At 66.9% G+C, this 115,343-nt stretch carries 92 protein-coding genes (2 of these 92 cut by a window edge); 48 read left to right on the plus strand and 44 right to left on the minus strand.

Features of this window, described 5'->3' with window-relative positions; genetic code table 11:
- Nucleotides 1-255 carry the 5' portion of an FAD-dependent oxidoreductase gene (locus CAP40_RS14285; protein WP_086130213.1) on the minus strand. 1,041 nt of this gene lie to the left of the window's left edge, so only the first 255 of its 1,296 coding nucleotides appear in the window; its start codon is at nt 253-255; its stop codon lies off the left edge, out of view.
- Between the two features lie 98 nt (nt 256-353).
- Between CAP40_RS14285 and pnuC the strand changes: the two genes are divergently transcribed.
- The 3 genes from pnuC (at nt 354) to CAP40_RS14300 (ending at nt 3,963) form a co-directional block, all read left to right on the plus strand.
- On the plus strand, nt 354-902 hold the full coding sequence (gene pnuC / locus CAP40_RS14290; protein WP_086130214.1) for a nicotinamide riboside transporter PnuC: 549 nt from the start codon (nt 354-356) through the stop codon (nt 900-902).
- Entirely contained in the window at nt 899-1,423 is a 525-nt protein-coding gene (locus CAP40_RS14295) for an AAA family ATPase (RefSeq protein ID WP_086130215.1), read from the plus strand. Before pnuC ends, CAP40_RS14295 begins: the two co-directional genes overlap by 4 nt.
- A 215-nt stretch (nt 1,424-1,638) precedes the next feature.
- Nucleotides 1,639-3,963: a TonB-dependent receptor gene (locus tag CAP40_RS14300; protein ID WP_086130216.1), complete on the plus strand. Its 2,325-nt coding sequence runs from the start codon at nt 1,639-1,641 to the stop codon at nt 3,961-3,963.
- 121 nt (nt 3,964-4,084) lie between these two features.
- Here CAP40_RS14300 and CAP40_RS14305 read toward each other — a convergent pair whose 3' ends face one another.
- Nucleotides 4,085-5,026 carry a CsgG/HfaB family protein gene (locus tag CAP40_RS14305; RefSeq protein WP_086130439.1) on the minus strand — a complete coding sequence of 314 codons (942 nt, stop codon included), beginning with the start codon at nt 5,024-5,026 and terminating at the stop codon, nt 4,085-4,087.
- A 166-nt stretch (nt 5,027-5,192) separates the two neighbouring features.
- Here CAP40_RS14305 and lepA point away from each other — a divergent pair, with 166 nt between their 5' ends.
- Nucleotides 5,193-7,001 (plus strand): translation elongation factor 4, encoded by a 1,809-nt coding sequence (gene lepA / locus CAP40_RS14310; RefSeq protein WP_086130217.1) that lies wholly within the window; start codon nt 5,193-5,195, stop codon nt 6,999-7,001.
- Nucleotides 7,002-7,375: 374 nt separating this feature from the next.
- Entirely contained in the window at nt 7,376-8,998 is a 1,623-nt protein-coding gene (locus CAP40_RS14315) for a hypothetical protein (protein WP_144034367.1), read from the plus strand.
- 18 nt (nt 8,999-9,016) lie between these two features.
- Here the strand turns inward: CAP40_RS14315 and CAP40_RS14320 are convergent, their stop codons facing one another.
- Nucleotides 9,017-10,177: a cytochrome-c peroxidase gene (locus tag CAP40_RS14320; protein ID WP_179188189.1), complete on the minus strand. Its 1,161-nt coding sequence runs from the start codon at nt 10,175-10,177 to the stop codon at nt 9,017-9,019.
- A 154-nt stretch (nt 10,178-10,331) separates the two neighbouring features.
- On the opposite strand from CAP40_RS14320, the gene CAP40_RS14325 reads away from it, so the two are divergent.
- The 4 genes from CAP40_RS14325 to CAP40_RS14340 are packed head-to-tail and all read left to right on the plus strand — an operon-like array spanning nt 10,332 to nt 13,457.
- A complete protein-coding gene (locus CAP40_RS14325) occupies nt 10,332-11,351 on the plus strand; it encodes a phytase (RefSeq protein WP_086130220.1) in 1,020 nt (339 codons plus the stop codon).
- 39 nt (nt 11,352-11,390) lie between these two features.
- Nucleotides 11,391-12,170, plus strand: a complete 780-nt coding sequence (gene modA / locus CAP40_RS14330; protein ID WP_086130221.1) for a molybdate ABC transporter substrate-binding protein — start codon at nt 11,391-11,393, stop codon at nt 12,168-12,170.
- A complete protein-coding gene (gene modB, locus CAP40_RS14335) occupies nt 12,170-12,859 on the plus strand; it encodes a molybdate ABC transporter permease subunit (RefSeq protein ID WP_086130222.1) in 690 nt (229 codons plus the stop codon). Before modA ends, modB begins: the two co-directional genes overlap by 1 nt.
- Entirely contained in the window at nt 12,849-13,457 is a 609-nt protein-coding gene (locus CAP40_RS14340) for an ATP-binding cassette domain-containing protein (protein ID WP_086130223.1), read from the plus strand. The genes modB and CAP40_RS14340 overlap by 11 nt, the downstream gene beginning before the upstream one ends.
- Here CAP40_RS14340 and CAP40_RS14345 read toward each other — a convergent pair.
- The 3 genes from CAP40_RS14345 to CAP40_RS14355 are packed head-to-tail and all read right to left on the minus strand — an operon-like array spanning nt 13,454 to nt 15,634.
- Nucleotides 13,454-14,233, minus strand: coding sequence for a GGDEF domain-containing protein (locus CAP40_RS14345; protein ID WP_086130224.1), 780 nt, complete (start codon nt 14,231-14,233; stop codon nt 13,454-13,456). The two genes, CAP40_RS14340 and CAP40_RS14345, sit on opposite strands and share 4 nt — an antisense overlap.
- 25 nt (nt 14,234-14,258) lie before the next feature.
- Nucleotides 14,259-15,128, minus strand: a complete 870-nt coding sequence (locus CAP40_RS14350; RefSeq protein ID WP_086130225.1) for a 2-dehydropantoate 2-reductase — start codon at nt 15,126-15,128, stop codon at nt 14,259-14,261.
- Nucleotides 15,128-15,634: a DUF1993 family protein gene (locus CAP40_RS14355; protein WP_086130226.1), complete on the minus strand. Its 507-nt coding sequence runs from the start codon at nt 15,632-15,634 to the stop codon at nt 15,128-15,130. Before CAP40_RS14355 ends, CAP40_RS14350 begins: the two co-directional genes overlap by 1 nt.
- A gap of 234 nt (nt 15,635-15,868) precedes the next feature.
- Between CAP40_RS14355 and CAP40_RS14360 the strand changes: the two genes are divergently transcribed.
- Entirely contained in the window at nt 15,869-18,643 is a 2,775-nt protein-coding gene (locus CAP40_RS14360) for a TonB-dependent receptor (RefSeq protein WP_086130227.1), read from the plus strand.
- Between the two features lie 108 nt (nt 18,644-18,751).
- On the opposite strand, the gene CAP40_RS14365 is transcribed toward CAP40_RS14360, so the two are convergent.
- Nucleotides 18,752-20,512, minus strand: a complete 1,761-nt coding sequence (locus tag CAP40_RS14365) for a methyl-accepting chemotaxis protein (protein ID WP_256924230.1) — start codon at nt 20,510-20,512, stop codon at nt 18,752-18,754.
- A 127-nt stretch (nt 20,513-20,639) separates the two neighbouring features.
- Here CAP40_RS14365 and CAP40_RS14370 point away from each other — a divergent pair, with 127 nt between their 5' ends.
- The 3 genes from CAP40_RS14370 to CAP40_RS14380 all read left to right on the plus strand — a co-directional run bounded on the left by CAP40_RS14370 (nt 20,640) and on the right by CAP40_RS14380 (nt 23,229).
- Nucleotides 20,640-21,812, plus strand: coding sequence for a carbohydrate porin (locus CAP40_RS14370; RefSeq protein ID WP_256924231.1), 1,173 nt, complete (start codon nt 20,640-20,642; stop codon nt 21,810-21,812).
- Nucleotides 21,813-21,992: 180 nt separating this feature from the next.
- Entirely contained in the window at nt 21,993-22,919 is a 927-nt protein-coding gene (locus tag CAP40_RS14375) for a sulfotransferase domain-containing protein (protein ID WP_086130228.1), read from the plus strand.
- A gap of 46 nt (nt 22,920-22,965) precedes the next feature.
- Nucleotides 22,966-23,229 carry a hypothetical protein gene (locus tag CAP40_RS14380; protein WP_086130229.1) on the plus strand — a complete coding sequence of 88 codons (264 nt, stop codon included), beginning with the start codon at nt 22,966-22,968 and terminating at the stop codon, nt 23,227-23,229.
- Between the two features lie 21 nt (nt 23,230-23,250).
- Here CAP40_RS14380 and CAP40_RS14385 read toward each other — a convergent pair whose 3' ends face one another.
- The 5 genes from CAP40_RS14385 to CAP40_RS14405 form a co-directional block, all read right to left on the minus strand.
- Nucleotides 23,251-24,525, minus strand: a complete 1,275-nt coding sequence (locus CAP40_RS14385; RefSeq protein WP_086130230.1) for an RNA polymerase sigma factor — start codon at nt 24,523-24,525, stop codon at nt 23,251-23,253.
- A 60-nt stretch (nt 24,526-24,585) separates the two neighbouring features.
- On the minus strand, nt 24,586-25,008 hold the full coding sequence (locus CAP40_RS14390) for a YciI family protein (RefSeq protein WP_086130231.1): 423 nt from the start codon (nt 25,006-25,008) through the stop codon (nt 24,586-24,588).
- 103 nt (nt 25,009-25,111) lie between these two features.
- Nucleotides 25,112-25,537, minus strand: coding sequence for a YciI family protein (locus CAP40_RS14395; protein WP_086130232.1), 426 nt, complete (start codon nt 25,535-25,537; stop codon nt 25,112-25,114).
- Between the two features lie 114 nt (nt 25,538-25,651).
- On the minus strand, nt 25,652-26,134 hold the full coding sequence (locus tag CAP40_RS14400) for a hypothetical protein (RefSeq protein WP_144034368.1): 483 nt from the start codon (nt 26,132-26,134) through the stop codon (nt 25,652-25,654).
- Nucleotides 26,134-26,730 (minus strand): hypothetical protein, encoded by a 597-nt coding sequence (locus CAP40_RS14405; RefSeq protein ID WP_086130234.1) that lies wholly within the window; start codon nt 26,728-26,730, stop codon nt 26,134-26,136. The genes CAP40_RS14400 and CAP40_RS14405 overlap by 1 nt, the downstream gene beginning before the upstream one ends.
- Nucleotides 26,731-26,854: 124 nt before the next feature.
- Between CAP40_RS14405 and CAP40_RS14410 the strand changes: the two genes are divergently transcribed.
- Entirely contained in the window at nt 26,855-27,262 is a 408-nt protein-coding gene (locus CAP40_RS14410) for a heavy metal-binding domain-containing protein (protein ID WP_086130235.1), read from the plus strand.
- Between the two features lie 202 nt (nt 27,263-27,464).
- On the opposite strand, the gene rpoC is transcribed toward CAP40_RS14410, so the two are convergent.
- Both rpoC and rpoB read right to left on the minus strand, forming a co-directional pair.
- The gene (gene rpoC, locus CAP40_RS14415; RefSeq protein WP_086130236.1) at nt 27,465-31,757 is read right to left on the minus strand and encodes a DNA-directed RNA polymerase subunit beta'; all 4,293 of its coding nucleotides are present in this window, start codon (nt 31,755-31,757) and stop codon (nt 27,465-27,467) included.
- 83 nt (nt 31,758-31,840) lie between these two features.
- On the minus strand, nt 31,841-35,995 hold the full coding sequence (gene rpoB, locus CAP40_RS14420; RefSeq protein WP_086130237.1) for a DNA-directed RNA polymerase subunit beta: 4,155 nt from the start codon (nt 35,993-35,995) through the stop codon (nt 31,841-31,843).
- A gap of 370 nt (nt 35,996-36,365) precedes the next feature.
- Here rpoB and CAP40_RS14425 point away from each other — a divergent pair, with 370 nt between their 5' ends.
- The 6 genes from CAP40_RS14425 (at nt 36,366) to CAP40_RS14450 (ending at nt 46,079) form a co-directional block, all read left to right on the plus strand.
- Nucleotides 36,366-38,666, plus strand: coding sequence for a TonB-dependent receptor (locus tag CAP40_RS14425; RefSeq protein WP_256924232.1), 2,301 nt, complete (start codon nt 36,366-36,368; stop codon nt 38,664-38,666).
- A gap of 204 nt (nt 38,667-38,870) precedes the next feature.
- On the plus strand, nt 38,871-40,184 hold the full coding sequence (locus CAP40_RS14430; RefSeq protein ID WP_144034369.1) for a hypothetical protein: 1,314 nt from the start codon (nt 38,871-38,873) through the stop codon (nt 40,182-40,184).
- Between the two features lie 114 nt (nt 40,185-40,298).
- Nucleotides 40,299-42,242 carry a CocE/NonD family hydrolase gene (locus CAP40_RS14435; RefSeq protein WP_086130240.1) on the plus strand — a complete coding sequence of 648 codons (1,944 nt, stop codon included), beginning with the start codon at nt 40,299-40,301 and terminating at the stop codon, nt 42,240-42,242.
- 87 nt (nt 42,243-42,329) lie between these two features.
- On the plus strand, nt 42,330-43,205 hold the full coding sequence (locus tag CAP40_RS14440) for a TonB family protein (protein ID WP_179188190.1): 876 nt from the start codon (nt 42,330-42,332) through the stop codon (nt 43,203-43,205).
- A 76-nt stretch (nt 43,206-43,281) separates the two neighbouring features.
- Nucleotides 43,282-44,670: a pitrilysin family protein gene (locus CAP40_RS14445; RefSeq protein WP_086130242.1), complete on the plus strand. Its 1,389-nt coding sequence runs from the start codon at nt 43,282-43,284 to the stop codon at nt 44,668-44,670.
- A complete protein-coding gene (locus CAP40_RS14450; RefSeq protein ID WP_086130243.1) occupies nt 44,670-46,079 on the plus strand; it encodes a pitrilysin family protein in 1,410 nt (469 codons plus the stop codon). The genes CAP40_RS14445 and CAP40_RS14450 overlap by 1 nt, the downstream gene beginning before the upstream one ends.
- A 141-nt stretch (nt 46,080-46,220) precedes the next feature.
- Here the strand turns inward: CAP40_RS14450 and CAP40_RS14455 are convergent, their stop codons facing one another.
- Nucleotides 46,221-48,221 carry an acyltransferase family protein gene (locus CAP40_RS14455; protein WP_179188191.1) on the minus strand — a complete coding sequence of 667 codons (2,001 nt, stop codon included), beginning with the start codon at nt 48,219-48,221 and terminating at the stop codon, nt 46,221-46,223.
- A gap of 521 nt (nt 48,222-48,742) precedes the next feature.
- Here CAP40_RS14455 and CAP40_RS14460 point away from each other — a divergent pair.
- Complete coding sequence (locus CAP40_RS14460) at nt 48,743-49,534, plus strand: hypothetical protein (RefSeq protein ID WP_086130245.1); 792 nt, start codon at nt 48,743-48,745, stop codon at nt 49,532-49,534.
- A 67-nt stretch (nt 49,535-49,601) separates the two neighbouring features.
- Here the strand turns inward: CAP40_RS14460 and rplL are convergent, their stop codons facing one another.
- Nucleotides 49,602-49,979, minus strand: coding sequence for a 50S ribosomal protein L7/L12 (gene rplL, locus CAP40_RS14465; protein ID WP_086130246.1), 378 nt, complete (start codon nt 49,977-49,979; stop codon nt 49,602-49,604).
- Nucleotides 49,980-50,033: 54 nt separating this feature from the next.
- Nucleotides 50,034-50,549, minus strand: coding sequence for a 50S ribosomal protein L10 (gene rplJ, locus CAP40_RS14470; RefSeq protein WP_086130247.1), 516 nt, complete (start codon nt 50,547-50,549; stop codon nt 50,034-50,036).
- A gap of 405 nt (nt 50,550-50,954) precedes the next feature.
- Here rplJ and CAP40_RS14475 point away from each other — a divergent pair, with 405 nt between their 5' ends.
- On the plus strand, nt 50,955-53,561 hold the full coding sequence (locus CAP40_RS14475) for a TonB-dependent receptor (RefSeq protein WP_086130442.1): 2,607 nt from the start codon (nt 50,955-50,957) through the stop codon (nt 53,559-53,561).
- A gap of 45 nt (nt 53,562-53,606) precedes the next feature.
- Here CAP40_RS14475 and CAP40_RS14480 read toward each other — a convergent pair whose 3' ends face one another.
- Nucleotides 53,607-55,412 (minus strand): hypothetical protein, encoded by a 1,806-nt coding sequence (locus CAP40_RS14480; protein ID WP_144034371.1) that lies wholly within the window; start codon nt 55,410-55,412, stop codon nt 53,607-53,609.
- Nucleotides 55,413-55,661: 249 nt separating this feature from the next.
- On the opposite strand from CAP40_RS14480, the gene CAP40_RS14485 reads away from it, so the two are divergent.
- The 4 genes from CAP40_RS14485 (at nt 55,662) to CAP40_RS14500 (ending at nt 57,526) form a co-directional block, all read left to right on the plus strand.
- Complete coding sequence (locus tag CAP40_RS14485) at nt 55,662-56,039, plus strand: helix-turn-helix transcriptional regulator (protein ID WP_218822155.1); 378 nt, start codon at nt 55,662-55,664, stop codon at nt 56,037-56,039.
- Nucleotides 56,040-56,218: 179 nt separating this feature from the next.
- Nucleotides 56,219-56,569: a hypothetical protein gene (locus CAP40_RS14490; RefSeq protein WP_086130250.1), complete on the plus strand. Its 351-nt coding sequence runs from the start codon at nt 56,219-56,221 to the stop codon at nt 56,567-56,569.
- Nucleotides 56,570-56,599: 30 nt separating this feature from the next.
- Nucleotides 56,600-57,046, plus strand: a complete 447-nt coding sequence (locus CAP40_RS14495; protein ID WP_144034372.1) for a hypothetical protein — start codon at nt 56,600-56,602, stop codon at nt 57,044-57,046.
- A gap of 15 nt (nt 57,047-57,061) precedes the next feature.
- Nucleotides 57,062-57,526 (plus strand): winged helix DNA-binding protein, encoded by a 465-nt coding sequence (locus CAP40_RS14500; protein ID WP_086130252.1) that lies wholly within the window; start codon nt 57,062-57,064, stop codon nt 57,524-57,526.
- Between the two features lie 142 nt (nt 57,527-57,668).
- Here CAP40_RS14500 and rplA read toward each other — a convergent pair whose 3' ends face one another.
- Nucleotides 57,669-58,361 carry a 50S ribosomal protein L1 gene (rplA, locus tag CAP40_RS14505; protein ID WP_086130253.1) on the minus strand — a complete coding sequence of 231 codons (693 nt, stop codon included), beginning with the start codon at nt 58,359-58,361 and terminating at the stop codon, nt 57,669-57,671.
- 4 nt (nt 58,362-58,365) lie between these two features.
- Nucleotides 58,366-58,797 (minus strand): 50S ribosomal protein L11, encoded by a 432-nt coding sequence (rplK, locus tag CAP40_RS14510; protein WP_086130254.1) that lies wholly within the window; start codon nt 58,795-58,797, stop codon nt 58,366-58,368.
- Between the two features lie 231 nt (nt 58,798-59,028).
- Between rplK and CAP40_RS14515 the strand changes: the two genes are divergently transcribed.
- Both CAP40_RS14515 and CAP40_RS14520 read left to right on the plus strand, forming a co-directional pair.
- Nucleotides 59,029-59,769, plus strand: coding sequence for a hypothetical protein (locus CAP40_RS14515; protein WP_086130255.1), 741 nt, complete (start codon nt 59,029-59,031; stop codon nt 59,767-59,769).
- Nucleotides 59,770-59,940: 171 nt separating this feature from the next.
- Nucleotides 59,941-60,588, plus strand: coding sequence for a hypothetical protein (locus CAP40_RS14520; RefSeq protein ID WP_086130256.1), 648 nt, complete (start codon nt 59,941-59,943; stop codon nt 60,586-60,588).
- A 36-nt stretch (nt 60,589-60,624) separates the two neighbouring features.
- On the opposite strand, the gene CAP40_RS14525 is transcribed toward CAP40_RS14520, so the two are convergent.
- From CAP40_RS14525 to CAP40_RS14560, 9 genes are all read right to left on the minus strand, one after another.
- Nucleotides 60,625-62,460 (minus strand): hypothetical protein, encoded by a 1,836-nt coding sequence (locus tag CAP40_RS14525; protein WP_144034373.1) that lies wholly within the window; start codon nt 62,458-62,460, stop codon nt 60,625-60,627.
- A gap of 97 nt (nt 62,461-62,557) precedes the next feature.
- On the minus strand, nt 62,558-63,106 hold the full coding sequence (locus CAP40_RS20205) for a hypothetical protein (RefSeq protein WP_179188194.1): 549 nt from the start codon (nt 63,104-63,106) through the stop codon (nt 62,558-62,560).
- Between the two features lie 218 nt (nt 63,107-63,324).
- Nucleotides 63,325-65,145, minus strand: a complete 1,821-nt coding sequence (locus CAP40_RS14530) for a hypothetical protein (protein ID WP_086130258.1) — start codon at nt 65,143-65,145, stop codon at nt 63,325-63,327.
- Between the two features lie 18 nt (nt 65,146-65,163).
- On the minus strand, nt 65,164-65,796 hold the full coding sequence (locus CAP40_RS14535) for a hypothetical protein (RefSeq protein ID WP_086130259.1): 633 nt from the start codon (nt 65,794-65,796) through the stop codon (nt 65,164-65,166).
- Between the two features lie 235 nt (nt 65,797-66,031).
- On the minus strand, nt 66,032-67,867 hold the full coding sequence (locus CAP40_RS14540) for a S9 family peptidase (protein ID WP_144034375.1): 1,836 nt from the start codon (nt 67,865-67,867) through the stop codon (nt 66,032-66,034).
- A 26-nt stretch (nt 67,868-67,893) separates the two neighbouring features.
- Nucleotides 67,894-68,448 (minus strand): hypothetical protein, encoded by a 555-nt coding sequence (locus CAP40_RS14545; protein ID WP_086130261.1) that lies wholly within the window; start codon nt 68,446-68,448, stop codon nt 67,894-67,896.
- Between the two features lie 378 nt (nt 68,449-68,826).
- Nucleotides 68,827-69,366: a transcription termination/antitermination protein NusG gene (nusG, locus tag CAP40_RS14550; RefSeq protein ID WP_086130262.1), complete on the minus strand. Its 540-nt coding sequence runs from the start codon at nt 69,364-69,366 to the stop codon at nt 68,827-68,829.
- 35 nt (nt 69,367-69,401) lie between these two features.
- Nucleotides 69,402-69,599, minus strand: coding sequence for a preprotein translocase subunit SecE (gene secE, locus CAP40_RS14555; RefSeq protein WP_086130263.1), 198 nt, complete (start codon nt 69,597-69,599; stop codon nt 69,402-69,404).
- 168 nt (nt 69,600-69,767) lie between these two features.
- Nucleotides 69,768-70,340: a YqaA family protein gene (locus CAP40_RS14560; protein WP_086130264.1), complete on the minus strand. Its 573-nt coding sequence runs from the start codon at nt 70,338-70,340 to the stop codon at nt 69,768-69,770.
- A 153-nt stretch (nt 70,341-70,493) separates the two neighbouring features.
- On the opposite strand from CAP40_RS14560, the gene CAP40_RS14565 reads away from it, so the two are divergent.
- Together CAP40_RS14565 and CAP40_RS14570 are read left to right on the plus strand one after the other, a co-directional pair.
- Nucleotides 70,494-71,024: a hypothetical protein gene (locus CAP40_RS14565; RefSeq protein ID WP_144034377.1), complete on the plus strand. Its 531-nt coding sequence runs from the start codon at nt 70,494-70,496 to the stop codon at nt 71,022-71,024.
- 9 nt (nt 71,025-71,033) lie between these two features.
- Nucleotides 71,034-72,179, plus strand: coding sequence for a hypothetical protein (locus CAP40_RS14570; protein ID WP_086130266.1), 1,146 nt, complete (start codon nt 71,034-71,036; stop codon nt 72,177-72,179).
- 15 nt (nt 72,180-72,194) lie between these two features.
- On the opposite strand, the gene CAP40_RS14575 is transcribed toward CAP40_RS14570, so the two are convergent.
- From CAP40_RS14575 to CAP40_RS14640, 15 genes are all read right to left on the minus strand, one after another.
- On the minus strand, nt 72,195-75,179 hold the full coding sequence (locus CAP40_RS14575; RefSeq protein ID WP_086130267.1) for a phage tail protein: 2,985 nt from the start codon (nt 75,177-75,179) through the stop codon (nt 72,195-72,197).
- Nucleotides 75,176-80,512, minus strand: a complete 5,337-nt coding sequence (locus CAP40_RS14580) for a kelch repeat-containing protein (protein ID WP_086130268.1) — start codon at nt 80,510-80,512, stop codon at nt 75,176-75,178. The genes CAP40_RS14575 and CAP40_RS14580 overlap by 4 nt, the downstream gene beginning before the upstream one ends.
- A complete protein-coding gene (locus CAP40_RS14585; RefSeq protein ID WP_086130269.1) occupies nt 80,509-82,923 on the minus strand; it encodes a hypothetical protein in 2,415 nt (804 codons plus the stop codon). The genes CAP40_RS14580 and CAP40_RS14585 overlap by 4 nt, the downstream gene beginning before the upstream one ends.
- 3 nt (nt 82,924-82,926) lie before the next feature.
- A complete protein-coding gene (locus CAP40_RS14590) occupies nt 82,927-83,352 on the minus strand; it encodes a GPW/gp25 family protein (RefSeq protein WP_086130270.1) in 426 nt (141 codons plus the stop codon).
- Between the two features lie 37 nt (nt 83,353-83,389).
- Nucleotides 83,390-83,983, minus strand: a complete 594-nt coding sequence (locus CAP40_RS14595; RefSeq protein ID WP_086130271.1) for a phage baseplate assembly protein V — start codon at nt 83,981-83,983, stop codon at nt 83,390-83,392.
- 27 nt (nt 83,984-84,010) lie between these two features.
- Nucleotides 84,011-85,165, minus strand: a complete 1,155-nt coding sequence (locus CAP40_RS14600; protein WP_086130272.1) for a phage late control D family protein — start codon at nt 85,163-85,165, stop codon at nt 84,011-84,013.
- A complete protein-coding gene (locus tag CAP40_RS14605; protein ID WP_086130273.1) occupies nt 85,162-85,620 on the minus strand; it encodes a hypothetical protein in 459 nt (152 codons plus the stop codon). The genes CAP40_RS14600 and CAP40_RS14605 overlap by 4 nt, the downstream gene beginning before the upstream one ends.
- Nucleotides 85,617-86,267, minus strand: a complete 651-nt coding sequence (locus CAP40_RS14610) for a hypothetical protein (protein ID WP_086130274.1) — start codon at nt 86,265-86,267, stop codon at nt 85,617-85,619. Before CAP40_RS14610 ends, CAP40_RS14605 begins: the two co-directional genes overlap by 4 nt.
- Entirely contained in the window at nt 86,264-86,443 is a 180-nt protein-coding gene (locus CAP40_RS14615) for a hypothetical protein (RefSeq protein ID WP_086130275.1), read from the minus strand. The genes CAP40_RS14610 and CAP40_RS14615 overlap by 4 nt, the downstream gene beginning before the upstream one ends.
- A complete protein-coding gene (locus tag CAP40_RS14620; RefSeq protein WP_179188196.1) occupies nt 86,440-88,407 on the minus strand; it encodes an ATP-binding protein in 1,968 nt (655 codons plus the stop codon). The genes CAP40_RS14615 and CAP40_RS14620 overlap by 4 nt, the downstream gene beginning before the upstream one ends.
- 2 nt (nt 88,408-88,409) lie before the next feature.
- The gene (locus tag CAP40_RS14625) at nt 88,410-89,636 is read right to left on the minus strand and encodes a Pvc16 family protein (RefSeq protein WP_179188198.1); all 1,227 of its coding nucleotides are present in this window, start codon (nt 89,634-89,636) and stop codon (nt 88,410-88,412) included.
- Entirely contained in the window at nt 89,633-89,884 is a 252-nt protein-coding gene (locus CAP40_RS20485) for a hypothetical protein (RefSeq protein ID WP_179188200.1), read from the minus strand. The genes CAP40_RS14625 and CAP40_RS20485 overlap by 4 nt, the downstream gene beginning before the upstream one ends.
- A 1,694-nt stretch (nt 89,885-91,578) precedes the next feature.
- Entirely contained in the window at nt 91,579-92,310 is a 732-nt protein-coding gene (locus CAP40_RS14630) for a hypothetical protein (protein WP_086130277.1), read from the minus strand.
- 5 nt (nt 92,311-92,315) lie between these two features.
- On the minus strand, nt 92,316-92,828 hold the full coding sequence (locus tag CAP40_RS14635) for a phage tail protein (RefSeq protein WP_086130278.1): 513 nt from the start codon (nt 92,826-92,828) through the stop codon (nt 92,316-92,318).
- An 11-nt stretch (nt 92,829-92,839) separates the two neighbouring features.
- The gene (locus CAP40_RS14640; RefSeq protein ID WP_179188202.1) at nt 92,840-94,450 is read right to left on the minus strand and encodes a phage tail sheath C-terminal domain-containing protein; all 1,611 of its coding nucleotides are present in this window, start codon (nt 94,448-94,450) and stop codon (nt 92,840-92,842) included.
- A 629-nt stretch (nt 94,451-95,079) separates the two neighbouring features.
- Between CAP40_RS14640 and CAP40_RS20490 the strand changes: the two genes are divergently transcribed.
- The 18 genes from CAP40_RS20490 to CAP40_RS14735 form a co-directional block, all read left to right on the plus strand.
- The gene (locus CAP40_RS20490; RefSeq protein ID WP_179188204.1) at nt 95,080-95,652 is read left to right on the plus strand and encodes a hypothetical protein; all 573 of its coding nucleotides are present in this window, start codon (nt 95,080-95,082) and stop codon (nt 95,650-95,652) included.
- Nucleotides 95,653-95,756: 104 nt separating this feature from the next.
- On the plus strand, nt 95,757-96,119 hold the full coding sequence (locus CAP40_RS14655) for a hypothetical protein (RefSeq protein ID WP_086130281.1): 363 nt from the start codon (nt 95,757-95,759) through the stop codon (nt 96,117-96,119).
- Between the two features lie 33 nt (nt 96,120-96,152).
- Entirely contained in the window at nt 96,153-96,524 is a 372-nt protein-coding gene (locus CAP40_RS14660) for a hypothetical protein (protein WP_179188206.1), read from the plus strand.
- Between the two features lie 6 nt (nt 96,525-96,530).
- Nucleotides 96,531-96,923, plus strand: coding sequence for a DUF4280 domain-containing protein (locus tag CAP40_RS14665; RefSeq protein ID WP_086130283.1), 393 nt, complete (start codon nt 96,531-96,533; stop codon nt 96,921-96,923).
- Nucleotides 96,924-97,066: 143 nt separating this feature from the next.
- Nucleotides 97,067-107,362 carry a GH-E family nuclease gene (locus CAP40_RS14670; protein WP_086130284.1) on the plus strand — a complete coding sequence of 3,432 codons (10,296 nt, stop codon included), beginning with the start codon at nt 97,067-97,069 and terminating at the stop codon, nt 107,360-107,362.
- Nucleotides 107,359-107,844 (plus strand): ankyrin repeat domain-containing protein, encoded by a 486-nt coding sequence (locus tag CAP40_RS14675; protein WP_086130285.1) that lies wholly within the window; start codon nt 107,359-107,361, stop codon nt 107,842-107,844. The genes CAP40_RS14670 and CAP40_RS14675 overlap by 4 nt, the downstream gene beginning before the upstream one ends.
- The gene (locus tag CAP40_RS14680; RefSeq protein ID WP_086130286.1) at nt 107,825-108,166 is read left to right on the plus strand and encodes a DUF2185 domain-containing protein; all 342 of its coding nucleotides are present in this window, start codon (nt 107,825-107,827) and stop codon (nt 108,164-108,166) included. Before CAP40_RS14675 ends, CAP40_RS14680 begins: the two co-directional genes overlap by 20 nt.
- 279 nt (nt 108,167-108,445) lie before the next feature.
- Nucleotides 108,446-109,153: a flagellar hook-basal body protein gene (locus CAP40_RS14685; protein ID WP_086130287.1), complete on the plus strand. Its 708-nt coding sequence runs from the start codon at nt 108,446-108,448 to the stop codon at nt 109,151-109,153.
- Nucleotides 109,150-109,920 (plus strand): flagellar hook-basal body protein, encoded by a 771-nt coding sequence (locus CAP40_RS14690; protein ID WP_086130288.1) that lies wholly within the window; start codon nt 109,150-109,152, stop codon nt 109,918-109,920. Before CAP40_RS14685 ends, CAP40_RS14690 begins: the two co-directional genes overlap by 4 nt.
- A gap of 22 nt (nt 109,921-109,942) precedes the next feature.
- Nucleotides 109,943-110,620, plus strand: coding sequence for a hypothetical protein (locus tag CAP40_RS14695; protein WP_086130289.1), 678 nt, complete (start codon nt 109,943-109,945; stop codon nt 110,618-110,620).
- The gene (locus CAP40_RS14700; RefSeq protein ID WP_086130290.1) at nt 110,617-111,189 is read left to right on the plus strand and encodes a flagellar basal body L-ring protein FlgH; all 573 of its coding nucleotides are present in this window, start codon (nt 110,617-110,619) and stop codon (nt 111,187-111,189) included. Before CAP40_RS14695 ends, CAP40_RS14700 begins: the two co-directional genes overlap by 4 nt.
- Nucleotides 111,190-111,242: 53 nt before the next feature.
- Entirely contained in the window at nt 111,243-112,319 is a 1,077-nt protein-coding gene (flgI, locus tag CAP40_RS14705; RefSeq protein ID WP_218822156.1) for a flagellar basal body P-ring protein FlgI, read from the plus strand.
- A gap of 18 nt (nt 112,320-112,337) precedes the next feature.
- A complete protein-coding gene (locus CAP40_RS14710; RefSeq protein WP_086130292.1) occupies nt 112,338-112,682 on the plus strand; it encodes a hypothetical protein in 345 nt (114 codons plus the stop codon).
- A 1-nt stretch (nt 112,683) separates the two neighbouring features.
- The gene (flgC, locus tag CAP40_RS14715; RefSeq protein WP_086130293.1) at nt 112,684-113,106 is read left to right on the plus strand and encodes a flagellar basal body rod protein FlgC; all 423 of its coding nucleotides are present in this window, start codon (nt 112,684-112,686) and stop codon (nt 113,104-113,106) included.
- Nucleotides 113,103-113,426: a flagellar hook-basal body complex protein FliE gene (gene fliE / locus CAP40_RS14720; RefSeq protein WP_086130294.1), complete on the plus strand. Its 324-nt coding sequence runs from the start codon at nt 113,103-113,105 to the stop codon at nt 113,424-113,426. Before flgC ends, fliE begins: the two co-directional genes overlap by 4 nt.
- Before the next feature lie 14 nt (nt 113,427-113,440).
- On the plus strand, nt 113,441-114,736 hold the full coding sequence (fliF, locus tag CAP40_RS14725; protein ID WP_086130295.1) for a flagellar basal-body MS-ring/collar protein FliF: 1,296 nt from the start codon (nt 113,441-113,443) through the stop codon (nt 114,734-114,736).
- Entirely contained in the window at nt 114,723-115,073 is a 351-nt protein-coding gene (locus CAP40_RS14730; protein ID WP_086130296.1) for a hypothetical protein, read from the plus strand. Before fliF ends, CAP40_RS14730 begins: the two co-directional genes overlap by 14 nt.
- On the plus strand, nt 115,070-115,343 hold the 5' portion of the coding sequence (locus CAP40_RS14735) for a hypothetical protein (protein ID WP_086130297.1). It continues 389 nt past the right edge of the window; only the first 274 of its 663 coding nucleotides appear in the window; the start codon lies at nt 115,070-115,072; its stop codon lies off the right edge, out of view. The genes CAP40_RS14730 and CAP40_RS14735 overlap by 4 nt, the downstream gene beginning before the upstream one ends.

Genomic DNA, 115,343 nt, shown 5'->3' on the forward strand with positions numbered 1-115,343 from the left:
GTCGATCGACACGTCCCGGCCCAGCGTGACGTTGCCGACGAAGCGGACATTGTCGGTCAATGCCACGGCCTCGTAGCGGCGCGAGACGCCCTTGATCGACTGGTGATCGGGGGCGACGCCGGTGCGGATCAGCCCGAAGGGCACGGGAAGCCGGTCGATGATGTCGACCCGGACCTGATCGCCGAACACCTTCTGGCAGGCTTCGGCCGTGTAATAGCCCGCCGGCCCGGAACCGATCACCGCGACGTGACGCATGGGCATTCCTCCCGCGATCTGAGGAGGCCAGCCTAGCGACCGGGCAGGGAAGGGCAACCCTCTCGACGGGCGCCCGGGCTTGTTGCTAGGCCGTGCCGATGATCGAAACGACCGCCAGCCTGCTTGGCCTGATCAACGTCTTCCTGGTCGTTCGCCGCAGCATGTGGAACTATCCCTTCGCGCTGGCGATGGTCGCGCTCTACGCCTGGGTCTTCTATCACGAGAAGCTCTACAGCGACGCGCTGCTCCAGCTCTTCTTCTTCGTGGTCAATCTCTATGGCTGGTCGAACTGGGCGCGCTCGCGGGCCGGGAGCGGCGAAGTGGTGGTCGAGACGATGGGCGTACGGGCGCGCCTGGCCTGGGCGCTGGTCTGCGCCGCGGTGATCGGTGCCTGGGGCTATGCGATGCACCGGCTCACCGATGCGGCCTATCCCTGGTGGGACGGCGGCATCGCGGTGCTCAGCATCGCCGCGCAGATCCTCCAGTCCCGCCGCAGCTGGGAAAGCTGGGTGCTGTGGATCGTCGTCGACCTGCTCGCGATCCCTTTGTTCGCCGTAAAGGAATTGTGGCGTACGGCGGGGCTGTACGGGGTGTTCCTGGCGCTTTCGCTATGGGGGCTCGCCGACTGGCTGAAGGCACGGAAATGAAGCTGCGCACCATCTGTCTCCACGGGCCGGAGAGCACCGGCAAGTCCACCCTGGCGCCGCGCATCGCTGCCTATCTCGGCGGTGAGGTGGTGGACGAATATGGCCGCGAATATGCCGAGGCGCGCGGCATCGACTTCACGATGCGCGACCTGCTGGAGATCGCCAAGACGCACGACGCGGGCGCGCGCACCATGGTCGCGGCCGGCCTCAGGCCGCTGGTGCTCGATACCGATCCGCTGATGACCGCGGTCTGGGCCGACATGCTGTTCGGCGCGCGCGATCCCTGGTTCGACGAATGGCAGGGCACGGCGGATCTCTATCTGCTGTTCGACATCGACATGCCCTGGCGCGCCGACGGCACCCGCATGTTCGGCACCCGGGAACTGCGGCAGAAATTCTACGACCTCAGCAAGGCCGAGCTGGAGCGGCGGGGCGTGCGCTGGGCGCATGTCTCGGGCCAGGGCGAGGAACGCTATGTCAACGCCATCGCCGCGATCGAGGCAGCCCAGGCCGACGGCTGAGGCGCCTCCGACGGTTGCGGGATGCGTATGCTGCACTTGCGAGAAATTGTCGGCCGTTGTCATAGTTCGTACACAATCCGATCCTAACGGCGCCCTTGCAGGGGGCGAGAGCCACTCTTCGATAACAAGAATGCCCGGCGTGACGGTGGCGCGGTTCTGCGAATGCGGGGTCGTGGCCATTGCTGCGTGTCGGGCGCACAGCAGGGAAGAACCACATGAAGATCCGCATCACCAGATCTGCCCTTTTCCTGGGCGCGGCATTCGGCGCGCTCGCCATCGGCGGCACCGCGCAGGCGCAGGACACTGCCGCCCCGGCCGCCGACGAGCCCACGACCGAGATCGTCGTCACTGCCGAGCGCCGTCCCGAAGCGCTGAAGAACACCCCGGTGTCGGTCGCGGTGATCGGCGGCCAGGATGCCCGCGACTTCACCGCCAGCGGCGACGACACGCTGCTCGCGCTGTCGGGCAAGGTCCCCAGCTTCTATGCCGAGACGACCACCGGCCGCATCTTCCCGCGCTTCTACATCCGCGGCCTGGGCAATATCGACTTCTACCTGGGCGCTTCGCAGCCCGTGTCGATCATCCAGGACGACGTGGTGCTCGAGCATGTCGTGCTCAAGTCGAACCCGGTCTATGACCTCGATCACGTCGAAGTGCTGCGCGGTCCGCAGGGCTCGCTGTTCGGCCGCAACACCACGGCCGGCATCGTCAAGTTCGACACCGTCCGCCCGTCGCTGGACGGTCTCGATGCGCGCGGCACGCTGAGCTATGGCAGCTACAACAGCATCAGCCTCGATGCCGGCATCGGCGGCCCGCTGGCCGACAATGTCGCAATCCGCGTGTCGGGCCTGTTCCAGCACCGCGACGACTATGTCGACAACGCCTATTCCGGCCCGAACTCGGACGGCACCCAGCGCCCCAAGAGGAACGCGATGGGCGGCTTCGACGAGCGCGACGCCCGCATCCAGCTGCTGGTGAAGCCGACCGAGGACTGGACCTCGCTCTTCTCGGCGCACATGCGCAACTATAACGGCACCTCGACCCTGTTCCTGCGCAATGCGCTCAAGAAGGGCTCGAACGACGTGAGCAACGTCTCGCGCACCACGGTCCAGTATGACGAGGCGGCGAACAATCCGCAGGACTATGACACCTACGGCCTGTCGTGGAACAACAGCTTCGATTTCGGCCCGGTCACGCTGACCTCGATCACGGCCTTCGAGACCAGCTCGGGCTATAGCCGCGGCGACACCGATGGCGGCTTCAGCCAGCTCGGCTACAATCCGGCGACGGGCACGTGCCGCGATTGCGGCCAGTCGATGGGCCGCCTGCGCGGTCTCGATCAGTGGTCGCAGGAAGTCCGCCTGGCCAGCAACGGCACCGGCGCCTTCAAGTGGCAGATCGGCGGCATGTACTTCGACAGCCGCGACATCACCGAATTCTACCAGCGCGCCTGGTTCCTGAGCCCGGGCGTGGTCGGCCGCAACCCGAACAACTGGGTACGCCTGCACGACGTGAACACCAGCTGGGCGCTGTTCGGCCAGGCGAGCTACCAGGTGACGCCGCGCTTCCGCCTGACCGGCGGCGTGCGCGTGACCCAGGACACCAAGACCACCGATCTGCTGAAGACCGCCGACACCGCGGCGGGCGCCGTGACCTATGCCGGCCGCCGCCACGTCCGCCTGTCGGACCGGCAGCCGAGCTGGGACGTGAGCGCGCTCTATGAGGCGAGCGACGAGCTGAGCCTCTATGCCCGCGTCGCGCGCGGCTTCCGCGGCCCGACCATCCAGGGCCGCTCGGCGGTGTTCAACTCGGACTTCACCACCGCCAATTCGGAGACGATCCTGTCGTGGGAGGCCGGCATCAAGTCGAGCCTGTTCGACAACAAGGTCCGCTTCAACCTGACCGGCTTCTACTACACGGTCGACGACATCCAGCTGAACGGCAACGATTCGAACGGCAACGGCGTGCTGTTCAACGCCGACAAGGCCGAGGCTTACGGCGTCGAGGCCGAGCTGAACGTGCGCCCGGTGCGCAACCTCGCGCTCTCCTTCGGTGCCAGCTGGCTCCATTCGGAGATCAAGGACAAGCGCGTCTACGCCCAGGTCTGCGCGCTGGCCGGCACGGTGGTCTGCACGGTCAACGATCCCACCATCACCCGCACCGTCTTCGGTTCGCCGGCGGTGTTCGCGCAGATCGACGGCAACCCGCTGCCGAACGCGCCGGAGTACAACCTCAGCGCCACGGCCCGTTACGACATCCCGGTCAGCGACAGCGGCAAGGTCTTCATCTCGACCGACTGGAACGTGCAGGGCTACACCAACTATGTGCTCTACAAGACCAACGAGTTCTACTCGAAGGGCAATTTCGAAGGCGGCCTGAAGATCGGCTACCAGGGCGGCAACGGCGCCTGGGAAGTCGCCGCCTTCGCCCGCAACATCACGAACGAGAAGAACCTCAAGGGCGTGATCGAAAACTATATGGCCGCCGTGCTCAACGAGCCGCGCGTCATCGGCGTGTCGCTGACCGGCCGGATCCATTAATCCCTTTCCGGCGGTCAGTCGGGCCCGGCGGATTGCAACTCCGCTGGGCCCGTCCCCTTTCCAGGGCAAAAAAAGGGCGGGTGCCGATGGCGCCCGCCCTTTTCTCTAGCGTTCGGGAACGTCAGTTCGACGGCGCCAGCTTGGTGTTCAGCACCCAGCCGACATTGTCGTTCTCGTCGGCGACTTCCCACCACAGGCCGTTCTTGTTGCCGGTGGGATAGACGATCGCGCCCACCGGGAGCGTGCGGATGACCTTGCCCGTCGCGACCGGGGTGGCGCGCATCGCGACCGGCGCCTGGGCGGTGAAGGTCTTGGCGGGCGCCGCCTGGGCGGTGCCGGCATCGCCCGGCCGGACGAGGCCGAGGTCGGTGACCATCTTGGCATAGGCCTGGATGAACGACAGCGTCACGATCCGGCCGATATCGGTATTCTCATAGCCGCCGCCGACCGCGCCCGCCGCGCCGCCGAAGAAGCCGACGCCGCCGCCCGCGCCGAACCCGATGTCGTTCTTGGCGGCATAGCCTTCCTGCACCGCGATCGTCTCGGTTGTGCGGACGTTGGTGAGCGAGAGCACGGTGTTCGCCTCGAGCTTGCGCGACTTGATGCCACCGAGCAGCCCGCCGACGCGGCCGCCGACCAGGCCGCCCACGATGCCGCCCACCGCGCTGCCGCTGGCATTGCTGTTGGCGCCCTGCACTTCGGCGACGAGCACATAGTCGGCCGCCTTGATCTGTCCCTGGCCGACATTCGCGCCGCGCTGCAGGCCCAGGCCGCCGCCGATGTCACGCTCGCGCGCCGCCGCCTGCAGGCCGGAGCCGCGATCGACGAGGTTGAAGCAGCCCGAGCGCTGCACCAGCACCTTGAGCAGCTTGGCGGGCGGGGCGAGCTGATACTGGGTCCAGCCGCTGGGATCGTCGCCGTCGACGATCGAGAGCGTGCCCAGCTTGCGCGAGCAATGCGGCACGTCGTTGACGGCGGCCTGCTGCAGCTTCTCCCCCTTGGTCGGCTTGGCTTGCTTCTGCGCATAGGCTCCGCTCGCGCCGAGCAGGGCGGCCGAAGCCATCAACGTCTTCACGATGAACGCGGTCTTCGAGGTCATGGTTCTCTCCCTCTGTTTGAAACCATCGCCCGGATAGCGGCAAACGCGTCGCGGTGAAATCACAGAAGGTACCGGCGGTATATTTCGGGCCCTTTGGCTTTCGCGTGCAAGCTGCTAACGCGCCCCGATCATGGCAACCGACCTTTCCAAGATCCGCAACTTCTCGATCATCGCGCACATCGACCATGGCAAGTCGACTCTGGCCGACCGGCTGATCCAGCGCACCGGCGGACTCTCCGAGCGGGAGATGTCCGCCCAGGTGCTCGACAATATGGACATCGAGAAGGAGCGGGGCATCACCATCAAGGCGCAGACCGTGCGCCTGGAATGGAAGGGCCATGTCCTCAACCTGATGGACACGCCCGGGCACGTCGACTTCGCCTATGAGGTGAGCCGCAGCCTGGCCGCCTGCGAAGGCGCGCTGCTGGTGGTGGACGCGGCCCAGGGCGTCGAGGCGCAGACGCTCGCCAATGTCTATCAGTCGATCGAGCATGATCACGAGATCATCCCGGTCATCAACAAGATCGACCTGCCCTCGGCCGAGCCGGAGAAGGTGAAGAACGAGATCGAGGAGATCATCGGCCTCGACGCCTCGAATGCCGTGCTCGCCAGCGCCAAGGCCGGCATCGGCATCGACGAGATCCTGGATGCCGTGGTCGAGCGCATCCCCGCGCCCAAGGGCGATCCGGACGCGCCGCTGAAGGCGATGCTGGTCGACAGCTGGTACGACCCCTATCTCGGCGTCGTCATCCTGGTCCGCGTGATCGACGGCACGATCCGCAAGGGCCAGCAGGTCAAGTTCATGCAGACCGGCACCACCCATCTGATCGACCGGGTCGGCTGCTTCCGCCCCAAGCTCGAGAACCTGCCCGACCTGGGGCCCGGCGAGATCGGCTTCATCACCGCGCAGATCAAGGAAGTCGCCCAGGCGCGCGTCGGCGACACGCTGACCGACGCCAAGAAGCCTGCCGCCGAAGCGCTGCCGGGCTTCAAGGAAGTCCAGCCCGTGGTTTTCTGCGGCCTGTTCCCGGTCGACGCCAATGATTTCGAGAAGCTGCGCGAGAGCATCTCCAAGCTGCGCCTCAACGACGCCTCGTTCAGTTTCGAGATGGAGACCAGCGCCGCGCTCGGCTTCGGCTTCCGCTGCGGTTTCCTGGGCCTGCTCCACCTGGAGATCATCCAGGAGCGCCTCAGCCGCGAATATGATCTCGACCTGATCACCACCGCGCCTTCGGTGGTCTACAAGCTCAAGCTGACCAAGGCGGCGGGCGAGGCCGAGGCGCGGGAGATCGAACTCCACAATCCCGCCGATATGCCCGATCCCAACCGGATCGCGGAGATCGAGGAGCCGTGGATCAATGCGGTGATCTATGTGCCCGACGAGTATCTCGGGCCGATCCTCAAGCTCTGCCAGGACCGGCGCGGCATCCAGAAGAACCTCACCTATGTCGGCGGTCGCGCCCAGGTGACCTATGAACTGCCGCTCAACGAAGTGGTGTTCGATTTCTACGATCGCCTGAAATCGATCAGCCGCGGCTATGCCAGTTTCGACTATGAGCAGATCGGCCACCGCGCCGGCGACCTCGTCAAGATGAGCATCCTCGTCAACAACGAGCCGGTCGACGCGCTGAGCATGATCGTCCACCGCTCGACCGCCGAGAGCCGCGGCCGCGGCATGTGCGAGCGGCTGAAGGACCTGATCCCGCGCCACCTGTTCAAGATCCCGATCCAGGCGGCGATCGGCGGCAAGGTGGTCGCCCGCGAGACGATCGCGGCGTTGCGCAAGGACGTGACCGCGAAATGCTATGGCGGCGACATCACGCGCAAGCGGAAGCTGCTGGAGAAGCAGAAGGAAGGCAAGAAGCGGATGCGCGAGTATGGCTCGGTGCAGATCCCGCAAGAGGCCTTCATCGCGGCGCTGCGGATGGGCGAGGAATAGGGCGACCTGGTGTCCGCCGGCCATCGGTGATGGCCGGCCCGGGCCTTTGCGAAGGCCGCTGCCCGTTCTTGCGGCGATCGGGGTAGCGCACCATCCTCATCGCTTGCCGCTGCGATTTGGTCGCAAATGACTTGCGCGGATTCGTCGGGCGTCGGGAGGTCGAAATCCCGGCGGCGATGAGCCTTCAAGATAAATGTTGCGATCTTCTTCTCCTTTTGAGAAGTCTAACCTGTCTCTCCTCAACAGGTTGGCGCCATGTCTGCAGAGCGGCTCAGCAACAACTTCACTGGTCTTCCGGGAAGTGTGGCTGGGTCGGCGATGCTAGGGGGTGGCACGCGCGCCGGCGACGTCCCGCACATTGATGGAGCGCAACCATGAGCCGTCATCGCATTCCTTCCGTTCCCGTTTCCAACTCTCGCGTCTCGCGCCGCAGCGCGCTGGCGATGCTGTCGTCGTCCGTGGTGGTCGCGGCGTGCAGCGGCGGGTCGCCCTCGCCGAGCCCGGCACCGACTCCGACACCCACGCCCACCCCGACGCCCACGCCGGTCACCGGCCCCGCATGGTTCGGCTATGGCCGCGACGCCCAGCATAGCGCGCTGAGCGGGATCGCCACGCAGGACCTCAATCGCATCGCCTGGACGTCCGCCGTGGATCTCGTGCCGCAATATGCCAGCTGGGGCGGGCTGCTCGCGCATTATGGTTCGCCGGCCGTAACGACGAACAACAATGTGGTGATCCCGGTGAAGACGGGGGCCACGGGCGGCTTCCGTGTCGAGGGCCGTGCCGGCGCGACCGGTGTGCTCCTGTGGATGGCGGCCACCGACTATGTCATGCCGCCGCACAACTGGCAGCCACCGTACAACCTGATCCTCACCCAGCAGGGCCGGGTCTATGCACCGGGGGCCGGCGGGAAGCTGATGATGCGGGCGGATGGGGATTCGGTCAACGGCACCCTGGCGGCCCAGATATTCTACGGCGCGGCGGCGTACAACGCCAATTCCGCCGCATTCGACGGCAGCGTCTTCATCAACACGCCGCTCACGGCGGATAGGAACGGCAATGTCTTCTTCGGCTTCGTGGTGACCGGCGCGAACCCGGCGGGGCTGGTCAGCGGGATAGCGCGAGTCGCGCCCGACGGCACCGGCAGCTGGGTCGGCGTCGCGGCGGCGGCGGGCGATGCTTCGGTCCAGAAGCCCGTGATGAACTGCGCTCCCGCCATCTCGATCGACGGCGGCACGGTGTACATTGCGGTGAACCGGGGCTCGACGACCGCGACGCAGACCGGCTTCCTGCTCGCGCTCGACAGCACGACGCTCGCGACCCGCGCCAGGGTGGCGTTGATCGACCCGAACCTGGGCACTCCCGCGCGCCTTCCCGACGACGGCACGGCATCGCCGGTGATCGGCTCCGATGGCCGGGTGTTCTTCGGCGTGATGGATGCGCAGTTCCCGTCGCACAACACGCGGGGCTGGCTGTTGCAGTTCGATGCCCTGCTCAATCCGGCGGGCGTTCCGGGCAGCTTCGGCTGGGACGTGTCGCCCAGCGTGATTCCCGCGTCGATGGTGCCGTCCTACACCGGCACGTCGACCTATCTGCTCGCAACGAAGTACAATAATTACTTCGGGGTAGGGAATGGCGACGGGCTCAACCGGATAGCCGTGATCGACCCCAAGTCGAGCCAGGCCGATACGATCGTGCCCAGCGTGCAGGTGATGCGCGAAGTGCTGACTATCCTGGCCCCGACGCGGGACGGCGGCTCCGCCAATTCGAGGGTCGAGTGGTGCATCAACACCATGGCCGCGGACCCGGTGCGCAGGTCGATCCTCGCGAACAATGAGGATGGCATGCTGTATCGCTGGGACCTGACCACGAACACGCTGTCGCAGGCCCTGCGGCTGAACGCAGGGCTGGGCCAGGCCTATACGCCGACGCTCGTCGGCGCCGATGGCGCGGTGTACGCGATCAGCAACGCGACGCTCTATTCGATCCGCGCCTAGGATCCGGCACCGGCGTTCCTATCGGCGGAACGGGTCGCTGAAGCGCGTATCGGTGGTGAGGGCCGGGTCGTTCAGCGTCACCAGGAAGGCGACAAGCGCTGCCCGATCCGCCATGCTCAGGTTGAGGCGCCGCGGCCGCCTGCCCTCGCGCAGGCGGTCGTCGAGCGCCGGGCCCGCCTGGATGCCGTGGTCGTAGAAGTCGACGACCTCCGCCAGGGTCGCGAAGCGGCCGTCGTGCATATAGGGGCCGGTCAGTCCGGCGCTGCGCAGCGCCGGCGCCTTGAACAGGCGCGTCTCGCCGGCGTCCAGGCCGTTGCTTCGTGCGTTTGCCGCCAGGGCGAAGGTGGGCGGAAGATGGCAGGCGGAACAGCCGGCGCCGCCTTGCCGCGCGCTTGTCATGAACAATTGCCGCCCGCGATTTTCCTGGGCGTTGAAGTTCGGCAGGTCGAGGTTCAGCGCGCGGTTCGGCGCGGTGGGGGAGAAGACCTGCGCATAGCCGGCGTCCCACCGGCTCGAATGCGAGACCATCGCGCGCACGAACTGGGCGAGCGCCTGCTGGATGCGGGCTTCGTCGATGGCAGCGCTGCCGAACGCCCAGGCGAACAGATCCGGGTAATAAGGCGTCGCGTCCATTTTCCGGGTCAGTGCGTCGAAGCCGCCCGCGTCCCCGCCCCAGCCCAATTCGACCAGGCTGTGGAAGGGCTGGCTGGTCTGCGCTTCCAGATTGGGCGCGCGCCGATCCCAAAAGGCGGAACCGGGTTGCCAGTAGCGCAGATTGCCCAGCCGCATCGCATGGAAATCGGTGGTGATCGCGTTGCTGATCCCGTTGCTGAACCGCATCGAGTCGGTAAAGCCGATCGCCTGCCGATGGCAGGATGCGCAGGACGCCCTGTTGTTCGTGCTCAGCCGCAGATCGTAGAACAGCACGCGTCCAAGCGTCGCCACACGGTCGCTGGTCGCGTTGGAAGCCGGGCTGTTGTCCAGCGCCGCCACGGTGCGATCGAAATAGGCGGGGAGCCGCGGCGCAGAGTAATTCGCGACATGGGCGAAGTCGATGGTGGTGACGTTCGCGACGCCCGCAGGGGTGGCGGTCTGCCGGGCGCTTCCTCCGCCTCCGCACGCCGCCAGCACCAATATCAAGGCGCTTACGACCAGCGGTCCGATATTCCCCAAGCGCATCGCCATCCCTTCTGCCCGCCACGCGTCGTAGCGCTGTTCGGGCGCCGGGGCGACGGTTTCCTGTCGGGTGATGCATGAACGACTGTCTCCGGATCGTCATCGTCCCGTCGCACAGCGTTTATAGAGGGCGGGCGTCCATGACGAAGGGAAACCCATGCTGCTTGCCACGCTGATGCTGCTCCAGACCGCACCGGCCGCCACCGCCCAGGATGCGCAGGCGGTGCCCACTGCCGAAGTGAAGGCGATCGGGGAGACGCAGGCAGTCGCGAGCCTGGAGGATGCGGCGGACGATCCCGCGATCTGGCGCAACCCGCGCGATCCCGCCCGCAGCCTGATCGTCGCGACCGACAAGAAGGCGGGGCTGAACGTCTATGACCTGTCGGGCAAGCTGCGCTCGACCCTGCCGGCGGGCCGCGTGAACAATGTCGACCTGCGCGTGTGGGGCGGGCAGGTGATCGTCGCGGCGAGCGATCGCAACGACAAGACGGCGGCGAAGCTGGCGCTCTACACGCTGGATACGCGAACGGCCGCGCTCGCCGAGATCGGGCGGTTCGATGCCGGGGCGGGTGAGGCATATGGCCTGTGCATGTACGCGCCGCGCGGCGGGCGGCTGCATGCCTTTGTCGTGCACAAGGGCGGCACGATCGTGCAGATGGAGATCCTGCGCGAAGGCGGCGCGATCAAGGCGGATCGTGTGCGCACCATGCGGCTGGCGACCCAGTCCGAGGGGTGCGTGGCCGATGACCGGACGGGCACGCTGTTCGTGGGCGAGGAGGATGTCGGCGTGTGGCGCTTCGGCGCGAACCCGCGCGATCCGATCGCCGGCGAGAAGGTGATCGCGGTGGACGGCAAGCGCCTGGTCGCCGATGTGGAAGGCGTGGCGATCGCGGCCGAGGGCGCGCGCGGCGGCTGGCTGGTCGTGTCGAGCCAGGGCGACAGCGCCTATGGCGTGTGGCGCCTGCGGGACATGGCCTATGCGGGGCGCTTCCGGATCGCGGCGGGGAAATTCGGCGCGACCAGCGAGACCGACGGGATCGAAGTCTCCACCGCGAGCTTCGGGCCGGGGCTGCAGGGCGGGCTGATGCTGGCGCAGGATGGCGACAACGCACCCGCCGCGCAGAACTTCAAGCTGGTCCGCTGGGCGGATGTCCGCAAGGCACTCGGGCTGAAGTGAGGGCCTTGCCTCGCTGCGTGGCGGGTGTCAGGCAGGGGCATGACGATCGAGGGACGGATCGACCGGCGGGCGTTGCTCGCCGGGATCGGCGTGGCGGCGATGGCGCCGCGCGGGGTGGCGGCCGCCGGGGTGCGGGCGCCGCTGGTGCTGGCCGCCGCCAGCCTCCAGGAAGCGATGACGGCGGCGGCGGATGCCTGGGCACGCAAGGGCCGGGCCCGGCCGGTCTGCTCGTTCGCGGCTTCTTCGGCGCTGGCACGGCAGATCGCGGCGGGCGCGGCGGCGGACCTGTTCGTCTCGGCCGATGAGCCCTGGATGGACGATGTCGAGAAGCGCGGGCTGATCATGCCGGGTACGCGTGCGGCGTTCCTGGGGAACCGGCTGGTGGTGGTGCGGCCGAAGGGCGCGCGGGGCGATGCGGGGCCGCGCGTGCCGCTGGCGCGGTTGCTGGGCGCCGGGCCGCTGGCGCTTGCCGATCCGGACGCGGTGCCGGCCGGGCGCTATGCCCGGGCGTCGCTCGAGGCGCTGGGGGCCTGGGACGCGGTGAAGAGCCGGGTGGTGCGCGGCGAGAGCGTGCGCGCGGCGCTGGCGTTCGTGGAGCGCGGGGCGGCGCCGTTCGGGATCGTCTATGCGACCGACGCGCGGGCCTCGACGCGGGTGGAGGTGGTCCGCGTGCTGCCCGACAACAGTCATCCGCCGATCCGCTATCCGCTGGCCCGGCTGAAGGCGTCGGCCAGCCCCGATGCCGAGCCGTTCCGGCGCTTCCTGCTGGGCGGCGAGGGGCGGGCGATCTTCCGGCGCTTCGGCTTCCTGCCGCTGTGATGCTCACGCCCGCGGAATGGGGCATCGTGCTGCTGTCGCTTCGCGTGGGCGGGGTGGCGGTGCTGGCGTGCCTGCCGGTGGCGTTCGCGTTGGCCTGGCTGCTGGCGCGCGGACGCTTTCCCGGAAAGCTGCTGCTCGACGGGCTGGTGCACCTGCCGCTGGTGGTGCCGCCGGTGGTGACCGGCTGGCTGCTGCTGCTCGCCTTCGCGCCGGGCGGGCCGATCGGGGGCTGGCTGGAGAGCTGGTTCGGCGTCTCGGTGCTGTTCCGCTGGACCGGGGCGGCAATCGCGTCGGCGGTGATGGCGCTGCCGCTGATGGTGCGCGCGATGCGGCTTTCGATCGAGGCGGTCGACCAGCGGCTGGAGCAGGCGGCGGCGACGCTGGGCGCCGGGCGCTGGCGCGTGTTCGCGAGCGTGTCGCTGCCGCTCAGCCTGCCCGGCGTGCTGGCCGGCGTGGTGCTCGGCTTCGCGCGGGCGCTGGGCGAGTTCGGGGCGACGATCACCTTCGTCTCCAGCGTGCCGGGCGAGACGCAGACCTTGCCGCTCGCCATCTATGCCGCGCTGCAGCTGCCCGGCGGCGAGGGTCAGGTGCTGCGCCTTGCCGGCATCTCGGTGCTGCTCTCGCTGGGGGCGCTGCTCGCCTCCGAGATCATCGCGCGGCGCGCGGGCAGGGGGCTGCATGTCCTTTGATCTCGACCTGACCAAGCGCCTGGGCGAGACCGTGATCGCCTGCCGGATCGTGGCGGACGCGGGGCTCACCATGCTGTTCGGCCCCTCGGGCGCGGGCAAGACCAGTGTGCTGAACATGGTCGCCGGGCTGACAGTGCCCGATGCCGGCCATGTGCGCGTGGGCGGCGAGACGCTGTTCGACGCCGCGGCGGGAATCGACGTGCCGGTGGCCGAGCGGCGCGCGGGCTATGTATTCCAGGAGCCGCGGCTGTTCCCGCACCTGCGCGTGCGCGCCAACCTGCTCTATGGGCGCCGAGGCGATGGCGGCCTGGACGTGGACGAGACGATCGCGCTGCTCGGCATCGCGCATCTGCTCGATCGCTGGCCGCGCACGTTGTCGGGAGGCGAGGCGCGGCGGGTGGCGATCGGACGGGCGCTGCTGTCCGATCCGCGCTTCCTGCTGCTCGACGAGCCGCTGTCCTCGCTCGACCGGGCGCGGCGCGAGGAGATCATGGCGCTGATCGAGCGGCTGCGCGACGCGGTGCGGATGCCGATCCTGATGGTGACCCATGACCGTGACGAAGCGACGCGGCTGGGGACGAGGGTGGTCGGGATCTAGGCTTCCAGCTCGGGCGCATAGAGACGCCACGGCTCGCCATTGCCGCGCTTCGCCGCATAGAGCGCGATATCGGCGCGGCGGACGAGCTCGGCGGAATGGATTTCGCCGCTGCGGACCAGGGCGATGCCGATGCCGGTGCCGATCTGGTGGGAGCGCCCGTCGAGCATGATCGGGTGGGTGATGTTGGCGGCGAGCCGGCCGGCGATCGAAAGCGCCACTTCCGCGCTCACGACCGCGGGCGCGATCACTGCGAATTCGTCCCCGCCCAACCGCGCCGCGCAATCGCCGTCGCGCACCGCATCGGCGATGCGGCCCGCCGCAGCGCGCAGGATCGCGTCGCCGGCGGCGTGGCCATGCGTGTCGTTGATCGCCTTGAAGCCGTTGAGATCGAGCATGAAGACCGCGGTGAGCCGCTCCGGCGCCGCGCCGTCGACCAGCCGGGCCAGCGCCTCGTCGAAGGCGCGGCGATTGGGCATGCCGGTGAGTGCGTCATGATAGCCAAGATCGCGCACGCTGTGCTCGGCCTGGATCCGCCGCACGCGCTCGCGTTCGCGCGCGCGATGCTGGTTCAGCCCGAACCCGAACAGCAGGAGGATCAGCGCCGAAGTGAAGAGCAGGAACTCGTCCACTTCGATCCGGAACTTGCGATCGGCGACATTGGCGCCCTCGTCGCGGAAGATGTCGAACGCGAATATGCCGTAGAGCCCGGCCATTGCCAGGAGAATGACGAACCAGGTGCCGCGACTGAGCAGCAACGCACGAATACCAGCTTCCATGGCCGGGATTCCTGCACCGCAACGGTTAATTCCGAGTGGATGCGGCCATTAGTAGAGATGCGAGCGCATGGTTCATCGGTGCATCGATGCCGTGCAAGGCGCCCCGCCGGACGATCACCATGTTGCGCGCATCGACTTCGGTCTGGCGGCCCGCGACGAAATCGGCGTGGAGGGAATTGACCGATTGCGGATGCGCGAGCGTCGTCCACCTGACGACCTGGTCGGCGAGCTTGTCGGGCAGGTCGGCGCCTTCCGCCCGGCCCACCGCGATGCATTCGCGCACCAGCGCGCGCATCACTTCCGCCACGCCTTCGTCGTTCGCCACTTCGGCGGCACGGCGGGTGAGCGCACTGACGATCCCCGAGCAGTTGATCGCGAGCTTTCGCCAGGCCGCGGTGACGAAATCGGGCGTGGTCTGCGCGTCGATCGGCGTGTCGGCGAACAGCGCGACCAGGGCTTCGCCGCCCTCGCCCTCAGGCACATGGATCGTCCCGTTGCGGCGCTGGACGATGCGGCCGGGCGCGCGCCGCTCGGCGGGCAGGTCGATGATCACGGGCACGGTGCGCTGCGCCGGCACCTGGGGGAAGCGATCGCGCTGCTCGACGCCGTTCTGGATCACCGCGAGCCGAGTGGCGGGACCCATCAGGCCGGGCAGCCAGGCGGCCGCGGCAGCGCAGTCATAGGTCTTGGTGGTGCAGAGTATCCAATCCACCGCGCTCGCCCCGGCCGGATCGGTGAGGATGCGCGGCGCGGCGCGGATCACCCCCTCGGGCGTCTCGACCTCGAGATCGGCGAGCGGCGAGCGCGCGCAGACCGTGACGTCGTGGCCCTGGGCCAGCCAGGCGGCAAGGGTGCCGCCGATGGCGCCCGCGCCGATCACCGCCACGCTGGCCATCAGATGCCGCCCAGATAATCCATCTTGCCCACCGGCGCGCCCTTGTAGCGCAGGATCGCGTAGGCGGCGGTCATGTGGAAATAGAAATTGGGGAGGACGAAGCCGGTCACATAGGGCAGCCCCTTGAAGTGGAAGCTGCGGCTGGGCGTCTTCACTTCGACATCGGCATCCTCGCGTCCGTCGATCGCTTCGCGCGGAACGGCTTTCAGGAAGGCGACCGTCGCGGCGATGCGTGCCTGCAACGCGTCGAAGCTCGTCTCGGTATCGGGCATCGCCGGTGCCTCGATCCGGCCGATCCGCGCCACGGCGAGCTTGGCCGAATCGCTGACCCGCTGGATCTGCGCGGTGAGTGGCGCCATGTCCTCGGCCAGCCGGGCGGCGAGCAGTTCCTCGTGCGGGATGCCCTGCTCGTCGGCCCAGGCGCGCGCCTTGTCGAGGAATGCCGCCATCGCCTTGAAGCCGCGCAGGAAGACGGGAACGGTCAGGTCGTAGAGTTCGGTTGCCATGGTCGCGCAGATAAGCCCCCGCGAAACGCCGCGCAACGGGCCTGAACGGGAGCGAAATGTTTCCGGGTGGCGCTGATGGTTGTGGCGCAACGAGATACGAAGTCACGATGTGCGATAAAGATTCGCGTAAAAACAGTGGCTTGATCGAATGTCACTGAACTGTCGTTGATAAGAAATGTACTATTCATGATCCGAGGCAACCGGCCCCCTGCATATTGAAGGGGGCCAGATTCCATGTTTCGCAAACCGTCTCTCCGCACGCGCCTGTTGCTTGGCGCCGCGCTTTTCGCCGTACCGGTCGCCGCGCACGCCAATGACGTGACCGGCAATGTTTCCGAGGCGAGCGGCACCCGCAACCTGCAGGGGGCGCGTGTCACCATCGTCGAGCTGCGCCGCACCACCGAGGCCGATGCCTCGGGCAGCTTCCGCTTCGGCGACGTTCCGGCCGGCACCTACACGCTGCGCGCCGAGTTCGCCGGCGTGCCCGCGAGCGAAGTGAAGATCGTGGTGCCGGAAAGCGGCGTGTTCCGGCAGGACCTCGTGCTCGGCACCGCGGGCAGCCAGATCCTCGTCGTCGGCCAGCGCGCCAACCTGCTCGGCTCGCTCTCGCGCCAGCGCGCCGCCGATGGCGTGGAGAGCGTGCTGACCCGCGACGCGGTTGGCCAGTTCCCGGACCAGAACGTGGCGGAATCGCTGCGTCGCCTGCCGGGCATCAACATCCTGAACGACCAGGGCGAGGGCCGCTTCGTCTCGGTCCGCGGCCTCGATCCCGAGCTCAACGGCACCTCGGTCAACGGCACGCGCCTGCCCGCGCCCGAATCCGACGTCCGCTCGGTCGCGCTCGACGTGATCTCGAGCGACACGATCGAATCGATCGAGGTCAAGAAGTCCCTGACCCCCGACATGGACGCCGACACCATCGGCGCGTCGATCGAGATCAACACGGTGAGCGCCTTTGCCCGCAAGAAGGACCTGCTGACCGCTTCGATCGAGGGCAGCTACAACAATCTGCGCGAGACGGTGACGCCCAAGGCGAGCTTCGATTTCTCGACTCGCATCACCGACAATTTCGGCATTGCCGGCGGCGTCTCCTATTATCAGCGCAAGTTCGCGACCAACAACGAAGAGATGGACGGCTGGGACGAGGATGGCGGCAACGCCTATGCCGATACCGTGGAATATCGCGACTATGACGTGGAGCGTAAGCGCTTCAGCTCGTCGCTGTCGCTCGATTTCAAGCCCAGCGACACCACCACGCTCTACGCCCGCGGCCTCTATTCGCGCTTCGACGATCAGGAATATCGCCGCCGGCTGACCTTCGAAATGGACGAGGCGCCGTCGCGCGGCTCGGCCACCGGCGCCACCTTCGATTCGAAGGACGGCGAGATCACGGTCACGCGCGACCTCAAGGACCGCTTCGAGCGCCAGGAGATCAAGTCGATCACCCTGGGTGGCGAAACCAAGGCCAATGGTTGGAAGCTCAACTATTCGGGCAGCTGGGCACGGTCGAGCGAGCGCGAGAATGGCTCGATCGATCCGGCCGCGTTCGAGCGCAAGTTCGACGATGGCGACAATTTCGTCGTTGCCTTCGACTATGCCGACCAGATGAAGACCCGCTACAATATCGTGGCGGGCCAGGCGGCGTTCGTCGATCCCGCGGGATATGAGTTCGACAAGCTCGAGCGCACCACGCTGAGCGATTCGGTCGATACCGAATGGGCGGCCAAGGCGGACCTCGCCAAGACCTTTGCGACCGGCGCGGGCGAGTTCACCGTGCAGGGCGGCGCCAAGTTCCGCTGGCGCACCAAGCGCTATGACGCGAACATCGACGTCTATGAATATGACGGCCCGGGCGACCTCACCATGCGGGACCTGCTCGGGCCGCAGGACTATGACCTGGCGAACATCGAGCCGGCGCTGTCGAAGACCGGGTTCCGCACCTATTTCGACGCCAATCGCAAGCTGTTCGCGCTGGACGGCGGCGATACGTTCGAAAGCTCGAACGACTCCGATTACAAGGTGAAGGAAGACGTCTCGGCCGGCTATCTGCTCGCCCGCTGGGACAGCGGCAAGGTCCGGGTGATCGGCGGCGTGCGCATGGAGCGCACCCGTAACGACATCCATGGCCAGGTGCTGGACCTCGATGCCAAGACGGTGACGCCGATCCGCGTCACCCGCAGCTATACCGATTGGTTGCCCAGCCTGACCACGCGCTTCGAGCCGACCGACGGCCTGGTGCTGCGTGCCGCCGGCTATCGCAGCCTGGTGCGTCCGAAATTCTCGAAGCTGGCGCCGCGCGTGGTGATCGAGGACGACGAGGGCGAGTTCGGCAACCCGAACCTCCAGCCCTACAAGGCGTGGAACTTCGATGCCTCGGCGGAATATTATTTCGGCAAGGGCGGCGGCCTGTCGCTCGGCTATTTCCACAAGGACATCAAGAACTACATCGTCGACCGCGTGTACCAGGACTATGCCTATAACGGCCGCACTCTCGACCAGGCGATGATCCCGTACAATGGGCCGAGCGCGCGCATCAACGGCGTCGAGTTCAGCTACAGCCAGGTCTACAGCTTCCTGCCGGGCGCGCTGAGCGGGCTGCTGACCCAGGTCAACTATACCTTCACCGACGCCAAGGGCACGGTGCTCAAGGATGGCGATATCGGCGATCCCCGTGTGATCCCGCTGCCTTCGGCCGCGCGGAATACGTTCAACGTCGTGCTGGGGTATGAGAAGGGGCCGATCTCCTTCCGGGTCGCCGGCACCTATCGCGACAAATATCTCGACGAGCTGGGCGACGATGCGACCGAGGACCGTTACGTCACCGATCACTTCCAGCTGGATATCAGCGCGAAATACTGGATCACCAAGAACATCCAGGTCTTTGGCGACCTGATCAACCTGACCAACGAGCCCTATTACGCCTATCGCAACTTTGCGGGCCGCTCGCGGCTCCTGCAATATGAGGACTATAGCTTCACCGGCAAGTTCGGCGCGAAGATCAAGTTCTGATCGCGGAGCCCCGAAGAACGAAGAGAGCCGGCGCGGTGCGGACCGCGCCGGCTCTTCTCGTTTGGGAGCGTATCGGCCCTGAAGCCAGGGGGCTCGCGATGCCCCGAATTAGTGCAGCGTGGAGCCGTTCACTCCTGGGCGCTGCCGGGAGGAGCGGTGGCCTTGCGGCGCGACGATGGTGAAGCTGGCGGCACCGTCGGCCAGCGTGTCGACTTCCCGGGTGAGGTTGCGCGCGGCGGCAGAGGTCTCCTCGACCATCGCGGCATTCTGCTGGGTGCCCCGATCCATGTCGCCGATCGCATCGCTCACCTGGCTGATCGCGTGCGACTGGGCGTTGTTGTCCTCGGCCATGGTGCCGATCAGCGCATGGACCTGGCCGACATCGCCCGAAATGTCGGAAAGGGCGCCGTCCACCTTCTGCACCGCGTCCACCGCGGCGACGATATCGGTCTGGGTGGCGGTCAGCTGGTCGCGGGCGCGGCCGGCTTCCTCTTCCGCCCGCATCGCCAGCGCGCTGACCAGGTCTGCGACCACCGCGAAGCCGCGCCCAGCCTCGCCGGCGCGGCCCGCTTCCACGGCGGCGTTCATCGCCAGTACGCGCGTCTGGAAGGCGATCTTGTCGAGCCCCTCGATCACGCCGTCGATGCCCTTGGCGCTCTCGCTCACCCGCGTCATCGCCTGCACCGCCTCGTCGGCGATCGCGCGGCCATTGCCGACCACGGCGATGGCGCCATCGGCGCGCGACAGCGTCTCGTTGGCCGAGAGCGCGATCGACTTGAGGCGATGATCGATCGCGTGGATGGCAGCGGAAGTCTCCTCCAGGCTTGCGGCATTGCTCTCGGTGCGGCGGGCCAGGTCTTCCGAGGCGGAGGCGATCTCGCTCGCGCCGGTGCGGATATTCTCGGTGCCGGTCACGACGTTGCCGATCAATGCCCGCAGGCCCTGGGCGGCATCGTTGAAGCTGCGCTTGAGCGCAGCGAAGGGGCCGGTGAGTTCGGCTTCGACCTCGACGCTGAGATCGCCGCGCGCCATCGCATCCAGGCTGGTGCCGATCGTATCGACGATCAGGCGCGTCTGCGCCTCCTTCGCGGCTTCGGCGGCCTTGAGCTTGTCGCGGAAGGCATCGATCGCCTGCGCCATCCCGCCCAGTTCGTCCTCGCGATCGGCATGGGGAACGCGGACCGACAGGTCGCCGCCGTCCAGCGCGCGCATCGTGTCGGCAAGGTCGAGCAGCGGGCGAACGAGCAGGCGGCGCGCGGCCTGGGCGAGCAGGAACGCGGTGCCCATGCCGGCCAGCAGCGTGATGGACAGGATGATCATCGCCACGGTGCCGAGTGTCGCCGAACTGGCGGCGACCTGATGCGCATGGCTGTCGATCGCGTCCGAAGCGGCCGCCATCGATTTCTCGAGCGCGCGGAACTGTTCCAGGAAGGCCGACATCTGCGTGCGGGCCGCGACGGGATCGCTGCCGGCGGTCTCGACGATCTTCTGCGCGGCGGCGGCATAGGCGTCCATCGGTGCCTTGAGCTTGCTCGTCGCCGCGACGATGCTGTCGACGCCGGTGAAGGCGGCATCCTTGTCGATTGCCGCGGAGAGCGTGCCGAGATGCTCCTTCAGGTCCTTCAGCGTCTCCTGGCGCGCGGTGTCGTCGCCGCCGAGCAGCGCGCCGAGCACGTCCGCGCGCACCGCGTCGTGCATCATGTCGGCTTCCATATGGTTCTGGAGCAGACTGGCCGCGGTCGCCTGTTGGGCGATCGCGGCATTCTCCTTGGCCACGATGAAAAGGCCGGTGCCCCCGGAAAGGGCGGTGATGCCGACCAGAACGGCGGCGGCCTGCGTCGTGGCTTTGTTCAGCGACGTGATCTTCACGAGAAATCTCCCGTGCGGAAGCCTCCGCGGCGTCCGCCTCCGAGGCAATTATAGGGGGCCGCCGCCCCCGCTCGGTGGGAGCCCTCTATTATTGTGTCCGGGGGGTTTCACGCAGCGGGGCTAGAACATGGGTAGGACGACGCTTGGCGGGGGCTCGACGGCGCTCGCATTGCTTTTCTCGACATCGGCACTGGCACAGGAGACCGCCGAGCCTGCCCTGGATATCGGCGCGACGTATCGCGTCGACCTGTCGGGAGTCGCCGCCGACGGCCGCCGGATGCGCAGCTTCGGGCTCGACGACCTCAACATCGAGGTGGATGGGGATCTGGCGCGGCTGGTCGGCTGGAAGGGCGCGCGCTTCCATATCGGCCTGCTCAACAATCTCGGCGGCCGGCCCAATGATGTGGCGGGCACGCTGCAGGGCGTCGACAATATCGAAGTCGCTTCGCCCAAGCTGCGCCTGTTCGAGATCTGGGTGGAGCAGAAGCTGGGCAGTGCGACTACGCTGCGGGCCGGCCTCTACGATCTCAACAGCGAATTCTATGCCAGCGAGGCGTCGGGCCTGTTGCTCGCCCCGGCCTTCGGCGTGGGCTCGGAGATCGCGGCGACCGGCCCCAATGGCCCCTCGATCTTTCCGACCACCGCATTGGCCGTCCGCATCGAGCAGCGCTTCGGCGGCGCGGGCTTTGCGCGAGTCGCGGTGCTGAATGCCACTGCGGGCGCGCTCGGCGACGATCGCGGCTCGGCGCTCGATTTCCATCACGGCGCGCTGCTGATCGGCGAGGCGGGACTGGAGAAGGACGGCGACAAGCTGGCGCTCGGCGCCTGGGGCTATACCCGGCGGCAGGACGATATCGCCGATATCGACGACACCGGCAATCCGATCCGCCGGAAGGCGCGGGGTGCCTATGTGATCGCGGAAAAGGCGCTGGGCGACCAGGACGGGCCCTTCGCCACCACCCTGTTCGCCCGCGCCGGAATATCGGACGGCCGGACCACGCCCTACAAGGGCGGCTGGCAAGCGGGCCTGCGCGCCGCCCATGTCGTGCGCGGTCGCGACGACAGCCAGTTCTCGATCGGCGTGAACCAGGCCTATCTTGCGGACGGCTATCGCGACCTGCTGCGCGCCGGCGGCGTCCGCACCGCGGCGGCGGAGAATGCGATCGAACTGACCTATTCGGATCGCCTCACCAGCTTCCTGACGCTGCAGCCCGACCTGCAGTTCATCTGGAATCGCGGCGGCGACGAGGATGCGCCGCGCGTCACCGTGATCACTTTGCGTGCCACGCTGGAGTACTGAGAGCAGCGTCCCGGCGCGTGTGAAATAATTGTAATCTATAGATCAGGTTTAGTTGAGCCTGGGTCGCATAACACTTGGCTATGACTCGCGTTGTTCTTGGTAAGGCATGGCGCGATTTGCTGATTGACCGTGGTGTGTTGTGTTCATAGTGCACCGTGCAACTCAAGTGGGACAAGCGAAATGCCCGTAACCTTCGCGCCGGAAGCGGTTCCGGCGAGGTTTCCGCGCAAGTTGCGCGAACTGCACAATCCTCATCTCGACTCCACCGTGTGGAACGACGTGGCGTTCCGCGGCGACGATGTGGTGGTGGCCGGCTATGCCAAATCGGGCACCAGCTGGGTGCAGCAGATCGTCGCGCAGCTGGTGTTCAACGGGGATCCCGAGGTTTCGATCGCGGACATCTCGCCCTGGGTCGATCTGCGGGCCGGGCCGGTGCTGGCACGGCTCGCCATGCTGGAGGCGCAGCCGCATCGCCGCATCCTGAAGACGCATCTGCCGGTCGATGCGCTGCGCTTCAGCCGCAAGGCCAGATATATCCATGTCGCGCGCGACGGACGTGACGTGGCATGGAGCCTGCACAACCATCATCTGCACGCGGCCGATGCCTGGTATGCGATGCTCAACGACACGCCCGGCCGGGTCGGCCCGCCGGTGCCGCGCGCCAATCCCGATATCGCCGAATATTTCCGCGAATGGTTGAGCGGCGACGGCGCGCCCTTCTGGCCCTTCTGGGAGAATGTCCGGAGCTGGTGGGCGGTTCGCGACCTGCCCAATATCCATCTCGTCCATTTCGAGGCGCTGAAGCGCGACATGGCGGGGGAGATCCGGCGGATCGCCGATTTCCTCGAGATCGAAGTCGATCCGGCAAGCTGGCCGCGCGTCCTGCGCCATTGCAGCTTCGACTGGATGAAGGCCAATGCCCCCCAGGTTGCCCCGCTCGGCGGTGCATTCTGGAAGGGAGGCGCCGAGACTCTCATCAATCAAGGCACCAATGGCCGCTGGCGCGATGTGCTCACGGCCAGGGACGCGGCCGATTACGAAGCCGCGGCGCTGGCCGAACTCGGCCCGGAATGTGCCACATGGCTTGCAGGCGGCGCGGCGGCGTAACGGCCGGCCGCTTGCAGATCGAGGTCCATGCGCCGAAGTAGGGCGCATGGACCTCGACGCATTGCTCACCCATTATTTCGGCACCGACGAACCCGAAGCGCTGGACGATACCGCCCGCGCGCGCGGGGAGGAGCGGCTGCGCATCGATTTCGGCGTGGAGCAGGAGCCTTCGCGCAAGTTCGCGCTCTGGGTGGTGATGGAGGGGCTCGGCATCGCACCCTTGCCGGCCCAGGCCTTTGAGAAGACGCCCGCGCTCAAGGCGGCGGCGGAGCGATATCTCGATGCGGCGTGGCGGCTGGAGCGGGAATAGGCGGTTTCCCCGGCGCATCGCTCAGGGCGTGCCGGCGGGCCCGCAGGCTTGCGCTCGCCCGAGCAGGAAACGCCTTTCGCCTTCGTTGCGCGTGAGCGTCGCTGCCCGGACGAATTCGGCCCTGGCTTCCTCCAGCCGTCCGGCGCGGAACAGGAAGTCGCCGCGCGCGGCGGGGAGGGGCGCATAGTTGCGCAGCATCGCCGCCTCGGCGAGCCGGTCGGCAATGGCGAGCCCCGCTTCGGGCCCGAAGGCCATGGAATGCGCGACCGCGCGATTGAGATCCACCACGGGAGAGGGAAGGAGCGCGCCCAATCGGTCGTAGAGGCCGGCGATGCGTGGCCAGTCGGTCGCCTCCGGCGTCAGCGCCCGGGCATGGCAGGCGGCCAGCGCGGCTTGCAGCGCATAGGGGCCATCGGCTCCGCCCAGCGCCTCGGCCCTGTCGAGAGCGGCGAGCCCGCGGGCGATCATGCCGCGGTCCCAGCGGGCGCGGTTCTGTTCCGGCAGCGGCACGAACGACCCGTCGCGGGCGGTGCGCGCGGCGAGGCGGGAGGACTGGATCTCCATCAGGGCGAGCAGGCCATGTACCTCCGGCTCCTCGGGGGCCAGGCCGGCAAGGATGCGCCCGAGCCGCCGCGCCTCGTCGCAGAGTGCCGGCCGCACCAGATCCTCGCCCGCGGTGGCGGCATAGCCTTCGTTGAAGATCAGGTAGATCACCTCCAGCACCGAGGCGAGGCGGCCGCCGCGCTCGCTTCCCCGCGGCACTTCGAAGGTGAGGCCCGCCTGGCCGATCGTCTTCTTCGCACGGACGATGCGCTGGGCGATCGTCGGCTCGGACGTGAGGAAGGCGCGGGCGATCTCGTCGGTGCCCAGGCCGCCGATCAGGCGCAGCGTGAGTGCCGCGCGCGCGTCGGGCGAGAGCACCGGATGGCAGGCGGTGAAGATCAGGCCGAGCAGCTCGTCGCCCACATCGTCGTCCATGGCGGCCTCCATGTCCTCGACGCTGGTGTCGCGCGCGGTCTCGAGGTCGTGGCCGATCTCCGCGTGCTTGCGCGCGCGCATCTTGTCGCGGCGCAGGCCGTCGATCGCGCGGCGCTTGGCCGCTGCCATCAGCCAGGCGCCGGGATTGTCCGGAACACCGCGCGCCGGCCATTCGGCGAGCGCGATCACCAGCGCGTCCTGGGCCAGTTCCTCGGCGCGGCCCATATCGCGCAGCATCCGGGCCAGCCCGGCGATCAGCCGGGGCTGTTCGATCCGGAAGACCGTTTCGATCGTGCGCTGGATGTCGGTCGCCGCCACGCTGCCTGTGTGACCTTCACACGCGGCGAGGGCAAGCGGCGGGCGGCGACCGGTGCGATGTCAGCGGCCTTCGGCCTCGGCGCGCAGCCGGGCTTCGCGCTCGGCGATCTCGGGCGTCACGATCTCGGCGAAATCCTCCATCTCGAAGAAGGGGCGGATTTCGATCTCGCTGGGCCCGAACATCGGATTGGGGCAGCGTTTCACCCATTCGACGGCCTCGTCCATGTCCTTGACTTCCCACAGCCAATAGCCGGCGACGAGTTCGCGGGTCTCGGCGAAGGGGCCGTCGATCACGGTGCGGCCGGGCCCGTCGAACGCCACCCGCTTGCCGGCGGAGCTGGGCTTGAGCCCGTCGCCGCCCACCATGATGCCGGCCTTCACCAGCTCCTCATTATATTTCATCATCGCGTCGAGCAGCTCGGTGGTGGGCATCACGCCCTTTTCGCTGTCCTCGGTCGCCTTCACGAAAACCATCATACGCATCGTTCTTCTCCTTCGGGTTCCTCGAAGCGCAACCGCCTCGCATCCTGACGACGATCCGGGACTCGCGGAATCGACAGGGAATGAAATTATTTTCTCGCGCGCCTCAGGCGACGCCGAGCTTGCCGCGCGTGCCCTCGCGGGGCGTCGAAAGCTCTTCCTCGGTGAGGAACTCGGCCAGGTCCGCCGCCTCGAAAAAGGGGCGGATCTCGACTTCGCTGGTGCCCGACATCGGGTTGGGGCAGCGCTTGGCCCAGGCCACCGCCTCGTCCATGTCCTTGACTTCCCAGATCGAAAAGCCGGCGACCAGCTCGCGCGCCTCGGCGAACGGCCCGTCGATCACCCGGCGCTCGGCGCCGTGATAGACGATCCGCTTGCCCTCGGCGCTGGGCTTGAGCCCGGCGGCGGCGACGAACACGCCGGCCTGGACCAGTTCCTCGGTGAATGCGTCCATCGCCGCCCATGCCTCGGGCGTGGGGGGGACGCTGTTCTCGCTATCCTCGCTCGCCTTCACGAACACCAATACGCGCATCGTTCATCTCCTCGGATCGAAGCGACATCCGCTTCCTATCCTGACGACGAACGAGGCTCGGGGAAATCGACAGGGGGGCGAAAAAAATTTGCCCGGGGCTCCCGATGCGTCGGCTCAGCAGCCGTCGCGCAGCGTGACATGCAGCGTAACGGTGCGCCGGACCGCCGATTCCAGCGGCGAGCCGCTCGGAATCTCCGCGGTGCGCCCGCCGAACAATCCGCTCACCGTGGCCATGCCCACCGCCGTCGCCACGGGGAGGCTGCCATTGCGCTGCGATTGCCCGTCGAGCCGGACGACCGTCTCCCCCAGCTGCAGATAGAGGGGGCGGAGCGTCAACCGGCCCGCAGCGCCGAGCCCGCCCGTGCCGCTGGCCTCGGTGAGTTGCCCCCTGGCGGGCGTGGCTGCCGGAATTGCGACAAGCCCGTCGATCTTCACGTCCTCGGCCACGGTGAGCGCCACCATGTCACCCGTCGCGGCGTGCTTGCTCGACAGGCGCTCGGCAGTGCGCAGCAGGATCGTCGTGCCCTCGGCCAGCACCAGGTCTCGTTCGCACGGGGCGAGAGGCGCGGCTCCGAGCAGCAGGAGCGCGGCGACCATCATGTGCCTGCCACCGGCGCGGGCGGCGTCGCGACGGTTTCGGCCGTCGGCACGCGCTTCACGGCGGTGCCGGAGAAATCGAGGACGATATCCTCGGTGACGAAGCTGCTGACGATCTCGCCGGCCTTGATCTTGGCGTTGTTGCCGCGATGAAACAGGCCCACCAGTCCGCCCGTGAGCATCGCGCCGGCCACCGAGCCGGTGCGGCCCTTGCTGCTGATCTCGCCGTCGATCGGGATCGCCACGTCGCCGAGCTGGATATGCTTCAGCCGGGCCGTCATCTTGCCCGACTTGCCCAGCCCGCCGGCGTCGGTTGCCGTCACCACCTCGCCCCAGGCCTGCGTGCCTGCCGGGATCACTGCCCGGTCGCCGATCAGCACGGCGCGACGAACCTGAAGCTTGATCGGCGTGCCCGGCTTCGCGTCCGCCGTGCTGACTTCGCGCGTCGCGATCAGTTCGACCGGTGTGTCGCGCGGCAGCGTCACCAGCGACGGCGCCGGTGCTGCCGCGGCCGCCGGCACCGGCACGGCCGCCGCTGCCGGAACGTCCTGCACGACAATGCATAGCCCCGTAAAGGCCATCAGGCTCAAGATCATGACAAGTCCCCCTTCGGGGAATATCCCTTTTGCCAAAGCATTTGGCAAGCGCTTGTCGAATACCGGGACTTGGGGCAGGTTCGCTTTGCCCGAATGGGATTCGGGTTACTAAAGGGGGGAAGTCATGAAATTCACGCGTCTCGCGGCGCTTGCCGCCGTTGCTGTTCTGGTGGCATCGCCGTCGCTGGTTTCGGCGCAAGACAAGAGCAAGGGCAAGGCCGAGAAGCACTATGTCGTCGTCAATGAGGACGTTGGCGTGCCGGTCTTCGCCACGGACATCCCCGATCGCCCCTACAAGGTGCTCGGCGAAGTGAAGGCCGGCGTTCGCAAGGCGACGATCTTCAGCAAGGAGGCATCGCAGACCAAGATCTATCGCGAGCTCTGGGAGCGCGCGGAGAAGATGGGCGCCGATGCGGTGATCAACGCCAAATACGGCGATTCGCACGTGAGCGCGCTCAGCTGGGGCAAGACCAACGCCACCGGCACTGCGATCAAGTTCCTGGCGCCGGGCGAGGCGACGGCGGCGAAATAGCCCGCCGCCGGACCGGGCACCCGCTCGCCGGGCGGGCCGCGCAAGAAAGAAGCCGCCGTCCGGGATGCCGGACGGCGGCTTTTCCGTGTCGGCGGCCGGCGCCCGGCGACGACGACCTACCATGTTCGCAAAAGAAAACCGCCGCCCGGTTGCCCGGACGGCGGTGTTTCTAGTCAGCGCTGGGAGCGTCCGACAAAGGCGCTCATTCGCCTTCGTTCAGATACTCGCCGGCATCCGCATCGGTGCCGTGGCCCGAGGGCACGACCGAAGCGAGCGGATCGCTGCCGGTGCCTTCCGAGTCACGCACCGAGCGGGCGAGCTCGGCGGCATGCTCCTCCGCGGCCGAGTTCGGCGCCACCAGCGCGTTCTGCAGCGCACGCTGCTGGACGCGAAGGGCGGCGTCGCGGCTCGAAGCGGCGACACGCAGGCGGTTCATGCCCGCGCCGGTGCCGGCGGGGATGAGGCGGCCGACGATCACATTCTCCTTGAGGCCGATCAGCGTGTCCTGCTTGCCCTGGACCGCCGCCTCGGTGAGGACGCGGGTGGTCTCCTGGAACGACGCCGCCGAGATGAAGCTGCGGGTCTGCAGCGACGCCTTGGTGATGCCGAGCAGGATCGGCTTGCCCTGTGCGGGGGCCTGACCCGGAGCCAGCTTCTCGTTGGTCTCGTCCATCTCCGAACGATCCACCTGCTCGCCGGGGAGCAGGGTGGTGTCGCCGGCGTCGGTGATCTCGACCTTCTGCAGCATCTGGCGAACGATCACCTCGATGTGCTTGTCGTTGATCTTAACGCCTTGCAGTCGATAGACTTCCTGGATTTCCGACACGAGATATTCCGCGAGCGGCTCGATGCCGAGCACCTCGAGAATGTCGTGCGGATCCGGCGAGCCGCCGATCAGGTTGTCGCCACGCTTGACGTAGTCGCCTTCCTGGACGTCGATCACCTTCGACTTCGGAACCAGATACTCCACGACCTCGCCGCCATCGTCCGGCATGATGCCGATCTTGCGCTTGGCCTTGTAGTCCTTGCCGAACACGACACGGCCGGAGACCTTGGCGATGATCGCGTTCTCCTTGGGCTTGCGCGCCTCGAAGAGCTCGGCGACGCGCGGCAGACCGCCGGTGATGTCGCGGGTCTTCGCGCTTTCGCGGGCCACACGGGCGAGCACGTCGCCGGCCTGGACCGTCGCGCCGTCCTCGACCGAGAGCACCGCGCCGGGGGCCAGCATGTAGCGGGCGGCCTCGGCGGCGTTGTCGCCGGTCAGGGTCAGGCGGGGACGCAGGTCCTCCTTCGACTTGCTGGCGACGCGATACTCGGTGACGACGCGCTGGGCGATGCCGGTCGCTTCGTCGGTCTGCTCGGTGAGCGTCTTGCCCTCGAGCAGGTCCTGATACTTCACGACGCCGCCGGTTTCCGTGATCACCGGCATGGTGAACGGATCCCATTCGGCCATGCGATCGCCCTTCGAGACGATGTGGCCGTCGTCGAACATCACGTACGCGCCGTACGGGATCTTGTGCACGGCGAGCTCGCGCCCGTCCATGTCCAGGATCGCCAGCTCGGCCGAACGGCTGAGCACCACGCGGCGGCTGCGCTGGTCTTCGATCACGCGAACGTCGCGGAACTCGACCTTGCCGTCCACGGGGGCTTCGAGGTTCGACTGCTCGTTGAGCTGCGCCGCGCCGCCGATGTGGAAGGTACGCATCGTCAGCTGCGTGCCCGGCTCGCCGATCGACTGCGCCGCGATGACGCCGACGGCTTCGCCGATGTTCACCGGGGTGCCGCGGGCAAGGTCACGGCCATAGCACTTGCCGCAGACGCCGATCTTGGCTTCGCAGACCAGCGGCGAGCGGATCTTCATGCCCGGGATGTTCAGCGCCTCGATCTTCGCGACCGCCGCCTCGTCGAGCAGTGTGCCCGTCGGGATGACGACTTCGCCGGTCTTGGCGTCGACCACGTCTTCCGCGGTCGTACGACCGAGAATACGCTCGCCGAGCGACGCGATGGTCGAGCCGCCCTGCACGATCGCGCGCATTTCCAGCGCCCGCTCGGTGCCGCAGTCCAGCTCCATGATCACGCAGTCCTGCGACACGTCGACCAGGCGGCGGGTCAGGTAGCCCGAGTTCGCCGTCTTGAGCGCCGTGTCCGCCAGGCCCTTGCGGGCGCCGTGGGTGGAGTTGAAGTATTCAAGGACGGTCAGGCCTTCCTTGAAGTTCGAGATGATCGGCGTCTCGATGATCTCGCCCGACGGCTTGGCCATCAGGCCGCGCATGCCGGCAAGCTGCTTGATCTGCGCCTGCGAACCGCGGGCGCCCGAATGGGCCATCATGTAGATCGCGTTGATCGGCTTCTCGCGGCCGGCATTGGGGCCGTCCTCGTAGCGCTTCACTGCCTTGATCTCGTCCATCATGGCCGCCGCCACCTGGTCGCCGCAACGGCTCCAGGCGTCGATCACCTTGTTGTACTTCTCCTGCTGCGTGATCAGGCCGTCCTGATATTGCTGCTCATAGTCCTTCACCAGGGCGCGGGTCTCGTCGACCATCGCTTCCTTCTGCTGCGGGATGATCATGTCGTCCTTGCCGAACGAGATGCCCGCGCGGAACGCGTGACGGAAGCCGAGCGCCATGATCGCGTCGGCGAACAGCACGGTCTCCTTCTGGCCGGTGTGACGATAGACCTCGTCGATCACGTCGCCCACATCCTTCTTGGTGAGAAGGCGGTTGACGGTGTCGAACGGCACCTTGTGGCTCTTCGGGAGGCACTCGCCGAGCAGCATGCGGCCCGGGGTGGTCTCGAAGCGCTTGAGGTACTGGTTGCCCTCTTCGTCGGTCTGCGGGACGCGGCTGATCACCTTGGTGTGCAGGGTGACGGCGCCGGCCTCGAGTGCCTGGTGCACTTCGGCCATGTCGCCCAGCAGCATGCCTTCGCCCGGCTCGCCTTCCTTGAGCATCGACAGGTAATAGAGACCCAGCACCATGTCCTGCGACGGCACGATGATCGGCTTGCCGTTCGCGGGCGACAGGATGTTGTTGGTCGACATCATCAGGACGCGCGCTTCCAGCTGGGCCTCGAGGCTCAGCGGAACGTGGACGGCCATCTGGTCACCGTCGAAGTCGGCGTTGAAGGCCGAGCAGACCAGCGGGTGCAGCTGGATCGCCTTGCCCTCGATCAGCACCGGCTCGAACGCCTGGATGCCCAGACGGTGGAGCGTCGGCGCGCGGTTCAGCAGAACCGGGTGCTCGCGGATCACTTCGTCCAGGATGTCCCAGACTTCCTTGCGCTCCTTCTCGACCCACTTCTTGGCCTGCTTCAGGGTCATCGAGAGACCCTTGGCGTCCAGGCGGGCGTAGATGAACGGCTTGAACAGCTCGAGCGCCATCTTCTTGGGCAGGCCGCACTGGTGCAGCTTGAGCTCCGGGCCGGTCACGATGACCGAGCGGCCCGAATAGTCGACGCGCTTGCCGAGCAGGTTCTGGCGGAAGCGGCCCTGCTTGCCCTTGAGCATGTCGGACAGCGACTTGAGCGGACGCTTGTTCGCACCGGTGATGGTGCGGCCGCGGCGGCCGTTGTCGAACAATGCGTCGACGGCTTCCTGCAGCATGCGCTTTTCGTTGCGGACGATGATGTCCGGCGCACGCAGCTCCATCAGGCGCTTCAGGCGGTTGTTGCGGTTGATCACGCGGCGATACAGATCGTTGAGATCCGAGGTCGCGAAGCGGCCGCCGTCCAGCGGCACCAGCGGGCGCAGCTCGGGCGGGATGACCGGAACGACGTCGAGGATCATCCACTCGGGGCGGTTGCCCGAATCGATGAAGCTCTCGACGACCTTCAGGCGCTTGATGATCTTCTTCGGCTTCAGCTCCGACTTGGTGACCGCCAGCTCCTCGAGGAGCTCCTTGCGCTCGCCTTCCAGGTCGAGATCCATGAGCATGATCTTGACCGCCTCGGCGCCGATGCCGGCCGAGAACGCGTCTTCGCCATATTCATCCTGCGCGTCGAGCAGCTCGTCCTCGGTGAGGAGCTGGAACTTCTCGAGCGGGGTGAGGCCCGGCTCGGTGACGATGTAGCTCTCGAAGTACAGGACGCGCTCGAGCTGCTTCAGCTGCATGTCGAGCAGCAGGCCGATGCGCGACGGCAGCGACTTCAGGAACCAGATGTGCGCGACCGGGGCGGCGAGCTCGATATGGCCCATGCGCTCACGGCGGACCTTCGAGACGGTGACTTCGACACCGCACTTCTCGCAGACGATGCCCTTGTACTTCATGCGCTTGTACTTGCCGCACAGGCACTCGTAATCCTTGATCGGACCGAAGATGCGCGCGCAGAACAGGCCGTCACGCTCGGGCTTGAACGTGCGGTAGTTGATCGTCTCGGGCTTCTTGATCTCGCCGAACGACCAGCTGCGGATACGGTCCGGCGACGCGATCCCGATCTGGATCTGGTCGAAGGTCTCCGGCTTGGCGAGCGGGTTCGCGAAGTTGGTAAGTTCGTTCATTTTTGTCGTCCCTCTGGAGGGTCAAATCTTCTGGGCGGGGAGGGGAGAGCGCTGCAATGCGATTGCAGCGCTCTGGGGTCCCGCTATTCCGCCGCCTCGGCCAGGCCGTCTTCCTCGGAGGCCTCGTCGATCGCCTTGAGCTCGACGTTGAGGCCGAGCGAGCGCATTTCCTTGACGAGCACGTTGAAGCTCTCGGGGATGCCGGCCTCGAAGGTGTCGTCGCCCTTGACGATCGCTTCGTAGACCTTGGTGCGGCCGACCACGTCGTCCGACTTCACCGTCAGCATCTCCTGCAGCGTGTAGGCAGCGCCATACGCCTGCAGGGCCCAGACCTCCATTTCGCCGAAGCGCTGGCCGCCGAACTGCGCCTTGCCGCCCAGCGGCTGCTGGGTGACGAGCGAGTAGGGCCCGATCGAACGCGCGTGGATCTTGTCGTCCACGAGGTGGTGGAGCTTCAGCATGTAGATGATGCCCACGGTCACCTTGCGGTCGAACGCGTCGCCCGTACGGCCGTCGAACAGCGTCGACTGGCCCGAGCTGTCGAGGCCCGCCAGCTCCAGCATGTCCGAGACGTCCGCCTCACGCGCGCCGTCGAACACCGGAGTGCCCATCGGAATGCCCGTGCGGACGTTCTGGATCAGCTCGGCCACCTGCTCGGGGCTGCGTGCCTCGATCTCGGCGGCATAGTGATCGCCATAGACCGTCTTGAGGCGATCCTTGACGGCATCGGGCATCTCGCCCGCCACCGCGTCCGGATTGCTCTCGCGCCATTCCTCGAGCTGCCTCGCCACCTGCATGCCCAGGTTGCGGGCCGCCCAGCCGAGATGCGTCTCGAAGATCTGGCCGACGTTCATGCGCGAAGGCACGCCGAGCGGGTTCAGCACCAGGTCGACCGGCGTACCGTCCTCGAGGAACGGCATGTCTTCCTGCGGCAGGATGCGCGAGATGACGCCCTTGTTGCCGTGACGGCCGGCCATCTTGTCGCCCGGCTGCAGCTTGCGCTTCACGGCGACGAAGACCTTGACCATCTTGAGCACGCCCGGCGGCAGTTCGTCGCCGCGCTCCAGCTTCTCGCGGCGGTCCTCGAACTTCTCCTTGATGCGCTTCACGGCCTCGTCATACTGGCCCTTCACCGCCTCGAGGTCGCCCTGGACCTTGTCGTCCTGAACGGCGAACTTCCACCATTCGTGACGATCCACGCTGTCGAGCAGGTCGGCGTCGATCTCGGAGCCCTTCTTCAGGCCCTTCGGCGTCGCCGTGGCGACCTGGCCAAGCAGCATCTCGCGCAGACGCGACCAAGTCGCGCGGTTGAGGATGTTGCGCTCGTCGTCGCTGTCCTTCTTCAGGCGCTCGATCTCCTCGCGCTCGATCGCCAGCGCGCGCTCGTCCTTGTCGATGCCATGGCGGTTGAACACGCGCACGTCGACGATCGTGCCCGACACGCCCGGGGGCAGGCGGAGCGAGGTGTCGCGGACGTCCGAGGCCTTCTCGCCGAAGATGGCGCGGAGGAGCTTTTCCTCCGGCGTCATCGGGCTCTCGCCCTTCGGAGTGATCTTGCCGACCAGGATGTCGCCCGGCTCGACCTCGGCGCCGATGTACACGATGCCCGCCTCGTCGAGGTTGCGCAGCGCTTCCTCGCCGACGTTCGGGATGTCGCGGGTGATGTCCTCCGGCCCGAGCTTGGTGTCGCGAGCCATCACTTCGAACTCGTCGATATGGATCGACGTGAACACGTCGTCCTTCACGATCCGCTCGGAGATCAGGATCGAGTCCTCGTAGTTGTAGCCGTTCCAGGGCATGAACGCGACGAGCGCGTTGCGGCCCAGGGCCAGCTCGCCGAACTCGGTCGACGGGCCGTCGGCGATGATGTCGCCGGCGTTGACCGTCTCGCCCACCTTCACCAGCGGACGCTGGTTGATGCAGGTCGACTGGTTCGAGCGCTCGAACTTCATCAGCGTGTAGATGTCGACGCCGCTCTCTTCCGCCGAGACCTCGCCGGTCGCGCGGATGACGATGCGGGTGGCGTCGACCTGGTCGACCACGCCGCCGCGGCGCGCGGCGATCGCGGCGCCCGAATCACGGGCGACGGTCTCTTCCATGCCGGTGCCGACGAAGGGCGCTTCCGCCTTCACCAGCGGCACGGCCTGGCGCTGCATGTTCGAGCCCATCAGCGCGCGGTTCGCGTCGTCGTTCTCGAGGAACGGAATGAGCGAGGCGGCGACCGAGACGAGCTGCTTCGGCGACACGTCCATCAGCGTCACCGTCTCCGGCAGCGCCATCAGGAATTCGCCGGCCTGGCGGGCCGAGATCAGCTCCTCGGTGAAGCGATGATCGCCATCGACCTCGGCCGAGGCCTGCGCGATCGTGTGCTTCGCCTCTTCCATCGCCGAGAGATAGACGACCTCGTTGGTCACCTTGCCGTCGACGACCTTGCGGTACGGCGTCTCGATGAAGCCGTACTTGTTGACGCGCGAGAAGCTCGCCAGCGAGTTGATCAGGCCGATGTTCGGGCCTTCCGGCGTCTCGATCGGGCAGATACGGCCATAATGGGTCGGGTGGACGTCGCGGACCTCGAAGCCCGCGCGCTCGCGGGTGAGGCCGCCCGGCCCGAGCGCCGAGACGCGGCGCTTGTGCGTCACTTCGGAGAGCGGGTTGGTCTGGTCCATGAACTGCGAGAGCTGCGACGAGCCGAAGAACTCGCGAACCGCGGCAACCGCCGGCTTCGCGTTGATCAGGTCGTTCGGCATCACGGTCGACACGTCGACCGACGACATGCGCTCCTTCACGGCGCGCTCCATGCGGAGCAGGCCGACGCGATACTGGTTCTCGAGCAGCTCGCCCACCGAGCGGACGCGGCGGTTGCCGAGATTGTCGATGTCGTCGACTTCGCCCTTGCCGTCCTTCAGGTCGACCAGGGTCTTCACCACGGCGAGGATGTCCTCGGTGCGCAGCGTCGTCACCGTGTCCTCGGCGTCGAGGTCGAGGCGCATGTTGAGCTTCACCCGGCCCACGGCCGAGAGGTCGTAGCGCTCCGGATCGAAGAACAGGCCGGCGAACAGCGATTCCGCGGTCTCGAGCGTCGGCGGCTCGCCGGGGCGCATGACGCGGTAGATGTCGGCCAGCGCCTGCTGACGCTCCTCGGCCTTGTCGGCGGCGAGGGTGTTGCGGATCCACGGGCCGGTCGAGATATGGTCGATGTCGAGCAGCTCGAGGCGGTCGATGCCGGCCTTGTCGAGCTTCTCGAGGTTCTCGGCCGAAACTTCGTCACCGGCCTCGATGTAGATTTCGCCGGTCGACTCGTTGATCAGGTCGAACGCCGAATAGCGGCCGAAGACTTCCTCGGTCGGGATCAGCAGCGTCTCGAGACCGTCCTTCTGCGCCTTGTTGGCGGCGCGCGGGCTGATCTTCTGACCGGCCGGGAAGATCACTTCGCCCGACTTGGCGTCGACGATGTCGAACATCGGCTTCGCGCCGCGCCAGTTGGCCGGATCGAACGGAATCTGCCAGCCGTTCGGGCCGCGGACGAAGGTCACGCGGTTGTAGAAATAGTTGAGGATGTCCTCGCCGTTCAGGCCCAGGGCATAGAGCAAAGTCGTCACCGGCAGCTTGCGCTTGCGGTCGATGCGGACGTTGACGATGTCCTTCGCGTCGAACTCGAAGTCCAGCCACGAGCCGCGATACGGGATCACGCGCGCGGCGAAGAGATACTTGCCCGAGGCATGGGTCTTGCCGCGGTCATGGTCGAACAGCACGCCCGGCGAGCGGTGCATCTGCGACACGATCACGCGCTCGGTGCCGTTGATGAAGAAGGTGCCGTTCTCGGTCATGAGCGGCATGTCGCCCATGTAGACGTCCTGCTCCTTGATATCGAGCACCGAACGGGCTTCCGTATCCGGATCCACCTCGAACACGATCAGGCGCAGCGTGACGCGCATCGGCGCCGCATAGGTGATGCCGCGCTGGCGGCATTCTTCCACGTCGAACTTCGGATGCTCGAGCTCGTAGTTCACGAAGTCGAGCTCGGCGGTGCCGGCGAAGTCGCGGATCGGGAAGACCGAGCGCAGGGTCTTCTCGAGACCGGAGACATAGCCGACCGAGGGATCGCTGCGGAGGAACTGCTCGTAGGATTCGCGCTGAACCTCGATCAGGTTCGGCATCTGCACCACTTCGTGGATGTCGCCGAACACCTTGCGGATGCGGCGCTTGAACGTGCCGCCTTCGATCGCCTTGGTTGCCATGGGTGTATAGTGCCTCGTCAGCAGTGATTTCGGTGCCCCTTCCGGGGCCGGGACGCGCGGAAAGACGCAGAAAAAGCCGCGCGACTCCCATTATGGGTTTCGGCAGCTTTCAGCGTCTTATGAGACCATGAACCCAATTCGCCCGATGCGCTGCGCGACGACGCATCATTTCCCGGATCCGTGGTGGAGGGCGGGATATAGGTAGCTTGTTGGATTCTGTCAAATGGCCGGCGGGAAAACCGGATGGGCGCCCCCGCCGACCGCAAAGTGCTTCGCAACTGCAACAAATATGATGCCGTGATGCAGCGTGGAATTCATATTTGGTCCGCACTGGCCTCCCCTCGGGTCAACAGAGAAGGGGGTCGGTTCCATGACCAACAGGATGAAATTGCTCGCGGCGCTTCTGGCATCGACGGCTACGGGCGTGGCGCATGCGCAGGAGAGGCCGGCGGTGGCGCCGCAGGAAGCGGCCGACGGCAACGAGATCGTCGTCACCGCGCAGAAGATCGAGCAGCGCGCGAGCGACGTGCCGATCACCATCTCCGCGCTCAGCAATGCGCGGATGCGGGAACTCGGCGTGTCGGACCTCGACGAGCTCTCCGCTTATGTCCCCGGCCTCAACATCCAGGAGCAAAGCGCCAACAATCCCGGCATCGTGATCCGCGGCATCACTTCGGACAGCGGGTCGGCGCAGCAGGCCGCCCGCGTCACGCTCTATTACAACGGCATCGACATCTCGCGGTCGCGCGGCGCCTATCAGGCGGTCTACGACCTCGACCGCGTCGAAGTGATCAAGGGGCCGCAGGCGACGCTGTTCGGCACCGCCTCCGCAGTCGGCGCGATCAGCATGGTCTCGGCCCGGCCGCGCGCCGGCTTCTCCGGCGAGCTGTCCGGCGGCGTCGGCAATTTCGACCAAAGGCAGCTGGGCGGCCATCTCAACCTGGGTTCGGACGTGATCGCCGGCCGCGTCGCCTTCGAATGGAAGAAGCGCGACGGCTATGTGCGCAACCTCTCCGCCACCCAGGGCGATCTCTATGCCCAGAACCAGCTCGGCGTGCGCGCCTCGCTGCGCTTCACGCCCAGCGACGCGCTGACGGTGGACCTGATCGGCACCTATGACCGCCAGCGCAACAGCGGCACGCCGTTCATCTCGAAGCTCTATCCGACCGCGCGCGGGCCGGCCAACCCGTTCGGCTACGCCAATCTCTCGGGCTCGCCGCTCTCGAAGAGCGCGCTGGGTGCCGCGAAGCTGGGGCTCAACCGCCACGTCTATGACGGCAACCTGACGATCAGCTATGATTTCGCCGATGGCTGGAACTTCACCACCGTCAACGGCTATCGCAGCTTCGACTCGCTCGAGATCTTCGATGCCGATGGTTCGGCCGCCTGGTATCTCGAGTTTGCCGAGGGCGCCTATGGCTCGCAGATCAGCCATGAATCGCGCTTCGCCTATAGTGACGATCATGTCCGCACGAGCTTCGGCTGGAACGTCTTCCACGAGAACAGCCGCCAGGAAGTGCCGTTCTCGAGCGAGGAGGGCACGTTCATCCAGTGCGCCACAAACAGGATCAAGGACCTGGGTTGTGTTGCGCCCAACGGCACGGTCACGGCGGCGCAGGCGACCGGCATACTCACCGGCGGCGCAGCGAGCGTGATCCCCTATCGCTCGATCTTCGGGAACAAGGGCATCAACGACAGCTATTCGATGTTCGGCGAAGTGACCTGGATGCCGACCGCGAAGCTGGAAGTGACCGCGGGCATCCGCGCGCTGATCGAGCAGCGCAAGTCGGGCTATTTCGCCGTCGCGCCGAAGGCGGTGCTGACGGGCACCTCGCTGATCCCGGGGCAGACGACCACCAACGGCACGCGCTGGACGCAGGACAGCTTCCAGGCGTTCCTGCCGCGCTTCAACCTGCTCTACCGCCTGAGCGACGGCATAAACCTGTACGGCACGATCTCGAAGGGCCGCCGCTCGCCGACGGTGAACCAGGGTGCCGCCACGCCTTCGGTGATTCCGGAGGAAACGGTCTGGAACTATGAGGGCGGCATCAAGGCGTCGAAGGGCATCGTCTCGGGCTCGCTCGGCGTCTACTATCAGAAGTACAAGAACTTCCAGATCTCGCGCACCGTCACCGATCCGAACGATCCCTCGGGTCGCCCGGTCGGATCACCGGTCACCGAGAGCGCCGGCAGCGCGAGCAATCTCGGCGTCGAAGCGGAATTGCTGGTGCGTCCGGTCTCGTGGTTCAGCCTGTTCGGCAATATCGGCTATATCGATGGCGGGATCGACAAGACCAAGGCGAACGGCGTCTATGCCGGGAACAAGTTCCGGCTCCAGCCCGAGATCCAGGCGGCGGGCGGCTTCACCATCGATGCGGAGATCGGCGGGGGCATCCGCGTCTTCGCGACGCCGAGCGTGACCTATCGCAGCAAGATCTATTTCGAGGTGCCCAACAAGGAGGCGATCTCGCAGGATGGCGTGATGCTGGTCAACGCAAAGGCCGGCCTCAGCTTCGCCGATCGCCGGTACGAGATCGCGGCCTATATCCGCAACGCGACCAACGAGCGCTATCTGCTCGATGCCGGCAATACGGGGGGCGGCTTCGGCAATCCGACCTTCATTCCGGCGGAGCCACGCTTCTATGGCGTGCAATTGACCGGACGCTTCTGACGACCCGGCATGACGGAGGGGCGGGCGGTGCCCGCTCCTCCGTCAGGTTCCTCCCCGCGGGTGGGTTGGAACTTTTAGCGCAGTCGTGCGTGCGTAAAAATCCTTTCTGGACAAAGGGTTAGTTGATCGTCCCGTCGCGCGGGGGAAACGTCTCGGCGCAAGCGGGGGAAGCCAATACCGGGTTCCATTCATTGAACCTGCGTTATGACGCAAGCACACGCCCCCATCCGCCCACGCGCCGCGCTGTTGATCGGTGCCGCGCTTTTCGCAACCTCTGCCCATGCGCAGGACGCTCCCCAGCAGGTGACGCCGCCGCCGATCATGACGACGCCGGCACCGTCGCCCGCGCCTGCGCCGGCACCCCAAGCCCAGGTGGTGATGCAGCCCTCGGCCCCGGTGGTTCAGCCGGTTCCCTCGGTCGAGGAGCAGCAGCGCGGCGCCGCTGCGGCCGATGCCCCGGCGCCGGCCGAGCGCCGCGCGACCGCGACGCGGACCACCACGACCCGGACCACCGTCACCCGTGCCGCGCCGGTGCCCGTGCGCGAAGCCGCGCCGGCCCGCCAGGCGGCGCCGGCCGCCGAAACCCCGCTGACGCCGCCGTCGCCGCCGGTCCGGACGGTGCCCGAGCCGCTGCCGCCCCAGGTCGATACGGCCCCGGCGCCCGAGGCCGCCGCGCCGGTGACGGCCGACAGCAGCACGACGCGGAGCACCGGCACCGGCATCGCCTGGCCGTGGCTGCTCGGCGGCCTCGCGCTTGTGGTCGCGGGCCTCGCCGGGTTCCTGCTCACGCGCCGCCGCCGCAACGACGAAGCGGTCACCACCGAGCCCGCGCATGTCGAGCCCGCGCATGCCCGGCCGCTGGCCCATGCGCCGGTGGTCGAGCCGGTCGCGGCGCCCGATGCCGCGGTGATCGCCGAGGCGCCGCCCGTTGTCGCGCCCGTCGCCGCTGCCCCGGCCCTCGCCGAGCAGGTCGAGGAAGCGGAGATCGCCGATGCGAGCAAGGACGACCTTGCCGGCGTCGCGGATGCGGTCGCGCCCGTCGCGCATCGCCCGTGGATCGAGCTCGGCCTGCGCCCGGTGAGCGCCGGGACCACCGAGGAGGAGGCGATGGTCGATTTCGAGCTGACCGTCGGCAATTCGGGCGACATCGCGGCGCGCAACGTCCGCATCTCCAGCTTCATGCTCGCCGACGAATCCGAGGGCACCGAAATGGAGCGGATGCTCACCGAGCGCCGCAGCGAGACGATCGTGCCGCCGGTCTCGATCGATCCGGGCGACGGCACCCGTGTCGACGCGCATCTCGCGGTGCCCAAGGGCGATCTCGGCCGCATGTTCAATCCGGTGGTCGTCGCCGAGGCCCGCTACACGCTGCCCGACGGCAGCGAGGCGCGCACCGCGGCCGCGTTCAGGATCGGCCGCCCGGCCTATGAAGGCGGCATCGGAGCGATCGGCGCGTCGCGTCCGCACGTGACCGACGATCTCGCCGCCGAGCTCTATGGCCAGCCCGAGCACGCCTGATCCCTGAAATATCGGGGACATCGGAGCCCGCTTCTCCCGCAAGGGAGGGGCGGGCTCTTTTCATGCATGCGGTTTTGGGCCTATCGAACGCCACCTTCAGGGAGATGATGTCACATGAAGAAGTCGCTGCTCGCGCTCGCCGCCGGAACCGCCCTCCTCGCCACTGCCGCCGCCCAGGCGCAGGAAAGTCCCGCGCCGGCGCCGGCCCCTGCCTTCAACGACATCCCCGCCAATTTCAGTCCGCCCGCGCTGCCGGCCGACTATATCAAGCGCGAAGTGATGATCCCGATGCGCGACGGGGTGAAGCTCTACACGGTGATGATCATCCCGAAGGGCGCGAAGAATGCCCCGATCCTGTTCACCCGCACGCCCTACAACGCCGCCGGCCGTGTCGTCCGCACCGAAAGCGGCAGGATGATCAACACGCTGCCCGAAGGGGACGAGGTGTTCGTCAAGGCGGGCTATATCCGCGTGTTCCAGGACATTCGCGGCAAGTACAAGTCGGAGGGCGACTATGTGATCACCCGCCCGCCGGTCGGCCCGCTCAACCCGACCAAGGTCGATCACATCACCGATGCCTATGATTCGATCGACTGGATGGTGAAGAACGTGCCGGAAACCAACGGCAAGGTCGGCATGCTCGGCTCGTCTTACGAGGGTTTCACCGTGGTGATGGCGCTGATGGGCCCGCACCCGGCGCTCAAGGTCGCCGCGCCCGAGAGCCCGATGATCGACGGCTGGATGGGCGACGACTGGTTCCACCACGGCGCTTTCCGCCTGGCGAACATCGGCTGGATCGGCGCGCAGACCGGCTACAAGGGCGCCGGCAAGGCGCCGCCGCGCCCGGACTGGGACGATTACGACACCTTCCGCCGCGTGGGCAGCGCCGGCGACTGGGCCAAGCAGTTCGGCTATGACCAGCTGCCCGCCTGGAACAAGATGAGCCAGCACGTCTCCTACGACCAGTTCTGGCAGGAACAGGCGCTCGACAAGCTGCTGGCGAAGAATCCCTCGAACGTGCCGACGCTGTGGGAACAGGGCATCTGGGACCATGAGGACATGTACGGCGCGATCCATGCCTGGGAAGCGCTCCAGAAGACCCCTCAGGCCGACAAGAACTTCCTGCTGATGGGTCCGTGGCGCCATTCGGGCTTCAACTATAACGGCTCGACCCTCGGCCAGCTCGCCTTCGAGGGCGATACCGCGCTCCAGGCTCGTCGTGACATCCTGCTGCCGTTCTTCAATGCCTATCTCAAGGACGGCGCGCCGCCGTTCACCCCGGCCAAGGCGAGCTTCTACAATACCGGCGAGAATCGCTGGGACTATCTGAACAAATGGCCGCTGGCCTGTAACGACGGCTGCGGCACCAAGCTGACGCCGATCTACCTCAAGCCGGCCGAGGGCCTGGGCTTCGACAAGCCGGGCGCCGGCTCGGACTCCTATGTCTCCGATCCCGCCAAGCCGGTCCCGCATCTGCCGCGCCCGGTCAACTTCCAGGACGGCCGCTGGTCGACCTATCTCGTCACCGACCAGCGCTTCGTCGACGGCCGGCCCGACGTGATGACCTATATGACCGAGCCGCTCACCGCGCCGGTCCGCGTGTCGGGTGCGCCGCTGGCGGACATCTTCGCCAAGACCACCGGCACCGACGGCGACTTCGTGGTCAAGGTGATCGACGTCTATCCCGACGATTACGTCACGAAGAAGGAGATGGGCGGCTTCCAGCTGCCGATCGCGATGGACATCTTCCGCGGCCGTTATCGCGACTCGTTCGAGCATCCCACGGCGATCCCGGCGAACAAGGTGCAGGAGTACAAGTTCCGCCTGCCGACGGTGAACCATGTGTTCCAGCCCGGGCACCGGATCATGGTCCAGGTCCAGTCGAGCCTGTTCCCGGTCTATGACCGCAATCCGCAGAAGTTCGTGCCGAACATCTTCTTCGCCAAGCCGGAAGACTATCAGAAGGCGACGGTGACGCTGATGTATGGCGGTGCGCAATCGAGCAGCGTGCTGCTGCCGGTGGTGCCGCTCGACCAGTCGGCGAACGCGGAGAAATGATCGAACCGCGCCGGGGCGTTGCGGGTTGTCGTAACGCTCCGGACACATGCGACTGAGATCAACGCCCGGCAATTCGGGGGAATGTCGATGATCAGGACACTGCTTTTCTGCCTGGCGCTTGCCGGAACCGGCGCGCCGGCGCTTGCGGCCGGGCGGCCCGGCGAAAAACCGGTGGAGACGCTCACGCGCCACGGCAAATGGCTGGTCGACTATAGTCGCGATGCCTGCAACCTCGCCGCGCAGATGGGGGAGGGCAAGACGAGCGTGATCGTTCGGTTCACCCGCTACGAGCCGGGGGACGTATTCGATCTCTCGGTCTATGGCGACCGTTTTCGGACGGACGGCGTGAAGGTAGAGGGCACGGCCGATTTCGGCATCGCGGAGAAGCCGGTGGCGATCGACGGGCTTTCGGGCGACGCGGGCAAGCTTCGCGCGATGTTCTTCAGCGGCGTGCGGCTCGACGGCTGGGAGCGGAAGGGCAAGGGGGACCTGGTGCCCCGGATCACGCCCGAGCAGGAAGCGCGCGCCACCGGCATGACGCTGGCCATTCGCGGCAAGCGCCCGGTACGGCTCGAGTTCGGCTCGCTGGGCAAGCCGCTGGCCGAGATGCGCAAATGCATGGACGCGCTCGTCACCAGCTGGGGCTATGATGCCGCCCAGCAGGCGGCGGGGCTGCGTCCGGTATCGGCGATCACTTCGCCGGGCGGCTGGCTCAGTTCGAACGACTATCCGCCTGGCGCGCTGTCCGGCGGCCACAACGGGCTGGTGCAGATCCGCCTCGACGTCGATCCCGAAGGCAAGGTCGCGGGGTGCTTCGTCCTGGCCCGTACCAGCCCGGACGATTTTGCCGACATCACGTGCCGCGCCGTCGCCAGGCGCGCCCGGCTCCAGCCGGCGCTCGACGCCCAGGGCAAGCCGATGCGGTCCTTCTGGGTGGTGAAGGTGCATTGGCTGGCGGGGTGATCCGGCTCTTGCGCCCGGCGCCCCATGCCGTGCTAACCTCGCAATACAGTTCCCGAGTCCCAGGGGGTCCAGAACGATGAAGCATTTGAGCCTGGCGCTTGCCCTTGCGGCGGTGGCGCTCCCGGTGGCGGCGCATGCCCAGGCCGGCGCCACCGCCGCGAACAAGCTGCACGTCGACGCGCAATATTTCACCTTGCCCAACGGCCTGCGGGTGGTGCTGACGCGGGACACGATCGCGCCGACGGTGACGGTCGGCGTCTATTACGGCATCGGCTTCCGGGTGGAACCCAAGGACCGCACCGGCTTCGCCCACCTGTTCGAGCATCTGATGTTCCAGGGATCGAAGCACGCGCCCAAGGGCGTGTTCGACACGACGATCACCAATTCCGGTGGCGTCAACAATGGCTCGACCCGGTTCGACTTCACCAATTATTTCGAGATCGTCCCCTCGGGCGCGCTCGAGCGGATGCTGTGGCTCGAGGCCGACCGCATGGCCAATCCGGTGATCGACGACGTCGTGCTGAAGAACCAGCAGGGCGTGGTCGGCAACGAAGTGAAGGTCAACGTCCTCAACCAGCCCTACAGCACGTGGCCGTGGATCGACCTGCCGATGCTGGCGAACGTCAACTGGTACAACAGCCATAATTTCTACGGGGATCTCAAGGAGATCGAGGCAGCGACGGTGCCGGACGCCCAGGCGTTCTCGAAGGAATTCTACCGGCCGAACAACGCCGTGCTCGTGATCGCCGGCGACATCGACTATGCCGCGACCCGGGCGATGGTGGAGAAATATTTCACGCCCATTCCCTCGGCCGCCCCGGTCACGCAGCCCGACATTTCCGAGCCACGCCAGACCGCCGAGAAGTTCAAGAGCCGGGTCGACGCGCTGGCACCCAAGCCGGGCTATGCCGCGGGCTATCACGTGCCGGCACGCGGCACGCCCGAATGGTATGCGATGGGGCTGATCGACCAGATCCTGCTCCAGGGCGACGACAGCCGGCTGTTCAAGAAGCTCGTTTCCGACACGGGCATCGCCGGCGAGCTTTCGGGCGGGATCAACGGCGATCTGGGCAATATGTTCAACTATCGCGGGCCGATGCTGTGGAGCTTCAGCTTCACGCACGACACGACGCACTCGGCCGCGCAGATCACCAAGGCGGTGGACGAGGTGATCGAGGCGCTGCGCACCACGCCGGTCAGCGCCGCGGAGCTGGAGCGCGCGCGCACCAAGATGCGCTCGGAGCTGTACGGCACCATCGACGGGGGCGGCCGTGTCGGCCTGATCGACTTGCTCGCCGTCTATGCGCTGTTCGACAATGATCCCGCCGCGGTGAACAGGATCGAGGAAGGCTTCGCCAAGGTGACGCCCGCGCTGATCCAGAAGACAGCCCAGGAATATCTCCGCAAGACCAACCGCTCGGTCTATGTCATCGAGCCCGGCGCCCAGCCCAAGGGAGGCAAGTGATGAAGCGCATGCTCTTCGCATTCGCGGCCGTGCTCGCCGCCGTTCCGGCGCTGGCGCAGGACAATTTCCCGCCGGCACCGCCGATCGCGGATCCCAAGCCGTTCAGGCTGCCGGCGACCGAGACCTATGCGCTGCCCAACGGGCTGCAGGTCACGCTGATCCCCTATGGCATCGCGCCCAAGGCGGTCGTGTCGCTGCGCGTGCGCGCCGGCGCGGTCGACGAGGGTGACGCCGTGTGGCTCTCCGAAGTCACCGGGGCGCTGATGAAGGAAGGCGCCGCGGGCAAGACCGCCGCCGATCTCGCCGCCGCCGCCGCGGGCATGGGCGGGCAGCTCAACGTCAGCGCGGGCATGCAGTCGACCACGGTGGGCGTGAACGTGCTTTCCGAGCATGCGCCGGCCGCGATCGCGCTGGTGAGCGACGTTGCGATCCGGCCGACGCTGCCGGCGAGCGAGCTCGCCCGGGTGAAGGCCAATCTCGGCCGCCAGCTCTCGGTCGCGCTGTCGCAGCCGGGCACGCTGGCCGATGTGGCGCTGGGCCGCGCCATCTATGGCGCGAACCATCCCTATGGCCGCATCATCCCGAGCGCGGCGCAGCTCCAGGGCTATACGATCGCGCAGGTAAGGGCCTTCCATGCCGGCCAGTTCGGCGCGAAGCGCGCGCATCTCTATGTCGCCGGCCGGTTCGACGCGGTGGCGGTGAAGGCTGCGATCGACAAGGCGTTCGCGGGCTGGGCGGCCGGCCCCGACCCGGCAGTGCTGCAGAGCCCGCACCAGCCGGGCCCGCGGATCGTGCTGGTCGACCGGCCGGCGGCGCCGCAGGCCACGCTGCGCCTGAGCTTCGACGCGAACCGCGCGGGCACCGAGGCGGACATTCCCCAGCGCGTGACCAACGCGCTGCTGGGCGGTGCGTTCAGCTCGCGGATCACGCGCAACATCCGCGAGGACAAGGGCTATACCTATTCGCCCGATTCCGACGTGGAATTCACGCCCGAACAGGCACTGTGGACCTTCCAGGCGGACGTGACCACCGAGCATACCGGCGACTCGCTGAAGGAGGTCTTCAAGGAGATCCGCCGGATGCAGACCGAGCCGGTGCCGGCCGAGGAGGCCAAGGGCATCCGCACCTATATGGCCGGCCTGTTCGCGATCTCGAACTCGACCTCGGGCGCGGTGGTCGGCACGCTGGCGACTCGCGACCTGCTCGGCCTGCCGGGCGACTGGACGGAACGCTATGTCCCCGCGGTGCTGGCGGTGACGCCGGAGCAGATGATGGCCTCGGCGACGGCTTCCTATCCGCTGGGCAAGCTCACTCTGGTGGTGGTCGGCGATCTCAAGACGGTCGTGCCGCAGCTCAAGGCCCAGCCCGAACTGGCGAACGTGCCGATGACCACGGTGACGGTGCCCTAACATGCCTCCCCTCCCTGCAAGGGGAGGGGATCGAGGGGTGGGTGGCGTCCCGGCTATACTGCGATCGATTGTGGTGCCGGTGCCGCACCGCACGCAAGGACCCACCCTCCCTCCTCCCCCTCGTGGGGGAGGGGAGCTCCATCACCGAACCCCCAGGATCGTCCGCTTGAGGTCCGCATAGATCAGGTCGTTGCCGAGCCCGCTCGGATGATCGCCGTCGAAGAAGAGCGGGCGGCCACCCGGCACCGCCTCGCAGGTCGGGCCGGGGCAGAAGATCGGCAACGGGTCCCAGAGGATGGTGCTGCGCTGGCCGGCGGCCAGCACGCGCATCGCGCGCATCACGTCGCCGCGGCGCTGGAGCATCGCCTCGCGCCCGATGGTGAGCCCGTGGCAGGCAGGGTTGGCGCGATTGAACCAGTCGGTGCAGCGGAAGATCGGGCTGGGGAAGACCGGCTTGGGCGCCTCCAGCACCAGCCGCGCGCTCCTGGCGGCGAGCCGTTGCGTGATTCCCTGCGCTTCGGCGAGCGCGGCGGCGGAAACCCTGTCGTCGTGCCGGCCCGCCAGGTCGCGATCCTTCTCGAACTGGTTGGCAAGGCGCGTGACGCGCAGCCCGGGCAGGAACACCACGTCGCCCGGCCGCGAGCGGCGCACGATGTCGCGTTCCACCGCCTGATACCAGTCGGCACAGCGCGGGCGCGCGGCGTGGCTCAGGATCAGCTTGAGATAGGGGCAGGCGGGCCGGAAATAGAGCCGCACGCTCGCACCGGTCTCGGCGACGAGCCGGCGCAGCGCGGGGGCATAGGCGAGGCCGTGCGAGTCCGCGGGCACGAAGAGTGTGAAGCCCCCTGGCCGGGCGCAGCGCGGCGTCCATAGCGTCACCTTGCCGCCTGCCAGCCGTTCCTCGCCGTCGATCGGCGTACAGCCGGTAAGGTCGAGCGGCAGCGGGCGGCCGGGCTCAGCGTACCAGGCGAAGCGATCGCGCGTGACGCTGAGCGTGATGCGGTTGTGCGCGGCGATCAGCAGCTGGCCGCCGAGCGCGGCGGCCAGCACCACGGCCAGCGCCGCCGCGACGACGCGCCCGCGCGGCCAGCCGGCCATCCGGCGGCTCGAGCGCAGCGGCTTCTCGACCAGGAAATAGGAGAGGATCGCCAGCGCCACCGTGATGGCGAGCGCGGCGAGCTGGAGCGTCGGCGTGTGCAGGCCGGCGGTCCAGCGGAACAGCACGAATACCGGCCAATGCCAGAGATAGAGCGAATAGGAGAGCAGCCCCACCGCCACCATCGGTCGGCCGGCCAGCGCGCGGGGCGCCGTGCCGCCCAGGATCGCCATGATCACGAACGCCGTGCCCAGGACCGGCAGCAGGGCGCCGGGGAAGGGGAAGAACGGCCCCTCGGGCAACGCGAAGCCGGCCGCGATCGCCAGCGCCCCCAGCGGCGCCAGCCAGGCCTTTCCCGCGGCCCAGGGTTGCCAGCGCGCGCGTGTCAGGCAGAGCAGCATGCCCGCGCCCAATTCCCAGAAGCGCGGGAAGATCAGATAGAAGGCGAACTTGTTCGCGAACAGGGCCAGCACCGCGCAGAGCAGCAGCGAAAGGCCGGAGAGGATGGCCACCAGCCGCACCGCCTTGGCGCCGGCCTGCAGTTGGTGATGCCACCAGAGGATGAACGGGAAGAACAGGTAGAACTGTTCCTCCACGCCGAGCGACCAGCTGTGGGTGAAAGGGTTATAGGCTGCTTGCGGGCCGAAATAGCTGTCGGTGTCGGTCGCCAGCACGATGTTGCTGAGCCCCAGAAAGGCGAAGCGGCCGACCTGGGCAAGGCTGTTGCTCAGCCAGGCATCGGGAATGAAGAGCTGTGCGGCGAACAGCGTGGCGAGCAGCATCGCGATCAGCGCCGGCATGATCCGCATCAGGCGCCGCGCATAGAACCAGGCGGCGAGCTGCCCGAAGCTGGCGAACGTGCGGCCGAGCAGCGAACCCGTCACCACGAAGCCCGAAATGACGAAGAAGATGTCCACGCCGGTGAAGCCGCCGGGCAGCGCCCCGGGCCGGAGGTGGAAAAGGATCACCGAGGTAACAGCGATGGCGCGCAGCCCGTCGATCGCCGGAATATAACCGGGGCCGTCCCCCGTTCGTTCGCCTGCCACCAATATCTCCCCAGATCGTTCGCCCTGTAAGGGACGGAACCGGCAGGGACAATCCGCCCTCGCCATGCGGCGAACCGGGCGCGGCGTGCAGCCGGCGTTCATCTTCGGAGGGCCAGAAAATCGTGGTGAACGCAGGGAGGCTCAGGACTGGTTGGCTATGCGGTCTGGCCGCGGCATCGATCGCCGCGCCGCTGGCCCATGCGCAGGATTCGCCGACCCCCAGTCCCAGCGCCGCGCCGATCATCACGCCGCCGCCAAGCGTTCGGCCGCAGCAGTTGCCGGGGGTAATCCCGGAGCGATTCAGCATCGGCTCCGCGCCGAGCCCGACGCCGGCGCCGACGCCGGTACCTTCACCCACGCCCGCACCCACGCCCGCCGCTCGTGCTACTCCCGCCGCGCAGCGGGCTACGCCGGTTCCCCGTGTCGCGCCGCAACCGCATGCAACCGCGCCCGTCGCGGGCGTGCCGGCGCCGGCGGCGGTGCCCGCGCCATTGCCGGCCTCCACGCCGTCTCCCCCGGGCATGGCGTCGCCGACGCCGCAGCCGGTCGTGATCGCCGCGCCTGCACCCGATGTTCCGCCCTGGATCTGGGCATTGGCCGGCGCGGGGGGAACCGCGTTGCTCGGGCTGGGCGGCTGGCTGCTCCTGCGCCGCCGTCGCCGCGATGCGGCAAGGGAAGACGGTTTCGAGGTCGAGCCGGTGTCGATCCCGGCGCCGCCCGTCCAGGCTCCGCCCGGCCTGGGCCGCGCCACGCGGCCGGCCGAACGTGCGCCGGTGCCCGTGCAACCGGCCCCGGTCCCTTCGCCCGCGCTTGGCGCCGATCCTTTCGAGCTGGGCCTGAATCCCCTCCGGATCGTTTTCGCCGAGAACGAGGTACTGCTCGAGTTCGAGCTGCTGATCGGCAACGGCTCGGGCGCCTCGGCGGAGAATATCCGCATCGCCTTCGCCGCGATGAGCGCGCATGCCCGGCAGGACGAGGTGATCGCCGGCTTCCATGCCGGGCCGCCGGGCGAGCCGGGCGGCCCGCCCTTCGACTTGCCCCCCGGCGGCGGCGGGCGGATGCCGGCGCGTGTCGCCATCGCGCGAACGGGCGTGAACGTGGTGCAGCTCGGCGGCCGGCCGATGTTCGTGCCGATGGTGCTGATCGATATCCGCTGGCGCGGCGGCCTGAGCATTCGCCGCTTCGGTGCCGATTTCATCCTCGGCACGACGGGGCAGGGCGGGAAGCTCGGCCCGATCTGGCTCGACCGCCCGGCGCCGGCCGGTCCGCTGGCGGCGAACCGCTATTTCGCGAAGCAGGTGGCCGCGGCCTGAGCCGCGCACAGAAAAGGGCGGCCCGTTGCCGGACCGCCCCGATCTGTTCGCTGAGAAGCTAAGAAGCTTACTTGACCTCGACGGTCGCGCCAGCTTCCTCGAGCTGCTTCTTGATCTTCTCGGCCTCGTCCTTGTTGACGCCTTCCTTGACCGCCTTCGGAGCCGACTCGACCAGGGTCTTGGCTTCGGTCAGGCCCAGGCCGGTGATGGCGCGGACTTCCTTGATGACGTTGATCTTCTTGCCACCGTCGCCGGTGAGGATCACGTCGAACTCGGTCTTCTCTTCGGCGGCCGGAGCAGCGGCGCCAGCGCCACCCGGGGCGGCGACGGCGACGGCAGCGGCGGCCGAGACGCCCCACTTCTCTTCGAGAAGCTTCGAGAGCTCAGCGGCCTCGAGAACGGTCAGCTCCGAAAGCTGGTCAACAAGCGCGTTAAGGTCAGCCATGATAAACTCCAATCAAATCAGATGTTTCGGGATAAATAAACTTGCAAGATCCGCTTATGCGGCGTCCTTGGCCGCATAGGCGCCGAAAACGCGCGCGAGCTGCGCGGCCGGTGCCTGGGTAACGGTCGCGAGCTTGGTCGCCGGAGCGACGATGAGGCCCACGAGCTTGCCGCGCAGTTCGTCCAGCGACGGCAGCGAGGCGAGCGCCTTGATGCCTTCCTGGTCGAGCACCTGGGTGCCCATTGCGCCGCCGACGATTTCGAGCTTGTCGTTCGTCTTGGCGAACTCGACCGCCACCTTGGCCGCAGCCACGGGGTCGATCGAGGTGGCGAGCGCCGTCGGACCCGTCAGCAGGTCCGCGATCGCCGCGTAATCGGTGCCGCTGGCAGCGATCTTGGCAAGCTTGTTCTTCGAGACCTTGTAGCTCGCGCCGGCCTCACGCATCTTGTTACGGAGGTCCGTCGATTGCTTGACGGTCATCCCGAGGTTGCGGGTGATGACCACCACGCCAACCTCGCCAAAGGTGCGGTTCAGCTCGGCAACGGCGTCAGCCTTCTGGGAACGATCCATGCCGGTCTCCTCGTTATGAGCGTCTCCCTTGCGGGAAATGCCCGGTTACAAAATGTCCGAGGGGAAGGATCGTCGTGCCCGGTTATCCCTGGGCATGACCCGCGCGCTCCACGCGGGAGCCGCCGGTGAAAATCTGTCCCCGTCTAGGCAAGAGATTAAGCAGGGCAAATTCCCCGCGCTTGCTGTCTCGGACGGTCTCCTCCCGAAGGAGGAAGGCGCGCCAATAGCGATATTTGTGGATAAGTCAACCAAGCGTGGAGCGCCGATGGAGAGGGGCGGGCCCGTTGCCATCTGCGCTTCATCGGCGTTTCCCGGATGTTTCACCAAACCACAACAGGACTGCCACATACCGCGCCTAGGCGGCGATGCTGCGGCGCAACGACGCCGTGACTCCAGGGGGGTATGATGACCGTTCGCCACACGCTTCGCGCTACCGTTTGCGCCGCCGTTCTCGCCACCGCTGCAATGGCGGCACCCGCGCAGGCCCAGGACCGCACGCCGCCTGCCACGGGTGAGAATGCGCCCGAGAACAACGCACCCGAGAATGCCGGCGACAGCTCGATTCTCGTCGTCGCCAAGCAGACGCGCTCGGCCACCGCGATCCCGGCGAGCGAGATCCAGAAGATCCTGCCCGGCGTCTCGCCGCTGAAGGCGATCCAGACGCTGCCCGGCGTGCTCTATGTCACCGCCGATCCCTGGGGCAACAACGAGCAGAATGCCCAGATCTTCATCCATGGCTTCGCCGGCAACCAGCTCGGCTATACGATGGACGGCATTCCGCTGGGCGACCAGAGCTATGGCAACTACAACGGTCTCTCGCCGCAGCGCGCGGTGATTTCGGAGAATGTCGGCCGCGTCGTCGTGGCGACGGGCGCCGGCGATCTCGCCACAGCGTCGAACAGCAACCTGGGCGGCACGGTCGAGACCTATTCGTCCGATCCCACCCAGATGTTCGGCGTCACCGCCAACCAGACCGCGGGCAGCTACAATACCTCGCGCACCTTCCTGCGTCTCGACACCGGCAATCTTGGCGGGGGCGGCACCAATGCCGGCTACCTCTCGGTCGCGCGGCAAAAGGCCAAGGCCTGGGACTTCAACGGCTGGCAGGGCGGCTGGCAGGCCAATGCCAAGTTCGTCCATGACGATGCGGTCGGCAAGCTGACGCTCTATTTCGACTATAACGACATGACGCAGCCGAACGAGGACGCCACGGTCTTCTTCAAGCCGTCGGCCGGCGGCACTGCCACCCCGGTGCAGCTCTACACGCCCTATACCAAGCCGTTCTTCTATTCGGATTTCAACGGCTATCGCAGCTACATCAACGCGCTGGGCAACTCGCCGGCGGCCCAGGGCGGCAACTACCGCAACTATTATTCGGATGCGCAGCGCACCGATTACCTCACCTATGCGCGCTACGACGCCAGGATCGCCGACAATGTGACGCTGTCGAACACGATCTATTTCCACCACAATGACGGTGCCGGCGTCGTCGCCGGCCCGCTCGGCCAGTCGATCACGACCGCGCAGCCCTATCTCGATCCAGGCTATGCGAGCCTCGACTTCCGTTGCCGCTTCGGCGCCAACGGCAATGGTGTATTGCCGGCTGCGTGCGCGGCGCTGCCTGCAGGCCCGGGAGTCATCAACGCCGCCCAGGCGGCGGCGCGCGGCGCGGCGCTGGTCGCCGCCACCGGCGGCTCGGGCCTGATCACCCGCACCACCGAATATCGCATCGACCGTGGCGGTGCGATCACCGCGCTCAACATGGACCTGGGCGACCACCAGATCGAACTGGGCGGCTGGTTCGAGCACAACAGCACCACCCAGTGGCGCCGCTGGTACGCCGTTCCCGCCGGCAATCCGGGGCTCAGCACGCCGTACATCCGTCCGCTCGAGGTGATGCAACCGTTGTTCACCCAATATCAGGGCGAGGCGCGGATCAACCAGCTGCAGCTCCATGTCCAGGACACCTGGCGCGTGTTCGAGCCGCTGCTCGTGCAGTTCGGCTTCAAGACCAGCGCGCAATGGGCCAATGGCTGGTATCCCGTGCAGCCCCGGCTCGGCTCGCTCTCGGGCCTGACCGGTGGCCTGCCGGAGGGCAAGATCAACACGCTGAAATGGTTCCTGCCGGCCGTCGGCGCGACCTGGGACTTCAACGGGCACGAGGAAGTCTATTTCAACGTCCAGAAGAACCTGCGCCAGTATCAGGCCTATCTGGCCGGCGGCGGCGGCCCGTGGTTCACCGGCAGCCAGACCGCGTTCAACGCCTTCGCCAATGACGGCAAGCCGGAGAGCAGCTGGACCTATGAGGCGGGTCTGCGCACGCATCGCACCTTCGGCGGCGGTATCGGGCTCGACGCGCAGATCAACTATTACCGCGTCGATTTCAGCGACCGGCTGCTGGCGATCTCGACCAATCCGGGCGGCATCGCGGGCGGCCAGATCGCCGGCGGCACTTCGATCCTGGTCAATGTCGGCGACGTGCGCACCAACGGCGTCGACGCGGCCTTCACCCTGCGCTTCGGCCGCACCTTCTCCTTCTACAACGCCACGTCGTACAATCTCTCCAAATATCGGAGCGACTATACTTCCGCGGCGACGGGCATCGGCGGCGCCACCAATAGCTGCATCGGCGGCTTCCTGGTGGTCGGCGGCGTGGTCCCGACCTGCGGCAAGCAGCTGCCGGGCACGCCGAAGTGGATGAACAAGAGCGTCGCGACGCTCAATGTCGGCCCGGTCGAGGCGCAGCTGGTCGGCGACTATGTCGGCAAGCGCTTCGCGACCTATTCGAACGATGCCAGCGTCGGCTCCTATTTCCTCACCTCGCTCAGCGTCGGTGTGGACCTGCCGGCCGAAATGCTGGGGATGAAGAAGGCGAAGCTCAGCCTCAACATCACCAACCTGGGCGACATCAAGGGCGTCTCGACCCTGTCGGTCGGCTCGGCGACGAACAACTATTCGGCCTATCCCATCCCGCCGCGCCAGTGGTTCCTGACCTATTCGGCCGGTTTCTGACGACAGGCATGGGAAAGGGCCGGGGGCCAGGCTCCCGGCCCTTTCCTATTGTTCGAGCCTGGAGAGCAGCGCGCGGGCCGGCGCCGTCTCCGGTGTTTCATAGGGGCCATTGGCCACCGTGATCAGCGCGTTGCGGGCGGCTGCGGCATTGCCGCGCTTCGCCAGCGCCTCGCCCAGCAACAGCCTGGATCCCGGGGCGGCGGGGACGGCGTCGACTGCCTTCATCAGGCCTTCGATCGCCACATCGGGCGCGGTTTCGCCGGCGGCGGCGAAGCTGCGATAATAGGCCAGGAGCGGCAGCGGATTCTCGCTGTCGGCGCGATTGGCCCGGGCAATGGTGATCCGCGCGGCCTTTAGCTCGCCGGCCCGCGCGCTCGCCGGAGCGGCCAGCGCGATCCCGGCTTGCGCAATACCCTGCCAGGCAAGCGCATCGCCATTGCCCGGTGCCAGGGCCAATGCCCTGGCGGCGGCGGCGGCGCATTCCTGCATGTTGTCGCTGCGGCATTCCGCTTCGGCCAGCAGCAACTGGGCATCGCGGTTCGTGGAATAGCGCGCGGCGTCACGGCGGAGGCCCCTGAGCCATTCGTCGCGGCGGGCGATCGCGGCGATATGCTGCCTGTCTGACTTCGGATCCGCGGATGCCGGCGGGATGGCCAGGCGCGCGCCGAGCTCCAGCCGCCCCTTGACGAATGCGGCTTCCCCCTCGCTCAATCGCCGGACAATCGGTTCGGCGGCGCGTTCGGCGGGGTAGGACATCCGCTCGAAAGGCAGCTTGCCCCGATCATAGGCGACGAGTTCGTCCTGCAGCTTGCCGAGGTCGCCGAACGCCGCCGCTGCCCGTTCCATCGAGCCGCCGGCGGCGATCGTCGCAAGATAGGCGCGGAGCTGGCCTCTGCGTTCGTTCGAGAAGAACAGCATATGGGTGAGCGCCCAGGCGTGAAACGGCGTCCAGCGCTCGCCGGCATTGCGATCGGCCAGATAGCGGCCGGTAACGATGTCCGCGACCGGATAGCGCCGATAGCGATCCAGCACCTTGCGATAGCCTTCGGGCGCGCGGCCATATTCCATCCGGGTGCCGCCTTCCGTCGCCAGGGTCGCGAAGAGCTCGCCGAACCCGTCGACATACCAGCGCGGATAGGCATGCGGGAAATAGGTGAGCAGGAAATGGCGGGCATAGCCGGCAAGGATGCGCCCCTCCGCCGATACCGGCACGGCCAGTTCGTTGACCGAGACGGCGAGCGGATCGTTGCGGCCGAACCGGGCGATCGAGCCGGCTTGGCTGGCCGGGAGCGCCGCGCTCGCCCCGGGATTCCCGGCCGGGGCGCCGGGCGTTTCCGTGGCTGCCGGCGTGGTGGCGCGCACCAGGTCGGGCAGGATGGCGGCAAGGTCCTGGCCCCGTTCGAGGATTGCTTTCTGATCGAAGCGACTCGCGGCGAACACCGCCCCGTCCTCGCGGGGGTCGTAATAGGCGGGCCCTGGAAAGGCGCGGCTATAGGGGCCGGGCGAATATCTCAGGTTCCTGAGCTCCATCGCATCGAATTCGGCGCCGTCGCCGACCAGCGTCACCCGAAGCTTGCGCGTATCATCGGGCTTGTCGGCTCGGTTCAGCAGCACCGAGAGGAGGAAATGGAGCCGCTCCAGGTCATGGGCGATCCGGGCCAGATCCTTCTCGCTGCCCTGGCTGATCGCCACGACATGATCGGTTTCGGCCTGATGCCAGCTGCTTGCCCGGTCGCGCTGGCCCCGCACCACGATCGGCATGTCCTGGGCGGGGGGATTTGCCTCCTGTGCCGGGGCGTTTTCGGGCAGGACGATCAAGGCAAGTGCTAAAATCGCGCGGGCACTACGCATATCGCCTCTCCCCCTTTGTTGTCAGTACGTTACTATGCTTGTTACGTCGGGGGGAGGGAAGCGCGCTATGGCGGTTCGGCCAGGCCCGGAATCGCGGGTGGTCCGGAAGCGGAGGGGAAAGCCTTTTCGGCTGGATTCCCAGCCGGCTGCGGCCAATATTTCCTATTCTCCCTTAACAAGGGAAACGGCCGAAAATCGCACCAACTCGGTTGGATTCGCGCGCGCGATGGCTAAAAGCTGGCGGCGATGGTGACCGGGACGATCGATCAACTCACTGCGCGCGAACGCGATTGCCTGCGGCTCGTCGCGCGCGGCATGTCGTCCAAGGAAATCGCCCTCGCGCTGGGGCTCTCGCCTCTCACCGTCGACGGCTATCTGAAGGAAGCCGCGCGCACGCTGGGCGTTTCGAGCCGGCGTGAGGCCGCGCGCATCCTGGCCGCGCACGAGCAGCTCTCTGCGCAGGCCGGGGAAACGCCCCCCCAAAATTTGGGGGCCGAGCCGGCGGACCTTGCCGAAACGGTGCATTCGGGGGTTCCATTGCCTCCGAAACGGTCCGAAGCCGAACCGCGTTTTCGGGTCCCGTTTCTTTCGGGTCCCGTTTCTGAGGCAGGGGAAGCAAACAAATGATCTGGACCCATTCAACCGACTGATGTGGATCTTCGGCCTCGCGCTGCTGATGCTGATCGCGGTGGCCAATTTCCTCAACGGTCTGGGGGCGCTCTGGCGCATTACCGGCTAGCCCCGGCCTCTTTTGAACCACCCAATCTAGATCCGTCGCAGCCCCTCCGCTGCGCGAAGGAGGACTCATGACGTCTCCGAAGAAGATTGCCGCCGTGCGCATCGCCCGCTCGCTGCGGCCTGCGGAAGTCGCGGTGAATGAAGCTGCGCTCAAGGTGCTCGCGATGGGCACCGCCGTGCTCACTGCCCGGGCCGACGGCACTTTCCATCCGCTCGAGGCCCAGGATGCGGTCGACTATGTCGGTGCGGCCACGGCCAAGGTGTTCGGCGCGATGTCGGACATCAAGAAGGCGCATGGCGAACTGCGCGGCGTCGGCCTGCGCCATCAGGTGCTCGGAGCGGGTGACATCTTCGAGACTCCGGGTCATGACGACCCCCGTGGCGAAGCGGAAATCCTTCCGCTCACCGTCGCAGCATGAGGGGGGCCTTGACTTGGCTGGGGTTCGTTGGTGCGGTCGCGCCATATGAACGTGCTCGTCTATCTGGTCGTGCTGCTCCTCTGCTGCCTCTACGCGGTTACGCGCGGAGGCTTGCCGGAGCGCCTTGCAGTGCTCATTCTGGTGCTCGCGATCGTCGCATCGCACTTCGCACCGGTGTCTGGCCAATATCGCTTCCAGAAGATGGAGGTGGGGCTGCTCGCGGTCGATTCGGGCATGTTCCTCAGCACCATGCTGCTGTCGCTGCGGGCGCAACGCTATTGGCCGATGTGGCTGTCCGCGGTGTATCTCAACATCGTGGTGACGCATCTGCTGATGCTCACCCCTTCGCTGATGCCATGGTCCTATGCGGTGGCGAACGCCGCATGGAACTATCCCGGCCCGCTCCTCATCGCGATCGGCGCGGCGCGGCATCGGCAACGGTTGAAGCGCTACGGGGCGGATCCCGCCTGGTCCTGACGAAGGAGGGGCATCATGGCTGAGGCGGACAATTCCGCGTATCGCCTGCGCGATCGGCCGATGGTCCCGCCCAAGCCGGCCGCAGGGGGGGTGGCGTTCACGGGAACGGCGGCGGATCTGGTGGAGGGCATCTATCGTGCCCGCCGGCTGCGCGACGATGCCTTCGGGCCGATCGCCGGGCAGTTCCGCGAGCCGACCTGGGACATATTGCTCGATCTCTACCTGGCCGCCGCCAAGGGGCGACCGGTATCGGTGAGCAGTGCCTGTATCGGCAGCGGTGCGCCGCAGACCACGGCGATCCGGCACCTTGCCCTGCTCGAGAGTGCCGGGCTGGTGGTCCGCACGCCCAATCCGATGGACAATCGGGCAGGCATCGTCACCCTCACCGAAGAGGCGATCCGTCGCGTCGACGACTGGGCCCGCCGGGTGCGGAGCGTGTGGAAGGCGGAAACGCCCCTGCCGGGCGATCCGGTGGTCTGAGCCGTCCCCTTCGCGGGGGAGGCAGAAAGGGGCCGGGGGCTGTGCCTTCGGCCCTTTTTCCGTCTTCCGCGGCACACGCACGAAAGGAAAGGGCCGGGGGATCGCTCCCCCGGCCCTTTCGTTGTTCGGCAGTGCCGGTGGATCAGACGGCCGCGACTTCCGCGACGTCGACCTTCACGCCCGGGCCCATCGACGAGCTCAGGGCGACCTTCTTCAGATACTTGCCCTTGGCGCCCGACGGCTTGGCCTTGACCACCGCGTCGACCAGCGCGTCGAAGTTCGCGCGCAGGTCTTCCGCCGGGAACGACGCCTTGCCGATGCCCGAGTGGATGATGCCGGCCTTCTCGACGCGGTACTCGACCTGACCGCCCTTGGCGGCCTTCACGGCTTCGGCGACGTTCATGGTGACGGTGCCGAGCTTCGGATTCGGCATCAGGCCCTTCGGGCCCAGCACCTTGCCGAGGCGGCCGACCAGGCCCATCATGTCCGGGGTCGCGATGCAGCGATCGAACTCGATCTTGCCGCCCTGGACGATCTCGAGCAGGTCCTCGGCGCCAACGACGTCGGCACCAGCCTCGCGGGCTTCGTCAGCCTTGGCACCCTTGGCGAACACGCCGACGCGCACGGTCTTGCCGGTGCCCTTCGGGAGCGTGACGACGCCGCGGACCATCTGATCGGCGTGACGCGGATCGACGCCCAGGTTCAGCGCGACTTCGACGGTCTCGTCGAACTTCGAGGTGGCGTTGGCCTTCACCAGCGCGATCGCCTCGTCGACGCCGTGCAGCTTCTCGCTGTCGATGGTCCAGGTCTTCTGCTTCTTGGTCAGCTTCGCCATGTCCTTAGCCCTCCACAACCTGGAGGCCCATCGCGCGGGCCGAGCCCTCGATGATGCGGGTGGCCGCCTCGATATCGTTAGCGTTCAGGTCCTTCATCTTGACCTGGGCGATCTCGCTCAGCTTCGAGCGCGCGATCTTTCCGGCGGAAACCTTGCCCGGCTCCTTCGAGCCCGACTTCAGGTTCGCGGCCTTCTTGATGAGGTAGGTCGCCGGCGGCGTCTTGGTCTCGAACGAGAACGAGCGGTCCGCATAGACGGTGATGACGGTGGGGAGCGGGGTGCCCTTTTCCACGTCGCCGGTCTGGGCGTTGAACGCCTTGCAGAATTCCATGATGTTCACGCCGCGCTGACCCAGAGCCGGGCCGATCGGCGGCGAGGGGTTCGCAGAGCCCGCAGGCACCTGCAGCTTGATATAGCCGGTAATCTTCTTTGCCATGTCACTCTCTTTCGCGGGGCCTTGGCGCGAAGCCGGGACCCCTGATCAAGTCGAGCGGTAAAGCGGCCGTGCGGACACGGCCTCCCGCGGTTTTCCATTGCTGTTGCCTTGGAAGGGCGCGCGCCTAGCCTATTCCGGCGCGAAACGCAATGCCGCCGCGGGGCGGCGGGCCCTCCCTTGCCGGAAGTGGCGTGCCGTGTTCAAATCGATTGGGGCAAACAAGGGGGAATCATGAATACCAAGCTGCTTTCGGCGGCCGCCTGTGCGGCTGCCCTGTGCGCTGTGCCGGCCATGGCGCAGGAGGGCGTTGCGCCTGCGCCCGTCGTCGCGGAAACGACCGTATCCGATGCGGCGATGCCGTGCGAACTGCACGTTTGGCCGACGCACAATTATCTGGGCTTCAACGCGGGCCTGCTTTCGGGCTTCGGCCTTGTCGGCATGCTGGCCGATGACGCCGCGCACGAGGGGCGGGTGAAGACAGTCAAGGATCTGATGCGTGAATATCTGGGACCGGAAGTCCAGATGGCGGAGCTGAACAAGCTCGGCATCGCGCAAACGCTGAAGCTCAAGGGCTATCGGATCGTCGTCGAGGAGCCGACGCCCTTCAACGAGGATCTGAAGAAGGATCCCGCGCTCAAGGCCCAGGTCAAGGCGCTGAATGCCCGGATCAAGGCCGGCAAGCGGATCACCGATTCGACGCATGGCTGCTATGCCGAGCTGATCACCACGCACATCTTCTACCACAAGGCGATGATGTACGGCTCCAATCTGTTCACCGGCTGGATCTACCGGGAGTTCGGCGACAAGCAGATCGCCACCAAGACGGCGACCGGCCAAGTGAAGAACCCCCTGGAGGATTTTCCGCCCAAGACGCCGGAAAAGCTGGAAGCCGCCAAGGCCGAGCTGCGCGACGCCTATGCCAAGGACTTTGTCGAATATGTCCAGAAGAAGGTGATGGGCGGGACGAAATAATCGCCCGGGCGATCGGTGGGGCCGGCGACATGGCTGCCGGCCCCTTCATTTTGGCGCATATCGGCCTTGCCAATTGGCCTGACAAGCGACACGTTGTTTCCTATCGGCGGCACGAGCCTCGGCTCCCACGAGACCTGCCGAGCAACCAAGGAGGCGATGGAGAAAGATGCCATGTTCATGCGCAATCGCGCCACCGCGTTCGCGGCGGCCGGCCTGATCCTCGCCACTACCGGTGTTGCCTGGGCCTATACGACCGATACCGATTCGGGCGGGAGCATCACCAATATCAGCGGCGGCAAGCGCTTCGTCATCCAGCAGCGCACGGACAGCACCCCGGGCCGCGCCGAACTGCGCGGCACCTCCAGCACCACCGGCGCTTCGGCGAGCGGGCGGTTCAAGCTGGTGAGCGGCGGAAAATATGTGAGCGTGATGCAGGTGCTCAACGTCGTCGCCGCAGGCGCGACCTCGGGGCCTTCCGAGCCGATCACCCAGCTTGCCGTGCGGCCCAAATCGGGGGGCAATTACGAATTCTACGTCGTGCAGGGCAGCCAGGTGTGCAGCGGCGCCCCAACGGTGGTGGTGGGCAGCACCTATGACGTGAGCGTATCGGTGAGCACCGGCCAGAGCCCGCAATATCGGATCAACGGCGTCGTCTGCCAGAAATCGAACCCGGACGGGGACAGGGCCGGCACCGTCTATGACGGCAGCCTCAAGAGCGGCCGCTATTTCTATCCGAAGATGGGCGCCTACAATACGAGCAGCAACCAGTCCCAGAGCGGCGGCGGCTCGACGATCGAATGGACCGAGATCGCGATCTGAGGGAACGGGGATCGGCCGCTCGCACGCGGCCGATCCCTAGTTCCGATCGGCGGGGCACGACCAGGCGTCGATCGAACTCGCCGGCAGCGCTTCGCCTCTCTCGATCGATGCCATCCAGCGATCGACCTGTCCTCTCAGATCTTCGCTGTCGGCGAATCTATGCGGGGCGTTGACCGTGACGATGCGGCTGTTCGCGCAATAGGGCCGCGGAAGGTCGCCGGGCCGTGACGTGCGATCAAACGAAGCGAATAGGAAGAAGGCAGGGCGGCGCGCGTCGCGTCCGCTGGCCAATCCTGACAGACCGGCGTTGAACGCGGCACGGTTTTCGTCGGATACGCCGATGGTTGCGCGCTCGAAGATGGGTTGGCGATCGAGATCCCCGGCGAAGAGCTCCTCTGTCTGGAGCCACTCGGCTGCGGGACGGGACTTGAGATAGGGCACCGTGCCGACGAGCCCACCGGCCCGTCCCCGCATCAGGCCGTCGAGCGCGATGGCAGGGCCGCCGCCAAAGCTCTCGCCATGCGCGATCACGGGAAGATGGGGATAGGCGGCGTCGATATATCGAGCGACTGCCTCGGCATCCCGTCGCAAGGCGTCCGGGCCCTTTGCCTTCAAGCGCGTCGAGACCTCCACGCCCGAGCCCACCGTGCCGCTATATCCCGCGAGCAGTACCGCCCAGCCGCGCGCGAGATATTTGCGGATCGAGTTGTCGTCCGTCATATCGGCCGGGTCGCCAGTCGGGCCGCCCCGGAAGAACGCCACCACGCCCTTTGGCTTCGGGGGGCTCAGTTCGATCAGCCCCAGCGGCCATTGTGGAGAACCTGCCTGGACGATGCGGATGGCGGTCGGCGATATGGGGCCCCTGGGGTTGCATTCATGCCGAAACGCACGGCCACCAACCGAGGCGTGGAAAGAAGGCGAGCCGTCGAGATTCTTGAGAACGAGCGCATAGTTGCCGCGTTCGTCGGCGGACAGGCGCCACAGCATCGCCCCCGGCCGTTCCCGCAGCAGTTGCAGGATCGCGGATTGCGCGCGGCGGGACTTGCCACCGTCGACGGAGAGGCGCACGTCCCGCAGCGCATAGGAGCCGAGCAATTGCCCGGATCGGCTCGAGATCAATGCCCGGGAAAAGAGCGGCATGTCGACTGCGTGCCAGGCCTTTCCGTGTCGCACGAACTGGACGCCCACGCCCGATACGCGCCATGTGCCGCCCGGGCCATGCGAGAAGGCGCCGAACTTGAGGAAGGATATCGGGATCGGGAGCGGTGCCGTTTCGCCATCGATCCGGGCCGCGCCACCCAATGTGAGATTGTCGTGACGGATCGACGCGAGATGCTTCCCGTCGATGAGGAGCTGTATCGTGGTCTCGGGCGTTGCCTTGTCCCAGATTGTCCTGCCTGCGGCCCGCCTGGCGGCCTCCAGCAGCGCGGGATCGCGAAGGAGCGGCGTCGCGGAATCGAAGCTGCTCAGCACCGCACCCAGGCTCTTGCCCACCGGAACGCGGCGCACGAAGGGCATCCACAGCGGGTTGGCGCTGCTGGCGACGCGCAACTCGACGAGATTCTCGAGATTCTCGGCTATGGTCAGACTCTTGTCACCAACTCCCCAGGACACCGGGCGCGGCGGCCGCAGCCCTTCGATCGTAGTCATGCAGCCATCGACCATGCCGCGCTCGATAATGCAGGGTGCGTTGGCAACGACGATCCGCTGCGAGTCGAGGACGAGCGACGTGCCCCTGAATTCCGCGCGACTGAACATGAGATAAGACGCTGTCGGCGATAATCCGACAGCGTCCATGCCCACGGCGTTCATCTCGCAGAGATTATCCGCGCCGCCGGGGTAAGTGCCCAGGGTGTCTCCAGTCAGATTCATATAATCTGATTTAGAAATGATCTCCTGATTTATATTGTCATGTGGAGTCATAATCGAAGCAATTATGAATATCATCATGAAGGCGCCGTGTATTGATTTAGTTACGCATTCTATACATTACTTCGCCGTCACTCATATGCCAGAATCCTTGGCTATCCTTTATATACTGTATGTCTGCGGCACCGTTTCCATTCGTGTCGGCGAAAATCTTCCCATCAGATGTCTTCCATATGATCCAATCTCGATCAAAGCCTAGGGCTTTATTGAAGGAGCTTGCTTTGTGATCTATTGTGATGGTGATTTTATTTTGATCAAATAGGGAATTTATTCGCGCTTCGCGAGCGTGCCAATCCTTCTTAAGTTCCAGCGTCTTATCGATCAGCCATCGCGCCATTTCCAATCCTGGGCCCAAGACATCGGGGCCATCGCTCCCCGGGCTGCCTGCCCCAAGATCCGCCGGATCGCCGGGATAGGAATTCCCGGTCTCCGGCCCGCCATATCCATGGCTGAAGCCCATGCTAGGAACTCCATAGCGGAATCCTCTGACTTCGATATCGGGGCCGCCGGCAAGGATCATCCCGTCGAGTGTTGCCCCGGTTGTACCCCAGCCGCTGGCCACGAGATCGATTTCGTGCGCGTTCAACATTCTCACGATACATTCCTCACTATTCGAAGATGAAACGAACATTGTTCTTGTGAGGCGACCGGGCGCGTCATGGCGGATGGATGGGGCAAGTTCGTTGCACTATCGCGACGATTTCGAGGATCCATGTTGATATCGGTCTGGTCCCCCTGCCGGTCTTTTCAACACGGGGCGGCGCCTGCCGATGGTCCAGTTGATCGCCCTGGTCGATCAACTTCCCGTCAGTCGGAGAAAACGGATTTCCATACGCCCTTTCCGGAAAACAACCGGCCGTGGGGAAGCGACACGTAATTCACTCGCGCGCCACTCCGCGAAATCCGCTGCGTTATCGGGTCGGGGAAGGGTTGATCATAGGTCGAGATATGTAGAATATCGCGATTTGACCATGATGTACTCATGTACAGATCTTCGATCCAAGACTGGAAATTCTCCACCTTTCCGGGAGAGCCAAAAGTTTCCAGCATGAATCTCCGTTGTCCGGTCTTGCTGGTGTTTCCGAAGTCAGCGTTATCTTTCTGATCGGTGCCGACCGAAACGATCGGGCTGATTAGGATAAGCTTGCCATCTTTCCCCAGGAGAGCCTTCAGGGCCATGGCGGGCAGCGCGCCGAAGCTTACTCCCACGATGGTAATCTTCTCGAATCGCCTCGCCCTTATGAACTGGAGCACTTGCCCTGCATCCTCGGAGAGCATGTTTCCTCCGCCCTGCAGCCTGTTCTGCAACGCCAGTCCGCCGCCGAGCTGCCCGCTATAGGACACGGACAATAGCGACTGGTTGCCGAGCTCGGGAAACCGATCGATCTGGCCGGACGCCTCGAGGGGGCTTGCGGGGCCCCCGCCAAAGAAGACGATGAGGGACTGGTTGCTATTCTCGGCAAATTGCGCCGGCAAGTGCCCGGAATCTCGGCGAAGGTCCAACAGCGCATATTCCCGAACGATGGGAGGAGACCAGGCTGTTGCCTCCTGGCCCGTCCAGAAATCCAGATCGCCTTTGTCTTCGCGTGGCTTGACGGGACATTGCGCGCGCATCCGGACCTCCTTGGCGCCGCTCCGCCATGTCAGGATTCTGTGGTCGGCTTCCTGATGCAGCCATGCGACGCTCCGCCCCGAAGCCGCTACATCGAGGATTCTGCCGAATCTCGGCGCCGAGAAAGTGACGAACTTTCCGCCCGCCCGTACTCGCATCTTCTTCTCGCTGAAGGACCCGGCCAGCACTCCGGTACGGGGATCGATGATCGCGCTGGCTCCCGGAATCCCGGATGCGGCGTGATCGTCATGTGCATTGAGCTCGCCAAGCCCGATCAGCGAAGCCTTGCCGTTGCGCATCGCGACTTTGGGATCGTAGATTTGCCGGAACACGAAATCATAGTTCCTGAAATAGCTTTCCGCCGCATCGGCCGGTGCGTCGAGGCTGGGATATTTGTGCCAGTGGAACGAGGTGCCAATATTCGACACCAATCCTGCGGATGCGTCCGTATGGGGGTCAGGAGTACGATAGTTCTCAACAATATTTCTGGCGAGGTCCTGGCCATATTCCAATGACGACCGGTCGGTATCGGTGGCGAATACGCGGAGGAACTGTGCCCTTGGAAGATCCGTTACCTCAACCGAATTCGCCATTATTCTGCCGCCGGCTTCTCGAAACGCCACGAAGATGGCGCTGGCGCTTCTGGAGACGAAGCCATCCGATGTGATCGCGACCGGCAGTAGCGAATTGATGGACACGAAGGTTCGCCCGCGGAGCAGGGGCGCGCGCATGTCGGTGAAATAGGAGAGGCGCCCGCCGTTGCGATTGACCACCTGAATGTCGGTAAAATTGCCTGGCGACCTGTAGAACGCAATCAGCCGGCGGCCGCCATCGCCCATGAACAGGGCGTTCTCGAAGCATAAGTCATTATTGGAGAATGTGTCATTCGTTTCGATATGGGCTTTCGCGATATCAAAGTTGTGATGAACTTCGATGCCCGGCGATGCTGCGACGGGTAGATCGAGTATCCATGGAGACATGGACATCAACAATATTTTCTTTCCCGTCGCAGTCATTTTTACCTCTGTCTCAGCCTACTTTGTACGAAAACCCTTATTGTCGCCTATGTCGAAATATACATTTCCATTTCTTTGAAAGAGCTGAATGTCCATGCGGCCGTTGCCGTCACTGTCGAAGAATATGGATCCGTCAGTGAATCGCTCGCCATAGTACCAGGAGATTATCGACTCTCCCGGGCGATCCTTGGTGATCGTCACTTTGACCTTGGTACTCTCTTGCGATGTCAGGTGATCGCTGAATCTTTTGTTGATGACATCCTCATGACTTGGAGCGCCTGCCGCGTTCACAGCCTTTTCCACGCCCTTTTCGACAAGAGCGTCTACCAGTGCCTTGCCGATGATCTTCAGTACCGGCCCGGCCTGGGTATCGCCGTCTCCTGCGCCGGCATGCGGTGCCGTAACCACGATCTCATCGGGACCTGGGCCTTCACTCCCCGCGCTGCCTGCCCCAAGATCCGCCGGATCGCCCGGATAGGAATTCCCGGTCTCCGGCCCGCCATATCCATGGCTGAATCCGAAGCCGGGCGCTCCATAGCGGAATCCTCTGACTTCGATATCGGAGCCGCCGGCCAGGATCATCCCGTCGAGCGTTGCCCCGGTAGTGCCCCAGCCACCGGCCACCAGATCGATTTCGTACGCGTTCAACATTCTCACGATGCAATCCTCACTATTCGAAGATGAAACGAACATTGTTCTTGTGAGGCGACCGCGCGCGTCATGGCGGGTGGATGGGGCAAGTTCGTTGCACTAGCGCGACGATCTCGAGAATTCGCACCGATATTGGCCTCACTCCCCGGTGCGGGAGTTGGAAGGGCGTGCATTTCTTTTCGCGACGGGTGGCGTCCGCCGATCGTCCATTGGATCGTTTCGGGCGATCGGCCGGCTATTTGTCGCCATCGCGCAAGGGGGCAGGGCGCGCGGTTTGGGCGGCGCCCAGGATGTCGGCCCAGACCGCGTCGCCCTTCTCGCCGAAGTTGCCGATGAGCCCGTGCTGCATCCTGTCCTGCAACAGGATGCCCGCCCCGGCGCGGAGCCGGGCGGGCAGGTCGCCGGGCATCGAAATGGTGTCGAGCGATCCGAAATAGAAACGGGCGTTGCCCGGCACGATCCGGTCCCATGTCCGCGCGAGGCTCCGGTTGAACCGGTCGATATTGTCCTGCCCGCCGAAGATGGCGAGATCCGCGCGAGTCTGGCTCTCCACGCTGACCTTCTCCATCATGCCCAGGTCGACCGTGGCGATGGTGGCTTTGCGCCAGGTGATGAGCGGGGCGAGGAAGAACGCCTTGCGGAAAACGTCCGGGTGATCGGCGATCGAGATCGCGGCGGGTACCGCGCCGAAGCTGTAGCCGATCACGAACGCGTCGCGATATCCCTGCTTTCGCGTCCATGCCGCAATGCGCGAAGCCGATTGCGCGATGGCGCCGATCCCCTGTTCGGCGAGCAGATCGGAATGGGTGAGGCCCGCGCCGATGCTGCCGGGATATTCGACCGCGAGCACGCTATAGCCCAGGGGGACCAGCCGCCAGACCGGCATGGGCAACTTATCCTCCAGCGCGCCCTGCGGCCCGCCATGGAAATAGACGAACAGCCGCCCATTGGCCTTGGCGGGCGTATAGAGATAGCCGAAGGTCCGGTCGCCGGCCCGCGCATCTCCCAGCAGGACCTGCCGGCGTTCCATCGGCGCTTCCATCCGCGGCCATGGCGTGAAGCCCAGGTGGCGCAGATATTCGGCATTGTCGCAGATGGCGAATTTGCGCTCCCCGCCGGCATCCAGCCGCAGCAGGTCGATCTTGCCCTGCGTCTCGGCGAGCACGGCGATCTTGTCGCCGTTGGCGATCGCTTCGAGGATGTACATGTCCGGAGTGGCGGAGAGCGGCACGGTCTCGAGGCGCGAGAGCTCCGGGTTCCACCGCTCGAGCGTGCCGATGCCATAGCGCCCGACGATCCGCCCGGTCTTGAGGTCGAAGAGCGGGCGGGCATGCCCCAGGAACGGGGCGCCGGGAAATTGCGCGGCCAGTTGATCGCCCCGCACGATCAGGCTTCCCGGCCGCGCGGGATCGGAGACCGGCGATTCCATCGACATCACCAGGCCGCCGGACGGCACGCCCTCGGGATGATGGATCATCGATGGGGCGGGCGCAGTGAAAGCGAAGTCGATGCCGTCCGCCGCCGTGGCGGACACCCGCAATGGCGCGCCGGCTTCGATCGATGCCAGCCGCGCGAGCGTCCCCTTGTCGACGAACGGCGCCGTGCCGCCGAACTTGACGGCCGTCAGCCGAACCGAAGCCCAGGACATCGGCAGATATTCGGCCGACACCTGGCCGGGCTTGTCGGATGCGATCTCGAGGATCAGCGGCCCGATCCGCGCCACCAGATTCCCCGCCTCGGTATAGCGGATCGGCTCGAGCAGCCAATCGGCCGAATAGCCCGACTTCGCGCGCTCCTCGCCATATCGGGTCAGGTCGAACGTGACGAAGGAACCGGGATGCCTGGGGTTATAGGCGCCCGAGAGCTTCTTTTCCTGATACCAGAGCGTGGCCCTCCCGAAGCCGGGGTCCATCGTTACCCTGTTGAAGCCGCAAGTGCCGAAACCCTTGCCCTCGGCATAGTGTAGTTGCAGCTTGCTGCGCCAATCCTGTTCGCCAGCCGCAACCTGCCCGGCGGCAGGTTGCGGCCAGCCCGATATAGCGGCCAGCAGGCAGATGATTTTTCTATGCATGAACTCGCCTCTATATTGGGGTCGGATCAGCCGCCGTAGGAATGGGCAACCCAGTTCGGCGGTCCGTTCATGTTGGTCGAAGTCGCGCCGCCATCGAAGCTCACCGTCCAGCGGCCATGGTCCCTGTTGACGTACATGGCGTCATATTTGCCGTCCTTGTTCAGGTCGCCATAAAGCTTGCCGTCGGAGCTCTGGAGCCAATAGTGGTTCGCGTCTATCGGCACGCCAGGCTTGGAGTTGGCGAGGTTGTTGGTGGTTTCCTGATTTTTGTTGGTCAGGAAATTGTCGATGCCTTTGCGGATGGTCTCGAGCGGCAGCACCTGGCCCAGATCGATGTTGACGTTCACGCTCAGCGGAAAGTCCCGGCCACCGCCGCCTGCCCCAAGATCCGCCGGATCGCCCGGATAGGAATTCCCGGTCTCCGGCCCGCCATATCCATGGCTGAATCCGAAGCCGGGCGCTCCATAGCGGAATCCTCTGACTTCGATATCGGAGCCGCCGGCCAGGATCATCCCGTCGAGCGTTGCCCCGGTTGTACCCCAGCCGCCGGCCACCAGATCGATTTCGTACGCGTTCAACATTCTCACGATGCAATCCTCACTATTCGAAGATGAAACGAACATTGTTCTTGTGAGGCGACCGCGCGCGTCATGGCGGGTGGATGGGGCAAGTTCGTTGCACCAGCGCGACGATCTCGAGAAAGAAGGGCAATATCGGGATCAAGCCTGGGGAGCGGCTATTGCCGCGGTGTTATTGGGATGGTCGCCCACCGGCCCGAAGATTCCATGCCGTGACCATTCAATCAGGATGAATTTGAGGAAGGGAGTCTTCTGCTGTTCCCGGGCTCGACCTGGGTCCGCCTGGCCTGTCCACGCGGCTGGGCGGGATGTGCCAGGCAACGAAAAAGGCCGGAGCTTTCGCCCCGGCCTTCTTGAAATCGCGATAGTGGAAGCGCGCGCTTACTTCACTCGCTCGACATCCTCGAAGCCCAGTTCCAGCGGCGTCGCGCGGCCGAAGATCGAGATCGAGACCTTCACGCGGCTCTTGTCGTAATCGAGTTCCTCGACCACGCCCGAGAAGGTCGCGAAGTTGCCGCTCGTCACCTTCACCGTATCGCCGATGTCATAGTCCACCTTGACCTTCGACTTGGGCGCGGCGGTGGCGGCTTCGTCCTTGGTGTTCAGGATGCGCGCGGCCTCTGCCTCGCTGATCGGCTGCGGCTTGCCCGACGAACCCAGGAAGCCCGTCACCTTCGGCGTGTTCTTCACCAGGTGATAGACGTCGTCGTTCATCTCGAGCTTGGCGAGGACATAGCCCGGGAAGAACTTCCGCTCGGACTGGACCTTCTTGCCGCGGCGAACCTCGGTCACCGTCTCGGTCGGAACCTCGACGGCCTCGACCAGGCGATCGAGGCCCATGCGGGTCGCGTCGGCCAGGATCTGGTCGCGAACCTTGCCCTCGAAGCCCGAATAGGCGTGGATGATGTACCAGCGCGCCATGCGTTCGTTCTTTCTCTCGTTATCTGCGGTGCGGCTTACTGCGCGAGGCGCAGCAGCGAATTGACGATGAAATCGAAGATCGAGTCGATGCCGAGGAAGAACACGCCGAGCAGCGTCGTCATGATCATCACCATGATGCCGGTCATGACGGTCTCGCGGCGCGACGGCCACACGATCTTGCGGGCTTCGGTCTGCACCTGCTTCACGAATTCGATCGGACTGGTCTTCGCCACTGGGGCACCCTCGCTTCAAAGTTCGCCGGCTGCGGGGCACGGGTCCGCTGCCCGGTCCTTCTCGAAGGAACCGGCGCTACCCACCCACGCTGTCGGATTGGGGGCTGTATCTAGCGAGTCGCGAGCGGGCGTGCAAGCTGGCGCGCTCAGGAAAAGAAACGGCCCCGCTCAGAACAGCGCGACGGCGACGAAACCCAGCACGATGAGGCCGAGGAAACCCCAGGCGAACAGGTCGAGGCGCTTCTCGACGAATTCCTGCACCGGCGCACCATAGATCTTGAGCAGTGTCGCGACCAGGAAGAAGCGGGCGCTGCGCGTGATCGTGGCGAGCAGGACGAAGAGCGCGAACGGATAATGGGACAGGCCGCTGGCGATCGTCACCAGCTTGAAGGGGATCGGCGTCACGCCCTTCACCAGGATGATCGCCCAGCCATATTTGTTGTACTGTTCGGTGAATTCCTGGAACGCGTTGTGCTTGAAGAATTCGAGCACCTGGTTCGCGAAATCGGTCAGGAAATAGCCGATCGCATAGCCGAACATGCCGCCCAGCACCGAGCCGAGCGTGCAGATGCCCGCGATCAGGAACGCGCGGTCGCGGCGGGCGAGCACCATCGGCATCATCATCGCATCGGGCGGGATCGGAAAGAAGCTCGCCTCGACGAACGAGACCGTGAACAGCGCGCGCAGCGCGTGGCGGTGATGCGCCATGCGCAGCACCCAGTCGTACAAGGGTCGGAACATTGGGACCGGGCAACTTTCGATGCGGGAGATGCGCATTCTTTATGGACGGTGCCGGAACTTGTCCATGGCAAGGCGGCGGGCGCCGCGATCATAGGGCCTTTTCGGAGGCAATTCGGCTTGCGGCCGCGCAGCGCCCTCCATAGCCTCCGGAACATGGCGACACCTGCCCCCACGAGTACGCCGACCCCGTCGCAGCCGCCCGTGGAGATTCTCTACGCGGTGCCCGTCGGCACCGTGATCTTCTGGTATCCGCCGCCCACCGCCTTCACGGCCAGCTCGTCGGGAACGGGCGCGCCGGTCCTGACCTATCCGCCGGGCTTCATGCTGTGCGACGGCGGCACGGTGCAGGATCCGGACAGCCCGTTCAACGGATCGGCCCTGCCGAGCATGATCGATCGCTTCGTCCTGGGGGCGGGCACCGTCCCCTATGGCACCGCGGGCGGCTATGGCATCAACGGCTGGCCGAATCCGAGCATCGCTACCCAGTCGACCGCGGCATCGAATTCGGACGCCGTGCGCAACGATATCATCCAGGGGGAGTCGCCGACCTCGGGCTATCGCTACGTGCTGACGAGCGACGACGACAAGAATGACGGCAATCACCATCACAACCTCGCGGCCGGCGCGTTCACCGTGCCCCTGCCGCCCTATATGACGCTCATTCCGATCATGCGGATCAAATAGGCGCAGGGGATGCACCTGGCCCGTGCCCGCAAGCCTCCGCGCGTCGCGGCATCGGACAGGGTCGCGACGCGCCTCGAGGAAAGCGGACTGGCATCGCCGGCCGGCCGGAGCATGCCGATGCACGACATCTCCCGCGTCCCGATCGCCGCGCCCGGGGGCGTCGTCCAGCGCGTGCTCAAGATCGGCGCCGGCGATCGCGCGGGGAACTACGGCACCGCGGGCGGCGTGGCGACCCGGAACCTGATCAAGGATACCGAGGCCGCGATCGGCGACGATCTCAAGCCGGGCTGGAAGACCTATGTCGGCACCCTGGCCGACAAGAGCCAGCCGCTCACCACCTTCGCCACGACGCAGGACTATTATCAGGATCTCGAGGGCAAGTTCGCCAAGGTCGCGAAGAGCGGCGGCAAGACCCGCCCCGGTTTCTCGAGCACTGCCTATGCGCTCGCCAGGGTCACCTATGGTTTGCAGACCGGCATGGATCAATCGGGCCTCAAGCCGTCGGAAGAGGATCTCGCCATGCCGCATCGCTTCCCCTATTCGGCGATCGAGCGGAGCGTGGGATTCTATCTCGCCGGGACGGACGACAACGCGGCCCTCGAACGCTGGACCAGGCGGCTGTACGACGCGACCGTCGAGCGCGCCGCGCTGAACACGCCGCACATCGACGACCCGCACGAGCTCGACTGGTACAAGAAGGCCGTGACGGCCCAGCTGAACGAGCTTCACGCCGCCGTGCTGGCGCTGGAGGCGGCCAAGGGCAATGGCGACGCGCTGGATCTATATTCGCCGGTGGTGCAGCGGCTGCTCAAGGCAGCCAACAACATGCACGGGAACATTCCGGACTATGGGCCGCACAGCAAGGTCAACATCCCGGTCTCCGACCGCATACATGTTCACGTCGAACGGCCCGAGGACTGGGACGAGGACGATGACGCGATGCAGGTGCCGATGACGCCCGGCTCCCATTATGCGATGGCGATGTCGCCGCCACGCGTGCCGAGAGGCGTCGCGGTGGATGACGACGACGAGTATCTGGTCGGCACGGATGGGCGGCGCATCGATCCCGACAGGGTCGAGGACTTCGACACCCTGCTCAACGGGCACAAGCGCGGGAAGACCACGATTCCTTCCCTGGCCCTGGACGATTTCTGAGCCGCAGCTCCGCGCTCAGCTTTCGAAGCGCAGGTCGAGCGTGACGCCTTCGAGCAGCGCATCCTCCAGCGCGACCTGCAGCTCGGTGCCCCGCGCGGTCGGCACGGCGAGGTTGTAGGCGCCCAGTTCGTCACGGTTGGTCGCCCCTTCGGTGATGACGCGCGGATTGCGCGGAAAGGGCTCGAGGCGGGCGAAGCCGGGCAGGGGATAGGCGTTGTCGGGGGAGAAGACCGGCGGCGCGGTGCCGAACTGGAAGCTGGCGCCCGCCGAACGCACCGGGCAGGTCATGGCGCAGGCGGGATCGGTGCAGGTCGTGCACGCGGTGACGGCGACATCGGCGGCGTCGGTGCAGGCGCAGTAATTGCCGGCCGGCGTGCCGAGCACGAGATGGCGCAGCATCACGTTGCGGCCGCCGACGCCGCTGATCTTCCCGCAGCTCTTGCAGCGCGCCACGGCCAGGCTGGGTGGATCGGTCGTCGGCGCGGCGGCCAGCGCGGCCTGGGTCGCGGCGGCACCGGCGCTTCCGCCTCCCCCGGAGAGATATCCCAGATCGGCGGCATAGCAATTGGAGAAGGTCATGGCCCCCGAGCAGGTGAGCGTGCCGGCGAACAGCGAATCGAGTGCCTCTCCCCCGGCGCCGAGCTGGGCCGTGCCCATCACCGTCGTCCGTGCGATGTGCGCGGCGGCGAGCGGCACGATGAGCACGGGCGTCGCCATGTCGGCCGGCGGCGCGTGGAGCGGACTCAGCACGCAGCTTTCGAACCGGACCTCGCCTTGCACGCGGCTGAAATCGAGCGGTGCGGCGATCGTCCGCTCGAGCGCGATGCGCGCGCTTCCGTTGAACGGGGGCGGTGGCGGGGTCGGCGTGGGCGTTGGAGCCGGAGCGGGCGTCGGCGTCGGCGTCGGTGCCGGCGTAGGTGTGGGTGGCGGCGTCGGCGGTGGCGGGGGAGGGGGCGGCGGCGCCGGCATGATCGCGCTGCCGCTCGTCGGGATCAGGGTCATGTCGAGCAGCTGGAGATCGAGATTGCCGCCGTTGAGCCAGATGGTGCCCTGGAACAGGATGGCCGACATGCCGAAGGTGCCGGCTGTGCCCGAGCTGGGCCCGGTCAGCGAGAAGGTGCCGGGATAGGAGACGGAGAGCAGCGCCTGGCTGCCGGCCGCCGAGGCGATCCACAATTTGTCGCCCGGCGGCGGGACGATCGTCTGCGCATTGAGATAGCGGGTCGCGCTCGATTGCAGCACCAGCATGGTGCAGGGGGTGGGCGCCATTTCCCACAGGCTCAGCTGGGTGACGATCCAGCCGGTATTGCCCGCATCGTACAGGGTCACCGCATTCGCCGGTATCGGAAGCGAGGCGCGCAGCCCGATCCCGCCGATCGCGCCCGGCATGGCGATCCCATAGTCGACGCTCAGCGCGGCCGGGGCGGCCCAGGCCGCCGGCCAGCTGAACAGCCCCAGATCGGGGTCGATCGCGGCGGCGGGAACCAGCCCCAGTTCCCAGGCCGGCGGGGTTGGCGACATCGGCGTCTGCGACGAGGCCGGCGCCACGATCACCGTCCGGTCGCCCGCCAGGCAGACGAAACAGTTGGTGAGCTTGGCCGCGAAGGCGGCTTCTGCTTCGGCAGGGGTGGTTACCGCCGGCGAGAAGGGCAGGTTGACGTTCAGCACCTTCCCGGTCGGCGCGGTGAAGGTCATCACGGTGCCGGGCGCCGCGTCGTTGAGCAAGTCCAGGCGCTTCTGGTCGAGCGGCAGCGTGGCCGCGGCGATGCCGGTGCGTGCGCTGGTGCTCAGCAGCATCGGATCCGTGCTCGACGGCGCCGTCAGCAGCGACAGCGACGCGGTGGGCACCGTCGGCACGATCAGCAGCGCATTGCCGAGCGACCCGCAGATCAGCGCGCGCACGTCCGCCTCGGTCACCTGGGTGCCTGCTTTCACCGGGCAGGTGGCGATCGTGTTCTGGAGCAGCTCCAGCAACTGGCTCATCGAGGGATTGGCGGGCACGTCCATCGCGAGCACCGCGGATGCGTCGCCATAGTTCAGGTTGAGCGTGCTGGTCTGCGCGGTGATCGACTGCAGGTCGATCGCGCCGCCTTCGAGCACCGGATAGTCCGGCGCGGGCGGCTGGATCGCGCCGATATCGAGGGGCATTGCCCGCACGCCGTCCGCCCCGAGCGCAACCCAGTCCGAAGTGCTCTTGGGCTTGTAGCGGATCACGAGGCCGCGCTCGGAGCCATAGAGCATCGAGCTGGCCGGGCCGGTGCCCGGCGTCGTCCAGATCCGGTTATATTGCTCGAGGTCGGCCGCCAGCATCTGCGTGGTGAGGCGGACCGGCAGCGCGGTCACCGGCGGCGCGGCGACCCAGTCGAGCGGCGTGTTGGCCAGATTGTAGAGCGGCTGGGCGATGGCGAGCGGGTTGAAGTGATAGAGACGGGGTGTCGAGGTGCCCATGGGCGTGATGCCCGTCATCGCGAAGCTCGGCAGCCGCCAGACTCGCAACAGACCTACCGAGGTTCGCGACGGATCCTCCGGCGCGCCTTCCGGCTCCGGCGAAGAGGGCGGCGGCGCAGGGGCGGGCGTGGGCGCCGGCGCGGCGTCGGGAAGCGGCCAGCTCGCAAAGGGTGTCGCCTCGTCCGGGGCATAGAGCGCGTACCAGCCGCTGCCGTCGCGCACCCGGCGCGGGATCGCGCTGGCGATGCCCTTGCGCCGCCGGAAGCCGAGCGCGTCGGCGACGAGCGCGCGATGCTCGGGGCGCACGGGCTGCGCCACTTCCAGGCCGAGCTGCGCGGCGACATAGGGGACGAGGTGGAGTGGGCAGGTCTGGATGAACCAGTCGTCCTCGAGCTCGCGCACCGAGTCGCCGATCTGCTCGCGGACATGATCGAAGACCTTGCACAGCGCGAGCAGCGGATAGCCCTGGGTGATATCCGCCATGCGGAAGATCGGCGGCAGCAGATCGTAGAGCGGATCGGGGATCGGCGCGCCTTCGGTGTCGTCGCTCATTGCTTGCCCCCCGTCCGTTCGGTGAAGGTCACCGCGTCGGCATCGGCGCTGATGTACAGAATCTGTGCGCCGGTCACCGGATCGAGCTGGGCGGATTTGGGTGCCAGCACCTGCTGGTCCGGCGCACCGGAGGAATTGCCCGATTCGGTGGGCGCCCAGAGCTTGTCGACACCGGCCTTCGTCACGCCGTCGACGCCTTCCACGATGCGGATGATCTCGCTGGCCCGGACCAGCTCGTCGAACGCCATTGCCGGCAGCGCATAGGCGGCCCGAAGCGCATCGCTGATCGATTGCTGGATCGCATGGACGTCGGCGCCCGTATCGGCGGCGAACCAGCCCTGCACCTTGAACGGAAGCGGTTCGAAGGGGAGCAGGCGAATGTCGAGCCTGGTCGCCTGCGCGGTATCGACGGCGGCCGCGAGCGACTTGAATGCCGGCGACAGCATGTCCGGCACTTCGTTGTCGGGGCCGGCGAGGGTGAGCAGGAAGACCGAATGCCGCGCCCGCGGGAGCTTGCCGTCATCCTGGAGGACCGTGAGCACCGCCGCGCTGACTTCGGGGCGGTTGAGGACGAAGCTGACCATGTCCTGCCGCGTGACGATCCGCCCCAGATCCTGGGCGCCGGTTGGGATCAGGTCGCGCAGCGTGCCGCGCGGCGGCGCTCCGATCCCGCCGCTCGCCGCGACCGGATTGAGCACGCTCTTGATCCCGCCCACTCCCATCGGCGCGCGCGTGATGCTTCCGGCGGCGACATTGCCGTTGACCCCTGCGCCGACGCGATAGGTGGCGACGATATTGTCCGTGCCCGTCGGCGGCCGCAGCCCATGGACGCTGTCGCCGAAGGTGATCTGCGCGCGACCCTGGGCGTCCTGGGTGAGCTGATAGGCACGGGCATCCGGCCCCATGCTGCCCAGCGCCTCCACGCATTGCCAGACCGCACCGTTGACGGTCACGCTGAGCTGCGGCGCGATCGCCCCGTCGGCTTCCTCGAGCCAGGTCAGCGGCGCCTGCTTGAGCAGGAATTGCTGGAACGGCTTCTGCCCGTCGCCATTGCCGAGCACCTCGCCCGCGATCGTGCTCCCCTGGGTCACCTCGACCACATTGCCGTACACGGTGGTGGTGGTGCGATCGTAGAGATAGCGCAGCGGCTCCTGCAGGGTCAGGGTGGTGGTATTGTCGCTCGACGATTTCGCGATCGCCTTCACGGTCACCGCCTCGCTCTGGATCGGGCGGTTGAACAGCGCGAGCTGCGCGGAGGTGACGTTGCCGATCGTGGTGCCGTTGCCGGAGAGATAGGCGAAGTCCGAGGGCGGGTCGCCCGCCGGATCGGTCTGGAGCGAGAGGTTGCCGATATCCGGGATATTGGCCCACCACCATTTGCCGTCCTGCTTCGCGCCGCTCTGCGGAATCGGCCCGTAGACCATGACGAGCGTGTCTTCCGGGAGCGCCGTCTGCGCGCCGATCGGCCACACCTTGCCCACCGTCGTCGCCAGCGGCGGGTTGCCGGCGAGCAGGAGCGCCTGGCCGACCACGATCTGGTCGATCAGGCCGGTGAGCACCAGCGTGTCGTCCGGCACGGTGGGATTGCCGGGCGTCGGCGTGTTGCCGGGCAGCGGCGCATCGTCGATCGGCGGCGCGAGGCTCAGCTGCTGGCTCTGGGTATAGACCAGCGCCTGGCGCCGGGCGTCCGAATCCGCCGGCGGTGGTGCCTCGACATAGAGCACGGCTGTGCAGGTCGAATTGCCGTTGCCATCGACCTGGCCGCCAAAGGCATAGACGCCGTGATTGGCGAGCGGGATCGGGTTCACCCCCTCGGTGAGCGACACGAGATTGGGATAGTCGGGAGAGGGCAGCACGATCGGCAGCGGATAGGCCGGCGCGGCGCTGCCGCCGTTCGGCGGCACGATCTCATAGGTCGAATTGGTGTCGCCGCCCAGCATCAGCACGCCCTGTTCGACGAGCACCGCTCCCTGCGAGCAGCGTGCCGCATTGAGGGTGGGACCGGCGGAGAAGGCGAAGCTGGTGGGATCGAACAAGGTGCTGCTGGCGCTGGGCTCCATGGTCCAGTCGATCGCGCCCCCGGCGATCAGCACCCGGGCATCGGGCAGCAACGTCGCCGAATGCATCGCGCGCGGCACCGGCATGTCCGCGATGGTCGCAAAGGCCTGGGCGGCGATGTTGAACACCGCGGCCTGGGTGATCGGCCAGATCTGGATCTCGTCGAACGGCGCTTCGGATTGGAAGGCGCTGAAGCCGCCGGCGATCAGCACGTCGCCATTGGCGAGCAATGTCGCCGAGTGCAGGGCGAAGCCCTTGTCGAGCACGGTGGTGATCGCAGTGAAGGTCTGGGTGGCGGTGGCGAAGGTCTCGGCCGTATGGAGGCTGGGCACGTAGATCGCCTCGAGCCCGGGCAGATCATAGGTGATCGGCGGAACCGCGAACCCGCCCGCGAGCAGCACCGAACCATCGGTGAGCACGGTCGCGCTGTGGCCGCAGCGCGGCGTCGTCATCTTGTTGCCCACCTTGCGGAAGGTGCGGCTCTTGGGATCATAGACTTCGGCGGTATCGAGCACCGCATAGCCGTCATCGCCCAGGCCGTAGCCGCCGGCATAGAGGACGGTGCCGTTGGCGAGGAGCGACAGCGTCGCGCCGATGCGGGGCGCGATGGGCGCGCCGGCCGCGGTCGACAGGCCGGTGGTGGGATCGAAGGTCCAGGCGAAGCCGGTCATGGTCGTCGTGAGCTGCGGAAAGGGCTCGGGCTGAGTTGCCCCGACGATCAGGATCGTGCCGTCGGCGAGCAGGATCGTGCCGGTGGGCGCGAGCGTGAACGGCGTGGTCAGCACCGGCCCGGGCAGCGTCTGGAACGTGCCGACATCGGCATCGAGCGCGACCACCGCACCGGTATAGGTGGGCGGGGTGTCGGGCTCGGCGGGCAGTGCGGAGATGCCGCCGGTGAGCAGGAGAAAGTCCTGGGCGAGCGCGGCGAAGGCGGGATAGCCCTGCGGATTGGGCAGCGGCGCGCCGACGATGCTGGGCGCCAGCACCTCGCCGCCGTTGAAGGGAATGCTGACGCCCGGGCTAACGGCGAACGTCTCTACCGTGGCGAGGACCCTGTTGCCGGCGATGCCGCCCGCGACGGCGACCTTGTTGCCGGGCAGCAGCGCGGCGGCATGGTTGGAGCGGGCTTCGCTGAGCGGCGGGGCGACGACGAAGGTGGGCACGGCGCTGATGCTGCCGCCGGTCTGATAGGCGGCAAAGGCACCGATCAGCCAGTCGTCGCCCACCGGCCCGGTGGCGGACTGGCCGCCGGTTATCAGGAAACCCATATTGTTCGGGAGCGCCACCGCGACCTGGTCGTAGCGGCCCTGCGCCCCATCCTGGCCCGGCGGGATCGGATAGAGCATGCCGGTCGGTTGCCAGTCGGTCGTATTGGTGACCTCGGCATCATCCCATACCGTGCCGATGGCCGCACCCGCATTCGAGAAGCCCGGCGGCGCGGCGCCGCCGTCATGCCCGCCGACGAAGATCACCGTGTTGGCGACCGGCGGAACCGCCGGCCCGCCGCCATCGGCCGTGCTCTTCACCACCGGGCAGACGGTGGCGCTGTGCCCGGCACGTGCCTTGGCCAGATCGGCGCAGGGCTGCCAGTCGGCGGCGACGGGATCGTAGACGGCGACCGATTTCGTCGCCTCCAGTGCGGCGAACAGCGCCTCGATCTTGTCGTGCGCGTCGTTCGGCGCCTGGGTCAGGCCGCCGCTCAGCATGATGCGGTTGTTTGGGAGCAGCGTGGCCGCATGTCCCAGGCGCGGAATCGCGAGCGTGACGTTCGGGATCGCGCTGAAGCGCATGGAGGTGGGATCGAGCACGAGCAGGTCGGTCGCCAGCGACCAGTCCTTCATCACGCCGCCGGCGAGATAGACTTTCCCGTCGATCAGCGTGGCGGTGTGGAGGGCGCGGGGCTCCGGAAGCGCGTCGATCTGGCTGACGAGCTGGGTCGCGGGGTCGTAGACCTCGACGCTGTCGAGCACGCCCTGCACCCCGATGCCGCCGACCAGCAGCACCCGGCCGTCGCTGAGCGTGGTGGCGCTGTGGCCCATGCGCGAGGGGATCAGAGCGGAGCCGGTAGGCAAGGTGGCGGGATCGGGCGCCAGCTCGACCTCGGTGACCTGGCCAGACATGTTGAATTCGGAGATGTTCTGCCGCGAGACCGCGTCGATGATGCCGAGCGTCTTGTCCTCGGGCGTCTCGAGCAGGAACTGGCTGCCGGGCAGCACCTTTGGATAGACCGCCTGGAGGTCGAGCTGGTTCAGGTCGATGGCATAGCCCGGCCATTCGGAAAATTCGGAAGGGACCATGCCGGTCGGCGTGTTCGCGCGCTGCACTGCCGCCGATTGCGACGACCAGGAGGCCGCGTTGTAGCCGAACAGCCGGCAAGTGAGGTCGAAGGCGTAGAGTTCGAGCCCGTTCGCTTCGTTCGGCGGCAGCGGGTCGGTCGCGCCGCTTGCCGCCCATTGCTCGCCGATCGGCGCGCCGATGCCGATGGTGGTGGTCGAGAGGACATGATTCTCGCTGACCGAGAACACGGTGAGCCGCACCCATTGGATCGGTGCGGGATCGACGCGCTTGTAGAGCAGGAAGTCGCCGACCTGCAGGCCGAGGCCGGTGCCGGCGAGCAGCAGTTCCGTGGCATCCGCGGTGACCCAGGCCGGGCGCGTCTGCAGCGGGGTGAGCTGGTTGAGCGACGAGACGGCGGTAAGCTGGGTCGCCGTCTCGAATACCGGCGCTGCCGCGACGGCCGCCGCGCTTCCGGAACCGGCGGCGGCCGTGGTCGATGTCGTCGCCGTCTGGTTGGTCGTGGCCGTCGACGCGGTGCCGCCGCTGCCGGTCGGGCCGCTGGTCGCCGCGCTGTTCGATCCGCGCGAGGCGGGCGGCGTCGCCTGGATCGCGGAGCCTTTCGGCACGATCACCGGATCGCCGGGCTGCGCGAACACCGCGAGCTCGGCGGTCGCGCCGATGTGCATGCCGGTGGTCTCGCCCAGCCCCCGTCCGATCAGCGCGAGGCTGCGATATTCCACCGCGGTGGAGAGATAGCCCTCGTTGAGCACGCGATCCTGGTAGAAGGACAGCACGTCCGCCACTTCGGCGAAGGCATCGACCAGCGCGAGGGTGGGATCGGTGGGGACGTTGCGGTCCAGCCGGGCCAGCGGCTGGGAGACCGATTTCCCGCCGCTGTTGACCACCACGCGCGGGATCAGGTCGAGCATCTCCTGCTTGAAGCTGGCATAGTCGCCCAGCCCGGCTGAGATCTCGTCGTCGGGGCCGTTCGCGCTCATTTCGCCGCCGCCACGAAGAGTCTGACGATGCCGAGTTCGGGATGGAAACCGTCATTGCCGGCGCGCGCGCGCTCATTCGAGCCGATCGCGATCCGGCCGGCCTTGATGTTGTCGACGGTGTTGTCGGGGCCGCTCACTCTTTGGAACACCACGCGGGGATCCATCGCCGGATCGCTGACCACCAGCGATACGGTGGGATCTGCAGCCAGCAGCGCGATCAGCTCGGCGAGCACCACCGGCCGGCCGAGCGGCCAGGCGGTCGGGTGGAAATGGGCTGGGCCGCCATCGGTCTTCGCCCCGGCACCGATCCGCCGCAGCAGCCGTTCGCGCGCGGCGCCGATATTGGCGCCTTGCGAGCAATAGACGACCAGCGAGACATTGATCGGCACGTCGGATTCCTGCTGGATCGTCGGCGGCGCGCCGAGCACGGCATATTCCATCAGCCGGGCCTTCGCGATCGGATAGGTGTAGCCGTCGGGCGTCGTAGTGGTGGTGGCGATGCCGACGACGCAGGGCGCATAACCGTTGACCAGCCGGGCATCGGCTTCGGTGACCAAGGGGTCGCTCTGGGCCAGGCGCTCCCAATCGTCCGGATCGATGCCGCGCAGATTGGTGCGGAAGCTGGTCGTCGCGAACAGGCGGACGCTTTCGTTCAGTTCCGGCTGGGCGGGCGTCGCGGGCAGGGGGTTCGATACCCAGCTGATCATCGGCGTGGAGCCGACGATCTGGACGAGCGCGTTCGCGCGCACCCGGCCGCTCTGCCCGTCGCCGACGCGCACCGTGGCAGTGAAGGTCGTTCCCGGCGCCGGCGCTTCGCCCAGTGCCCCGTCGCCGAAGCGCAGGAACAGGTGGCGCCGGTTGCCGCCATAGCCGTCCTCGGGCGCCGCCGCGAAGGCGCGCCCCGCCGGCGGCGTGCTCATCAGGTCCTGCCGCGCCGTCCACAGATCGAGGACCTTGGCCATGCCGGGCCGTTCGCCCAGCATCTTCACGCAGAGATTGGCCTGCCCCGGATCGGGGGCGAGGCTGGCCTTGGCCGAGGGCACCAGCAGCGCGGCCTCGGCGATGTCCTGCGATCCGTCGAACGCCGCCACGGAGGCGGGCATGGGCGCCGCCGATACCGGGTCCTCCACTTCGATGATCGGGCGATAGACGCGGCCGGCGGGCGCCGTATCGGGCACCGGCGTCACGGCAACGGTCCGGCCATGATCGGCCAGCCCGACATTGCCGTAGAGCTGCACCATGCCCGGCTGGTTCTGCACGGCCATGGTCAGCGGCTTGGCGAGCGCGTCCTCGGGGTGCCAGGTGATCATGGTGGCATAGGGCGGGTTGTCGCCGTTGGGGAGCAGCTCGACCTTGATCAGCCGCACGACCTGCGCGCCGAAGGGCTGGGCGGTGCCGGCGGGCGCGGCGGTCTGGACGAAGGCGACCAGCTGACCGGGGACGAGCCCGGTCTGGGCGGTGTTGAGCTGCGCCTGGATGGCCCCCTGGGGCAAGGTGTAGGCGACCGAGCGCGCCAGCGGATAGGCGAGATTGTTGCGCAGCAGCGACACCGGGAGATCGGCCATGGTCTCGAACACGGTGGTGCTCGCCGCCAGATCCTGCGTGGCCGGCAGGTTCATCGTCACGATGCCCGGCTGCTGGGTCACCACCTGCAGCCCGGCGGGGATCACGCCATTGCTCTTCACCGTGAAGACGAGCGCGGTGCGGGCATTGCACCCGTCGTTCACGCCATAGTCGCGCAGCCGGGCATGCCGGCGCAACGACAGGCGGTGGCGCGCGGTGGGCAGATAGGATTCGGTGCCGGCCGCATCCTGGCGGAAGGAGAGATGGTCCCCGGCATAGGCGAGCGCTTCGATCAGCGTCGTCATCGGATCGGCGGGGTGATCGAGCGCCCAGGCGGAATCGTCGCGCACGATCTGCGACACGCGCGAGCGCATCAGCGAGGTGAAGGCGGCATAGTCGCGGCCGAGATAGTTGATCGCGGCCTGGCCGGGAGGTGCCTGCACCGGCCTGCTCGGCGTGGCCACATTGGCCTTGGATTCGGGCGCGAACCAGGTCGAGACGTCGCCGATGGTGAGCCGATAGGCGGGCGCGTCCGCCGCGGGATCGGCGGGAGGCGGGATCGCCTGGATATGGAGAAGCCCGGTATCCGCGTCGAGCGCATGGACCTGCACCACTTCGGCCGGGGTGCCGAACAGGTCGGTGATGGTGACCGGCGCAGTGTCGAGTGCGAGGGCGGGCGCAGGCGGCGTGGCCGGCACGGCGCCGCCGGTGAGCGCGTCCATCGCGATATCGGCGGCCCGCACCTGCGCGGCTGGAAGCGCCGATGCCGGGGAAACCTGCACCACCAGCTGCAGCGAGCCCGCGCTCTGCACCGAATGCACGACGGTGGGCTGGGTGTCGTCCGCCATCGCTCAATAGTCCGGAATCGAAGCGGTGGCGGTGGCGCTGCCGCCCTGCGGCGTCGCGCTGTAGCCGGGCAGGGGCACGGTGATCGACGTGCCGGCCGTGGTCTGGGTATGGGTGACGAAATAGGTGAGGTCGACGGTCACCGTCTCGTTGCCCATCGTCACGGTGAGCGTGTTGATCGAGATGGCGTCGCCCAGGAACTGGATCAGCTTGCTGCGCACCAGCGTTTCGGCCGCGCTGGCCAGCGCCGCGTCCATGCCTCCGAAGACCAGCTGGCGCATGCCGGCACCGAAATCCGGGCGATTGACGCGTTCGCCCGGATTGGTCTCGAAGACGAGCAGGATCAGGTTCTGCACATAGGTCGGGAGATCGGTGGTCGCAGTCTGCCCCGATCCGTCGATCTGATAGGGAAAGCCCAGATAGCCCGTCATCCGCGCGCCTCCCGGCCGCCGTCCGCCGTCGATGCGGCTACAGCACGGTGAGCCCACCCTCGTTGATCGAGACCTCGGGCTCGACGCCGCCCACCATCGCCGAGCCGTGCGCGATCGTGAATCCTTCCATCGTCACTGCCAGCGTGCCCGGTTCGGCGAGGATGTTGACGCCGGATTCGTTCATGGTGATGCGGATTTCCGCCAGGCTGATCACCACGCCGGTGCTCGATCCGCTCACCACCACCGGCACCGCCACCGCGGGATCGGTCACCGTCAGCGTGAAGCCGCCCTCGCCCGGCAGGTCGTTGAACAGCAGCTTGCCCGAACTGGTCTGGATCATGCGCATCGTCGGCAGCTCCGCCTCGATCGGGCGCTCGCCCTCGCGCCAGAAACAGCCCGCCCAGATGGGATAGTCGAGGTCGCCGCCCTCGAATTCCACCCAGATCGCCGCGCCCACCGGCGGCATCATGTAGAAACCCACCTGCAGCCCGGCATAGGGAACGCAGGGCATCGCCCAAGCCGTCGCCACTTCGCCGAGCACCATCGGCACCAGCACCTGGAGCCGGCCGAGCATCAGCGGATCCTCGTTGTCGACGACGACTCCGCGATACTTGCCCCAGAACTGCTTCATCCCTGCCTCCCCGGCCGTACCGCGCGTTCATGGCACCACCACCGGTAACAAGGGGTCGGTGCCGTCGCGCTCCAGCTTGAACGTCTGCTTGTATTCGTTCCGCTTGAGTTTGTGATGCACCTCCGCGACGCTCCAGTTGCCGTCGAAGGTCGTGCCCGCGCCGCGCACGCCGACCAGACCGCCGGCCCGCAGGATCGAGCCATATTTCTCGACGTTGAGCTCCCCTTCGGCCTTGGCGACCGTCGTGGAGGATCGGTTGACGCGTCCCTGCGCGAAGCCCATCGCCCGGATCTCGTCGAACCCGTCCGATCCGGCCGGCAGCTTCATGCCGAGCAGCGAGGAGATCGGGAACGGGCTCTTGAGGGCGAGCGGCGGCAGGAGCGTCGGCTCGAGCGCCATCACCGGCAATGCCGGCGTCGCTTCGAGCGGGCCCGGGATCAGGCCCGAGACCTGGAAGGCGGAGCGGCCGTCCTGCGTGAAGGTCAGCTGGTCGACATTGGTGAAAGTGCTGTTGCCCACGGTGAGCGCGGGCGCGGGTATGCCGACGCGCTTGGGCGGCCCCCAATAGGCGGTGTTGGTGAGCGGCACCGCGCCGGGGCGCAGCGTGAACACATAACCATATCGGTTCGCAAGCGTGTAAAGATATTCCAGATCGGTACCGTATTGGATCGGCGTACGCTGGACGATCGTCGGGAAATCGGCTTCGGCTGGCGGAATCGTCTCCGGGACGATCGCGAACCGCTCATATTCGGCCAGGATCTCGAGCACGATCAACTCGTCGTCCATGTCGGGATAGCCGCGGATCTTCTCGGTCAGGTCCATGGCGACGCTCAGGTCCGCCCCGCTGATCACGACGCGGCTCTGGCTGGGATTCTTCGCCGGATCGAGCCAGATATCGGTGATCAGCCCATCCATCAGCACGGTCGGCAGCGCGGCCTGCATCGCCATGATCAGCACGCGATTGCCCGTGGAGAGACGGCCGTCGGCAAGCACCTGGACCTGCATGCCCTTGCCATTGTCGCTCCGCTGCGCGCCGAAAGTGAGGCGGAATGCCGACTGGCCGTCGGCCACTTCGGTCACCTCGGCCTCGATCAGCAGATCGGCCAGTCCGGGCCCGATCGGGGTGGGAACTTCCTGGGTGCCCGCCAGCACGGCGAGCTGGATGCCGACGGGAAAGCTCATGCGCTTTCCTCGCGGTCGTCGGTCTGGTCGGTGGGCGCGGCGGCCGTTCCCCGGCGCGAGGCCTTGGGCTGGTCGAACGGATCGTTGGTCTGGCCCACCACGGCGGGAACGATGATCTTTCGCCCCGGCACCGCGCAGAGCGTCGCGGGGTCGCTCACATTATTGGCCTCGAGCAGCATCCAGTAGAGCAGCGGATCGCCGAGCAGCCTGGCCGAGATATTGTCGATCCGGTCGCCGGCCTGGATCGTGTAGCTGGTCTGCGGCTGGAACGTGGTCGCCAGCGGCAGGATGGTGCGCGCGAGATAGGGCACGGCGTCCTTGGCGTCCGTCGCCGCATCGGAGCCGGCGGTCGAGGAGGAAGTCGCGGAAACATGGCGCGTGCGGGTGCGGACCAGCTTGCCGGGGGCGGCATGCTCGATCTGCACCGGATAGCGGCTGAGCCGACGGCCGGTCATAGCGACAGCGCCCCCGAGATGATGCTGGCGCCGCTCTGCACCGTGCCCACGGCGGACATCAGCTCGCGCTCGGCGAGATTGGCGAGATAGAGATAGAAGCCGGTCTGGCTGGGTGAAAAATCCTGATAGGTCAGCACCTTCATGTCCATCGTCACATTCGCGTCGATGGGATTGAGGCGCGTGTCGTGCATCGTCTCGGTAACGCTGTAGCTGGTGATCTGGACGGGCAGCACGCGCTGCGGACCCCAGACGAACACGGTGAGCGGGGATTCCGGCGGCACGATCTCGAGCACGCCCAGCGCCATCTGGGCCAGGCTCTGCACGATCGAGCTGGTCGTCGGGAACAGCATCATCTCCAGCGTGGCGAGCTGGGGGTGGATGCCGAACGCCATCGCCGTCGCGTCGTTGCTCTCGAGCTGGTCGACCGCGCTGATCCGCGCGGTCATCTGGATCGTCTCGATCGCGGGGCCGGCGAGCAGGTTGGTGCCGGTGGGCGTGTCTCCCGTCTTCTCGAAATCGGGATGGAGCTGCCGCGTGAGCTCGGCGGGATTATATTGCAGCAGGATCAGCCGGGGAACGGGAATGGTGCCGCCCATGCTGATCAGGGCGGCCTTCAGGATATGCGGACTGTTGGGATAGGGCGTCATTGCGGGCCTCCGCGTTCGCGCAGCTTGGCCCGGATCGCCTGGGCGATCGCGCGGCGGACATGGTCGCGTTGTCCGGCATCGAGCCGGGCCAGCGTGGCGCGCACGCGCGGGTCGCGCGAGATCGCCGCGTCGATCGATGCGGACAGATTGGCGGGCGGGCGGGGGGGACGGCTCATGCCGGCCAGTCCGCGAGCTCGGCCGGCGGCACGCGCCGGCGCTGCTTGGCATATTCGCTTTCCAGCGCGCGGGCGATGTGCCCCATCGAGATCGCGGTCTCCTCCTCTGAGGCGAGCATCGCCGCGTTGATCGAGACGACGCGGATCTGGCCGCCGGTGAGCGTCAGCCGCGCGAGCCGATCCCAATCGAGGCCGCTGGCCGGCGCCGCGGCCGGAAAGGCGCCGTGCCAGATACGCCGGCGCTCGTCGGGCGAGGGGAATTCGAAATGCAGGCTGAAGGCGAAGCGGCGCGCGAATGCATCGTCGATCGCGTTCGCCAGGTTGGTGGTGAGCACTGCGATCCCGCGAAACGCCTCGATCCGCTGGAGCAGATAGCCGACCTCGAGATTGGCGTAATGGTCGTGCGAATCCTTCACTTCGGTCCGCCGGCCGAACAGCACATCGGCTTCGTCGAACAGCAGGATCGCGTCGGTCATGTCGGCCGCGTCGAACAGCGCCGCGAGCCGCTTCTCGGTCTCGCCAATATATTTGTCGACGATCCGCGACAGGTCGACCCGGAACAGGTCGAGCGACAAGGTGTGCGCAAGCGCCTCTGCCGCCATCGTCTTGCCGGTGCCGCTCGGGCCGGCGAACAGCACGCTCATGCCCTGCGCGCCGCCGCCCGCGCCGGCAAATCCCCATTCCTCCATCACGCGCGCCCGGTTGCGCTGCCGGGCGATGATCTGCCCCAATACGGCCCGCGCGGCTTCGGGCAGGATGAGATTGTCCAGCGTCATCCGCACGGGCACCGGATCGGCGAGGCCGCTCATCGCCTCGCGCACCTGATCGCGTAGCAGCGGCAGCATCTCGTCCAGGATCGCCGCCTGCGATGCGGGGGCTTGGGTCTCCTCCGCCTTGGCACGCGCCACGGTGGCGCAGCTCTCCAGCGTCGGTAGCGGCAGACGGAAGCGCGCGGCGATGTCGCGCAAGGCCGGCGTGGCATCCTGGCCCAGGCCGACAGCGAGATGATCGGCGACCTCGCCCGGATCGGTCCTGGGCAGGGACATGCGGATCACGGCGCCGGGTGCGCGCTCGGCGATGGACTGGCCCGCGGCACCCACGAGGAACAAAGGGCCGGTGCCTTCGCCGATCAGCCGGCAGATCGCGCTCAGCTGGAACTCGCCGGGGGGCTCCTCGAAGGACAGGAGCAGCGCGCCGCGCAGCGCGAGCCGATCGCGCTGCCACAGCCGGAAGAAGCCGTCGCGCTCGGCTTCCGGGGTGAGGCGGGCGAGGGGCAGATGGAAGGGCAGCAGGCCGAGCGCCACCGCGGCGCCCGCCGCCACGCCGAGCGCGCGGCGGCTCGGTTCGGCGGCGAGATGGAGCGTGGCGTCCATGCCCGATGCGAGGACGGTCCGGGCGAGCCGATGCGCGAGGACGGCGTCGGCAGGCAGCTGCGGCGCGAGGTCGAGCGGGCGCACGATGTCGGCAAGGGCGTCGTCGAGCACGGGCTGGCCGACGAGGAACGAGAGCACCGCGTCCGGCATGACGAAGCGCTGCTGGAGCCGGCTTCCCGGCTGCGCGCCCTCGGCCTTGATCAGCTGCCAGTATCGGAGCGGTGCCGAAGGCGCGAAGGCGGCCTGGGACGCGCCCTCGAGATCGGCGAGGACGGCGAGGGCGAGGAGCGTCGTCGGATAGGGAGTCGCGGGATCGCCCTGCGCGAGGGCGCACAGATTGGCGATGTCGGGCGATATCTCGAAGCCGGCGGCCAGCGCGACCACGCCCTGTTCGAAGGGCGTGAGCGAGAACCAGTTCGCAAGCGCGTCGAACGCCGAGCCGGGGACCGGCTCGCCGAGCCCGGCCTCCTGGGGAGGGAGGGGCTCGTGGCGCAGGCCGGGGCGCGATCGGCTGCGGGCATAGTCCTCGAGCATGCGCTCGACCGCGGTGACCGCGCCCTGCAACCGGGCGACATGGGGGATCTCCGCCATCGTCAGCTCCCCGGCACCGTGACGCGTGGGCCGGTATAGGCGCCGTCCTTCCAGTCGAGCAGGCTGGCGATCCCGTCGACCTCGATGCTGACCAGATATTCCCCGGGGGAAACTCCGGCGAGCGGCGCGGCCAGCGCGGCCGTGGCGGCGGCGCGGGGAAGGCAGGGGATCTTGTAGGAGGTTGATTTCGCGCCGCGCGCGAAGAGAAGCGCGGTCGCGCTCGCCTGGGCGGGCACCGGCAGCGCCATCGTGAAGTCGAGCTGCTTGCCGTCCGCGCCGATGGCTGGCGGGCCGGCGAAACCCGGCACGATGCTGGTCGCGAAGGCAGGGGATTCCGCCTCTATGTCCTTGCCGTCCGGGCCGTGTTTCACCAGCTTGACCGTGAGGTTCCCGAAGGCGAGCGGTGCGGGCTGGGCGCTGGTCAGCGGCAGGAGCAGCGCGGCATGGCCCTGCGCATCGAAGCCGCTGGTCACATCCTTCGCCGCGATGCCGTTCAGCAGCACCGAAAGGCCGGGCTGGGCGGGATTGGGGGTGCGCACCGCCAGCGTGCAACCGCCCGAAATCGGCAGATCCGGGTCGTTCGCGTCGACGATGTCGACGATCACGATCGAACGCGACGGCAGCGCGCGCAGGCCGATACGGCGCACGGGCAATACCGGCTCGACCGGCAATAGATACTCGATCGCGATCGGCATCGCCGTATAGAGCTGGGTGAGTTGATAGGGGACGTTGACGAATTCGGACCATAGCCGCGCCATCGCATCCGGCGCCATGTTGAGCGGCGTCACCACGATCTCGTCGCGCGGCAATTCCTGGCTGCCGGTCCCGCCGCCGAGCCAGGGCGTGCTCGCCACCGCCGCGCGCAGCATGTCGCGCGGGATATAGGGTTCGGCGTTGAGCCCGCCCGCGACCAGCCCGAGCAGCCGCTGCGGATCGAGCCGCGCATCGTCGCCGAAGAAGGTGATCATATAATCGAGGTCGAGCTTGAGCACCGGCGAGTTCTTCGCTCCGCCGAGCGGCCCGCGCGTCGGCAAGTCGTTGTTCGAGACGAAGCCGTTGCGGGTGGTGCGGAACAGATAGAGGTTCACGAACGGGTCGCCGGTCCGCAGCGCCTCCGAGCCCGGATTGAGCGTGGTCACCCGTGCGCCCGGCACCGCATCGCCGATGAACATGTGCAGCCGGTCGGCGATCGCCACGGTGCAGGCGGCGATCGAGAAGCTGGAGTTCATGCGTCCGGCCCCCCACGCGGCTTGGCCTTGAGCGGCGGCGGTTGCGGGCGCGCGGGCGCGGTGCGCGGGCGCGGCAGGTCGATCGCGATACGGCCGATGTCGATGCGGATGTCGCCCGAAGGCGGCGCGGCGGGTGGAGGCCGGCGCTCGGGCTGGGGTGGGGGCATGACTTCCGCCGCCACCGATCGCGTCGCGGGCGCGCGCGCCGGCATCGCCGGCAAATCGCTGGGCGCTGTGCGATCCGGCATGCGGCGCGCTTCGGGGGAGGGGCGCCGAACCCCCGTCTCGCCCGGTCCGGGCGTGGAGGGCCATCTCCCGGGGGAAGGCTGGGCATCGCGCGATCCGCCGGCCCCGCGGTCCCGTGCCTGTCGGTCGCGGATCGGGCTCGCGGCGGCCGCAAGCGGCGGGGGGCCGGGCTCCGGTGCCGCGCGCATCGCCGGCTCAGGGGCGGGGCCGGGAAGCGCCCGGGGTTCTTCGGGTGAAGCGAGGCCGGCCGGCGCGGCAGCGGAGGATTCAGCCGCCCGGGAAGGCGCCGCACTGCCGCTATCCTGCTCCGCGAATCGCTGCGCCGCCGGTGCAGATGCCACGGGCGGCGCGCCCGCCGATACGCCATTGGCGGAGCGCGCGGCGCGGCGTGGCCCGGCCGCCTTTGGCGTTTCGCTTGCACGGGGATGCGCCGGCGGCATCTCCGGCGCCGCGCGCTGCGACAGGGTGGCCCGCTGCCCGGCGGCAGAGGCTGTCGGCGAGGCTGGGGCAGGTACGGGCGCGGCTGGCGGTGTTTCCTCGGCCGGCGATATGGTGTGCGGGGAAGGGGTGGGGGGCGCAGCGGTTGCGGCAGGCGCCCCGCGCGGCGCGGGCATCGGAGCGCGCGCGATGGCCGCCGCCGCGGGTTCGGAAATCGTCCGCGCTCCGGCATCGAGCGGGGCGGGGTCAGGCAACGATACCCGGCCGACCCGAGCGGCGGGTCCCATGCCCTCCGCCTTCCGTGTCGCGACGGACGGCTTGGCCGCCGGACTCGCCATGCCTCGCCGCGAGCTTGCGGGCGCTCGACGCGCCGTGTCGGAGGACGATGAGGTAGGGGGCTCGCTCGAAGGTGGAGGGGCGCCGGTCCCTCCTGCCGGCGAGACCGATGTCTCGGCCGCGCCGCCCGCTTCGAAGCCATTGCCGGGCGTGTGCGGGATCGCGGCAGCCGTGAGACTCGCTTCGCTTCCGCGCGCATGCGGCCGGGCCGCTGCATTTGCGATCGATACCGCGTCCGACGGCGCCGCGACCTGTGCAATGTCGGCCGCGCCCATCGCGGGGGGCGTCGCGGCGTTGGCGCGCTTGCGCTGCACGACTGGCGCGAGCGCGGGGCCGGAGCGGGCCCCGGCTGCCGGAGCCATGGCCGGCACATCGGGAGCATTGGCCCGGGCCCCGGCCAATGGTGCGGGAAGCGCCCGCGCGGCGTGCGCGCCGGCATCGGCCGGAGAAGAGCCGGCCGCCCGCCCGGCCAGGGGCACCATCTGCTCCGAAGCGACGGGTGACGGAGCCGTTGCACGTGTCGTCGGCGCCCCGGCCCGAATGGCGGTCACTCCCTCGCGCATCGCCGTATCGAGTCCGGCAGTGCTCGTACGGGGTCGATTGGCGGGAGGCGCGGGCGCGGCCGGAAGCGTTGCGCCGGCAGCATCGCTCCCGCCGAGGCGGGGCGCCGACGGGGCCGCCTCCGTCGCAATGTCGCGGGCGCGGGCGACCGGCGCGGCCGGCCCGAGAGGCACCTCGCCGCCATCGGCCTGCGCCGCCGCCGGCTCGCTTGTCCGCAGGATCCGCTGCTCGCCCAGCCAGGCTTCCTCGCCTGGCCAGGCCTCCTGATGGTCCGCGGCCGGCCCGAAGCGATAGCCGATGCGGCGGCCGAGCACGACCGGGCTCTCCTGGGCGCGGGCCGCCAGCCGGGCGAGCATGTCGCTCATTGCTGCAACCGCGCGAGATAGGCGCGCCGTCGTTCCGGGCCGAGGGCGAGGATCGCCGCTTCGCTCCAGTGATAGGCCTGGGCGAGCAGGTGGATCTCGTCGAGCAGCGCATCCGCCGCGCCTTCGATCTCGCCCGCCAGCACCCCGGCGATGTCGACAGGCGCGTCCCACTCGCCGTCGCATTCGGGGCAATGGAGCGCGACGAACGGGTCGCCCGCGGGATCGATCGCGGCCATCGCCGCGCCGATCGCATCGACCTCGGCTTCCTCGAGCCAGGGCGGCACTTCGGCGCCTTCCACCGGCACCAGGCATCGCCGGGCGAGTTCGGCACGCGCCTCCTCGATGTCCGGGATCCAGCCGATCGCGGCGAGGTCCGCGCTGTCGGCCGGGCGTACCGCGAAGCGATCGCCGTCGATCACGATCTCGTGCGCCGCATCCGTCGCCGATCCCGCGATCGCGAGCAGCGCCGCCGACGTCATCGCCACGTCGAGCCGCGCCTCGCAGCCCGGGCATTTCGCCGAAAGCTCGATTTGATCGCCGAACATCGCCTGGCGCAACGCCACGATCGCTGCGTCGCGAGCGCCGATCGGCAGCGCGGCGCAGGCACCGAAGCTCTGATCCGGCATGCCGAGCGCCGCGAGGTAGATGCCTTTCTCGGCCGCCGAACGGCTGCGGCATGCCGATGCGGCATCCAGCAACTCGGCGGCGCTCAGCGGACGCGGCGCCATGGCCGTCAGTAGCTGGGCGGCGGCGGAACCTTGACGCTGGCGTCGCGCTCCCAGCCCTCGTTCTGCAGCACGAGCGTCTGGATCGCCACGGCGTTCGAACTCGAATCGAGCTCCGGCATCGCGGTGTATTCGGAGGGCCAGCAATTGTAGATGTTGTACGCGTACACCAATTGCCCCGCGGCATTGTAGAATTCGAGCGTGATGTTGCGGCGGAAATTGGCGAGCGAGCTCTCCATTCCCTGGCCGGCGCGATAGTTCCACACCTGGCTGACCCAGGTTTCGAACTCGAGGTCCTGCGTCATCCCGCGCTCGAGCGTGATCGGCTCGAACTTGGTCTGGCCCGGCAGGATGCGATTGGTGCTCGGATCGCCGCCTTCGCGGAAGGGCGTCGCCTCGGTGCTGCGCTTCAGCGCGCTGCACTTGCTCAGGCCGGCGACATATTTGCCCTGCCATTTGATGCGGAACTTGAAGTTGAGATACGGGTCGGGAGACTGGCTGGTCGACGAGACGCTGGGCATGGGTCGCTATCCTAGCTCGAAGACTGTCCGGCCATCTGCTGCAAGCTGATGACGACGAATTCCGCGGGTTTGACCGGGGCGAACAGGATCAGGATGTTGACGATGCCGTTGTCCATGTCCTCCGGAGTGGTGGTCGATTCGTCGCAGACCACCTGATAGGCCTGGGACGGCGTCGCGCCGACGAACGCGCCCTGCAGGTAGAGCGGATGCAGGAAGGCGTTCACGCTCAGCCGGATCTGCGCCCACAGCGCCGCGTCATTGGGTTCGAACACGACCCATTGCAGGCCCTGGATCAGGCTCTGCTCGAGATAGAGCGTCAGCCGGCGGACCGAGATGTATTTCCAGTCGTCGTCGGCGACGTTCGCCGAGGCGAGGGTGCGCGCGCCCCAGGAGATGTTGTCATAGGTGGGGAAGGTGCGCAGCGCGTTGATGCCGAGCGGGTTGAGCTGCCCGTTCTCCTGATCGTTCATCACATAGGAGAGCTGCTGCACCCCGGCCAGCGGCGCGGTGATTCCCGCAGGCGCCTTCCACACGCCGCGATTGACGTCGGTGAGCGCATAGACGCCCGCCAGCGTGCCGCTGCCGCCCAGCGTGAGCAGCTGGGTGGAGAAGGGCGTCGGGATCTGGATCTGCGGCCAATAGGTGGCGGCGCTGATGATGCCGGTGCCGAAGGTGCCCGGCGTGCTCGTCGCCCAGGCGACGGCGCTCGTCGTGCTCGTCACCGTCAGCGGCATGTCGAGGATCGCGAAGGCCTTGCGCTGGATCGCATAGTTGAGCGTCGCGGTAGCCGAAGTGAGATAGTTCGACGTGTTCATCGATGCCATGTCGGGAACCAGGATCAGGTTCACGATCTGCATCGAGTCGAGCGAATAGATGCCCGAGCGGTTGGTCGAGTTGCCGGCAATGTCGAATCCGGTGGGCGGCAGGCCGTCGGGATATTTGGGCGCCGGCGTCGTCGTGGGCGGCACCAGCTGCTGCGCCTGATAGTTGAGCGACTGGGTCGTGAACAGCGAAGTGGGGTTCGCCACCACGCTCACCAGATAGCCGGCAAAGCCCGGATCGGGCACCCAGACCTGGATGAGCTGGGCCTGGGTGCCGCTCGACGAGAGGAAGGGCGAGAGGCAGCTGCGCACCTGGGTGCTCGCCAGGCTCGGATAGCCGAGGGTGCCGGCCGCGCTCGACAGCGCGCCCTGGATCGCCGCGATCATGTCTCCCACCGTCGAGACCGAGCTGGTCATGGAGACCGTGGTGCTCACCGAAGGGGGCGGCTTGGTCGGGTCCGGCCCGGGCGGCTGCACCGTCACGGTGATGCCGGTGACTGTCACGGGGTTCTTGGGCGCGGTGAAGTTCAGGATCGTGCCGCTGGCGAAGGGCACCAGCACCGACGGCGTCGTGGTTAGGTTGGGCACCGCCAGCAGCGCGCTGTTCTGGTTGCCCGATTGCATGACCTCGACGATCGAATTGGTCTGGCTGATGTCCAGCGTCACCGCCGGCACGCTCTGCGTCTGGACGATGCTGTAGCTGCTGCTCGACGAATTGCTGTTGCTGGTGATCGAGTAGAGCGTCGCCGCCATGTTGAACGTATTCGGCTTGTTGGTCATGTAATCGACCGTCACGAACACGTTCTCGCCCCAGGTGCCGGGGTTCTGCGAGTCTATTTCTACCAGATTGGTGCCAGTTGTCGGCGTGAGGCCTTTGCCGCTTCCGCCTCCTCCGCTAGAACTGGTGGGCGGTAGCGCACCGGTGAGCTCGGTCTTCGGTTGCACCGGCGGATTGGAACTCGCGCAGACACGACTGATCCAGGCTTCGGTTCCGCCATTTAGAAAAAACTGCGATACCTGAAAACTCGTAGTGCTCGTTTGATCCAGTCCACCGAATACGCGCTGGAAATCACCGAAATTCAGACATTGAACCGGCGTGTTCATGGGCCCACGAGTCAAATAGCCAACGAATGCCGTCACAGAGGTCGCAACACCAGAAATGGTGTGCGTGCCACTCGGTAATTCTTGAACATATACGCCGGGATATGTCAGCTGAAGTGCCATTTGACTCTCCATCCCCGGCGCAGACTCGGCGGGGATTCCCCATGCCAAAATTCAGATCTTAGCTACTGTCAACGTTGTGCTTGACGATGTGCGGGTACGTCAATAGCATAATTTCATATCGACTCCATCTGTTTGGTCTCGTTTCTTGACAGAAACGGGGATTACGTTCGGCTAACCATTTTCTTTAGGGTGGGAGGGCGTTGCTCATGGCGGCCGAGAACAATGCGTTATTGCAGCACGCACTCGATCTCACCTTCTACGGCCTGCCCTCGTCCGCTTCGGTCCGGCTCGATTTCCCCATAGAGACGGGCGCGATCATCCCGATGCCGCGTGCGACGCCGTCGGTGCGGCTCGGCGCAAGCTATGGCGGGGGCGAGATGGCGATCCGCGGGCTTTCGATCCAGCCGCGCCGGATCGAGTTCGACATCGAGAACGCGCCCGCCACCCTGCCGCTGCTCGTCCACATCCTGTGCGGCGGCCGGTTCATCCATGGCTGGGTGCAGGTGCCGGGCGACGTGCAGGTGTCGATAGCGACTTCGGTGCAGCGCATCCGCTTCGTCGGGGCGGGCTATTGGGCGGTGCCGCTGACCCAGGTGGAGGCGGAGAGCAAGCCGGTGCCGAAGCCTGCTCCGGCACCGGCGGCAGCGCCGGCACCGGCCCCCACGCCGTCGCCGTCCTCGAGCAAGCCAAGCCCGAGCCCCGCTCCGAAGCCCGCGCCCGCGCCCGCGCCGGCACCCGAGCCTCGGTCCTCGATGCCCACGCCAACGCCGGCGGCCTGAGCGCGAAGATGCCTGCGACCTACCTGTAGACTCCGCGTGGGGGCGATCCGCGGAATCAGTCTCGAAACCATCGCCACTTGTGAATCTGAGAAAGGAAACGCGTCATGGCCATGAGCACGATCACGATCAACTTCCAGAACGCCACGCTGACGACGACGACGTCGCAGATCCTGATCACCAACGGCACCTTCGCGCTCGACACCACGAGCTCGCTGTCGATGGCGGGTACGATCAGCTTCACCTCGCTCTACATCACGTCGGGCGCGATCAACTTCAACGTCGAGTCGGGCACTTCGTTCACCGCCGCCGTGGTGACGCCGGTCCATCAGACGGGTAGCAACTCGCCGACGCTCGAGGTCACCAACTTCGCGGGCACCGTGACGGTGACCTGGCCGACCCCGAACGGCCTGCAGACCCAGACGGTGATGTCGGGCGATCCGATCACGCTGAACAACTTCGCGAGCTGAGCCGCGAAGCACCTCGAACAAGGGAGGCCCCCGGTGGATGCGCAAGTGACGATCAACTTCGCCGGGGGCGTCGCCTCGACCAACCTGGTCCAGGTCATACTGGGCCAGGCGGTCCTCGCGCTGGAGAGCGTCCGCGGCGCCCTGGCCGATGTCATGGGCTTCACCAACATGACGGTCCATCCCGCGCAGGTCACCTTCGCCACTCCGAGCGGGGGCGCGTTCGTCGGGACCCTGGCGCTCACGCTGTCCTGGAACGGGGAGGACCCGACGGTGACGCTCGACAATCTCGTGCCGTCGGCACATGGCGGCCCGGCGACGATCACCTGGCCCACGGCGAACGGGCCGGAGACCCAGATCCTCACCACGGGCAATGCGCTGACGCTCAGCGGCATCGTCGCCGACTAGGCCTGGATGCCGCAGCTGGTCAGCCTGGGTGCGGTGCTGTCGTGCAGCTTCGGCAGCGCGCCGATGCCGATGATCGTGCCGCCAGAGGTGCCCGTGTTCGCCGACATGTTGCCGCTGGCGACGATCTTCGACTTCGTGCCGCTGGAGAACATCCCCAGCTTCGGGCTGTGCTCCAGCTTGGCCAATCCCGAGGTGGCGACCGCGACTGCGCTGGCGGAAGGTGTGCTGACGCCGATGCCGTGTATCCCGGTGACGACCTCGCCCTGGTTCCCCGGCGCGCCGGAGGTGCTGCTCGAAGGGATGCCGGCCCTGTGCACCGGCTCGATGTGCCTGTGCGACTGGCTGGGCGAGATCGAGATCGACGAGCCCGGGCAGGAAAGCGCGATCACCAATTCCTGAGCGCGCCGGCCTCGCATGGCTTCAGCCTTGCGAAGAGATGAAGCCGAAACGGGGCAAGTCCTCTAAACACCAGCGAAATTCCTCCGACTACCAGATCACGGGCGGCAGCGAGGGACTGCCGTCGCGGCGATTTGGAGGGGCGGATGGTTGCGATCTTCACGGGTGCCGGCACAGGCTTGGAGCGTGGATCGGGCTCGGTTCTGGGCGGGTCGGGTCTGCTCGGCAGCGCAGTGCAGGGGCGTGGGGGCGACAATGTCCTCGTCAACGCCGCGAACGGCAACCTGCTGATCTCGCGCCAGGACGAATATCTCGTCGGCCGCGGCCCCGATGTCGCGATCGGTCGTGCCTTCAACAGCCAGGCGACCGCCGACGACGACAATAACGACAAGTGGCGCCAGAGCACCGACCGGCGCGTGACGGCGGTCTCGGGGACGACCGTGCGCCGCGTCTCGGCCGATGGCAGCGAGACGATCTATACCTGGGACGCCGCGCGCTCGGCCTATGTCTCGAAGGAAGGCGCCGGCGCGTACGACCAGATCGTCAAGTCGGGCAGCCAGTGGATCTGGACCGATGGCGACACCCAGCGCGTCGAGAAATATGATGAGCTGAACGGCGGCCGCATCGTCTGGGAAGGCGATACCGATCTCAACGCGATCACCTACACCTATGTCGGCGACAAGCTCGACAAGGCGACCACGGCGGACGGCGCCTGGGTGCAATATAGCTGGTCCGGCTATAACATCACCAAAGTCACCACCGGCTATACCGATCTGGCGACGGGCCTTTCCAAGACGCTGTCGCGCGTCTGGTACGAATATAGCGGCGCGCAGTTGACCAAGGTCCGCACCGATCTCACCCCGGCCGACAATGCCCTGCCCAGCGATGCCGATTCCTACTGGACGAGCTATGGCTATGACGGCGCCGGCCGCGTCAACAGCATCACCCAGAAGGACGGCTCGAGCCTGACCGTCACCTATGACGGATCGGGCCGTGTCGCGACGCTGACCCAGCTCGCCAGCTCGGGCGTCAACCGCGTGACGACGCTCGCTTATTATGCCGGCTACACCACGATAACCGACGCGACCGGGCAAGTGACCCGGCTAGACTATGACGCGGCCGGCAACCTCACCAGGATCACCGCGCCGCCCGCCTCGAGCGGCGCCGCGCAGCAGGTCGTGCAGTTCGGCTACAACGCCAATGGCGACCTGATCAGCACCGTCGACGCGTCGGGCAATTCGGCGAGCTACACCTATGACGGCAACGGCAATGTGCTCACCGCCACCGATGTGCTGGGGAACGTCGTCACCCGCACCTATGGCAGCAAGAACGAGCTGCTGACCGAGACCCGCACCGCGTCGGACGCGAGCGGTGCCGCCGTCAGCATTACCAGCCGTTTCGCCTATGATGCCAGGAACCATCTGCGATATGCCGTCAGCGGCGAAGGCTATGTGACCGAGTTCCGCTATACGGCGGCGGGCGAGCTCCAGTACAAGATCGAATATCCCGAGCACAGCTACGGCGTCGGTGCCGGCGCGCTCAGCGAAGCGACGATGGACGCCTGGCGCAACGGCCTGGCCGACCGGTCGTCGACCCAGATCACCCTGAATACCTATGATGCGCGCGGGAGCATGACCTCGACGCGCAGCTTCGGGATCGCCAGCGCCGGAGGCGCGGAATCGGCGGCGGAGGGCGCGAGGCGCACCTACTACACCTATGACCAGGCGGGCCGGCTGCTCGCGCGCAGCAACGAGGGGCAGGTCGCCGAGACCTTCGTCTATGACGGAATGGGCCGCATAACCGCCTCGGCGGACATCAACGGCGGTACCACCAGCTTCGTCTTCAACGACACGGCGACGACCACGACGGTCACGCTCGCTTCGGGCTATGTGTCGACCTCCACCTACAACAAGGCAGGCGATCTGGTCAGCCTGACCGACAGCGGCAGCTATGTCGCGGGCGGGACCGCCGCCAGCCAGTACGACAAGCTGGGCCGGGTGCGGATCGCTACCGATGCGGCGGGGCTCAGCCGCTATTCCGCCTATGACAAGGCGGGCCGGCTGATCGCCGACGTCAACCATTATGGCGACATGACCGAGTATCGTTACGATGCGAACGATCGCATCGTCTCGACCACGCGCTACGCGACGCGCCTGACCGCCGGCCAGCTGGCCATCCTCCAGAATCCGGACAGCGTGTTCGATGTCGGCGCCATCCGTCCGGGCGCGTCGGGCGCGGACCTGTGGAGCTGGTCGGTCTATGACAAGCTGGGCCAGGTCGTCGCCTCGATCGCCGGCGACGGCAGCGTGGCGACCATGGCCTATGACAAGTCCGGTCGCCTGGTCGGCACCACCGCCTATGCCGCCAGGCTGACCGCAGGGCAGATCGCCGGCTTCAAGACCACTCCGCCGCTGCTCACCGACATCCCCGCGCCGGGTGCCGCCGATGCGATCACGCGCAGCTTCTACGACCGGGACGGCCGCCTGCTCGGCAGGCTGGACGGAGAGGGCTTCCTGGTCCGCAACGTCTATGACAAGGCGGGCAACAAGGTCGCGGAGATCGCATCGTACAACGTCACCGCCGCGGGATTGCGCGCGGCGGGCAGCTTCAATGACCTGGTGGCGAACGTCGGCAGTTCGGCCAGCGACCGCGTGGTGCGGTACGTCTATGACGGCCAGGGGCTGCTCCGCTATGCCGTGGACGGGCTCAACCAGGTCACCGCCTATGGCTATGACGCGGCAGGCCTGCGAACCAGCACGGTGCAATATGCGGCGGCAATGGCCGCGACCGGCGACTATACCTATGACAATGTCAAGGCGCTCACCGCTTCGCTGGCGGGCAACGCCGACAACCGTACCAGCTGGTCGGTCTATGACGCGGCGGGCCGGCTCGCCTTCTCGCTCGATGCCGATGGCGGTGTCGCCGGGCTGAGCTACGATACGAGCGGACAGGTGATCCGCTCGGTCCAATATGCGGCCAGATACGTGACCGGCTCGCTCCCGTCCGTCGCCACGATGAACGGATGGTCGGGCAACAACGCCGGAGGTGCTTCCGATCGGATCACCCGCACCTGGTACACGGCGCGCGGCGAGGCCCGCTATGTCGTGAATGCCGAAGGCTTCGTCTCGCGGACCGATTACAGCGCCTCGGGCAAGGTCACGGCCAGCATCCTCTGGAACAACCGGATCAGCGTTTCGAACGCGACGACGATCGGCCAGGTCGATGCGGCGACGGCGGGGGCGGGCGACTATGCCGCGCACAGCTACGGCTATCACCCCGACGGCATGCTCTACACCGAGTATGACGCGCTCGGCGTCCTGACGCTGTACGACTATACCGCGACCGGCAAGCTCAACGCCCGGTACGATGCCTATGGCACGGGTGACCAGGTGATCACCGCCTATGGCTATGACGCCGCCGGGCGGGTCGTCACCGAGGTTCGCGCCTGGGGCACCGCGCAGGCGTCGACGACCAGCTATGCCTATGACGGTCTCGGCAATCGGATCCAGGCGACGGATCCCAATGGCAACGTCACCAATTTCACCTATGACAAGCTCGGCCAGCTCAAGACGCAGACGGATGCGCTGGGCGGTGTCTCCAGCTACGAATATAATGCCTTCGGCCAGGCCTGGAAGGCCACCGATGCGCTGGGCTATTCGAGCTATAGCTGGTACGATCGGCTCGGGCGGATCACGCAGACGCGCGATGCCGGCAACTACCTGACCGAAACCAGCTATACCGCCTTTGGCGAGAAGGCGAGCCTGACCCGCCGCTTCAACCAGGTGACCGGGGCCGCCGCCATGGCGACGCCACCGTCGGTGGCCGCGAACGGCACCGAGGATGCCACCACCAGCTTCCTCTACGACAAGCTGGGCCGGCTCCTGCGCACCACCGATGCGATGGGCTTCTTCGAAACCTACAGCTATGACGGGCTCGGCAACCGGATCTCGGTCACGGCGAAATCGTCGACCGACAGCGCCGTCGCCGGGGCGGCGACGACCTATACCCATGATCGCCTCGGCCGGGTCCTTACCGAGACGCTGCCCAAGCCCACCTATGACGCCGCGGGCAACCTCACCAGCTCGACCGTCGTCAACCGCTATGAATATGACGCGCGCGGCAATCGCACCAAGGTGGTGGAGGCCGACAATCTCTCCAACCGCCGCACCACGACCTATGGTTTCGACAAGAACGATCGGCTGATCGAGACGCGCGGCGACGCGGTCTCGGTGATCGCCGACGATCTCGTCACGGTGTCGACGGTCACTCCGGTCGAGACGATCCGTTACGATCTGCGCGGCAACGTCAAGGAAATGATCGACGTCGCGGGTGCGCGCCGGCTGTTCTACTATGACGCGCTCAATCGCAAGACGGTCGAGATCCGCCAGACCTCGGCCAGCGAGAACAGCTATTCGAGCTTCACCTATGATGCCGCGGGCAACGTAAAGTCGAACCGCGTCTATGCGGGCTCGATCGCCCTGCCGGGGAGCGTCGGCAGCGCACCGCCGTCGCCGCCCGCGACCGGCTATCGCGAGACTCTGTTCAACTATGACGCGCTCGGCCGCATGAGCTCGAGCCAGGTGCTGAACGTCGTTACCGGAAGCTACGCGACCGGCTATGCCGCGGCGAATCTCACCACCAGCTATACCTATGACGGCGTTGGCAACCTCAAGAAGGTCGTCGATCCCAATGGCGGCGAGACCTATAGCTGGTACGACGCGCTCGGCCGCAAGACCGGGCAGCTCGATGCCGAAGGCTATCTGACGAGCTGGGGCTATGATCCCGACAACAATGTCACCGAGGAGCGCCGCTACGCCACGCGCTATGCCGGCGCGGCGTCGCTGGGCGGCGCGCCGGGCGTGGGCACCTCGGGTGCCGACCGGGTCACCCAATATGGGTATGACCGCCAGGGCAATCGCACCTGGGAGGCGCGGCTCTCGGTCGAGGCCTATTCGGTCAATGCGGGCAATGGCGCGCTGAGCTCGGTCAGCGGCACCGCGATCGTGCAATATCTCTACAACGGCCTGGGGCAGGTGGTCCGCAAGACCGAGGCGAGCGGCGACCAGACCTTCTACGGCTATGACGGCGCGGGCCGGCTGGGCGTGGAGACGCGCTCGGCCTTTGTCGACTTCAACGGCCAATGGGTCTCGCCGACCACCCAATATCTCTATGACGGCCTGGGCAACCTGTCGCGCACCGTGCAATCCGGGGCGACCAACGCGGCGGCGCGCGTGACGACCTACAGCTACGGCGCCGACGGGCGCCTGGCGAGCACGACCGACGCGTCCGGCTTCAGCCGCTATTATGCCTATGACGTCGCGGGCCGGGTGAAGAAGGAAAGCTATACGCGCGCCACCGCGGCGGGCGGGGCCGTCACCGACGCCATCGCGTCACGCTACGACCTTGCCGGCCGCAAGGTGTTCCAGGGCGTCGCCACCTGGAACGGCAGCGGCTTCGCGATGATCGACTATAGCCAGACCCAGTATAACAGCTATGGCCAAGTCTCGCGGAACGGGGTCAACGGGCTTTGGCAGACCGAGAACCAGTATGACAATGCCGGCCGCCTGACCGCGACCAATTCGGGGGACGGCGTCTGGAAGTTCTTCGGCTATGATCGCAACGGCAACCAGACCGTCGCGATCACCTCGGCCGGGACGAACCTGGCCGGCCAGTCCTTCCTGGGCGCACTCTCGCTGGTCGGCCTGTCGACGGTCAACGCCACCTATACGAGCTACGACAAGCGCAACCTCGCGGTGCAGGTGGTGGAGGAGGGGCGCCAGCTGAGCGCTTCGGCCAGCGACCAGTTCGTCACTGCGCGCGGCTACAATGCGTTCGGCGAGATCGCGAGCGAGACGAACGCGCTCGGGGCGACGCTCACCTATACCTACAACACCATGGGCAAGCTGACGAAGAGCGAGAGCCCGACCGTTTCGATCACGCTCGAGAACGGCGCCCAGCAGAGCGTCCGGCCCACCGAATATTATTATTACGACCTGAGCGGCCGCCTGATCGGCGGGCGCGACGCGAACAGCAACCTGTCGACGCGGAGCCTGCTCGCCGGCACCGGCTATGGCGTGAGCCAGGCGCTGGTCGTCACCAGCTTCGCGGCCGATGGCGGTAAGATCGCCAACGCCTATGACATCCATGGCGATACGCGGCGCATCACCGACCAGATCGGCCGCGTCACCACCCAGGATTATGACGCGATGAGCCGCGTCACCGGCGTTTCGCATTATGGCGGCCTGGTGGAGAACTATGCCTATGACGGGCTGGGCCAGCGCATCCAGGCATGGAACAACCTCTATCAGAACCCGATCTACGGTCCGGAGGAATCCTATTGGGTCGAGGATCCCTATGATCCCTATGGCGGCTATTATGGCGGCGGGGGCCATTGGGAATATTACACGCCGATCATCGGCTACACGCCCGAAAAGGCGCTGACCGAATATGATGCGCTCGGCCGGGTGACCAGCCAGCTGGCGTTCGGCGGCGACCTCACCACGGCCAGCTATTCCTGGAATGGCGGCATCTCGACCAGCGGGATCGGCACCTTCGGCGGCTGGACCCAGGTCACGACCTACGCCAACGGCAAGACGCTCGTCGAAAGCAAGGACGTATTCAACCGCACCACCGCCAAGACCGACCTTGGCGGGCATGTCTGGAGCTACAGCTACGACATCTCGGGCCGGCTGAGCCAGGTGGGCACGGGCGGGCTCTATACGACCTATAATTATCTCAATACCGGCATGGTCGGCCAGACGATCGTCGGCACCCCCAATCCGCAGGTGAACACCAGCTGGGCGCGGACGGTCTCCACCTACAGCTACGACAAGCTGGGCCAGCGCCTGACCGAGCAGACCAGCGAGGAAGCGGGCTATTATTCGCCGGGCTACTGGTACGAGGAATATGACCCCTATTACGGATATGTGACCAACAGCTACTGGGTCGACGAGAGCTACTACACCACTTCGGCGACGCTGCAGAATTCGAGCGTCACTTATGACGCGCTGGGCCGGCTGAAGACGTTCGCCGAGGCGGGTACGGCGACGATGCCCGCGGCGAACATCGCCTATGAATATGATGCGAACGGCAATGTTCGCCGCACCACGGCGACGTATCGGACGCTCGACTACCAGGGCAATGTCTCGTCCTATTCGACGACCAGCGACTATTGGTTCCGCTACGACAGCATGGGCCGGGTGGTCACCGACAAGGGCACGCTGCGCGGCGGCCAGATCGTCCGTGGCGAAGCGGTGTACGGCACCGGCGGCGGCCAGGACATATTGTACGACCTCGCCGGCCAGCGCATCGCCGTGATGCGGACGGAATATTCGCCCGGCTATTACGACTATGAATGGGGCTATTACTACGCGGGCAGCTATTATGAGAGCCGCGAGAATTATATCTACAACAGCGCCGGCCGCATCTACGAGATCCAGACCTCGACCGGCGGCTATGTCTCCGAGGACTATGACTATAACACCGGCGTCGCGACGCCGCCCGGGACGATCCCCGCGGCGCCCGCGACCGGCACGGTGCGCTCGCGCTTCTATTACGACCTGCTCGGCCACATGACCCAGCAGAACGACTATGAGGCGTACGGCTCGGCGATCGCCTATAGCCGCAATGTCGGCTACAACAACAAGGGCCAGGTCACCTACGAGAGCACGTCGACCAAGAAGTATGACGGGCACACCTATCAGTCGTACAGCTATTACGACTATGGCTATGGGACCAACTATGCGCTGGGTTCGGTGCTGAGTGTCTCGACGATCAACTATCGCGACAACAACAACGCCAATGCGCCCGATACGCTGACTACCAACAGCTATACCTGGTGGGACGGCGCGGTGCAGTCGCAGATCGCGCACAAGCCGAATACCGGCCAGTCGACCACTTATTACACGAGCTTCTATTATAATGGGCTCGGCCAGCTGACATCGCTCTATGTCGGCGATGCGCGTGCGCGCAACGTCACCTTCAAGATGAACGGCGAGGGGCAGATCATTCGCCGGGACGAACAGGACTATAACTGGTCCAACGGCGATCCGCACGAGATCTGGTACCGCTTCAACGGGCGCCAGCTGGGCTATGTCGGCAACAACGGCACCAACGACGTGTCGACCGCGCAGTCGATCAGCGAGCGCCAGACCGTCTCGCCGACCACGCCGGGCGCGTTCCGCAACGGCGCGAGCTATGGCAGCTCCTACGCGGAGTTCGCCAACAGCTACGATCCGATCAACAGCTATAGCCAGGGTTCGTCGGGCGGCAGCTACACCGTGCGGGCCGGCGACACGCTCCAGGGCATCGCGCTCTCCATCTATGGCGACTCCAACCTCTGGTATCGCCTGGCGGAGGCGAACGGCCTGACCGGCGCTTCCGCGCTCGTCGAGGGACGGACGTTGACGCTGCCGAGCGGCGTGGTGAAGTCGAGCTACAACGCCTCGGGACTCAAGCCCTATAATCCGGGCGAGGCGATCGGCGACGTAACCCCGTCGACGCCGCAGCCGCAGCAGCAGAAGAAGAACAAGTGCGGCGTCTTCGGCGCGATCATCCTGGCGGTGGTGGCGATCGCAGTCACCGTGGTGACCGCGGGCGCCGCGCTGGCGGCTGCCGGCCTGGCGACCAGCGTGGGTGCGGGGATCACCACCGTCGTCGGCGGCGGCCTGATCGGCGCGGCCGGCGTAGCCGGCGGGCTGGCCATCGGCGCGGGGGCCGCGGCGATCGGCTCGATCGTCAGCCAGGGCATCGGCGTCGCGACGGGCATCCAGGACAAGTTCAGCTGGAAGGCAGTCGGCATGGCCGCGATCGGCTCGCTGGTCTCGGGCGGCCTGAACGAGGCATTTGGCGGCGGCGGGATCATCGGCGCCGCGGCGCGCGGCGCCGCCGGCAGCGCGATCACCCAGGGCATCGGCGTCGCCACCGGCTTGCAGGACAAGTTCAGCTGGGCGGGTGTCGCGGCCGCCGGCGTGGGCGCGGCGGTCGGCTATCAGGCCGGCAAGTGGATGGGCGTGGAGCCGATCAGCCAGAACAATTCGATCGGCAACTATCTCGTCAACTTCGCCCAGGGCGCGGCGAGCACCATCGCCAATGCCGCGACGCGCAGCGCGATCGAGGGCACGAGCTTCGGCGACGCGGTGGTCGCCGCGCTCCCCGACGTCATCGCGCAAACGATCGGCGACATCCTGTTCAACGGCGTCACCAGCACCAAGGAACAGGCGCGGATCGAATATGCCGAGTCGGAAACCCAGCGGTTCGCCGCGGAATATGGCATCACCGACAAGGATCAACTCGCCGAGGTCCGGGCCGCCTATCTCGACGCACCGAGGATCTCGGACGACTATGCCCGTCCGCAGGGCCGGAACGAGACCATCGGCGACTATGAGGCACGGCGCGAAGGCGCGCTGAGCCGGCTCGCCGCCAACAAGCGCACGCTGGCGACGATCGCCGGCCGCGCGTCAGGCTATAGCGACGCGCAGATCAACGAGGCGCTTCGGTCCGGCGGGCGGGGCTATGATCCCGCGCGATACGATGCGCAGATCGCCGATCAGAACGCGCAGAACAATGCCCCGCCGACCGTGGATCCGCAGACCGGCCAGATCCTCCAGACCATCGTCGTCATCGGATATCGTAACGAGGACCTGCCCACCGACGGCACGCGCCAGGGGGCGGCGCTCGGCGTCGTCGCGGTGGACAGTGCGGTAAGCATCGTCGGCGACAAGGCGCAGCGGATCGGCGAAGTCATCGATTCGCGCCCCTGGTTGCGGATCGGCGTGACGGTCGCCGGCTATACCGCGGATGCGGCAACCTGGTATTTCGGCGGGCCGGCCAAGTTCTTCATCAGCCAGGCTGTCGGCCAGCTCCAGGGCGCCGCCACGCAATATGTCAGCGACGCGGTCGGCAACCGCTATGACGACAAGGGATATGACCCGACCGAGGCGTCCGCCGGCGCGGTGGGCGCGGCTACGCTGATCCAGCTCGGGCTGAGCTCGCGCGACATTGTCGGGACGCTGCGTTCGCTGCCGTCGCTCGCAAAGGGCATCGCGCAACGCCTGCGCGGCGCGGTCCGTCGCGCACCGACGATCGAGACGCCGGTATCCACGCCCGATCCGACGCCCACCACCGGGCGCAAGCCCTATGCGCGCAGCCGCCCGAGCTATGCGCGCGGCCAGGTCGACACCGTCTGGGAGAATGCGGTGCGCCGCTCGCCGGACGGTGTGGTGCGCGATCCCAATACCGGCGAGGTCCTTACCTGGGACCGCAGCCGGGGCCGCAATGGCCAGTGGGACATGGGCCATCTTCCGGGCAAGGACTACAAGACCTTGCACGATCGGTATATGAGTGGGCAGATTAGTCGCGAGCAGTTCCTCCGCGAATATCATGATCCGCGGAACTACCAGCCGGAGGCGCCCAGCGCCAACAGGAGCAGGAGATACCAATGATACCCGAGGCGGCCGTCTTCACGCTGATTCGGTCCGATGCGCCGGCGATCGAAACGCGGATCACTGCCGACGACATCCGGGCAAAGGGGGACATCGGCCAGACGACTCTCCAGGAGGCCATCGCCAGCCGCAAGCCCGAGCTGGCGGGCTGGCTGGTGGAGCGCGGCGTCGACCTCGACAATCGCGATCGTTCCGGTTTCACGGCGCTCCACTATGCCATGGAATATCAATATTATCCCCTGGCCGAGAAGCTGATCCGCGCAGGCGCTGACGTCAACGCGACGAACAAGCACGGCAACGGCGCGCTCTGGACCGCGGTGATGTCCGCGCGGGGCGATCATACGCTGGTCGACCTGCTCCTTGCCCATGGCGCGGACCCGGATGCCCGCAACAGGGCGGGCAAGTCGCCGCTCGACCTGGCGATCGACATGGGCAACGCGCAACTGATCGAGAAGCTGAGGCATGCCAGAAAAACACTATAGGATCGCCGCCGAGGATATGGTCACGCTGGTCAGCGGCTGGGGTGCCGCGACCGCCACGGACCGCGTTACCGTTGAGGGCCGGATGATCGGCTATGCCTATCGGGAACGGCCGATGAACGGAGCGGATAGCGGCTGGCGGTTTTTCGCCGGAGACGAAGACGATGCGTACATGGCGGATGCCTCCCGGCATGATTTCTACGCGGTGAACACCATCGCAAACTATGATCCGGCGATCCTCTCGATCCTCGACAGCGCGATCGGCAGTGCGTTCGAACGCGACCAGACCGGCCCCTGGCGCGAAGTCAGCGAGCCGCAGAACTGATCGCGCAGAGCCGTCGGCGGCCGGCATCGCGTGCGAATCGGGGGAGGGGTTTCGCGGTTCGAGGCACGGAATTGTTCCGAAAAGAATGAACCGAAATGGCAGCAAAAGGCACTTGGAGCCACAAGCTATAGCTGTCTGGGATGGAACGCGATTTCGGCGAATCGCGGGATTTCCGCGGTTGAAACGTTGCCGCAACACATCGAAATATTTCTTAATCGGAGGCACTTGACGGCAGACATCCCGGACTGTCTCATATCGGGACAGTAACGGGGGGATGAAATGTCGGGGCTCGTCGAAGCGGCGACGGCTATTCTTAGTGCGTCCGAAAGAAAGCTGGAAGTGGCGGCGCACAATGTCGCCAATGTCTCCACGCCCGGTTTCAAGCGGCAGATAGGGTTTTCGCAGCTGCTCCAGGCTTCGGGGACCGATGCGACGCCGCTTCCCGAGGTCGCGGTCCGCCGCAATTTCGCGCAGGGCAAGCTCACCGAGACGCGCAATCCGTTCGATCTCGCGATCAGCGGCGACGGGTTCTTCCAGCTCCGTGCGGGCGATCGCATGGTCTATTCGCGCCAAGGCCAGTTCAAGCTCGCCGCGGACGGTACGCTGGTCTCGCCGCAGGGCTATGTGCTGCAGCAGCAGGGCGGCGGCGACCTGGTGCTCGATCGCCAGGCGGCGACCATCCAGCAGGACGGCACCGTGATCGAGGATGGCCGCCCGGTTGCCCGGATCGAGCTGTTCGCCGCCAGTGATCCGCAGGCGCTGACACCGGTTGGCGAATCCTATTTCTCGGCCGGGGCCGGCGCGATGGACACGGTCGGCGGGCCGGTGATCCGCCAGGGCATGGTGGAAAGCTCGAATGTCGAGATGGGCGACGAAATGGTCGCGATGATGACCGCGCTGCGCCAGTCGGAAGGCGGCGCCCGCCTGGTGCAGGTCTATGACGATCTGATCGGCCGCGCGATCTCCAGCCTGGGACAGACGCGATGAGCGACGCCTTTTATGTGGGAGCGGTGGGCCTTCAGACGCAGCAGCGCGCACTGGATGGCATCGCCAACAACATCGCCAATGTGAACACGCCGGCGTTCAAGCGGGTCCAGCTGCGTTTTTCGGACGTGGTCGCCGGCCGCCCGGTTGACGTGGCGACGCCGGACCTGCGCCAGCTTCCCGCGGAGGTCGCGGGGGTGATGCTCGATACCCAGTTCATGCTGAACGAACAGGGGCAGCTGGAGCGCACCGGCCAGCAGCTCGACGTCGCGATCGATGGCCAAGGTTTCATCGAGCTGATGGGCCCGGGCGGCCAGACGCTGCTGTGGCGCGGCGGTGCGCTCAAAGTCAATGACGACGGCCAGCTCGCGACCAGTCATGGCGTCGCGTTGCGCGCCGCGATCACGGTGCCGAGCGACGCCAGCGCGATCGAGATCGGCAAGGACGGCGTGGTGCGCGTGCGCGTGCCGGACAGCGCCGATCCGGTCGAGCTCGGGCAGATCCAGCTCGTTCGCGTCAACGATCCGTCGGCGGTCTCGCGGCTCGACGGCGGCCTCTATCGCGTCGACGACGCCAGTGCCCTCAGCGAAGCGGTGCCTGGTGAAGACGGCACCGGGATGCTCGTCCAGGGTTCGATCGAGCAATCGAACGTCGCGCTGACCGACGAAATGGTGCGGCTCATGCTCGTCCAGCGCGCCTATGCCGCCAATGCCCAGATCGTCCAGGCTGCCGATCAGCTGATGGGCATTGCGAACGGTCTTCGGCGCTAGGAACATGGCAGGGGGAATTGTCATGGGGTTGGCGCTCGCCGTCGCCGCGGCAGGGGGCGCCGCCGGGGATGTCGCGCTCAGGCCGATGGTCGAGGTGCGCTCGGCCCAGCTCCGCGTCGGCGACCTGGTCGCCGCACGCGAGGGCGCGTTGCCGGCGCGCGTCGCCGACCTGGTGGTGGCACGGCTGCCGCATGGCGCGACGGCGCTTGCGCTGCCTGCCCGCGACATCGCCGCATTGGTGCGCCGTCGGGTGCCGGGGCTGCGCGTGTCCGCGCCGGCGGGGGAGATGGTGCGGATACGCGCGACGATCGCGGCGCTTCCGGCCCGTGTTGGCGGCAGCTGCTTCGCCGCCGCGGCCGCGCTTCCGGCGGGTGCCGCCGTCAAGGCCGGCGACGTGATCGCGGCCGAATGCCGCGGCACCATGCCGGCGGCGTTGCGCTATGACCGGGATGGGCTGGCGGTGACGCGCGCCGCACTGCCGGCCGGGGCGTATCTCGGGCGGCTGGCGACGCTTCCGCGCGACGCGATCGGCAAGGGGACTCCGCTGACCCTGCGCTCGGCGGCCGGCCCGGTGACGGTCGAGCGCGCGGTGACCACGATGCAGTCCGGCCGCTCGGGCGCACGCCTGTTCGTGCGCGACGGCGAAGGCAAGGTCTTCGCCGCGCCGCTTGCGCTGGTCGACAAGGAGGGCGGACGATGAGCCTCAGGCTGGCGATTGCGGCCGCGGCGCTGCTGCTGGCGGCGCCCGCCGCCGCGCAGGATCTCTACAGGGGCGGGAACTGGTCCTCCATGGCGGCGGATCGCCGCGCCAGCGGCGTGGGCGACGCGATCACGGTCGTCGTCCAGCAGGCGGCCGAGGCCTCCAACACCACGCAGAACGCGACGCGCAAGAGCACCGACGTTTCGGGTGGGCTCAATGCCGGCTCGATCAACGAGAGCGGCCAGCTCTCCTTCGGCGGCGGCTATACCGGGCGCGGCGAAGTGCGGCGCAGCGAGCGCCTGGTCGCGCAGCTGAGCGTCACGATCGAGCAGGTGCTGCCCAATGGCGACTATCGCATCGTCGGCGAGCAGCGCCTCCACGTGAACGGCGAGAAGACGCTGATCGCGGTGCGCGGGCGCATCCGGCCCGAGGATATCCGCAGCGACAACAGCGTGCTCTCGAGCCGGATCGCCGACGCCCAGATCAACTATGACGGCAAGGGCTTCGTCTCGCGCAGCGCCAAGCCCGGGCTGCTCAACCGCATCTTCTCGCTGCTGGGGCTGGGCTGATGCGCATCGCCGGAACCCTATTTGCGACGGCAGCCCTTGTCCTGGCGCTTGCGATGCCGGTCGCGCCCGCCGTCGCGCAGTCGGTGCCGCTCAAGAGCCTGGGCAGGTTCGACGGCTGGCGCGAGAATGCGCTGGTGGGCTATGGCCTGGTCACCGGCCTGGCCGGGTCGGGCGATACGCGCCGCAGCGTGGTGACGCGCCAGGCGCTGCGCAACGTGTTGAGCCGCCTGGGCACCAGCGTCACCGAGGATCAGCTCAGCAGCCGCAACGTCGCGGTGGTGATGGTCACTGCGGTGCTGCCGCCCTCGGCCAATGTCGGTGACCGGATCGACGTCACCGTCTCGTCGATCGGCGATGCGCGCAGTCTGGCGGGCGGCACGCTGATCATGACGCCGCTGCTCGGCCCGGACCAGCGCACCTATGCCCTTGCGCAAGGGCCGCTGCTGGTGGGCGGCTATCGGTTCGATGCCGATCTGAACCAGCAGCAGCGCAACTATCCGACGACGGCGGTGCTCCAGGGTGGCGGCACCATCGAGGCGCCGGTCGAGTCCATGGTGCTGCGCGGCGGCAACGAAGTCGCGTTCCTGCTCGCGAACCCGAGCTTCTCGACGTCGCAGCGCATCGCCGAGCAGATCAACGCGCGGTTCGGCTATGGCACCGCGCTCGCGAAGAATGCCGACGAGGTCCGCATTCGCTTCGCCGGCGCGCCGGCCGAGGTGACTGGCTTCGTGGCGCAGCTCGAGAATGTCCGGGTCGAGCCCGATATCGCGCCGCGCATCGTGATCAACGAGCGCACCGGCACGGTGGTGGCGGGCGGCGACGTGATGATCTCGAGCGTCGCGATCGCACAGGGCGACATCAAGGTGACGGTTACCGGCGAGCGCAGCGCGTCGCAGCCCGGCGGCTTCTATGGCGGCTTCGCCAATGACGTCAGCAGTCTGATCGTCACCAATACCAAGCTCGAAGTGGCGCAAGGGGTGGGGGACCAGTCGTTCCGTTTCCCCAACACCTCGGTTGCCGATCTCGTCCAGGCATTGTCGCGCGCGCATGTCGATACGCGGCGCATGATCAGCATCCTCCAGGCAATCAAGACCGCGGGCGCGCTGCACGCGGAGATCATCGTTCAGTAGCGTGAAGAAGGTGGGGACATGGAGAGTATTTCGACGGCGCTGATCGCCAAGGCGCTCGACGGGCTTACCGCGCGCTACCAGGCGACGGCGCAGAACATCGCCAACGCGAACTCGCCCAACTATCGGCCGATCCGCGTCACGTTCGAGGACAGCCTGCGCAGCGCGGCGACGCAGGGCGGCGGAGCGATCGCCGGCGTCGAGCCCAAGGTGGAGCTCGAGCCGATGCCGCGCATCGCCAGCGAGATGCGGCTCGACCTGGAGATCGCCAACGCCTCGCAGACCGCGATGCGCTATGGCGCGCTGCTCTCGATCCTCGGTCGCCAGATGGAGCTTGCCCGCACCATCGTGTCGGGAGGCCGTTGAGATGGACGCCATCGCCATCAGCCGCACCGGCCTGGACGTCGAGTGGCAGCGCCTTCAGGTGATCGCGCAGAACCTCGCCAACATCAACACGAGCCGCACCGCCTCCGGCCAGCCCTTCCACCCGCTGCGCCTGTTGTCGGGGCCGCAAGTCGATTTCAAGCACCTGGTGCGGGCCGGCGACAAGACGCCCGGCGGCGTCGAAGTGCTGGGCGTCGAGCCGATGGCGGCGGGCACGCGCCGGGTTTATGAGCCCGGCCACCCGCATGCCGATGCCGATGGCTTCGTCACCTATCCCGATGTCGATCACGCATCCGAAATGACGCTGCTGATCAAGACCTCGCGCGCCTATGAGGCCAATCTCACGGCGATGAGCATTGCGCAGCAAATGTATTCGCGCGCGGCCGAGCTGGGCAAGCAGTCGTGACCGGGGTCGAGGGAATCGCGGCGATCGGCGGTGCCGATGCGGCGCCGCTCGCGATGCGCCTGGGCGAGGCGACCGCGACGGTTGCCCAGCCCGCCGGGGGCGCCGGCTTCGGCGAGGTGCTGATGAACGGGCTGCGCGGCGTCGACCAGAAGCTCGCCACGGCGGACAAGCTCGTCCAGCAGTTCACCGTGGATGATTCGGTGCCGGTGCACCAGGTCACCATGGCGCTGGAACAGGCCCGGCTTTCGGTGGAACTCGCGATGCAGGTCCGTTCGCGGATCGTCGAGGGCTATCGCGAAATCATGAACATGCCTCTCTGACCGGCTGATCTCCGATGGAAAACCCTGCTCCCGCTCCTGCCGCCGCGCGCGGACAGCTGTACCTGTTGGGCGGCGTCTTCGGGCTCGTCCTGCTGCTGCTCGCGATCGGTTACTTCCTGTTCCTGCGCACCGACTATGTCGTGCTCGCCCAGGGGCTGCGCCCGACCGACGCCTCTGCGATCGTCGCGGAGCTGGACAAGCGCGGCGTCGCCTATCGCCTGCGCGACGGCGGCGCGACGATCCTGGTGCCGGAGGGGCAGGCCGATGCCACTCGCGTCGCGATCGCCGGGTCGGATGCGGCGGCGCGCGGGCAGATCGGCTTCGAGCTGTTCAACAAGTCCGACATGGGGCTCACCAACTTCGCGCAGAAGATCAACTATCAGCGCGCGCTCCAGGGCGAACTGGTCCGCACCATCACGGCGATGGACGGCGTGGAGACGGCGCGCGTCCATCTCGCGCTGCCCGAAAAGGCGCTCTTCCGCGGCGACCGGGTCGATCCCAAGGCAGCGGTGACCGTCACGATGAAGCCGGGCCAGACGGCCGATCCGGCGCGCGTCTCCGGCATCCAGCAGCTGGTTGCGGCGGCCGTCCCCGATCTGCCCGAGGGCAAGGTGGTGGTGCTCGACGCCGCCGGACATGTGATCAGCCCCCCGCCTGCGGTCGACGGCGCCATGGGCGCCGAACGCCCCGCCGATATCGAGGAGCGCGGCGCGGTCGAGAATTATTATCGGGCACGGGCGCGCGGCGCGGTCGAGCGGCAGATGCCGGGCGTGCGCTTTGCCCTCCGGGTACTGCTCCTGCCGAACGGCGCGCCGCCGGCAGCCACAGCAGCCGGCGCCGATCCGACGGTGGCTCCTGCCACCGGCTGGACGCCTTCGGGCGAAGGATCCGCGCGCAACTTCCGCATGCGCATCCTGTTCATCAGCGAAGCGCCGATCAATTCGGAAGACCAGCAGATCGCGCGCAATGCCATCGTCCAGGCGACGGGGCTGGACGACCAGGCCGGGGACAGCCTGTCCTTCGAGACCGGGCCGATCGATCAGCCCGTATCTTCCCCGTCGATCGCGCAGCCCAGCCATGCGGCGGCGGGCGCGCCCATGGCGGCCGCACCGATGCCGGCCCAGGGTTTCGGCTTCGCCTGGCCGCCGATCTGGCTGTGGCTGGTTGCCGGGGTCGCCATGGCAGCAGTGCTGATCTGGCGCTTCCGCCGCCCGAGCGCCCGGATGAGCGGCGACGAGCAGGAGGCGTTCGCGCAGCGGCTGCGCCGCCAGCTCAACATGACGGAGGAGGCCGGCGATGCTGCTGCCTGAAGCCCGGCTGGATATCCTGATCGACGAACTGCGCGGCATGTCCGCCGGCGATCGCAGGGCAGTGCTCGCAAAATTGGGCGCCGAGGAGCGCCGGCGCGTCCGTGCCCGGCTCGCCGCTTCCGGGAGCGGGCCCGTCGAACCGGTCTCTCCCTATTCCGCCGATATCGCCGCGCGGCTCGAGGCGCGCGATGCCGGGCTCACCGTGGCGGGGCGGCGCGCGCTCGATGCGTTCCTGATGCCGGCGGGCAAGGGCGCCCCGCGCCCCGAGCAGGGCCGCGGCGCCTCGCTCGCCCAGGCGATGGGCGGCCTGCTGCGCCCGCGCGGCCGGCTGCCATGACCATGCTCATCAAGCCCGATGCCGGCATTGCGGTGCGCAGCTTCATCGGCGGCTCGCGCTTGCCGGTCGAACCGAGCGAAGCGCCGGTGGCGGATCCGCGCGATGTCGAACGCGCGCGATTGCTTGCCGAAGTGGAGCGGCTCCAGCGCCAGCGCGGCGAGGACGAAGCCGCGGCGAAGCGGGCGGTGGACGTCGCGCGCGAGGAAGGCCGGCAGGAGGGGTTGGCCCAGGCCGAACGGCGTGAGGCCGACGGGATCGCCGCGGTTCGCA

Origin of the sequence: Sphingomonas sp. IBVSS2 (genome assembly GCF_002127225.1) — a bacterium.
Taxonomy (GTDB): Bacteria; Pseudomonadota; Alphaproteobacteria; order Sphingomonadales; family Sphingomonadaceae; genus Sphingomonas.

Bases quoted from the DNA above. Each gene is read 5' to 3' on its own strand.
- CAP40_RS14605 (WP_086130273.1), bottom strand. From the start codon at position 85,620: ATGACCGGCCGTCGGCTCAGCCGCTATCCGGTGCAGATCGAGCATGCC.
- modB (WP_086130222.1), top strand. From the start codon at position 12,170: ATGCTCACGCCCGCGGAATGGGGCATCGTGCTGCTGTCGCTTCGCGTG.
- CAP40_RS14410 (WP_086130235.1), top strand. From the start codon at position 26,855: ATGAAATTCACGCGTCTCGCGGCGCTTGCCGCCGTTGCTGTTCTGGTG.
- rplA (WP_086130253.1), bottom strand. From the start codon at position 58,361: ATGGCGAAGCTGACCAAGAAGCAGAAGACCTGGACCATCGACAGCGAG.
- CAP40_RS14375 (WP_086130228.1), top strand. From the start codon at position 21,993: ATGCCCGTAACCTTCGCGCCGGAAGCGGTTCCGGCGAGGTTTCCGCGC.
- CAP40_RS14570 (WP_086130266.1), top strand. From the start codon at position 71,034: ATGCACCTGGCCCGTGCCCGCAAGCCTCCGCGCGTCGCGGCATCGGAC.
- rplL (WP_086130246.1), bottom strand. From the start codon at position 49,979: ATGGCTGACCTTAACGCGCTTGTTGACCAGCTTTCGGAGCTGACCGTT.
- CAP40_RS14355 (WP_086130226.1), bottom strand. From the start codon at position 15,634: ATGGCAACCGAACTCTACGACCTGACCGTTCCCGTCTTCCTGCGCGGC.
- rplK (WP_086130254.1), bottom strand. From the start codon at position 58,797: ATGGCAAAGAAGATTACCGGCTATATCAAGCTGCAGGTGCCTGCGGGC.
- CAP40_RS14390 (WP_086130231.1), bottom strand. From the start codon at position 25,008: ATGCGTATGATGGTTTTCGTGAAGGCGACCGAGGACAGCGAAAAGGGC.
- CAP40_RS14675 (WP_086130285.1), top strand. From the start codon at position 107,359: ATGATACCCGAGGCGGCCGTCTTCACGCTGATTCGGTCCGATGCGCCG.
- CAP40_RS14320 (WP_179188189.1), bottom strand. From the start codon at position 10,177: ATGCGCTTGGGGAATATCGGACCGCTGGTCGTAAGCGCCTTGATATTG.
- CAP40_RS14440 (WP_179188190.1), top strand. From the start codon at position 42,330: ATGATCAGGACACTGCTTTTCTGCCTGGCGCTTGCCGGAACCGGCGCG.
- CAP40_RS14450 (WP_086130243.1), top strand. From the start codon at position 44,670: ATGAAGCGCATGCTCTTCGCATTCGCGGCCGTGCTCGCCGCCGTTCCG.
- CAP40_RS14710 (WP_086130292.1), top strand. From the start codon at position 112,338: ATGGAGAGTATTTCGACGGCGCTGATCGCCAAGGCGCTCGACGGGCTT.
- CAP40_RS14590 (WP_086130270.1), bottom strand. From the start codon at position 83,352: ATGACGGGCTATCTGGGCTTTCCCTATCAGATCGACGGATCGGGGCAG.
- pnuC (WP_086130214.1), top strand. From the start codon at position 354: ATGATCGAAACGACCGCCAGCCTGCTTGGCCTGATCAACGTCTTCCTG.
- CAP40_RS14680 (WP_086130286.1), top strand. From the start codon at position 107,825: ATGCCAGAAAAACACTATAGGATCGCCGCCGAGGATATGGTCACGCTG.
- CAP40_RS20205 (WP_179188194.1), bottom strand. From the start codon at position 63,106: ATGTTGAACGCGCACGAAATCGATCTCGTGGCCAGCGGCTGGGGTACA.
- rpoC (WP_086130236.1), bottom strand. From the start codon at position 31,757: ATGAACGAACTTACCAACTTCGCGAACCCGCTCGCCAAGCCGGAGACC.
- modA (WP_086130221.1), top strand. From the start codon at position 11,391: ATGACGATCGAGGGACGGATCGACCGGCGGGCGTTGCTCGCCGGGATC.
- CAP40_RS14370 (WP_256924231.1), top strand. From the start codon at position 20,640: ATGGGTAGGACGACGCTTGGCGGGGGCTCGACGGCGCTCGCATTGCTT.
- CAP40_RS14295 (WP_086130215.1), top strand. From the start codon at position 899: ATGAAGCTGCGCACCATCTGTCTCCACGGGCCGGAGAGCACCGGCAAG.
- CAP40_RS14400 (WP_144034368.1), bottom strand. From the start codon at position 26,134: ATGGTCGCCGCGCTCCTGCTGCTCGGAGCCGCGCCTCTCGCCCCGTGC.
- CAP40_RS14525 (WP_144034373.1), bottom strand. From the start codon at position 62,460: ATGAATCTGACTGGAGACACCCTGGGCACTTACCCCGGCGGCGCGGAT.
- CAP40_RS14565 (WP_144034377.1), top strand. From the start codon at position 70,494: ATGGCGACACCTGCCCCCACGAGTACGCCGACCCCGTCGCAGCCGCCC.
- CAP40_RS14360 (WP_086130227.1), top strand. From the start codon at position 15,869: ATGTTTCGCAAACCGTCTCTCCGCACGCGCCTGTTGCTTGGCGCCGCG.
- CAP40_RS14460 (WP_086130245.1), top strand. From the start codon at position 48,743: ATGGCGTCGCCGACGCCGCAGCCGGTCGTGATCGCCGCGCCTGCACCC.
- nusG (WP_086130262.1), bottom strand. From the start codon at position 69,366: ATGGCGCGCTGGTACATCATCCACGCCTATTCGGGCTTCGAGGGCAAG.
- CAP40_RS14305 (WP_086130439.1), bottom strand. From the start codon at position 5,026: ATGGCTTCGGCCGCCCTGCTCGGCGCGAGCGGAGCCTATGCGCAGAAG.
- CAP40_RS14685 (WP_086130287.1), top strand. From the start codon at position 108,446: ATGTCGGGGCTCGTCGAAGCGGCGACGGCTATTCTTAGTGCGTCCGAA.
- CAP40_RS14665 (WP_086130283.1), top strand. From the start codon at position 96,531: ATGCCGCAGCTGGTCAGCCTGGGTGCGGTGCTGTCGTGCAGCTTCGGC.
- CAP40_RS14545 (WP_086130261.1), bottom strand. From the start codon at position 68,448: ATGTTGAACGCGTACGAAATCGATCTGGTGGCCGGCGGCTGGGGTACA.
- CAP40_RS14530 (WP_086130258.1), bottom strand. From the start codon at position 65,145: ATGACTGCGACGGGAAAGAAAATATTGTTGATGTCCATGTCTCCATGG.
- CAP40_RS14405 (WP_086130234.1), bottom strand. From the start codon at position 26,730: ATGATCTTGAGCCTGATGGCCTTTACGGGGCTATGCATTGTCGTGCAG.
- CAP40_RS14300 (WP_086130216.1), top strand. From the start codon at position 1,639: ATGAAGATCCGCATCACCAGATCTGCCCTTTTCCTGGGCGCGGCATTC.
- CAP40_RS14425 (WP_256924232.1), top strand. From the start codon at position 36,366: ATGACCAACAGGATGAAATTGCTCGCGGCGCTTCTGGCATCGACGGCT.
- CAP40_RS14575 (WP_086130267.1), bottom strand. From the start codon at position 75,179: ATGAGCGACGACACCGAAGGCGCGCCGATCCCCGATCCGCTCTACGAT.
- CAP40_RS14730 (WP_086130296.1), top strand. From the start codon at position 114,723: ATGCTGCTGCCTGAAGCCCGGCTGGATATCCTGATCGACGAACTGCGC.
- flgC (WP_086130293.1), top strand. From the start codon at position 112,684: ATGGACGCCATCGCCATCAGCCGCACCGGCCTGGACGTCGAGTGGCAG.
- CAP40_RS14480 (WP_144034371.1), bottom strand. From the start codon at position 55,412: ATGCGTAGTGCCCGCGCGATTTTAGCACTTGCCTTGATCGTCCTGCCC.
- rpoB (WP_086130237.1), bottom strand. From the start codon at position 35,995: ATGGCAACCAAGGCGATCGAAGGCGGCACGTTCAAGCGCCGCATCCGC.
- CAP40_RS14350 (WP_086130225.1), bottom strand. From the start codon at position 15,128: ATGGCCAGCGTGGCGGTGATCGGCGCGGGCGCCATCGGCGGCACCCTT.
- CAP40_RS14585 (WP_086130269.1), bottom strand. From the start codon at position 82,923: ATGGCGGACGACACCCAGCCCACCGTCGTGCATTCGGTGCAGAGCGCG.
- CAP40_RS14595 (WP_086130271.1), bottom strand. From the start codon at position 83,983: ATGAAGCAGTTCTGGGGCAAGTATCGCGGAGTCGTCGTCGACAACGAG.
- CAP40_RS14630 (WP_086130277.1), bottom strand. From the start codon at position 92,310: ATGGCGCCGCGTCCGCTGAGCGCCGCCGAGTTGCTGGATGCCGCATCG.
- CAP40_RS14445 (WP_086130242.1), top strand. From the start codon at position 43,282: ATGAAGCATTTGAGCCTGGCGCTTGCCCTTGCGGCGGTGGCGCTCCCG.
- CAP40_RS14690 (WP_086130288.1), top strand. From the start codon at position 109,150: ATGAGCGACGCCTTTTATGTGGGAGCGGTGGGCCTTCAGACGCAGCAG.
- CAP40_RS20485 (WP_179188200.1), bottom strand. From the start codon at position 89,884: ATGCCGGATCGCACAGCGCCCAGCGATTTGCCGGCGATGCCGGCGCGC.
- CAP40_RS14475 (WP_086130442.1), top strand. From the start codon at position 50,955: ATGACCGTTCGCCACACGCTTCGCGCTACCGTTTGCGCCGCCGTTCTC.
- CAP40_RS14655 (WP_086130281.1), top strand. From the start codon at position 95,757: ATGGCCATGAGCACGATCACGATCAACTTCCAGAACGCCACGCTGACG.
- CAP40_RS14635 (WP_086130278.1), bottom strand. From the start codon at position 92,828: ATGCCCAGCGTCTCGTCGACCAGCCAGTCTCCCGACCCGTATCTCAAC.
- CAP40_RS14695 (WP_086130289.1), top strand. From the start codon at position 109,943: ATGGGGTTGGCGCTCGCCGTCGCCGCGGCAGGGGGCGCCGCCGGGGAT.
- CAP40_RS14345 (WP_086130224.1), bottom strand. From the start codon at position 14,233: ATGGAAGCTGGTATTCGTGCGTTGCTGCTCAGTCGCGGCACCTGGTTC.
- lepA (WP_086130217.1), top strand. From the start codon at position 5,193: ATGGCAACCGACCTTTCCAAGATCCGCAACTTCTCGATCATCGCGCAC.
- CAP40_RS14560 (WP_086130264.1), bottom strand. From the start codon at position 70,340: ATGTTCCGACCCTTGTACGACTGGGTGCTGCGCATGGCGCATCACCGC.
- CAP40_RS14315 (WP_144034367.1), top strand. From the start codon at position 7,376: ATGAGCCGTCATCGCATTCCTTCCGTTCCCGTTTCCAACTCTCGCGTC.
- CAP40_RS14535 (WP_086130259.1), bottom strand. From the start codon at position 65,796: ATGTTGAACGCGTACGAAATCGATCTGGTGGCCGGTGGCTGGGGCACT.
- CAP40_RS14620 (WP_179188196.1), bottom strand. From the start codon at position 88,407: ATGGCGGAGATCCCCCATGTCGCCCGGTTGCAGGGCGCGGTCACCGCG.
- CAP40_RS14340 (WP_086130223.1), top strand. From the start codon at position 12,849: ATGTCCTTTGATCTCGACCTGACCAAGCGCCTGGGCGAGACCGTGATC.
- CAP40_RS14700 (WP_086130290.1), top strand. From the start codon at position 110,617: ATGAGCCTCAGGCTGGCGATTGCGGCCGCGGCGCTGCTGCTGGCGGCG.
- CAP40_RS14625 (WP_179188198.1), bottom strand. From the start codon at position 89,636: ATGAACTCCAGCTTCTCGATCGCCGCCTGCACCGTGGCGATCGCCGAC.
- CAP40_RS14515 (WP_086130255.1), top strand. From the start codon at position 59,029: ATGAATACCAAGCTGCTTTCGGCGGCCGCCTGTGCGGCTGCCCTGTGC.
- CAP40_RS14500 (WP_086130252.1), top strand. From the start codon at position 57,062: ATGGCTGAGGCGGACAATTCCGCGTATCGCCTGCGCGATCGGCCGATG.
- CAP40_RS14600 (WP_086130272.1), bottom strand. From the start codon at position 85,165: ATGAGCTTTCCCGTCGGCATCCAGCTCGCCGTGCTGGCGGGCACCCAG.
- CAP40_RS20490 (WP_179188204.1), top strand. From the start codon at position 95,080: ATGGCGGCCGAGAACAATGCGTTATTGCAGCACGCACTCGATCTCACC.
- fliF (WP_086130295.1), top strand. From the start codon at position 113,441: ATGGAAAACCCTGCTCCCGCTCCTGCCGCCGCGCGCGGACAGCTGTAC.
- CAP40_RS14435 (WP_086130240.1), top strand. From the start codon at position 40,299: ATGAAGAAGTCGCTGCTCGCGCTCGCCGCCGGAACCGCCCTCCTCGCC.
- CAP40_RS14580 (WP_086130268.1), bottom strand. From the start codon at position 80,512: ATGAGCGCGAACGGCCCCGACGACGAGATCTCAGCCGGGCTGGGCGAC.
- CAP40_RS14615 (WP_086130275.1), bottom strand. From the start codon at position 86,443: ATGAGCCGTCCCCCCCGCCCGCCCGCCAATCTGTCCGCATCGATCGAC.
- CAP40_RS14490 (WP_086130250.1), top strand. From the start codon at position 56,219: ATGACGTCTCCGAAGAAGATTGCCGCCGTGCGCATCGCCCGCTCGCTG.
- flgI (WP_218822156.1), top strand. From the start codon at position 111,243: ATGCCGGTCGCGCCCGCCGTCGCGCAGTCGGTGCCGCTCAAGAGCCTG.
- CAP40_RS14380 (WP_086130229.1), top strand. From the start codon at position 22,966: ATGGACCTCGACGCATTGCTCACCCATTATTTCGGCACCGACGAACCC.
- CAP40_RS14670 (WP_086130284.1), top strand. From the start codon at position 97,067: ATGGTTGCGATCTTCACGGGTGCCGGCACAGGCTTGGAGCGTGGATCG.
- CAP40_RS14610 (WP_086130274.1), bottom strand. From the start codon at position 86,267: ATGACGCCCTATCCCAACAGTCCGCATATCCTGAAGGCCGCCCTGATC.
- CAP40_RS14430 (WP_144034369.1), top strand. From the start codon at position 38,871: ATGACGCAAGCACACGCCCCCATCCGCCCACGCGCCGCGCTGTTGATC.
- CAP40_RS14325 (WP_086130220.1), top strand. From the start codon at position 10,332: ATGCTGCTTGCCACGCTGATGCTGCTCCAGACCGCACCGGCCGCCACC.
- CAP40_RS14395 (WP_086130232.1), bottom strand. From the start codon at position 25,537: ATGCGCGTATTGGTGTTCGTGAAGGCGAGCGAGGATAGCGAGAACAGC.
- rplJ (WP_086130247.1), bottom strand. From the start codon at position 50,549: ATGGATCGTTCCCAGAAGGCTGACGCCGTTGCCGAGCTGAACCGCACC.
- CAP40_RS14540 (WP_144034375.1), bottom strand. From the start codon at position 67,867: ATGCATAGAAAAATCATCTGCCTGCTGGCCGCTATATCGGGCTGGCCG.
- CAP40_RS14520 (WP_086130256.1), top strand. From the start codon at position 59,941: ATGTTCATGCGCAATCGCGCCACCGCGTTCGCGGCGGCCGGCCTGATC.